At 71.6% G+C, this 115,343-nt stretch carries 102 protein-coding genes, 1 pseudogene and 1 riboswitch (1 of these 104 only partly in view); of the genes and pseudogenes, 62 read left to right on the top strand and 41 right to left on the bottom strand.

Annotation, left to right across the window (positions count from 1 at the left end; genetic code table 11):
• The 4 genes in view from EXU48_RS14090 to EXU48_RS14105 are tightly spaced (at most 16 nt apart) and all read right to left on the bottom strand, a layout consistent with a single transcriptional unit that may run on beyond the window.
• Positions 1-115 carry the 5' end (the start) of a shikimate dehydrogenase family protein gene (locus EXU48_RS14090; RefSeq protein ID WP_133108291.1) on the bottom strand. Its footprint begins 743 nt before the window's first position, so the window shows 115 of its 858 coding nt (coding positions 1-115); the start codon lies at positions 113-115; its stop codon lies beyond the left edge, outside the window.
• 13 nt (positions 116-128) lie between these two features.
• Positions 129-902, bottom strand: coding sequence for an enoyl-CoA hydratase/isomerase family protein (locus EXU48_RS14095; RefSeq protein WP_133108292.1), 774 nt, complete (start codon positions 900-902; stop codon positions 129-131).
• A complete protein-coding gene (locus EXU48_RS14100) occupies positions 899-2,473 on the bottom strand; it encodes an acyl CoA:acetate/3-ketoacid CoA transferase (RefSeq protein ID WP_133108293.1) in 1,575 nt (524 codons plus the stop codon). Before EXU48_RS14100 ends, EXU48_RS14095 begins: the two co-directional genes overlap by 4 nt.
• Before the next feature lie 16 nt (positions 2,474-2,489).
• The gene (locus tag EXU48_RS14105) at positions 2,490-3,296 is read right to left on the bottom strand and encodes an SDR family NAD(P)-dependent oxidoreductase (RefSeq protein ID WP_133108294.1); all 807 of its coding nucleotides are present in this window, start codon (positions 3,294-3,296) and stop codon (positions 2,490-2,492) included.
• Between the two features lie 45 nt (positions 3,297-3,341).
• Here EXU48_RS14105 and EXU48_RS14110 point away from each other — a divergent pair, with 45 nt between their 5' ends.
• The 3 genes from EXU48_RS14110 (at position 3,342) to EXU48_RS14120 (ending at position 6,493) form a co-directional block, all read left to right on the top strand.
• Positions 3,342-4,406, top strand: a complete 1,065-nt coding sequence (locus EXU48_RS14110) for an amidohydrolase family protein (RefSeq protein ID WP_133108295.1) — start codon at positions 3,342-3,344, stop codon at positions 4,404-4,406.
• 74 nt (positions 4,407-4,480) lie between these two features.
• Positions 4,481-5,644: a Gfo/Idh/MocA family protein gene (locus EXU48_RS14115; protein ID WP_235857029.1), complete on the top strand. Its 1,164-nt coding sequence runs from the start codon at positions 4,481-4,483 to the stop codon at positions 5,642-5,644.
• Between the two features lie 42 nt (positions 5,645-5,686).
• The gene (locus EXU48_RS14120) at positions 5,687-6,493 is read left to right on the top strand and encodes a sugar phosphate isomerase/epimerase family protein (RefSeq protein WP_133108296.1); all 807 of its coding nucleotides are present in this window, start codon (positions 5,687-5,689) and stop codon (positions 6,491-6,493) included.
• 57 nt (positions 6,494-6,550) lie between these two features.
• Here the strand turns inward: EXU48_RS14120 and EXU48_RS14125 are convergent, their stop codons facing one another.
• Positions 6,551-7,582 (bottom strand): LacI family DNA-binding transcriptional regulator, encoded by a 1,032-nt coding sequence (locus EXU48_RS14125; RefSeq protein ID WP_165962815.1) that lies wholly within the window; start codon positions 7,580-7,582, stop codon positions 6,551-6,553.
• A gap of 313 nt (positions 7,583-7,895) precedes the next feature.
• Between EXU48_RS14125 and EXU48_RS14130 the strand changes: the two genes are divergently transcribed.
• The 5 genes from EXU48_RS14130 to EXU48_RS14150 are packed head-to-tail and all read left to right on the top strand — an operon-like array spanning position 7,896 to position 12,655.
• Positions 7,896-9,128 (top strand): amino acid ABC transporter substrate-binding protein, encoded by a 1,233-nt coding sequence (locus EXU48_RS14130; protein WP_133108298.1) that lies wholly within the window; start codon positions 7,896-7,898, stop codon positions 9,126-9,128.
• Between the two features lie 7 nt (positions 9,129-9,135).
• A complete protein-coding gene (locus EXU48_RS14135) occupies positions 9,136-10,023 on the top strand; it encodes a branched-chain amino acid ABC transporter permease (protein ID WP_235857030.1) in 888 nt (295 codons plus the stop codon).
• Entirely contained in the window at positions 10,007-11,164 is a 1,158-nt protein-coding gene (locus tag EXU48_RS14140) for a branched-chain amino acid ABC transporter permease (RefSeq protein ID WP_235857031.1), read from the top strand. The genes EXU48_RS14135 and EXU48_RS14140 overlap by 17 nt, the downstream gene beginning before the upstream one ends.
• Positions 11,161-11,934 (top strand): ABC transporter ATP-binding protein, encoded by a 774-nt coding sequence (locus EXU48_RS14145; RefSeq protein ID WP_133108299.1) that lies wholly within the window; start codon positions 11,161-11,163, stop codon positions 11,932-11,934. Before EXU48_RS14140 ends, EXU48_RS14145 begins: the two co-directional genes overlap by 4 nt.
• The gene (locus tag EXU48_RS14150) at positions 11,924-12,655 is read left to right on the top strand and encodes an ABC transporter ATP-binding protein (protein ID WP_133108300.1); all 732 of its coding nucleotides are present in this window, start codon (positions 11,924-11,926) and stop codon (positions 12,653-12,655) included. The genes EXU48_RS14145 and EXU48_RS14150 overlap by 11 nt, the downstream gene beginning before the upstream one ends.
• Before the next feature lie 8 nt (positions 12,656-12,663).
• Here EXU48_RS14150 and EXU48_RS14155 read toward each other — a convergent pair whose 3' ends face one another.
• The 7 genes from EXU48_RS14155 to EXU48_RS14185 form a co-directional block, all read right to left on the bottom strand.
• Positions 12,664-14,994 carry a glycoside hydrolase family 65 protein gene (locus EXU48_RS14155; RefSeq protein WP_133108301.1) on the bottom strand — a complete coding sequence of 777 codons (2,331 nt, stop codon included), beginning with the start codon at positions 14,992-14,994 and terminating at the stop codon, positions 12,664-12,666.
• Positions 14,995-15,106: 112 nt separating this feature from the next.
• Positions 15,107-15,673 carry an AAA family ATPase gene (locus EXU48_RS14160; protein WP_133108302.1) on the bottom strand — a complete coding sequence of 189 codons (567 nt, stop codon included), beginning with the start codon at positions 15,671-15,673 and terminating at the stop codon, positions 15,107-15,109.
• Between the two features lie 73 nt (positions 15,674-15,746).
• On the bottom strand, positions 15,747-16,844 hold the full coding sequence (locus EXU48_RS14165) for an adenosine deaminase family protein (protein WP_235857032.1): 1,098 nt from the start codon (positions 16,842-16,844) through the stop codon (positions 15,747-15,749).
• Positions 16,837-17,916, bottom strand: coding sequence for an ABC transporter substrate-binding protein (locus tag EXU48_RS14170; RefSeq protein ID WP_133108303.1), 1,080 nt, complete (start codon positions 17,914-17,916; stop codon positions 16,837-16,839). Before EXU48_RS14170 ends, EXU48_RS14165 begins: the two co-directional genes overlap by 8 nt.
• A gap of 41 nt (positions 17,917-17,957) precedes the next feature.
• Positions 17,958-18,968, bottom strand: coding sequence for an ABC transporter ATP-binding protein (locus EXU48_RS14175; RefSeq protein WP_133108304.1), 1,011 nt, complete (start codon positions 18,966-18,968; stop codon positions 17,958-17,960).
• On the bottom strand, positions 18,965-19,762 hold the full coding sequence (locus EXU48_RS14180) for an ABC transporter permease (RefSeq protein WP_133108305.1): 798 nt from the start codon (positions 19,760-19,762) through the stop codon (positions 18,965-18,967). Before EXU48_RS14180 ends, EXU48_RS14175 begins: the two co-directional genes overlap by 4 nt.
• Complete coding sequence (locus EXU48_RS14185) at positions 19,759-20,577, bottom strand: ABC transporter permease (RefSeq protein ID WP_133108306.1); 819 nt, start codon at positions 20,575-20,577, stop codon at positions 19,759-19,761. Before EXU48_RS14185 ends, EXU48_RS14180 begins: the two co-directional genes overlap by 4 nt.
• A 131-nt stretch (positions 20,578-20,708) precedes the next feature.
• Between EXU48_RS14185 and EXU48_RS14190 the strand changes: the two genes are divergently transcribed.
• From EXU48_RS14190 to EXU48_RS14220, 7 genes are all read left to right on the top strand, one after another.
• Positions 20,709-21,686, top strand: coding sequence for a LacI family DNA-binding transcriptional regulator (locus EXU48_RS14190; RefSeq protein WP_133108307.1), 978 nt, complete (start codon positions 20,709-20,711; stop codon positions 21,684-21,686).
• Between the two features lie 129 nt (positions 21,687-21,815).
• The gene (locus EXU48_RS14195; RefSeq protein WP_235857033.1) at positions 21,816-23,129 is read left to right on the top strand and encodes a glycoside hydrolase family 125 protein; all 1,314 of its coding nucleotides are present in this window, start codon (positions 21,816-21,818) and stop codon (positions 23,127-23,129) included.
• Entirely contained in the window at positions 23,126-24,097 is a 972-nt protein-coding gene (locus EXU48_RS14200) for a carbohydrate ABC transporter permease (RefSeq protein WP_133108308.1), read from the top strand. Before EXU48_RS14195 ends, EXU48_RS14200 begins: the two co-directional genes overlap by 4 nt.
• The gene (locus EXU48_RS14205) at positions 24,094-25,002 is read left to right on the top strand and encodes a carbohydrate ABC transporter permease (protein ID WP_133108309.1); all 909 of its coding nucleotides are present in this window, start codon (positions 24,094-24,096) and stop codon (positions 25,000-25,002) included. The genes EXU48_RS14200 and EXU48_RS14205 overlap by 4 nt, the downstream gene beginning before the upstream one ends.
• A 35-nt stretch (positions 25,003-25,037) precedes the next feature.
• Positions 25,038-26,309, top strand: a complete 1,272-nt coding sequence (locus EXU48_RS14210; protein WP_235857034.1) for an ABC transporter substrate-binding protein — start codon at positions 25,038-25,040, stop codon at positions 26,307-26,309.
• A 3-nt stretch (positions 26,310-26,312) separates the two neighbouring features.
• Complete coding sequence (locus tag EXU48_RS14215) at positions 26,313-27,386, top strand: glycoside hydrolase family 76 protein (RefSeq protein WP_133108310.1); 1,074 nt, start codon at positions 26,313-26,315, stop codon at positions 27,384-27,386.
• Between the two features lie 13 nt (positions 27,387-27,399).
• Entirely contained in the window at positions 27,400-28,581 is a 1,182-nt protein-coding gene (locus tag EXU48_RS14220) for a glycoside hydrolase family 76 protein (RefSeq protein WP_133108311.1), read from the top strand.
• Positions 28,582-28,610: 29 nt separating this feature from the next.
• On the opposite strand, the gene EXU48_RS14225 is transcribed toward EXU48_RS14220, so the two are convergent.
• A complete protein-coding gene (locus tag EXU48_RS14225) occupies positions 28,611-29,585 on the bottom strand; it encodes a helix-turn-helix domain-containing protein (RefSeq protein WP_235857035.1) in 975 nt (324 codons plus the stop codon).
• 132 nt (positions 29,586-29,717) lie between these two features.
• Between EXU48_RS14225 and EXU48_RS14230 the strand changes: the two genes are divergently transcribed.
• Complete coding sequence (locus tag EXU48_RS14230) at positions 29,718-33,824, top strand: S8 family serine peptidase (protein ID WP_133108312.1); 4,107 nt, start codon at positions 29,718-29,720, stop codon at positions 33,822-33,824.
• A gap of 74 nt (positions 33,825-33,898) precedes the next feature.
• Here the strand turns inward: EXU48_RS14230 and EXU48_RS14235 are convergent, their stop codons facing one another.
• The 4 genes from EXU48_RS14235 to EXU48_RS14250 all read right to left on the bottom strand — a co-directional run bounded on the left by EXU48_RS14235 (position 33,899) and on the right by EXU48_RS14250 (position 39,289).
• Complete coding sequence (locus EXU48_RS14235; RefSeq protein WP_133108313.1) at positions 33,899-35,005, bottom strand: GntR family transcriptional regulator; 1,107 nt, start codon at positions 35,003-35,005, stop codon at positions 33,899-33,901.
• A 129-nt stretch (positions 35,006-35,134) separates the two neighbouring features.
• Positions 35,135-36,079: an N-acyl homoserine lactonase family protein gene (locus tag EXU48_RS14240; RefSeq protein ID WP_133108314.1), complete on the bottom strand. Its 945-nt coding sequence runs from the start codon at positions 36,077-36,079 to the stop codon at positions 35,135-35,137.
• Between the two features lie 100 nt (positions 36,080-36,179).
• Positions 36,180-36,893 (bottom strand): TetR/AcrR family transcriptional regulator, encoded by a 714-nt coding sequence (locus EXU48_RS14245; protein ID WP_133108315.1) that lies wholly within the window; start codon positions 36,891-36,893, stop codon positions 36,180-36,182.
• A gap of 98 nt (positions 36,894-36,991) precedes the next feature.
• Entirely contained in the window at positions 36,992-39,289 is a 2,298-nt protein-coding gene (locus tag EXU48_RS14250; RefSeq protein WP_133108316.1) for an ATP-binding protein, read from the bottom strand.
• Between the two features lie 201 nt (positions 39,290-39,490).
• Between EXU48_RS14250 and EXU48_RS14255 the strand changes: the two genes are divergently transcribed.
• From EXU48_RS14255 to EXU48_RS14270, 4 genes are all read left to right on the top strand, one after another.
• Positions 39,491-40,444 (top strand): alpha/beta hydrolase, encoded by a 954-nt coding sequence (locus tag EXU48_RS14255; RefSeq protein ID WP_133108317.1) that lies wholly within the window; start codon positions 39,491-39,493, stop codon positions 40,442-40,444.
• Between the two features lie 44 nt (positions 40,445-40,488).
• Positions 40,489-41,202, top strand: a complete 714-nt coding sequence (locus EXU48_RS14260) for an alpha/beta fold hydrolase (protein ID WP_133108318.1) — start codon at positions 40,489-40,491, stop codon at positions 41,200-41,202.
• A 156-nt stretch (positions 41,203-41,358) separates the two neighbouring features.
• Positions 41,359-41,754, top strand: a complete 396-nt coding sequence (locus EXU48_RS14265) for a ferritin family protein (protein ID WP_133108319.1) — start codon at positions 41,359-41,361, stop codon at positions 41,752-41,754.
• Positions 41,751-42,560, top strand: a complete 810-nt coding sequence (locus tag EXU48_RS14270; RefSeq protein WP_133108320.1) for a family 1 encapsulin nanocompartment shell protein — start codon at positions 41,751-41,753, stop codon at positions 42,558-42,560. Before EXU48_RS14265 ends, EXU48_RS14270 begins: the two co-directional genes overlap by 4 nt.
• 27 nt (positions 42,561-42,587) lie before the next feature.
• Here the strand turns inward: EXU48_RS14270 and EXU48_RS14275 are convergent, their stop codons facing one another.
• Positions 42,588-43,388: a MerR family transcriptional regulator gene (locus EXU48_RS14275; protein WP_133108321.1), complete on the bottom strand. Its 801-nt coding sequence runs from the start codon at positions 43,386-43,388 to the stop codon at positions 42,588-42,590.
• Positions 43,389-43,426: 38 nt separating this feature from the next.
• Between EXU48_RS14275 and EXU48_RS14280 the strand changes: the two genes are divergently transcribed.
• Positions 43,427-43,903, top strand: coding sequence for a DUF6194 family protein (locus EXU48_RS14280; protein WP_235857036.1), 477 nt, complete (start codon positions 43,427-43,429; stop codon positions 43,901-43,903).
• Between the two features lie 37 nt (positions 43,904-43,940).
• On the opposite strand, the gene EXU48_RS14285 is transcribed toward EXU48_RS14280, so the two are convergent.
• A complete protein-coding gene (locus EXU48_RS14285) occupies positions 43,941-44,690 on the bottom strand; it encodes a class I SAM-dependent methyltransferase (RefSeq protein ID WP_133108322.1) in 750 nt (249 codons plus the stop codon).
• A gap of 100 nt (positions 44,691-44,790) precedes the next feature.
• The gene (locus tag EXU48_RS14290) at positions 44,791-45,558 is read right to left on the bottom strand and encodes a GntR family transcriptional regulator (RefSeq protein ID WP_235857037.1); all 768 of its coding nucleotides are present in this window, start codon (positions 45,556-45,558) and stop codon (positions 44,791-44,793) included.
• A 266-nt stretch (positions 45,559-45,824) separates the two neighbouring features.
• Between EXU48_RS14290 and iolC the strand changes: the two genes are divergently transcribed.
• The 7 genes and pseudogenes from iolC (at position 45,825) to EXU48_RS14325 (ending at position 54,208) form a co-directional block, all read left to right on the top strand.
• On the top strand, positions 45,825-46,808 hold the full coding sequence (gene iolC / locus EXU48_RS14295) for a 5-dehydro-2-deoxygluconokinase (protein WP_133108323.1): 984 nt from the start codon (positions 45,825-45,827) through the stop codon (positions 46,806-46,808).
• A 29-nt stretch (positions 46,809-46,837) separates the two neighbouring features.
• The gene (locus EXU48_RS14300) at positions 46,838-47,725 is read left to right on the top strand and encodes a Cgl0159 family (beta/alpha)8-fold protein (protein WP_207947740.1); all 888 of its coding nucleotides are present in this window, start codon (positions 46,838-46,840) and stop codon (positions 47,723-47,725) included.
• The gene (gene iolB / locus EXU48_RS14305) at positions 47,722-48,711 is read left to right on the top strand and encodes a 5-deoxy-glucuronate isomerase (protein ID WP_235857038.1); all 990 of its coding nucleotides are present in this window, start codon (positions 47,722-47,724) and stop codon (positions 48,709-48,711) included. Before EXU48_RS14300 ends, iolB begins: the two co-directional genes overlap by 4 nt.
• The gene (gene iolD, locus EXU48_RS14310) at positions 48,708-50,612 is read left to right on the top strand and encodes a 3D-(3,5/4)-trihydroxycyclohexane-1,2-dione acylhydrolase (decyclizing) (protein ID WP_133108324.1); all 1,905 of its coding nucleotides are present in this window, start codon (positions 48,708-48,710) and stop codon (positions 50,610-50,612) included. The genes iolB and iolD overlap by 4 nt, the downstream gene beginning before the upstream one ends.
• Positions 50,613-50,654: 42 nt before the next feature.
• A pseudogene (locus tag EXU48_RS14315) lies at positions 50,655-52,157 on the top strand (CoA-acylating methylmalonate-semialdehyde dehydrogenase); the annotation flags it as partial.
• Between the two features lie 226 nt (positions 52,158-52,383).
• Positions 52,384-53,160, top strand: coding sequence for a TIM barrel protein (locus EXU48_RS14320; RefSeq protein ID WP_407938739.1), 777 nt, complete (start codon positions 52,384-52,386; stop codon positions 53,158-53,160).
• A gap of 37 nt (positions 53,161-53,197) precedes the next feature.
• The gene (locus tag EXU48_RS14325) at positions 53,198-54,208 is read left to right on the top strand and encodes a Gfo/Idh/MocA family oxidoreductase (protein ID WP_133108326.1); all 1,011 of its coding nucleotides are present in this window, start codon (positions 53,198-53,200) and stop codon (positions 54,206-54,208) included.
• A gap of 27 nt (positions 54,209-54,235) precedes the next feature.
• On the opposite strand, the gene EXU48_RS14330 is transcribed toward EXU48_RS14325, so the two are convergent.
• Positions 54,236-55,093 (bottom strand): helix-turn-helix domain-containing protein, encoded by an 858-nt coding sequence (locus tag EXU48_RS14330; RefSeq protein ID WP_133108327.1) that lies wholly within the window; start codon positions 55,091-55,093, stop codon positions 54,236-54,238.
• Positions 55,094-55,191: 98 nt separating this feature from the next.
• On the opposite strand from EXU48_RS14330, the gene EXU48_RS14335 reads away from it, so the two are divergent.
• A complete protein-coding gene (locus tag EXU48_RS14335; RefSeq protein WP_133108328.1) occupies positions 55,192-55,812 on the top strand; it encodes a TIGR03086 family metal-binding protein in 621 nt (206 codons plus the stop codon).
• A 39-nt stretch (positions 55,813-55,851) separates the two neighbouring features.
• On the opposite strand, the gene EXU48_RS14340 is transcribed toward EXU48_RS14335, so the two are convergent.
• Entirely contained in the window at positions 55,852-57,342 is a 1,491-nt protein-coding gene (locus EXU48_RS14340; RefSeq protein WP_133108329.1) for an HNH endonuclease signature motif containing protein, read from the bottom strand.
• Positions 57,258-58,079 (bottom strand): hypothetical protein, encoded by an 822-nt coding sequence (locus tag EXU48_RS25100; RefSeq protein WP_133108330.1) that lies wholly within the window; start codon positions 58,077-58,079, stop codon positions 57,258-57,260. The genes EXU48_RS14340 and EXU48_RS25100 overlap by 85 nt, the downstream gene beginning before the upstream one ends.
• A 99-nt stretch (positions 58,080-58,178) precedes the next feature.
• On the opposite strand from EXU48_RS25100, the gene EXU48_RS14350 reads away from it, so the two are divergent.
• On the top strand, positions 58,179-58,637 hold the full coding sequence (locus EXU48_RS14350; RefSeq protein WP_133108331.1) for an SRPBCC family protein: 459 nt from the start codon (positions 58,179-58,181) through the stop codon (positions 58,635-58,637).
• Between the two features lies 1 nt (position 58,638).
• On the opposite strand, the gene EXU48_RS14355 is transcribed toward EXU48_RS14350, so the two are convergent.
• Both EXU48_RS14355 and EXU48_RS14360 read right to left on the bottom strand, forming a co-directional pair.
• Positions 58,639-58,848, bottom strand: coding sequence for a dodecin (locus EXU48_RS14355; RefSeq protein ID WP_133108332.1), 210 nt, complete (start codon positions 58,846-58,848; stop codon positions 58,639-58,641).
• 154 nt (positions 58,849-59,002) lie between these two features.
• Positions 59,003-60,319, bottom strand: coding sequence for an alpha-amylase family protein (locus EXU48_RS14360; protein ID WP_133108333.1), 1,317 nt, complete (start codon positions 60,317-60,319; stop codon positions 59,003-59,005).
• 83 nt (positions 60,320-60,402) lie between these two features.
• On the opposite strand from EXU48_RS14360, the gene EXU48_RS14365 reads away from it, so the two are divergent.
• The 8 genes from EXU48_RS14365 to EXU48_RS14400 all read left to right on the top strand — a co-directional run bounded on the left by EXU48_RS14365 (position 60,403) and on the right by EXU48_RS14400 (position 72,040).
• Positions 60,403-61,893: a serine hydrolase domain-containing protein gene (locus EXU48_RS14365; RefSeq protein ID WP_133108334.1), complete on the top strand. Its 1,491-nt coding sequence runs from the start codon at positions 60,403-60,405 to the stop codon at positions 61,891-61,893.
• 192 nt (positions 61,894-62,085) lie between these two features.
• Positions 62,086-64,455: a hypothetical protein gene (locus EXU48_RS14370; protein ID WP_133108335.1), complete on the top strand. Its 2,370-nt coding sequence runs from the start codon at positions 62,086-62,088 to the stop codon at positions 64,453-64,455.
• Positions 64,452-65,207, top strand: coding sequence for a hypothetical protein (locus EXU48_RS14375; RefSeq protein WP_133108336.1), 756 nt, complete (start codon positions 64,452-64,454; stop codon positions 65,205-65,207). The genes EXU48_RS14370 and EXU48_RS14375 overlap by 4 nt, the downstream gene beginning before the upstream one ends.
• A 67-nt stretch (positions 65,208-65,274) precedes the next feature.
• The gene (locus EXU48_RS14380) at positions 65,275-66,789 is read left to right on the top strand and encodes a sensor histidine kinase (RefSeq protein WP_133108337.1); all 1,515 of its coding nucleotides are present in this window, start codon (positions 65,275-65,277) and stop codon (positions 66,787-66,789) included.
• Entirely contained in the window at positions 66,786-67,541 is a 756-nt protein-coding gene (locus EXU48_RS14385; protein WP_133108338.1) for a response regulator, read from the top strand. The genes EXU48_RS14380 and EXU48_RS14385 overlap by 4 nt, the downstream gene beginning before the upstream one ends.
• A 174-nt stretch (positions 67,542-67,715) precedes the next feature.
• Positions 67,716-68,609 (top strand): ABC transporter ATP-binding protein, encoded by an 894-nt coding sequence (locus EXU48_RS14390; protein ID WP_133108339.1) that lies wholly within the window; start codon positions 67,716-67,718, stop codon positions 68,607-68,609.
• Positions 68,606-69,838 (top strand): ABC transporter permease, encoded by a 1,233-nt coding sequence (locus tag EXU48_RS14395; RefSeq protein WP_133108340.1) that lies wholly within the window; start codon positions 68,606-68,608, stop codon positions 69,836-69,838. The genes EXU48_RS14390 and EXU48_RS14395 overlap by 4 nt, the downstream gene beginning before the upstream one ends.
• Positions 69,839-69,904: 66 nt before the next feature.
• The gene (locus tag EXU48_RS14400; protein WP_133108341.1) at positions 69,905-72,040 is read left to right on the top strand and encodes a heavy metal translocating P-type ATPase; all 2,136 of its coding nucleotides are present in this window, start codon (positions 69,905-69,907) and stop codon (positions 72,038-72,040) included.
• Here the strand turns inward: EXU48_RS14400 and EXU48_RS25350 are convergent.
• The 3 genes from EXU48_RS25350 to EXU48_RS14415 all read right to left on the bottom strand — a co-directional run bounded on the left by EXU48_RS25350 (position 72,027) and on the right by EXU48_RS14415 (position 77,240).
• Positions 72,027-73,295 (bottom strand): DUF2510 domain-containing protein, encoded by a 1,269-nt coding sequence (locus EXU48_RS25350; protein WP_133108342.1) that lies wholly within the window; start codon positions 73,293-73,295, stop codon positions 72,027-72,029. The genes EXU48_RS14400 and EXU48_RS25350 overlap by 14 nt on opposite strands.
• Before the next feature lie 189 nt (positions 73,296-73,484).
• Positions 73,485-74,717 carry a DVUA0089 family protein gene (locus tag EXU48_RS14410; RefSeq protein WP_165962817.1) on the bottom strand — a complete coding sequence of 411 codons (1,233 nt, stop codon included), beginning with the start codon at positions 74,715-74,717 and terminating at the stop codon, positions 73,485-73,487.
• A gap of 129 nt (positions 74,718-74,846) precedes the next feature.
• On the bottom strand, positions 74,847-77,240 hold the full coding sequence (locus EXU48_RS14415) for an alpha-amylase family glycosyl hydrolase (protein WP_133108344.1): 2,394 nt from the start codon (positions 77,238-77,240) through the stop codon (positions 74,847-74,849).
• Between the two features lie 264 nt (positions 77,241-77,504).
• Here EXU48_RS14415 and EXU48_RS14420 point away from each other — a divergent pair, with 264 nt between their 5' ends.
• The 7 genes from EXU48_RS14420 to EXU48_RS14450 all read left to right on the top strand — a co-directional run bounded on the left by EXU48_RS14420 (position 77,505) and on the right by EXU48_RS14450 (position 83,415).
• Complete coding sequence (locus EXU48_RS14420; protein WP_268958179.1) at positions 77,505-79,289, top strand: MDR family MFS transporter; 1,785 nt, start codon at positions 77,505-77,507, stop codon at positions 79,287-79,289.
• A gap of 10 nt (positions 79,290-79,299) precedes the next feature.
• Positions 79,300-79,800, top strand: a complete 501-nt coding sequence (locus EXU48_RS14425) for a MarR family winged helix-turn-helix transcriptional regulator (protein ID WP_165962818.1) — start codon at positions 79,300-79,302, stop codon at positions 79,798-79,800.
• 58 nt (positions 79,801-79,858) lie between these two features.
• Positions 79,859-81,016, top strand: coding sequence for a sensor histidine kinase (locus EXU48_RS14430; RefSeq protein WP_133108346.1), 1,158 nt, complete (start codon positions 79,859-79,861; stop codon positions 81,014-81,016).
• On the top strand, positions 81,013-81,678 hold the full coding sequence (locus EXU48_RS14435; protein WP_133108347.1) for a response regulator: 666 nt from the start codon (positions 81,013-81,015) through the stop codon (positions 81,676-81,678). Before EXU48_RS14430 ends, EXU48_RS14435 begins: the two co-directional genes overlap by 4 nt.
• A 214-nt stretch (positions 81,679-81,892) precedes the next feature.
• A complete protein-coding gene (locus EXU48_RS14440; RefSeq protein ID WP_207947741.1) occupies positions 81,893-82,168 on the top strand; it encodes an SHOCT domain-containing protein in 276 nt (91 codons plus the stop codon).
• 144 nt (positions 82,169-82,312) lie between these two features.
• On the top strand, positions 82,313-83,104 hold the full coding sequence (locus EXU48_RS14445; protein ID WP_133108348.1) for an AzlC family ABC transporter permease: 792 nt from the start codon (positions 82,313-82,315) through the stop codon (positions 83,102-83,104).
• Positions 83,101-83,415, top strand: coding sequence for an AzlD domain-containing protein (locus tag EXU48_RS14450; protein WP_133108349.1), 315 nt, complete (start codon positions 83,101-83,103; stop codon positions 83,413-83,415). Before EXU48_RS14445 ends, EXU48_RS14450 begins: the two co-directional genes overlap by 4 nt.
• 5 nt (positions 83,416-83,420) lie before the next feature.
• On the opposite strand, the gene EXU48_RS14455 is transcribed toward EXU48_RS14450, so the two are convergent.
• Entirely contained in the window at positions 83,421-83,897 is a 477-nt protein-coding gene (locus EXU48_RS14455) for a DUF6328 family protein (protein WP_133108350.1), read from the bottom strand.
• Positions 83,898-84,027: 130 nt separating this feature from the next.
• Between EXU48_RS14455 and EXU48_RS14460 the strand changes: the two genes are divergently transcribed.
• The 4 genes from EXU48_RS14460 (at position 84,028) to EXU48_RS14475 (ending at position 88,231) form a co-directional block, all read left to right on the top strand.
• Positions 84,028-85,293, top strand: a complete 1,266-nt coding sequence (locus EXU48_RS14460) for an MFS transporter (RefSeq protein WP_133108351.1) — start codon at positions 84,028-84,030, stop codon at positions 85,291-85,293.
• A 91-nt stretch (positions 85,294-85,384) separates the two neighbouring features.
• Positions 85,385-86,320, top strand: a complete 936-nt coding sequence (cofD, locus tag EXU48_RS14465) for a 2-phospho-L-lactate transferase (protein WP_133108352.1) — start codon at positions 85,385-85,387, stop codon at positions 86,318-86,320.
• Positions 86,317-87,024: a 2-phospho-L-lactate guanylyltransferase gene (gene cofC / locus EXU48_RS14470; protein ID WP_133108353.1), complete on the top strand. Its 708-nt coding sequence runs from the start codon at positions 86,317-86,319 to the stop codon at positions 87,022-87,024. Before cofD ends, cofC begins: the two co-directional genes overlap by 4 nt.
• Positions 87,025-87,133: 109 nt before the next feature.
• Positions 87,134-88,231, top strand: a complete 1,098-nt coding sequence (locus EXU48_RS14475) for a glycosyltransferase family 4 protein (protein ID WP_133108354.1) — start codon at positions 87,134-87,136, stop codon at positions 88,229-88,231.
• Between the two features lie 23 nt (positions 88,232-88,254).
• Here EXU48_RS14475 and EXU48_RS14480 read toward each other — a convergent pair whose 3' ends face one another.
• Positions 88,255-89,379 (bottom strand): DNA polymerase IV, encoded by a 1,125-nt coding sequence (locus EXU48_RS14480; RefSeq protein WP_207947742.1) that lies wholly within the window; start codon positions 89,377-89,379, stop codon positions 88,255-88,257.
• Between the two features lie 66 nt (positions 89,380-89,445).
• A complete protein-coding gene (locus EXU48_RS14485) occupies positions 89,446-90,417 on the bottom strand; it encodes an aldo/keto reductase (protein WP_133108355.1) in 972 nt (323 codons plus the stop codon).
• 101 nt (positions 90,418-90,518) lie between these two features.
• On the opposite strand from EXU48_RS14485, the gene EXU48_RS14490 reads away from it, so the two are divergent.
• Positions 90,519-91,463, top strand: a complete 945-nt coding sequence (locus EXU48_RS14490; RefSeq protein WP_207947743.1) for an SMP-30/gluconolactonase/LRE family protein — start codon at positions 90,519-90,521, stop codon at positions 91,461-91,463.
• A gap of 33 nt (positions 91,464-91,496) precedes the next feature.
• Here the strand turns inward: EXU48_RS14490 and EXU48_RS14495 are convergent, their stop codons facing one another.
• Both EXU48_RS14495 and EXU48_RS14500 read right to left on the bottom strand, forming a co-directional pair.
• Positions 91,497-92,555, bottom strand: coding sequence for a DUF4185 domain-containing protein (locus EXU48_RS14495; protein WP_133108356.1), 1,059 nt, complete (start codon positions 92,553-92,555; stop codon positions 91,497-91,499).
• 7 nt (positions 92,556-92,562) lie between these two features.
• Positions 92,563-94,068, bottom strand: a complete 1,506-nt coding sequence (locus tag EXU48_RS14500; RefSeq protein WP_133108357.1) for a dihydrolipoyl dehydrogenase family protein — start codon at positions 94,066-94,068, stop codon at positions 92,563-92,565.
• A gap of 629 nt (positions 94,069-94,697) precedes the next feature.
• On the opposite strand from EXU48_RS14500, the gene EXU48_RS14505 reads away from it, so the two are divergent.
• The 5 genes from EXU48_RS14505 to EXU48_RS14525 are packed head-to-tail and all read left to right on the top strand — an operon-like array spanning position 94,698 to position 98,430.
• Positions 94,698-95,525: an ABC transporter ATP-binding protein gene (locus EXU48_RS14505; protein WP_133108358.1), complete on the top strand. Its 828-nt coding sequence runs from the start codon at positions 94,698-94,700 to the stop codon at positions 95,523-95,525.
• On the top strand, positions 95,522-96,217 hold the full coding sequence (locus tag EXU48_RS14510; RefSeq protein WP_133108359.1) for an ABC transporter permease: 696 nt from the start codon (positions 95,522-95,524) through the stop codon (positions 96,215-96,217). The genes EXU48_RS14505 and EXU48_RS14510 overlap by 4 nt, the downstream gene beginning before the upstream one ends.
• Complete coding sequence (locus EXU48_RS14515; RefSeq protein WP_133108360.1) at positions 96,214-96,960, top strand: ABC transporter permease; 747 nt, start codon at positions 96,214-96,216, stop codon at positions 96,958-96,960. Before EXU48_RS14510 ends, EXU48_RS14515 begins: the two co-directional genes overlap by 4 nt.
• Complete coding sequence (locus EXU48_RS14520) at positions 96,957-97,901, top strand: ABC transporter substrate-binding protein (RefSeq protein ID WP_133108361.1); 945 nt, start codon at positions 96,957-96,959, stop codon at positions 97,899-97,901. The genes EXU48_RS14515 and EXU48_RS14520 overlap by 4 nt, the downstream gene beginning before the upstream one ends.
• Before the next feature lie 4 nt (positions 97,902-97,905).
• Positions 97,906-98,430: a mycothiol transferase gene (locus EXU48_RS14525; protein WP_133108362.1), complete on the top strand. Its 525-nt coding sequence runs from the start codon at positions 97,906-97,908 to the stop codon at positions 98,428-98,430.
• 68 nt (positions 98,431-98,498) lie between these two features.
• Here the strand turns inward: EXU48_RS14525 and EXU48_RS14530 are convergent, their stop codons facing one another.
• The gene (locus EXU48_RS14530) at positions 98,499-99,746 is read right to left on the bottom strand and encodes an epoxide hydrolase family protein (RefSeq protein WP_235857039.1); all 1,248 of its coding nucleotides are present in this window, start codon (positions 99,744-99,746) and stop codon (positions 98,499-98,501) included.
• Between the two features lie 62 nt (positions 99,747-99,808).
• Here EXU48_RS14530 and EXU48_RS14535 point away from each other — a divergent pair, with 62 nt between their 5' ends.
• Positions 99,809-100,768, top strand: a complete 960-nt coding sequence (locus tag EXU48_RS14535) for a helix-turn-helix transcriptional regulator (RefSeq protein WP_133108363.1) — start codon at positions 99,809-99,811, stop codon at positions 100,766-100,768.
• 18 nt (positions 100,769-100,786) lie between these two features.
• Here EXU48_RS14535 and EXU48_RS14540 read toward each other — a convergent pair whose 3' ends face one another.
• The 5 genes from EXU48_RS14540 to EXU48_RS14560 all read right to left on the bottom strand — a co-directional run bounded on the left by EXU48_RS14540 (position 100,787) and on the right by EXU48_RS14560 (position 107,096).
• Positions 100,787-102,148: an MFS transporter gene (locus EXU48_RS14540; RefSeq protein ID WP_133108364.1), complete on the bottom strand. Its 1,362-nt coding sequence runs from the start codon at positions 102,146-102,148 to the stop codon at positions 100,787-100,789.
• A gap of 295 nt (positions 102,149-102,443) precedes the next feature.
• Positions 102,444-103,373 carry an aldo/keto reductase gene (locus EXU48_RS14545; protein ID WP_133108365.1) on the bottom strand — a complete coding sequence of 310 codons (930 nt, stop codon included), beginning with the start codon at positions 103,371-103,373 and terminating at the stop codon, positions 102,444-102,446.
• Between the two features lie 16 nt (positions 103,374-103,389).
• On the bottom strand, positions 103,390-105,120 hold the full coding sequence (locus EXU48_RS14550) for an FAD-binding protein (protein WP_133108366.1): 1,731 nt from the start codon (positions 105,118-105,120) through the stop codon (positions 103,390-103,392).
• A gap of 96 nt (positions 105,121-105,216) precedes the next feature.
• Positions 105,217-106,479, bottom strand: coding sequence for a DNA polymerase IV (gene dinB / locus EXU48_RS14555; RefSeq protein WP_133108367.1), 1,263 nt, complete (start codon positions 106,477-106,479; stop codon positions 105,217-105,219).
• A gap of 98 nt (positions 106,480-106,577) precedes the next feature.
• A complete protein-coding gene (locus EXU48_RS14560; RefSeq protein WP_133108368.1) occupies positions 106,578-107,096 on the bottom strand; it encodes a hypothetical protein in 519 nt (172 codons plus the stop codon).
• 172 nt (positions 107,097-107,268) lie between these two features.
• Positions 107,269-107,359, top strand: a riboswitch (glycine riboswitch).
• Positions 107,360-107,495: 136 nt separating this feature from the next.
• On the opposite strand from EXU48_RS14560, the gene EXU48_RS14565 reads away from it, so the two are divergent.
• Positions 107,496-108,638 (top strand): DMT family transporter, encoded by a 1,143-nt coding sequence (locus tag EXU48_RS14565; RefSeq protein WP_207947744.1) that lies wholly within the window; start codon positions 107,496-107,498, stop codon positions 108,636-108,638.
• Between the two features lie 102 nt (positions 108,639-108,740).
• On the opposite strand, the gene EXU48_RS14570 is transcribed toward EXU48_RS14565, so the two are convergent.
• Both EXU48_RS14570 and EXU48_RS14575 read right to left on the bottom strand, forming a co-directional pair.
• Positions 108,741-109,592 (bottom strand): aldo/keto reductase, encoded by an 852-nt coding sequence (locus tag EXU48_RS14570; RefSeq protein WP_133108369.1) that lies wholly within the window; start codon positions 109,590-109,592, stop codon positions 108,741-108,743.
• 125 nt (positions 109,593-109,717) lie between these two features.
• Positions 109,718-110,362, bottom strand: a complete 645-nt coding sequence (locus EXU48_RS14575) for a pYEATS domain-containing protein (RefSeq protein ID WP_133108370.1) — start codon at positions 110,360-110,362, stop codon at positions 109,718-109,720.
• 111 nt (positions 110,363-110,473) lie between these two features.
• On the opposite strand from EXU48_RS14575, the gene EXU48_RS14580 reads away from it, so the two are divergent.
• The 5 genes from EXU48_RS14580 to EXU48_RS14600 all read left to right on the top strand — a co-directional run bounded on the left by EXU48_RS14580 (position 110,474) and on the right by EXU48_RS14600 (position 114,948).
• Positions 110,474-111,457 carry a diacylglycerol/lipid kinase family protein gene (locus EXU48_RS14580; RefSeq protein ID WP_235857040.1) on the top strand — a complete coding sequence of 328 codons (984 nt, stop codon included), beginning with the start codon at positions 110,474-110,476 and terminating at the stop codon, positions 111,455-111,457.
• Between the two features lie 600 nt (positions 111,458-112,057).
• Positions 112,058-112,876: a DUF4397 domain-containing protein gene (locus EXU48_RS14585; RefSeq protein ID WP_133108372.1), complete on the top strand. Its 819-nt coding sequence runs from the start codon at positions 112,058-112,060 to the stop codon at positions 112,874-112,876.
• 14 nt (positions 112,877-112,890) lie between these two features.
• A complete protein-coding gene (locus EXU48_RS14590) occupies positions 112,891-113,583 on the top strand; it encodes a class F sortase (protein WP_165962819.1) in 693 nt (230 codons plus the stop codon).
• 80 nt (positions 113,584-113,663) lie between these two features.
• A complete protein-coding gene (locus EXU48_RS14595; protein ID WP_235857041.1) occupies positions 113,664-114,218 on the top strand; it encodes an RNA polymerase sigma factor in 555 nt (184 codons plus the stop codon).
• The gene (locus EXU48_RS14600; protein WP_133108374.1) at positions 114,205-114,948 is read left to right on the top strand and encodes an anti-sigma factor domain-containing protein; all 744 of its coding nucleotides are present in this window, start codon (positions 114,205-114,207) and stop codon (positions 114,946-114,948) included. The genes EXU48_RS14595 and EXU48_RS14600 overlap by 14 nt, the downstream gene beginning before the upstream one ends.
• Positions 114,949-115,343 lie beyond the last annotated feature (395 nt).

Genomic DNA, 115,343 nt, shown 5'->3' on the forward strand with positions numbered 1-115,343 from the left:
TGACCTCCTCCAGCTGATACCGGCCGTCGATCCCGGCCGCCTCGAAGGCGGCGTTGTGCATGACGGCCGAGTGCACCCGGTTGAGCGGCAGGCCGAAGAGCGCTGCTGTGCGCATCGATGTCTCCTTGTCAGCGATCGGTGAAGATGGGGTCGCGCTTCTGCGCGAACGCACGGGCTCCCTCGAGCATGTCCTCCGTGCCGAACACCGCCTCGGACGCGTCGAGCTCCAGGGCCATGCCCTCCTCGAGGGTCCGGTCGACCGACTCGTCGAGCAGTCGCTTCGCGAGCCGGGTCGCCAGCGGTCCGCGGGTGGCGACGATGTCCGCCAATCCGCGCGCCGCGTCGAGTGCGCCACCCTTCGGCGCGACCCGGGTAAGGAGTCCGATCTCGAGGGCCCGGTGGGCGGTCACCGGTTCGCCGAGGAGCACGAACTCCTTGGCGCGGGCCAGCCCGACGAGCCGGGCGAGCCGCTGCGTGCCGCCGCTGCCGGGCAGCACGCCGAGCCGCAGCTCGGGCAGGCCGAGCTTGGACTGTTCGCTCGCCACCCGCAGGTCGCAGCACAGTGCCAGTTCCAGGCCACCGCCGAGCGCGTGCCCCTCGATGGCCGCGATGGTCGGCACGGCCACCTTGGCGAGCTGCCGGTAGACGAGCTTCTCCAGCAGCAGCTTGTCCTCGGCCACCCGGCCGCGCAGCCCTTCGAACTCGGCGATGTCCGAGCCCGCGCAGAAGGCCCGCCCGCCGGCTCCGGTCACGATCAGGACCCTGGCCCCGCGGTGGTTCGACACCCGGGCCAGGGCGTCCCGCAGCTGTGCCGTGAACTCCCGGCTGACCACGTTCATCGGTGGGTTGTCCCAGACGATCTCGCACCGTTCGCCCAGCTCCACCCGCATCAGGTCACTCACGTCGCTCCGCCCCGGTTGAAGTCGTCGGCCAGGCCCATCGGGCCGGCCCGGAAGATCCGCGGATCCATGGTTCGCAGCTCGGGTGCCACCGCAGGTCGGAACCCGAGGTGCGCCACCACGTCGCGCTCGGCGTTCAGTCCGTCCGCGATCTCGGTGAGCGTCGGGCCGTCCGCCGTGAGCTCGAACACGGCCCGTTCGGTGATGTAGCGCACCTGCTGGCCCTTCGCGAGGGCCCGTTCGGCGCTGAAGCTGATCTGGCGGACCTTCGGGACGAACTTGCGGTACTGCCCCTCCGAGGAGATCGTGAGCCGTCCGGCGTCGACCCCCACCCGCAGGCCCCCGGTCGTCAGGGTGCCGACGAAGCAGACCCGGCCGGTGCGGTTCGCGATGTTGAGGAAGCCACCCGGCCCCCGCGGCCGCTCGTCGAACTCGTGGACGTTGACGTTGCCCTCGGCATCGACCTCGGCGAAGGACAGGCTCGCGATGTCGAGGCCGCCGCCGTCGTAGAAGTCGAACATCGAGGGCTGCTCGAGCATGGCCTGGAAGTTCACCCCCGCACCGCCATCGGCGCCGGCGGCGGGCGCACCACCGAAGATGCCCTGCTCGACGGTCAGGGTCAGGGCGTCAGTGATGCCCTCGGCGGCCGCGATGGCGCCGATCTGCTGGCTGATGCCGAAGCCGAGGTTGCAGATGTCACCGGGCGCGAACTCCAGCAGGGACCGGCGCGCGATCACCTGGCGCACATCCGGTGCCGCGGGCGCCGCGTCGGGGGCGAGGGGCCGCGGTTGTCTCAGCTGCCCCGCGAAGTACGGCGAGAACGCGGTGCGGTAGGTCTGCCGCTGGTCCGGGTCGACGTAGACGTGGTCGACCAGGGCCCCGGGGATGCGGACGTCCCGGGGTCGCAGGCTCCCGCGCTGGACCAGCCGCTTCACCTGCACGATCACCCGGCCGCCGCGGTTGTGGGCGGCCATCGCGAGCGCGAGGGAGTCGCCGTGCACGGCCTCCTCCTCCATGGACAGGTTCCCGTCCTCGTCGGCGGTGCTGGCACGAATGACGGCGACGTCGATCGGCAGGGCCGGATAGAACAGCCATTCCCGGCCCGCGAGCTGCACGACCTCGACGAGTTCCTCGGTTGTCACGTCGTTCTGTCGGCCGCCGCCCTGCCGAGGGTCGACGTAGGTACCGAGGCCGACGTCGGTGACGAGCCCCGGACGCCCGGCCGCCATCTCCCGGCAGAGAGCGGACAAGACACCCTGCGGGAACGAGTACGCCTCGATCTCGTTCGCTCGGACCTGTGCGCCGAGCGCAGGCTCGTTGCCGATGTTGCTCCCGATCGTGCGTGCGTGCAGGCCCGGCAGCGCGAGCTGGGACATCCCCCGGTCGGCGAAGTCACCGATGCCGACCACGCGCACGGTGGTCAGCCCGCGGGGCACCCCACCGGTGGCGAACCGTTCGGCGAGACTGTCGATGAACAGCTGCGGCACGGCGTGGCCGGCGCCGGATCCGCCGATCCAGACCGCGTCCCCGTCGCGGACCAGACCGACGGCCTCGGTGACGTCCAGGAGCCTCATGACCGTGGCGCCGTGCTCATGGCATCAGCCCGCCGGAGTTCGGGCCGAGGGTCTGGCCGAGGAACAGTGCGGAGGCGTCCGAGAGCAGGAAGATCACGGCGTCGGCGACCTCCTCGGGCTCGGCGAACCGTCCGAGCGGGAGTTCGGCCATGCGCTTGCGCCCGACCTCCCCGTCCATCACCGTCCGGCCCATGTCCGTGTTGATCACGCCGGGCGCGACGGCGTTGGCTCGCACGCCCCGCTGCCCGAACTCCCGGGAGATCGACTTCGCCAGGGCCATCACGCCCGCCTTGGCCGCCGCGTAGTGCGCGACGCCCGGCCAGCCGACCTGCCCCAGCCGTGAGGCCACGTTCACGATCGACCCGCTGCCCTGTTCCAGCATGATCGGGAGCACCGCCTGACTGGTCAGGAACATCGACGTCAGGTCCGTCCGGATCACCGTGTCCCACTGCTCCTCGGTGATCTCGAGGAACGCGTTCTCGGGCATGATCCCGGCGTTGTTCACCAGCCCGTCGATGCGCCCGAACGCCTCGTGGGTCGCGGCCACGACCCGGGCGATCTGCTCGCGATCGCGCACGTCGCAGCGTCGGACGAGCGACCGTCGGCCCAGGGCCTGGATCTCGGTCGACGTCTTCTCCGCTCGTTCGTCACTCGTGTGGAACGTGAACGCCACGTCGGCGCCCGCTGCCGCGGCGGCCAGCGCCACGCTCCGTCCCAGCCCCTTCGCTGCTCCGGTGACCAGGACGACGCGGCCCGCCAGGGGGCCGCTGCTGGGACCGGTCCGTGCCGGCCGTGGGTCGGAGATCGCTGTCGGTGTCGCCATTGAACCCTCCAAATCGGAAGCGCTTTCAGTCTAGACTTCCACGACATGACCTCAAAAGCAACCAGCCCGACGGCGCCCGGCGGCGACCCGGTCATCGACCTGCACGCGCACATCCTGCCGCCCGCACTCCTGCACGCACGTGCGTGGTCCGGCGTGCCCGACCCGTGGCGCCCGGCAGCCGTCGGGCCGGACCGGGCGGCCGCCGCGGACGAACCCTGGTTGCAGGTCACGATCGGCGATCGACCCACCTCCCCGATCCCACCGGCCCTGGTGTCCCTACCGCAGCGCCTCGCGACGATGGACCACCTCGGGGTCGACGTCCAGGTGGTCTCGCCATGGATGGAGCTGTACCCGCGTGGGCTCGCCGCGGATGGCGTGGAGGCGCACGTCCGGGTCATCAACGACGCGGTGGTGCAGGAGGTCCACGCGGCTCCGGGCCGCCTCCTCGGCCTGGGCATGGTCCCGCTGACGAGCGGCGCCGCCGCCGCACACGAGGCCCGACGCGCCGTCGCCGAACTCGGCCTGGCCGGCGTCATCGTCGCCACCTCCGGTGTCGGTCTCCCGTTGGAGGACGCCGACCTCCGCCAATTCTGGGCCACAACCGCCGAACTGGGCGCCGTGGTCCTGATCCACCCCGTGCTGCCCCTCGCCGCGGAACGGATGCGGGTCCCCCCGCTCGGCGATCTGATCGGGCATCCACTGGAGACCACCACGGCGGTCGCCACCCTGCTGCGCACCGGGATCCTCGACCGCCATCCGGACCTGCGCCTGGTGGTGCCGCACGGTGGCGGCGCCATCCCCGCGCTGGCCGATCGCATCGGCGCACTCTGGGAACACTCCGGCGGCCCGGTGACGGCCACCGCGCCGGCCGCGACCCTCGGGCGGATCCACTACGACGTGCTCACCCACTCCGACCGTGCGCTGCGCTGGCTCGAGGAGTTCACCGAGCCCGGCCGACTCGTCCTCGGCACGGACTACCCGTTCGCCACCGGAGACGTCGATGCGCTCGCCCGGGCCCGCCGGGTGCTGACCTCTGCGTCCCTTCCCGGGGCGCTCGGGCGGAACGCCGCGGCCCTCCTGCCCCACGGCCTCCGGACACCCCGTGCTTGACAGGCTGACCGCTTCGATATAGAAAGCGCTTACAGCTTCGTCCTCGAACCTCACCCCAACGGCGGGAGCGCACAGTGGAAGACATCCGGCTCGGCATCATCATGAACGGCGTCACCGGGAGGATGGGCACCCGGCAGCATCTCGACCGTTCGATCATCGCGATCCGCGATCAGGGCGGCCTCGAGCTCGGGGACGGGCGGCGCATCGTCGTCGACCCGATCCTGGTCGGCCGCAATGCCGCGAAGGTGGAGCATCTCGCGAAGCAGTACGGCGTGGAGCGGTGGACCACGAACCTCTCCGAGGCCCTCGCAGGTGACGAGGACACGATCTACTTCGACGCACAGACCACGAACCGGCGTTTCGACGCCATCGCGGAGGCCATCGGGGCCGGGAAGCACATCTTCTGCGAGAAGCCGACCGCGACCAGCCTCGCCGACGCCCTCGAGCTCGCCCGGCTCGCCAAGGAGGCGGGCGTCGTCTCGGGGGTCGTGCAGGACAAGCTGTTCCTGCCCGGGGTCCGCAAGCTCAAGCGTCTGATCGACGGCGGGTTCTTCGGCGAGCTCATCAGCCTTCGCCTCAACTTCGGCTACTGGGTGTTCGAGGGCGACTGGCAGCACCTCAACCGGCCGTCCTGGAACTATCGCGCCGAGGACGGCGGCGGCATCATCCTCGACATGTACCCGCACTGGCGGTACGTGCTGGACCACCTGCTCGGACCGGTGCGGTCCGTCCTGTGCCACTCCCAGGTCCACATCCCCGGCCGGTGGGACGAGAACGGGCAGCCGTACACGGCCACGGCCGAGGACGCCTCCTACGGCATGTTCTCCTTCGACTCGGACGTCGTCGCCCAGTTCACCACGTCCTGGGTGACCCGTCCCTACCGGGACGAGATCGCCGAGTGGCAGCTGGACGGGACCCTGGGCAGTGCGATCGCCGGCCTGCGGAACTGCCGAGTCCAGTCGCGGGCGAACACCCCGATGCCAGTCTGGAACCCGGACATCCCGAACCCGATCGACTTCCGGGCCGGCTGGCTGGAGGTGCCGGACAACGGCGAGCACGAGAACGCCTTCAAGGTCCAGTGGGAGATGTTCCTCAAGCACCTCGTCGGATCCCACGAGCAGTTTCCCTGGGACTTGCTCGAAGGTGCCAAGGGCGTCCAGCTCGCCGAGTTGGCGCAGCAATCGGTCGACGAACGCCGCTGGGTCGACGTTCCGGAACTCCGGATCCCCGCATCATGACCGGTGTGGCCGCTCGCGTGGCGTCGGAACGGGGTCCGGACCATGGCTGATCCCAGCAGGCTCTCGCTCAACCAGATCACGGTCCTGTCCTGGGATCTCGCCCGGGCCGTCCGCGGGTGCGCCGAGCACGGGATCGGTTCCGTCGGGGTCTGGATCGACAAGGTGGAGGAGGCCGGACTCGCGCAAGCCGTCCGGTTGCTCCGCGACCACGACCTCGAGGTGTCGAGCGTGTGCCGGGCGGGCTTCTTCACCGACGACCGCCCGGCGGCCACGATCCGGGCGGAGAACGCCCGCGCCGTCGAGATCGCCCACGAGGTCGGCGCCGCCTGCCTCTACATCGTCTGCGGTGGGCTGGGCCCCGACCGGGACCTGGCCGGTGCCCGCAGCAGGTCGCTCGAGGGGCTCCGCGACCTCGCCGACCTGGCGGGCGCGGCCGGGGTGCGGCTGGCCCTCGAGCCGCTCCACCCGATGATGTGCGCCGACCGGGGTGTCGTCGTCACGCTCGACCAGGCACTCGACCTGGTCGACGAGATCGGCGACGACACCGTCGGGGTCGCCGTCGACACCTACAACGTCTGGTGGGACCCACGGCTCGGCGGGGCCATCGAGCGGGCCGGCGACCGGGTGATCGGGTACCAGGTCTGCGACTGGCTCGTGCCGCAGCCCCATCCGACGTTCGGCCGCGGGATCCCGGGCGACGGCGTGATCGACCTCCGCTCCGTGACGACCGCCGTCGAGGCCACCGGCTTCACCGGCGCCATCGAGGTCGAGATCTTCAACGAGGACGTCTGGGCCACCGATCCCGACGACGTCCTGACCGCCATCCGCTCCTCGTTCGAGCTGGTCTGAGCGGTGCGTGGCGGATCGTCACCGGCCCGCCACGCACCGCCGCCGGCCGGCGCCGGGTCAGGCGGGCGGCGGCGCCGTACTCTGCCGCATGATCACGTTGCCCTGATAGGACACCGTCCGCGGCACGGCCGACTCGGTGAGCGCGAGGTCGACGGCCTGCTGCCCCACGAGGTCGAGCGGAATGCTCACCGTGGTCAGCGCCGGAGTGATCTGCGCGGCCAAGGGCACGTCCGCGAACCCGGCGACGGACACCTCACCGGGCACGTCGACGCCGAGCCTCTGCAGCCCGGCCACCACGCCGGCCGCGACCACGTCGAAGACGCCGAACACGCAGGTGGGCCGATCGGGCGAGGACTTGATCGCCTCCGCGACCCGCATCCCGGCCTCCCGGGAGGTGTCGCCCGGATAGAGGTTGTCCTTCGCCACCTCGATGCCGTGATCGGCGAGCCCCTGGCGGAAGCCGTCGACGCGGTCCCGGACCGTCACCAACGCCGTCGGCCCGACGGCGATCGCGAAGGTGCGGTGCCCGAGCTCCACGAGCGCATGGGCGAGACTGCGTGCGCCCTCCTTGTTCCCGACCACCATCCGGTGCCCGACCCCACGTCCGCCGGCGAGGGAGACCACGACCCCGCCGGCGGCCTCGAACTTCGAGAGCTCGTCCATGATCGGGCCGTACTGGGCCTTCTGGGTGTACCCGCTCGCGGCCATGATGATCGCCCGCGGCCGCTGGGCCCTAAGCAGTTTGACGTACTTCAGTTCCGATGCCGGGTCGCGGTAGGTGCACACCATCGTGACCAGCAGGTCGTGCTTGTCCGCGGCGCGCACCACCGAGCTGGAGAGCAGCCCGAAATAGGCGTCACTGACATCGTGGACGACGAGCCCGATCGTGTTCGACGTGGCACTCGCAAGCGCCCGAGCGTGCAGATTCGGTTCGTAGCCGAGTTCCGCCGCCGCGGCCAGGACCCGCTCCCGCAGGTCCCCCCGACCCCGATAGGTCGGCGAGTTCGCGTTCAGGACCCTCGACGCCGATGCCAACGACACCCCGGCCAGTTCGGCCACGTCCTGCAGGCGCACGGTCGTACGCTTCACGGCATCCACCCTCCCGATCTGCCGGCCCGTCACAGGCGACGCGGTGCCCGAGGTGCGCTATCCCCGGCGGTCGCTTGTCTCGGGCGCAGTCTATCCCTATCCGAAAGCGCTTACGTCATTGAGATCGATCGGCGCGTCGCCGGTTCGCACCGTGAACGACGCGTCCAATCTGAACCGTTGGCGATAGATTCTCTCCAAGCGAAGGCCTCAGAGTCGCACAAGGAGGAAACCCGAAGACCTTGCGCAACAGCAGGGTCGGTTCTATCGTACTGAAAGCGCTTTCGATGCGCTGTTCATACTCCAAGGAGGCAGCATGACTACGAAGACGTGGGCGGCAACCGCCGCAACGACTGCCGCGATCGCTCTGGCCGTGGCCGGTTGCGCCGGCCAGTCCGGCGGTGGCAGCGACGGCGAGGAGAACCCTGACGATCCGATCGTCATCGGTGTCTCCCTCCCCCTGACCGGTGACTTCGCCGAGCCCGGCAAGGGTGTGCAGCGCGGGTACGAGGTCTGGGTCGACGAGATCAACGCGAACGGTGGCCTGCTCGGCCGTCAGGTCGAGCTCATCGTGCTGGACGACGGCTCCGACGCGGCGCGGATCGTGTCCGACTACGAGTCCCTGATCGCGCAGGAGGGGGTCGACCTCCTGTTCGGTCCGTTCTCCACCCGACTCGTCGTGCCATCGGCTCGGGTCGCCCAGGAGTACGGCATGCTCTTCGTCGAACCCGCCGGCGCCGCCGCCGAGGTGTTCGAGTCCGGCTTCGACAATCTGTTCTACGCGGCGCCGGCCATCGCCGACGACCACTACAACCACCTCGCGGAGTACATCCTGTCGATGCCGGAGGACATCCGGCCGCAGACCGCTGCCTACGCCGCCCAGGACGACCCGTTCGCCCAGGGCACCGCCTACGGGTTGCGGGACCAGTTGGAGGCGGCCGGGATCGAGACCGTCGTCGACGAGGTGTATCCACCGAACGCCACCGACTTCAACCAGATCGCCGCACAGATCGCGGCCGCGGATGCGGACATCGTCGTCGGCGGCACCCTCTACCAGGACGCTGTCAACCTCATCATCGCGATGCAGCAGCTCGGCTACCAGCCGCGGATGGCCGCGTTCTCCACGGCGCCGACGAACCCGGAGTTCCCGGAGGCGCTCGGCTCCGCCGTCGAGGGGATCCTGTCCCCCACCGGCTATGCGCTCGAGGCGAGCTATCCCTCGAACGTCGAGTTCGTCGAGGCCTACAACGAGATGTTCGGCACCGACCCCCAGGAGGACGAGGCGAACGCCTACACCACCGGCCAGGTGGTCGCGGCGGCCGTGGAAGCCGTCGGGTGCGCCGAACAGGGCGAGTGCCAGCAGCAGCTGATCGACTGGCTCCGCACCAACTCGGTGGAGACGGTGGTCGGTGAGCTCAGCTGGGACGAGGCCGGCCGACCCCAGGGCGCCCACATGATCCTCCAGTACGTCGGCGGCGAGATCCAGATCGTGCTCCCCGAGGGCGAGGCGCAGATGACCGAACTCGTCTACCCGAAGCCCGAGTGGTGATCGACGAGTGGTCTCCGGCGCTCTGATCTTCCAGAGTCTGATCCTGGGCCTGATGCTGGGAGGGCTGTACGCCCTCCTGGCATCAGGGCTCACGATGTACTTCGGGATCATGCGGGTGGTGATGTTGGCGCACTCGGCGGCGATCATCCTGTCCGCCTACATCGCCTGGCGGTTCGCGACCCTGACCGGCCTCGACCCGATGCTGTCCCTGCTCGGGACCGTGCCCGTGTTCTTCCTGATGGGGTTCCTCACCCAGCGGCTGCTCGTGTCCCGGCTGAGGCCGGCGACGATGTCGATGATGTCGGTGCTGCTGACCTTCGCGATCGCCCTGATCATCGAAGGACTGCTCGGGTATTTCTTCACCGGTACCCAGCGTCGGATCAACCTCCCCTACGGCACCGCGAGCGTGAACGTGCTGGGGGCCTCGCTTCCCGTGGTGCAGATCATCTCGTTCCTGCTGGCCACGGTCAGCATGGCCGCGCTGTACGTGGTCCTCAAGAAGACCCGCTTCGGCTGGGCGCTGCGAGCAACCATCCAGCACAAGGAGGCCGCCCAGCTCGTCGGCATCAACACCGAGCGGCTGTCCGGCTACGGCTTCGGGCTGGGCCTGGCCACCGCGGCGGTCGGGGGTGCGGCCCTCTCGCTCCAGGTCACCATCTACCCATCGCTGCACTGGCACTGGATCGGGCCGCTGATGGCAATCATCGTCGTCGGTGGGCTGGGGAGCATCCCTGGCGCCGCCATCGCGGCCCTCGTCCTCGGCACCATGCGGGTGATGCTCGAGATCCCGTTCGGGCCGACGTGGGCCCAGACGATCTTCTTCGTCGCCCTCTTCGTCACCCTGATGGTCCGTCCCCAAGGATTCTTCGGAGGTCGTCTTGCCCAGCGCTTCTGACCACATCGTCGGCACCGGCGTCGCCCGGACCCGCGACCGTGGCGTCGTCCGGATCATCAAGGGCGTCGTCCTGCTCGCCGGAGCTGCCCTGCTCGTGAGCTGGCCGTCGCTCGCGGCGAACCCCTACCTGGTCTCGGCCGGCGTCGTCGTCCTCAACTACGCGGTGTTCGCGAGCTCCTGGAACATCATGGGCGGCCTCACCGGGTACATCTCGCTGGGACATGCGGCCTACTTCGGACTGGGCGCCTACGGCACCGCGCTGCTGATCCAGAACTTCGACATACCGTCGTTCGGCGCCTGGTTCCTGGCCGGACTGCTCACCCTGGTCATCGCGATCCCGGTCGGCTGGGCGGCCCTGCGGGTGCGTGGCGCGTCGTTCGTCATCGTGACGATCGCCCTGGTCCTCGTGCTCGCCCTGATCTTCCAGAGTCTGCGCGGGATCACCGGCGGTTCGGACGGGCTGATCGTGCCGCGTCCGTTTCCCGACCTCCTCCGGCCCGAGCACCACGCCACGTTCTACTACATCTACGCCGGTCTGCTCGCGGTGGTCCTCGCGGTCTGGTTCGTGATCGCCCGGTCCCGGTTCGGAGCCGGCCTCAAGGCCATCCGGGAGGACGAGGACAAGGCCGAGTCGCTCGGGATCCCCACCACCCGGTACAAGGGCATCGCCCACGCGCTGTCGGCCTACTTCGTGGCGCTCGGCGGTGGCCTGTACGCCCTGTGGTTCGGCGACCTCGACCCGATCATGCAGTTCTCCGTCCTGCTCAGCGCCGAGGTCGTGCTGATGGCCCTGCTCGGCGGCGTGCGGTTCCTGCTCGGCCCGCTCGTCGGGGCCATCATCGTCGGCACCGCACTGGAGTACTTCGTCCTCAACTTCGGGGAGACCCAGCTGCACCTGGTCGCGACCGGCATCCTGCTCGCCGTCGTCGTGCTGTTCCTGCCCGACGGCGTGCTGGCCGGCCTGAGTGAACTGGTCGCCAGGTTCCGCCCGCAGGCCACCTCGATCCGGGAGATGACCGCGGAGGAGCTGCAGAACCAGCGCGTCTCCGAGGTCCGCCCCGGGTCCGGCGTCGACGCGGACCCCACGTCGTCCGAACGCAGCGAGCAGGAGCTCGCACCCGTGGAACGGAGTCCGTCATGACCGCCACCGTCGAGCCGACCTCACCCGCGCCGGCGACGCCGAGTGTGCTCAGCACCCGTGGCCTGACGAAGTCCTTCGGTGGCGTGCACGCCGTCCGGGACGTCTCGGTCGGCTTCCTCGAGGGCAAAGTCAACGGGCTGATCGGGCCGAACGGGTCCGGCAAGACCACCTTCTTCAACATGGTCACGGGCATGATCAAGCCCGACTCGGGCGAGGTCATGCAGGGCGAGCGCTCCATCACCCGCTGGGCCCCGCACCGGATCGCCCGGCTGGGCATCGGCCGCAGCTTCCAGCTGTGCCGGGTGTTCCCCCGCCTGACCGTGCTGGAGAACCTGCTGGTGGCGGTGCGCCCCACCTCGCTCGCCTCGGCCCTGCTCGGCGCGCACCATGCCCCGACCGTCGCGCGGGCCCGGGAGATCCTGGCGCGGGTCGGCATCGAGCACCTCGAACACGCCGAGGCGCGGGACATCTCCTACGGGCAGCAGAAACTCCTGGAACTCGGTGGCGTGCTGATGGCGGACCCCCGCATCATCATGCTCGACGAGCCGGCCGGAGGCGTGAACCCCGCCCTCATCGAACGGATCGCCACCCTCATCCGGGAGCTCAACGCCGAGGGCCGCACGTTCATCGTCGTCGAGCACAACATGGATCTGGTGATGAACCTCTGCGACCACATCGTGGTCTTCGACCGCGGGCGGCCGATCGCGGCCGGGGTGCCCGCCGAGATCCAGTCCGACCCAGCCGTATTGGAGGCCTACCTTGGAGTCTGACCTGCTCCTCGAGCTGAAGGATGTCGAAGCCGGCTACGGGAAAGCCGCGCTGGTGCTGCGCGGCCTGTCGATCGAGGTGGCGCGGAGCTCCATCGTCTGCCTGGTCGGGCCGAACGGCGCCGGCAAGTCGACGGTGCTGAAGGTGGCCAGCGGCCTGCTCAGGCCGCGCTCCGGGCAGGTCCTCCTGAACGGCGAGGACATCACCGGCCGCAGCCCGCAGGACCTCCTGCGCCAGGGGTTGGCGCACGTGCTCCAGGGGCACAGCGTGTTCCGCGAGATGACGGTCGCGGAGAACGTCCGCCTCGGCGGGTACACGGTGCGGGACCAGGCGACCATCAGCGAGCGGATCGGCCTGGTCCAGGACCTGTTCCCGGTGGTGGGCGAACGCTGGGATGCCATGGCCGGACTGCTCTCCGGCGGTCAGCAGAAGCAGGTCGAGTTCGCCCGGGCCCTCATCGCGAGTCCGCAGGTGATCCTGCTCGACGAACCCTCGATGGGTCTGGACCCGAAGACGACCGCCACGGTGTTCGAGCAGATCGTCCGGATGCGCGATGCCGGGGTGGCCGTCCTGCTCGTCGAGCAGAACGCCCGCCGGGCGCTGGAGACGGCGGACGTCGGGTGCGTCCTCGACCTCGGCCGGGTCCACATCTCGGGCCCGGCGACCGACCTGCTGGGTGACTCCCGACTCGGCGACCTCTATCTCGGCGGCCGCGCCCGCTGACCCGAGGCTCAGCCGCGCGGCTCCCGGCCCACCGGCTGGCTGGGCTCCGCACGCAGCGGACCGGGGGCACGCAGGGGCACGAGCACGGCCTCGGCGCCCACCTCGACCCGTGAGCCGTCCACGACGACGACGATCGGGTCCCGACCCTCCAGCACGGTCAGGGTCGTGCCCGCCGCCGTCGTCTCCACGCGCAGGAGCGCGCCACGCCAGGTGAGGTGAAATCGAGTGCGGCTGAGCGCGGCCGGGAGCACCGGGGAGAGCTCGAGCTCGTCGTGCTCCTCGCGCAACCCACCCAGCCCGGCGGCGAGCCCGAGCCAGGAGCCGGCCAGCGACGCCATGTGCAGACCCTGCGCGGTGTCCTGTTGGATGTCGCAGAGGTCCACGAGGGCCGCCTCGCGCAGGTAGCGCAGTGCGAGCTCGGGATGCTGCGCCCGCGCGGTGACGACCGCCTGTGCAGCGGCGGACAGGGATGAGTCCCGCACGGTGCGGGCCTCGTAGTACTCGAGGTCCGCGGCCAGCTCCTCGTCCGTGAAGTCGTCACGGCACCACCACAGGGCCAGGACCAGGTCGGCCTGCTTGACCACCTGGCGTCGGTAGAACTTCGCGTAGTGCTGGTGCTCCTCCACGGGATAGGACTCGCGCTTGTCCGCGAAGCGCCACTCCCGGTAGGTCGTGAAGTTCTCGTTCGCCGGGTGCACGCCCAGGTGCTGGTCCCACGGCACGTGCACCGCCCCCGCGGCCCTGCGCCACCCATCGATCTCGCGGGTCGTCACCTCCAGCGCGCGGGCGCGCTCGGGCGCCGACTCACAGGCGTCGGCGGCGCGCAGAAGGTTGTCTCTGGCCATCAGGTTGGTGAACACGTTGTCATCGACCACGCCGGTGTACTCGTCCGGACCGGTCACTCCGAACAGGTGCCAGCCGCCGTCGGCATCCTCATGCCCGAGGGAGGACCACAGCCGAGCGGTCTCGATGAGCACCTCGACGCCACCGATCTCCCCCAGGTCACGCCCGGTGGCGTTGGCGTACAGCCAGAAGGCCCGGGAGATCGCGGCGTTGACATGGACCGCAGCGGTGCTCGCCGGCCAGTACGCGGAGGTCTCCTGACCGTCGATCGTGCGCCACGCGAATGTGGCGCCGGCCCACTCCAGAACCTCGGCGCGCCGGCGGGCGGCGTCGAGCGTCGAGGCGCGCCAACGCAGCAGGCGCTCGGCCGCGTCCGGGACCACCAGCGCCAACACGGGCAGCACGAAGCCCTCGATGTCCCAGAAGGTGTGGCCGTTGTATCCGGCCCCGGTCAGGCCCTTCGCACCGATCGGCGCGTCATCGATGTGGGCCGAGGCGCAGTGGAGCTGGAAGAGGTTGTAGCGCACCGCCTGCTGGAGCTGGTCGTCGCCGTCGATCTCGACGTCCGCGCGCGCCCAGAACTCGGCGAGCCGGTCACGCTGATCGGCGACCAGGCCCGTCCAGCCCCGGTCCCGTCCCGAGCGGACCGCCGCCGCCGCCCGTTCGAGCATCGACACCACCGCGGAGCCACGGGACCAGACGTAGCCGAGCGTCTTGGTGAGGGTCAGCCGATCACCCGCGGTCAGCGCCGCCACGGCCGTGGTGACCACGTGGTCCTCGCCGGCCTCGGACTCCACCCGCGCCGCGCCCTCGATGTCGTGCTCGACGGCAGCTGCGACGATCATCCCCGTTCGCCTCGTCCTCAGCACGAGCGCGCCCCCGGCGTCGCCGGCGTGCCGGTCGACCACCGAGAACGGGCTGTCCAGTGCCTCCGACACGCGCGGGTCGTCGCTCTCCACCTCGGGCGGGCAGATGCCGATCGCGAGTTCGGAACGGACGACGACGTGTGCCGGACCGTCCAACGCCCGGAGCTCGTACCGGATCGCGCAGACCGAGGCTTCGGTGAGCGAGACGAGACGGCTGGACCGCAGTTCCAGCGTGGTGCCCGACGGGGAGCGCCACCGCATCCGGCGGTCGAGAGTGCCGGACCGCAGGTCGAGCCCGCGTTCGTGCACCTCCGGCGAGATCTCCCGGATGTCGACGGGGATGCCATCGATCACCAGGCGTACCGGAGTGCCGTCAGCCACCGCGACGATCGACTGGCCCTCCTCCGGGTGACCGTAGCCACCCTCCGGGTAGGCCAGCGGATGCGTCTCGAACACCCCCGAGAGGAACGTGCCCCGCTCGACGGAGGGGTCGACCTCGTCGAGCGACCCGCGAACACCGAGGTAGCCGTTGGACACGCTGAAGATGGCCTCCGCGGCGCCGAGGGAGTCGGTCTCGACGCGCGGTTCACGCACCACCCATGGGTCGATCTGCAGACGTGGTGCGTTCATCGGGCTCCTTGTGGTCATGGACGGTGCGGTTCAGTCTGCTCAGGGATCGGTCCCGTGGCATCCGGACGCACCGCGGCGTGGACCCCGGTGGGTTCACGCCCCCGTCACGCGGTCACGGGCTCGACCCGACAGCGCCGAGAACGTACGCGCACACCGAGCGGAAGTTGCTGTCTGGGGATCCCACGGCGTCCAGGGTGAGCCGCTCACCGGTCAGCGTGGGGAACTCCCCCCGCATCCGCTCCACGTGGGACCAGTCGATCTCGTGCCAGCCAGGGATGCCGCGGACGCGTCCCTCCACCCGTGACCGGTGCAGGTCCACGTCGCTGCAGACGCACTCGACGACTTTGAGCGCGGCGCCGTGCGCGATCGCGGTGGAGCGCCAGTGGTCGGCGACGTCGTCGGTGACCAGGCAGTCGAGAACGGCGCTCTGCCCGAGCAGCAGCTGGCGGGTCAACAGGCCGCCGAGCACGCTGTGGTACAGCCGCGAGTACGCCTCGCGACCGAGCTGCGCCAACTGGGCCGCGGCCGGCTTGAGCGACCCCATGAGCCAGTCGCCGGAGAACGCCGGCGCACCGAGGTGCATCGCGGTCCGGTCGGCCATCGTCGACTTGCCCGTTCCCGGCAGGCCGGTGAAGACGACCACGACCGGCTGCGCCGGCGGGCCGGGCTCTGGTTCCATGATCCGACCGTAGTCGGAGGAGTTCACCGAGGCCCGTCCCCGCACTCGGGCACGGCGACGTTCCCCGCAGCGGCTACCGCCGCAGTTCGGCGATCTCGGACTCGAACCTGGCCCGCACCCGCGCCTTCTCGTCCTCGGGCAGCCAGCACGCGTCGACACCCGCCAGTGCCATCGCGGTCAGCTCCTCCCGCGACACCCCCACCTGGTCGGCGAGGATCCGGTACTCGCGCCCGAGGGTGGTCGGGAACAGGCCCGGATCGTCCGAGGCGGGCACCAGGTTCAGCCCGGCGTCGAGCATGGCGCGGATCGAGGCCCGCCGCCACGGCCGCCAGGACCGGCGCGAGGTGGTCGAGGCCACCGTGAACGCGATGCCCTCGTCCCGCATCCGGGCCACCACCGCGTCGTCCTCGAGCACGAAGTACCCGTGGTCGAGCCGGTCGCACCCGAGCACGTCCAGGCAGGTGATGGCGTTCTGCGCGGCCGGCACGTGCTCGGAGGTGTGGGCGGTGCGCTTCAGCCCGGCCTGCCCGGCCAGCGCGTAGGCCTCGGCGAACCGCTCCGGCGGCCCGGCGGTCTCCAGGTTGTCCAGGCCGATGCCGGCCACGTACGGGTGCGGGTTCGCCACGACGGTGCGGATCCACTCCAGGGCCTGCTCCCCCGTGCCGGACCGGTCGATCGCCGCGAGCATCCGCCCGGTCATCCCGAAGTCCCGCTCGGCCATCCGGATGCCCTCGGCGTACGCCTCGACGGTCCCGGTGTAGCCCAGCGACGCCAGGTGCCCCGGCACCATGTCGAACGAGAACTCCAGGTGCCGGGTGTTGCTGAGCCGGTGCGCGTCCTCGAACGCCTCGTACACGATCCTGGTCAGGTCGTCGCCGTCGCGGAGCACCTCCCGGATCCAGTTCGACACCTGGAACAACGAGTAGGACACCTCCGGCTCGTCGTCGCTGCGTCCCTGCGGCATCGGGATCCGGGTGTGCCGGTACAGCTCCGGGTCCGGCGGACGGGAGTTGATGCCGGCGAACACCTCCTGCGCAGGGGCCGGCAGGTCGAGACGCTCCCGGCGGGCCAGCTCCGCGAACGTGGCGGGCCGGACGGTGCCGAGCAGGTGACAGTGCAGGTCGACCTTGGGCAGGGCGTCGAGATAGTCGTGCAGCGCGACGTCAGCCACCGACGACCTCGCGCGCGAACCGCTCGACCCACTCGTTGCGGTTCGGGACGATCTCGTTCGGGTCCAGGGTCTCGTAACCGGCCGCCGTCGGGTCCAGCGCGACGTCGCCGACCACGGCGGTGAGCTCGGCGGGGATCTCCACGGACAGGTTGACCGGCAGGTCACCGACCAGCGCCGCCGAGGCGGCCTGCGCCTCGGCGGAGAGCAGGTAGTCGATGAACTGGTGCGCACCGTCCAGGTTGGGTGCCCCGGTGGGGATCATCGCCCGGTTGGTGGCCATGTACCGACCCTGCGCCGGCGGCGTCCAACCGACCGGCTCGCCGGCCGCGATCAGGTCGGTGGCGAACCCGTTCAGGGCACCGCCGGCCACGATCTCGCCCTGGGTGAGCAGGTTCGTCATCTCGGTGGTGGAGCTGTAGAACTGCAGGACGTTCGGGGCCCAGCCGGCCATGGTGGCGAACGCCGTGTCCACGTCGAACGGTCCGTCACCGTAGGTCGACGCCACCCCGGACACCGTGAGCTGGCCGGCGGTGACCGCGATGTCCGGCAGTGCGAGCCGGCCGGCGTAGTCGTCGTTGGCGTACAGCTCCCAGTCCGCGGCCTCGGTGGCGTCGAGCTCGTCGGTGTTGTACATGGTCCCGTTCAGCTGGTAGCTGTAGGCCGGGCCGGTGTAGGCGTCCTCGACGGCGAACGGGGCGATCGCCTCCAGGTTCGGCACCGCCCCGGGGTCGACCTCCTGGAACAGGCCCTCGGAGTCGGCGATCGCGGCGTAGGTGTCCGAGATCAGCATGACGTCCACGCCGCCCTCGCCCTGCTCCAGCTGGAGCTGGGAGAGCCGGTCCGCGTTGGAGCCGGTGTCGATCTCCACCTCGATGCCGGTGGCCTCGGTGAACGGGTCCAACACCGCCTCGGTGAACTCCTCGACGCCGAACGGGAAGGTGCTCACCACGATCGTGTCGGCATCGCCGTCATCGGAGCCGCCGGAGCAGCCGGCCAGCACCAGCGCGGCCGCGGTCAGGCCGGTGGTGGCGAGCAGGGTACGGCGCCGCAGCAGCGGGTACGTCGGGGACATGGGTTGCCTCTCGTGGTGGGGGGATGGACGACGGCGGAACGTCAGTCGGCGGCCAGGGGAACCAGGTGGGTGGCCGGCACGTGCACCCAGACGTCCGCGCCCGGGGTCAGGTCCGGGGCGGACTCGGCGCGCAGGTCGGCGAGCAGTTCGACCCGTGCACCCGAGACGTCGGCCGAGGCGACGGTGACGAGCACGTCCACGCCCCGGTATGCCACGTCCAGGACGACGCCCGGGAGCACCGCGCCGGTCTCGGCGGCCGGCGTCCGCTCCGACACGCTCAGGGCGAGGTGCTCGGGCCGGATCGTCGTGGTCGCCCCGCCGGCGTCGGTGAGGAAGTTCTCGTAGCCGAGGAACTCGGCGACGAAACGGTTGGCGGGAGCCGGGAACACGGCCTGCGGGGTGCCCTGCTGCTGGATCCGGCCGTCCTTCATCAGGACCATCTCGTCGCTCATCTCGAGCGCCTCGTCCTGGTCGTGCGTCACCAGGACCACCGCGAGGCCGGTCTCGGCCTGGATCCGGCGGATCTCGGCACGCATCTGGATGCGCAGCCGGGCGTCGAGGTTGGACAGCGGCTCGTCCAGGAGCAGCAGCTTAGGCCGGATCGCGATCGCCCGGGCCAGCGCCACCCGCTGCTGCTGACCGCCGGAGAGCTTCTTCGGCTTGCTTGCGGACAGGTGCGCCAGGCCGACCAGCTCGAGTGACTCGGTGACCCGTCGGGCCCGGTCGGCGGCCGGCACCCGCCGCATCTTCAGGCCGAAGCCGACGTTGTCCGCGACGCTCATGTGCGGGAACAGCGCGTAGGACTGGAACACCATCCCGAGGTTCCGTCGCTCCGGCGGGGTCCGGGTGGAGTCGACGCCGGCGATGCTGATCGTGCCGCGGGTGGGCGCCAGGTACCCGGCCAGCATCCGCAGGCTCGTGGTCTTGCCGCAGCCGCTCGGTCCGAGCAGCGTGGTCAGTTTGCCGTCGGGGATGTCCAGATCGATGTTGTCGACGGCGGTGAAGTCGCCGAACACCTGGCTCACCCCGTGGAACCGTGCTGCATGGGTCATCGGTTGATGCCTCCAAAGACTCTGGCGAAGCCGACGGTGCGCTCGGCGATCACGGCCACCAGGACGGTTCCGGCCAGGATCAGCACCGAGATCGCGGCGACGATCGGGTCGTAGTTCTGCTGCACGTAGTCGAGCATCACCACGGGCAGGGTGCGGAAGTCGCGGCTCTGCAGGAGCAGGGACAGCGGTACGTTGTTGAACGAGGTGATGAAGCTGAGCAGCGCCGCCGAGAACAGGCCGGGGCGCAGCAGCGGCAGGGTGACCGACAGGAACGTCCGGCCGGGCGAGGCGCCCAGGCCGCGGGCGGCGTCCTCCACCGCGGGATCGATCAGTGCCAGCGAGGCCCCGGTCACCCTCACCGCGTACGGGAACATCAGCACGGTGTGCCCGAGCAACAGCGTCTGGAAGTTGTCCAGCCCGAAGCCGACCATCAGCTGTTGGTAGAGGGCCAGGCCGACCACGAGCTCGGGGACGATGAGGGGCGACAGGAACAGTCCCTCGACCACCGACCTCCCGGGCAGGGCGCCGCGGTGCACCGCGAGTGCCACCGGCACCCCGAGCGCGAGGGCGAGCACGGCGGAGATCGCGGCCAGCATCAGGCTGGAGAGCAGCGAGCTGGTGAAGGGCTCATAGGTGAGCGCCGCCTCGAACCACCGCAGCGAGAAGCCGTCGGGAGGGAACCGCAGCGTCGACCCGGCCGTGAAGGCGGTCACCACGACGAACAGGATCGGCACGAGCATCACGACGTAGCCGCCCACGGCCAGGCTCGCGGCGATCGGGTGGCGGGTCCTCATGAGGTCGCTCCTCGACGGGCGGCGAGACTGGACAGGCCGGAGACGGCGAACACCAGGACGGTCATGATCAGCGCGGTCGCGCTCGCCGCGGCCCAGTCGATCGTGGTGGACGAGTACGTGTACAGCTGGGTCGAGAGCATCCGCTGCCGGGAGCCACCGAGCAGGTACGGCGTCGTGTAGGCAGTCACGGCCCCGGCGAACACCAGGGTCGCGGCCACCACCACACCCGGCCCCGACAACGGCACCACGACCGACCAGAACGTGCGGGTCCGGTTGGCGCCGAGTCCCCGGGCCGCCTCGTCGAGCCCGGCGTCCACCTGGGCGAGCGCGGAGTAGGAGGCCACCACGGCCAGCGGCAGGAAGATCTGGGTCAGACCGAGCACGATGGCCAGCGGTGTGTAGAGCAGCTGCGGGGCGGAATCGACCAGCCCGAGGGTCAGCAGCAGCTGTGGGATCGCACCCTGGGAGCCCAGCACCACGAGCCACCCGAAGGTGCGCACCACCGAGGACAGCAGCAGCGGGAAGATCGCCAGCGCGAGCAGGACGCCGGCCCAGCGGGACGTGGACCGGGACAGCAGGTAGGCGATCGGGTATCCGAGCCCGATGCAGACGACGGTGACGATCAGGCCGAGACCGAGCGTGCGGACCACGATGGCCTGGTCGTAGGGGTCGGTCAGCATCCTGCCGAGCCGCGCGAACACCTCGCCGGGGCTGATCCCGGGCGGCGAGAACAGCATCGCTATCGACGGGATCAGGAAGGCGACCAGGAGGATGGCCAGCCCGGGCAGGACGAGGAGTGCAGTCCGGCCGCGCATGGGTGCACCTTCCCGTGGTCAGAGTCGTCACAACCGGTTCCACAACCGGTTACATTGGGAGTGTAAACGGGACGACGCCCCCTCGGGCAACCTCGTCCGCGGAGTGAACCTGAGCGAACGGGAGGCACGGCGTGGCCACGCTCTCCGACGTCGCCGCTGCGGCCCGGGTCTCCAAGGCCACGGCCTCACGGGCACTGAGCCGCCCGGAACTCGTCGCTCCGGACACGGTGGCACGGGTGCGGGCCGCGGCCGAGGAACTGGAGTTCGTGGCGAACCGGGCGGCACGGCACCTCGCGCGTGGTCGTACCGGCATCCTCGGGCTCCTGGTGCCCACGTTCTCCAACGCGTTCTTCGCGCCGATCATCGGCGGGGCGCAGGTCCGGGCCGAGGAGGAGGATCTGCAGCTGTCGGTCGCGGTGCACCCCCTGGAGGATCCGGCCGAGCTCACCCGGTTCGACCGGCTCGCGATCGGCGTGGACGGATTCCTCGTGGTGGCCCCGCGGGGGCCGGACCCGCTGCTCCTGGCGGCGGCCGCGCGCAAGCCGGTCGTGCTGGTCGACCGCGAGGTGGACGGTCTCGCCTCGGTCGTGGCCGACACCGCCGCCGCGTTCGCCGAACTCCTGCGCGGGCTCGCCGAGGCCGGGCACCGACGGATCCTGTACATCGGCGGGCCCGACCGGTCCTGGCAGAACCTCCAACGCACCGGCTCCCTGCACACGGCCGCGACCGCCGTCGGGGTCCACCTCGAGGTGCTCGGGCCGTGTCCGGCGACGTTCGACGCCGGGGCGGGCCTCGTCGACCGGGTCGCCGCCAGCGACGCGGACGCCGTGCTCCCCTACGCCAGCGACCTCGGCCTCGGCCTGATGCTCGGCCTGATCGGCCGGGGCCTGGCCCGGGTGGACGGGGGTTCGCCGGCCGATGCGACCGGTCGGCTGATCAGCGTGGTCGGGGTGCCCGGCACGCCCCGGGTGGACGTCGACGGCGAACGGCTCGGGGCGGCGGCGATCGATCAGCTGGTCGCAACGCTCGCGGGCGACGGCGAGCCGGTGCGGTCCCGGCTGCACGTGCCGATCTCATGGGCCGGGCGGACGGCTCCGACCGCCCGCTGACCCCGCCGGACCAGGACCCGCGCCCGACCCATGGGGCGCGGGTGCTCGCGCGTGCTTGCACTTTGCCAGTGGATACGTTTAATGTGACTCCCAGACAACACTGATGTTGAATATACTTAGAGGAGCATTGTGGCTCATTCCACCCTGAGCGACGTCACCGCCCGGGTCCAGGAGACGATCGGATCGGACGTGGTCACCCGGATCTTCGCCGACGCGATGTCCCGCACCCTCCGCGAGGCGTTCGTGCACGAGCCCGGCACGGACGTGTTCGTCCTCACCGGCGACATCCCGGCGATGTGGCTGCGCGACTCCGCCGCCCAGGTCCGCCCGTACCTGCCGCTCGCGGCCGAGGACCCGGGCCTCGCGGACGTGCTGGTCTCACTCGTCCGGCGTCAGGTGCGGTCGATCCTCCTCGACCCGTACGCGAACGCGTTCAACGCCCGACCGGACGGCGCCGGCCACCGCGACGACGACACCGAGATGGACCGTGGCGTGTGGGAGCGCAAGTACGAGGTCGACTCGCTCTGCTTCCCGCTGCAGCTGGCCCACCAGGTCTGGCGGTTCACGGGACGCACGGACCACCTGGACACGGAGTTCGCCCGCGCGGCCGACCTCATCATCGAGACCTGGCGGGTGGAGCAGGACCACGCCGGGCGTTCGCCGTACCGGTTCCAGCGGCACGACGGCCCGGCCTCGGACACCCTGACCCACGACGGCCACGGCTCCCCGGTGGGTCGCACGGGGATGACCTGGAGCGCGTTCCGTCCGAGCGACGACGCATGCGAGCTGCACTACAACGTGCCGGGCAACCTGTTCGCCGTCCAGGTCCTCGGTCACCTCGCCGAGTTGGCCGTCGCCGTCCTGGACGATCCCGGCCTGGCGGAGCGGGCCCGGGACCTGGCCGTCGAGCTCGACGCGGGCGTGCACTCGTGGGGCGTGGTCACCCACCCGGTGCACGGCCGGATCTACGCCTACGAGGTCGACGGCCTCGGCGCGACCGTGCTCATGGACGACGCGAACATGCCGAGCCTGCTGTCGCTCCCGCTGACCGGCGGCGACGCCGTCGACCCCGACATCTACCGCAACACCCGGGCGTTCGTGCTCTCCCCCGACAACCCGACCTACATGGCGGGCGCCCACGCCGTCGGACTCGGCAGCCCGCACACCCCGCCTCGCCACATCTGGCCGATCGCCCTCGCCGTCCAGGGCCTGACCTCTGACGACGACACCGAGAAGCGCCGGATCATCGACCTGCTCACCCGGACCCACGCGGACACGTTCCGCATGCACGAGTCGTTCCACGTCGACGACCCGGCGACCTTCACCCGCGAGTGGTTCTCCTGGGCCGACTCGATGTTCTGCGAGCTGGTGCTCGACGTGTGCGGCACCAGTGTCCGATCGGTCCGATCCACCCTCGACGAAGAGCAGGTGCGTGCCTCATGACAACCATTCAACCCACCGCCGTCAGCGCTGACGCGATCGACGTGGCCACCGACCGGGCCACCACCCCGACCCGGCGCCGTGACCGACACTCGCGCCCGTTCCGCAAGCCGGCGCCCCAGGAGATCTGGGGCTGGATCTTCGTCCTCGTGCCGATGCTCCTGTTCCTGACGTTCGTCATCATCCCGGTGGTGATGGCGGTCGTACTGAGCTTCACCGACTACGCCGTCATCGGGGACGCCGCCTGGGTCGGTCTGGAGAACTACCAGCGCATCTTCGCCGACCCGATCTTCCTGCTCGCCCTGCGCAACACCGCCATCTACACGCTGATGTTCGTCCCACTGGGCGTCGCGGTCTCCCTCGGCACGGCACTCCTGCTGAACCGCAACAGTCGCGCGGTCAACCTGTTCCGGACCTTCTTCTACATCCCGGTGGTCGCTTCCACGGTGGCGACCGCGACGATCTGGTACTGGCTGCTGAACCCCCAGTCCGGACTGTTCAACATCGTGCTCGGCTGGTTCGGGATCAACGGCCCGGCCTGGCTGTACGACTCCAAATGGGCGATGACGGCGATCGTGCTGATGTCCGTCTGGTCCGGCTTCGGCACGAACATGCTGATCTACCTCGGCGGCCTGCAGGGCATCGCCCGCGAGCTCTACGAGGCGGCCCGGATCGACGGCGCGAACGCCTGGCAGGCGTTCCGCTACATCACCATCCCGGGGCTCTCGCGCACCACGTTCCTGATCTCGACCCTGCTGATCATCGGCGCGTTCCAGGTGTTCGACCAGGCCTACCTGCTCACGAAGGGCGGACCGGGCAACTCCACCCTGACGGTCGTCTACTACATCTACAACCAGGGCTTCGGCGGTCTGAAGATGGGCTACGCCTCGGCTCTGTCCTTCGTGCTCTTCCTGATCATCGCCGTGTTCTCCCTGATCAACTTCAAGCTCACGTCCAGGAGCCAGTCATGACCGCCGCCGACCCCTACGTCCTGCGCCTCAAGCGCGCCAGCACCCCCCGCCAGAAGGTGGGCACCGGCGTCTGGTACCTCGCGGTGATCGTCATCTCGATCACGACCGTCTTCCCACTGATCTGGACGATCGTCACCTCCCTCAAGCCCGAGGGCGAGATCCTGTCCTCGTCGCTACAGATCTGGCCGGACGCACCCACGCTCGAGAACTACGTGAAGGCCTGGACCTCGGTGCCGTTCGGGCGGTACTTCTTCAACTCCACGTTCCTGGCCGTGGCCGGCGTCGTGCTGAACATCTTCTTCGGCTCCCTCGCGGGCTACGCCTTCGCCCGACTCCGGTTCCGGGGCAAGCGGGCGCTGTTCGGCACGCTGCTGTCCTCCCTGATGATCCCCGGGATCGTCACCATGGTGCCGACCTTCCTGGTGCTGCGCAGGTTCCCGTTCGCCGGTGGGAACGACCTGTTCGGCGAGGGCGGGATGGGGTTCATCAACTCCTACTGGGCGATCATCCTGCCCGGCGCGGCCGGTGCGTTCGCGGTGTTCTTCATGCGCCAGTTCTTCGCCTCGATGCCGGAGGAGCTGGCCGAGGCGGCCCGGATCGACGGCGCCTCGGAGTTCCGGATCTTCGCCCAGATCTACATGCCGCTCGCGAAGGCGGGCGCCGCCGTGCTCGGCATCCTCACGTTCCAGGCGGGCTGGAACAGCTTCATGTGGCCGCTGATCGTGCTCAGCGACCGCGACATGCTGACCGTCCAGGTGGGCCTGGCCGCCTTCAAGACCGAACACACCACGGACTACGGCCCGTTGATGGCCGGCACGGTCATCGTGAGCCTGCCGGTCCTGCTGATCTTCGTGCTCGCCCAGCGCTACATCATCGAGGGCGTCGCGCACGTCGGCTCCAAGTAACTCCCCCACCCACAACCAGAAGGAGACAGTTCGTCATGTCAACGCAGACACGAACCTCAACGTTCATGAAGATCTCGGCGGGACTCGCGGTCGGGGCACTCGCCCTGGCCGCCTGCTCCGGCGGAGGCGCCTCCGGCGGCTCCGATGGCGGCGACGGCGGTCAGGAGGTGACCTTCTGGGGCAACTGGACCGGCGAGCAGGCCACCCAGATCGAGACCCAGGTCGAGGCGTTCAACGCCAGTCAGGACGACTACGTGGTCACGTATCAGCCCCAGGAGGAGGTCGAGGCCAAGCTCCTGACCGCGATCGCGGGCGGCGGTGTCCCGGACGTGGTGCTCTGGGACCGGTTCCAGACCAGCGTGTATGCCAGCAAGGGCGCCCTGATGTCGCTCGAGGATCTGATCGCCGAGGACTCGGTGGACACGTCCGTGTTCTACGAGGCCGCGCTGAACGAACTCACCTACGACGGCACCGTGTACGGGCTCCCGCTGACCGTGGACAACCGGTCGCTGTTCTACAACGCCGACCTGCTCGCCGAGGTGGGCGTCGAGCCGCCCACGAACTGGGACGAGCTCGCCGACGCAGCCGAAGCGTTGACCGTGCGCGACGGCGGCGCCCTGGTCCGGTCCGGCTTCGCGCTCTCCGACGTCGGGCTGTTCAGCATGTGGCTCGGCCAGGCCGGCGGCCAGATGGTCTCCGACGACGGCCAGGCGGCCTTCAACACCCCCGAGGGTCTCGCGGTCCTCGAGGAGTGGGACGACCTCATGAACACCCGCGGCGTGTACGACCTCGGGTTCGCCGAAGGCACCGACGGCTTCGCGGAGGGCACCGTGGCGATGGCGTACAACGGCCCGTGGACCCTGGCGACCTATGACGCGATCGAGGACCTGAACTACGGCATCGTCGCCGCGCCGGCCGGCCCGGACGGCGACCAGGCCTCCGGCCTCGGCGGGTTCGGCATGATCATCCCGGAGGGCGCGCCCAACGCCGAGGGTGCCTGGGAGTTCATCACCTGGTGGACCACGCAGCCCGAGAACGGCGTCGCCTTCGCCGAGCTCAGCGGGAACATGCCGGCCAATCTCGAGGCCGCAGAGGACCCGTTCTTCACCGAGAACGAGGCCTACTCCGCGCTCCTGGAGACCATGGCGTTCGCGACCGCACGGCCCACGATCCCCGGCTACTCCGACGCCGAGGGGCAGGGGCTCATCCCCGAACTGCAGCGCTTCATGGCCGGTGAGATCAGCGCCCAGGAGGCCCTCGACAACGCCGAGGAGTCCTTCAACCGGATCCTGGCCGAGAACGCCTGACCGATGACGACCACGGAACGGCCCGACTGGGCCACGCGCGCCGACCTCGCCCACCGCAGCCTGGCGACGCTCTACGGCGCACCCGCGCCGCAACTGCTGAACAACGCCCATCCCGCGGACGAGAACGCCACGTTCAACTACTGGTGGCTCGCCCACGCGATCGACGTCGCGATCGACGGCTGGGACCGCACCGGCGATCCGGCCCACCTGCGCACCGCCGTCGAGATCTTCGAGAACATCGTGGACCGGAACTCCGGGAACCTGTTCAACGACTACTTCGACGACATGCTGTGGCTCGGGCTGGCCCTGGAGCGGCTGTCCCGGGCCCCGGGCCACGAGCGGTACCTCGAGCCGGCCGCCGAGATCTGGCAACACTGCCTCGACGACGGCTGGAACGAGGTGATGGGCGGCGGGATCGCCTGGCGCAAGAGCCAGACGTACTACAAGAACACCCCGGCGAACGGGCCGTTCATCATCCTCGGTGCCCGGCTCGCGTCCCGGTTCGAGGGTGACGGCCCCTACCTTCCCTGGGCACGGCGGACCATGGACTGGCTCACCGAGCACCTGGTGCGCTCCGACGGAACCGTGGAGGACGGCGTCAACCGTACCGACGACGGTCGCATCGACACGGACTGGCGCTACACCTACAACTACGGCCTGTTCATCGGAGCGTGCGTCGAGCTCTTCGCCCATGACGAGGACCCGGCCCGGTTGGGCCTCGCCGAGCGCAGCGCGCGCCGAGCGGTCGAGCTCCTCGCCACCGACGGGGTGTTCCCCGAGACCGGCGGCGGTGACGTGGGCCTGTTCAAGGGCATCTTCTACCGCTACCTGGACCAGCTGCTCGTCGTGCGGCCGTCGGCGGACCTGATCGCGTTCGTGCGGTCGGGCACCGACCGGCTCTGGGACGTGAGCTGGGCCGACCGGGTGGACTCCTCCGACGGCGTCCTCTGGGCCGGCGACGACTGGCGGGTGCCGGCCACGGCTCCGACGTCGATGTCCACCCAGCTCTCGGCCGTCATGGCGACCGAGATGCGGGCCCGCACCGAAGCACGTGAACTCACCCACGCGCCGCGCTGAGCAGCCCCGCCCGGTGCCACCGGCAGAGGCGGCGATCACCCGCCGTCGGGCCCTGGCACTGGGCGGTGCCAGCGCCCTCGGTGCCGCCCTGCTCACCGCCTGCGGACCCGCGCCGGAACCGCCACCTCGGACCATCAGCGCGATGCCACCGGCGGATCCACGACGTGCCGCACCGTGGCGTGCCGAGGTGGTGCAGGCGGGCCTGGACGCGTACTTCGGCGCTCCGTCCCCCCAGCTGTTGCACTACGCCCATCCGGTCGACCCGGCGGCGGACGCGCCCTTCCACTACTGGTGGAACGCGCACGCGATCGACACCGCCCTGGATGCGGCCGAACGCACCGGGGACCCAGCGGACCTCGACCGGGCGCAGGAGCTGCGCCGGAACCTGACCCTGCGCAACGGCGACGAGCTGTTCAACGACTTCTTCGACGACATGGGCTGGTTCGCCCTCGCCCTGCTCCGGCTCGCGAACGCCACCGGCGCGGCCGGTGACGAGAGCGCACTCGAGGACGCGATCAGGCTGCACGACCACATCTGGGACCTCGGCTGGAGCAGGCAGGGCGGCGGGATCGTCTGGGAGAAGGGTCAGTACCACTACAAGAACACGCCCGCGAACGGACCGTTCGTGATCGCCGGCCACCGGCTGCACCGCGCCACCGGCGAGTCCAGGTTCCTCGAACGGGCCCGGGCCAGCCTGCAGTGGTGGGAGGAGACCCTGGTGGAGCCGAGCGGCTTCGTCCACGACGGCATCAACCGCAACCGGGACGGCGCGATCGACACCGACTGGCGGTTCACCTACAACCAGGGCCTTTACATCGGCGCGTGCGTCGAGGAGTTCCGGACCGGTGGTGATCCGGCCCGGCTCGAGCGCGCCGCCCTGACGATCGACGTCAGTCTGGCCGAGCTCACCAACGGTCCGGTCTTCGCACCCGACGGGGACGGCGGCGACGCGGGCCTGTTCGCGGGCATCTTCTACCGGTACGCCGGTCAGTTCCTCGCCGAGGCCGAGCACCCCGCCCTCCGCGAGTTCATCACCACCAGCACCGACGCGCTCTTCGAGAACCAGTACCGCGGCGACGGCACGCTGCTGGCCGGGGACGACTGGTCGGCGCCGGCGCCGGCGAGCACCGACCTGTCCACCCAGCTCACCGCGGCGATGGCGACCGAGGTGGCGGCAGTCCTCGCGCGAGCCTGAATCGAGTCGCGGTCGCCGGGTCGCCAGGCTCAGACCCAACCGCGACGGACGGCCTCCGCGCCGAGCTGGAACCGCGTGGCCACGCGGGTCAGCTCCATGAGCACGCTGACCCTGCGCTGCACGGTGCGTGCCGAGATGCCGAGCTGGCCCGCGATCCGCGCGTCGGTCAGGCCGACCATCAGCAGCGTCAGCAAGGACCGGTCCAGGTCCTCCACCTCCTCGCCCACGACTCCCGGCTCGCCCTCGTCGGTGAGGCGTGCTGCGCGCGACCACGTCGACTCGAACACCTCCACCAGCAGGTCCAACAGGCTCGACGGGTGCACGAGGATCGCACCGTAATGCTCATCGGTCGTGCGGCGCATCGGCAGCAGGGCGATGTCGTCATCGATGATGAGCAGCCGGGTCGGCAGCGTCGGCGCCACCCGCACGTACTCGCCGTACGGCAGCGCCTCCCGGGCGGCCGCATAGAAGTGGGCGTCGTCCATGACACCGCGCTCGACGAGCACCCGGTACCGGACGCCCCGCAGCAGGGCACGTTCCTCCTCGGCGTTCTCCTCCGCAGACACGAACGGTACGTCCGAGCGGACGAAGGCCCGCACCTGGTGCGCCGCGGCCGCCTGGAGCTGGGCGAACCGCTGCCGGACGGCGTCGGCACCGAGAACGACGTCGACGACGTCCGCAGCCGTGCGGCCCGCGAGCGACTCCCGATAGACGGCCTCGAGGTCGACGAGGTCGGAGCGAACGGTATCTAGTCGACGTTCCTGCTCGGCCAGGAGCGCCCGGAGCGCGATGCCCGGTGGGGACGCCACCGCACGCTCGGAGTCCGCCCCCTGCCGCGCCGCGAGACCCATCGTCTCGAGGGCAGCGAGTAGCTCGGTCACCCGTCCGACCGCGAGAGCGACGTCCGACGCCAGCTCGGCGGCCGTGGCGGACGGTCGCGCGACCAGCGCGCGATACACCCGCGCCGAGTCCTCGTCCAACCCGATCCCATCAAGCATGTACATCGCCTCATTCTCCCGAGCGGGCGGGCGGCCGGGGTGTCGAGAATCTGCCATGGCGTAAAGACGCCACCCACAGTGCCACTCCGTGTGGCACTTTGTCTCCACCCGACCTCTTCGTCCCCCGGAAGGCCACCCGTGCGCGCTCGACCTCCCCGCTCCTCCGCCCGTCGCCGCGGCACCCGTTCGGCGCTCGCCGGACTCGCCGCCGCCCTCGTCCTGACGTCCGGGTCGTTCGCGGCCGCAGACCCCGGTGACGGCGCAGACGCCGGTTCGGGAGGATCCGGTCACGGAGCCGGTGCGGCCACTCCCGCGGACCGTCACACCATCACGCTCCTCACCGGTGACGTCGTCACCCTCACCGACCTCGCGGACGGCAGCCGGACCGTCGACATCGAGCCGGCGGACCCGGCGGCGCTCGTCCGGACCTACGTCGTCGACGACCACATCCACGTCATCCCCGAGGCGGCGCTGCCCTACCTCGCGTCCGGCGCCCTCGACGACGCGCTGTTCGACGTCTCGCAGCTCGTCGAGTTCGGGTTCGACGACGCGTCCGTGGCCGCGACCCCGGTCATCGTCGAGTACGCCGGCGGCCCGACGCCACGCACCGCACCGGTCACCGGTCTCGACCTCGAGGTCCCGCTGACCAGCATCGGTGGAGCCGCCGGTGGCGCCGACCGCTCGGTCGCGGAGCAGGCCTGGGCCGAGCTCACCTCGTCATCCCGACGGCTCGCTGCGGCGGGCACACTCGCGGGCGGGATCGAGACGATCCACCTGGACGCCCCCGTCGAGGCCTACCTCGACACCAGCGTCGGCTACATCGGAGCGCCCCAGGCCTGGGCCGCCGGATTCGACGGCACCGGCGTGCGCGTCGCCATCCTCGACAGCGGCGTCGACGCCGCTCACCCCGACCTGGCCGGGGCCGTGATCGAGTCCCAGAGCTTCGTGCCCGGTGAGAGCGTCGACGACGTCAACGGTCACGGCACGCACGTCGCCGCCACGGTCGCCGGCTCGGGTGCGGCGTCCGACGGGCTCTACAGCGGGGTGGCGCCCGGAGCGGACCTCCTCGTCGGCAAGGTGCTCGGCGACAACGGCGAGGGCCTCACCTCCTGGATCATCGAGGGCATGGAATGGGGCGCGGCGAACGCCGATGTCGTCTCCATGAGCCTCGGCAGCCGCGAGCCGTCGGACGGCACCGACATCATGTCCGAGGCGCTGAACGAGATCACCGCCGAGACCGGCACGCTGTTCGTGGTCGCCGCCGGCAACAGCGCCGCACCGGGCACGATCGGCGCGCCCGCCGCGGCCTCCTCCTCGCTCGCGATCGGCTCGGTCGACGACACCACGGAGGAACTCTCCTGGTTCTCCAGCCAGGGTCCGCTGTCCGGCTCGGGCGGACTGAAGCCGGACGTCAGCGCGCCTGGCTCCGGCATCACAGCGGCCCGCTCACAGTTCTCTCCTGGAGAGGGCTCGTACGTGAGCATGGACGGGACGTCGATGGCGACGCCGCACGTCTCCGGCGCCGCGGCGATCGCACTGCAGGCGGACCCGACGCTCACCGCGCAGCAGCTCAAGGATCTGCTGGTCAGCTCGGCGCGCGACCTCGGCTTCACGCCGTACCAGGCGGGCAGCGGCGTCATCGACGTCGTGGGCGCCGTCGAGCGCGACGTGTTCGCGACCGGCAGCGCCGACTTCGGGATGCTCCCGTGGGGCGAGTCCGTCGGCACCGTGGACCGCGACGTGACCTTCACGAACCGGTCCGACACCGACCTGACGCTCGATCTCGCGCTGTCCGTCGCCGTCACGACCCCGGGCGAGGGTGACGGCGGCGGTGGCGTCGAGCCGGGCGTCGCGCCCGGCAGCACGACACTCGCGGCGGATGACGCCGTCCTGCTGCCGCAGGCGCAGGTGACGGTGCCCGCGGGCGGCACGGCATCGGTCACGCTCTCCGGCGATCACGCAGCCCTCGCACCGGGCGAGCAGCTGTCCGGGACCCTGGTCGGGTCCGTGGCCGGTGAGCCCGTCACCCGCACCTCGATCGGCATGATCACCGAGGCCGAGCGCTACGACCTGACGCTGCGCGCCACCGGGATCGATGGTCAGCCGGCCACGATGTACGCGATGTTCTTCAACCTCGACACGCGCAGCGCCGAGAGCATCCCCGTCGACGGCGAGACGACGCTACGCCTGCCGGCCGGCCGGTACAGCGCCATGGCGTTCGCCGACGTCGAGACGGCGCCCGGCACCGACGCCATCGCACTCGTCGGCGACCCGGACATCGTGCTCGACGCCGACGCCACGGTCGAGCTGGACGTCCGCACCGCGGATCGGGTCACAGTCGACGTCGGTCGCGACGACCTGTCCGCCGAGAACCGGCGCATGGACTTCAGCGTCGAGCAGATGATGGGCTCGGCGATCATCCCGCTCCTCGTCGACGAGCTGCTCGCCCAACCGCTCGTCGCCGAGAGCGCCTCGGACTTCGGGTTCACGACGCGCTGGCGCCTGCGCGACCCGCGCATCTCCCTCACGCTCGACGGCGCCGACCTCGGCGCCCGCGAGCAGCCCGCCGCGCCCTACCTCGACGGCGAGCTGTCCGCGACCGCCACCGACCTCGGCACCGGGAGCAGCGCCGACGTGGCGGGCGTCTCGCTGGACGGCGGGATCGCCGTCGTCCGCACCTCCACCGAGGTGGGGCCGGTGGAGCGTGCCGCGAACGTCGCCGCCACCGGGGCGTCCCTGCTCGTCGTCGTCCAGGGCGAGGAGTCCCTCGAGTGGTACGGGGACGACTACGGCAACGACGCACCCCTACCGGTCGCCGCGATCAGCGGCGCGGCCGGTCAGACCCTGCTGGACGCGCTTGCCGCTGGCGAGGTGGACCTCGGCGCCGTCGGGAGGCCGGTGGCCGACGACGTCTACGACATCCAGCTCTACACCGATGGCGAGATCCCGGAGAACCCGACGAAGGTCGCCGATGACCTGGCGCTCGTCACGACGACCTACCACGGCGCCGAGACCACCCTCGTCGGCGAGTTCCGCTACGACTTCGCCCCGGGTGTCGAGGTCGGTCAAGGCTTCCGGTTCGCCACCGATCGGCCCGCGGTGCGACGCGAGTGGGTGAGCACCACCGACGTCGCGTGGTACCAGGACGCCACCGACATCGCCTCGACATGGGAGGTCCGTGACGTCCGACGCACCTACACCGCCGGCGATGAGCTGGAGGCGTCGTACTTCTCGCCGATCGTGCGGCCATACGTCGGAGCGGGGTTCTGGGCTCCGTTCCGGCAGGCCGACATCGTGCAGGTGAACCTGCCGTCGTGGGCGGATGGCGGCAGTGCGCACCATACCGGGATACTGGACGTGTTCTCGGGCCTGCCCGGCATCAGCCAGTTCACCCAGTTGTACGTCGACGACGTGCTCGTGGTGGAGTCCGGGTTCCAGGGGGTGACGACCTGGGGCCTGCCGGCCGAGGAGTCCCGCTTCCGGATCGTCAACACCACCTCGCACGACGCTGCGGTGCTGGCGACGTCGACCGCGACCCGGACCGAGTGGGCGTTCGACTCCTCGGCCACCGACGCCGAGAGCGTCCTGCCGATGATCCAGGCGTTCTACGACGTCGACGCCGCGATCGACGGCACGGTCGGCACCGGCCGGACCGATGGAGAGCCGGTTCCGCTCGCGATCGAGCTCGGGCATCTGGCGGGCGCCTCCGGGTCCGCGGCGCTCTCCTCCGTGAGCGCCGAGTTCTCGACCGATGCCGGCGTCACCTGGCAGGCGCTCGAGCTCGCCGAGACAACGGCGGTCCCGGAGTCCGGCGCCGTGACACCCCTGGCGTTCGTGGGTGAACGCGAGCACGTGCGCAGCTTCGACACCGCGGTTCCCGTGCCCGACGGCGGTGGAACCGTCTCCCTGCGAGTCCTCGCCGCCGACGCGGCCGGGAGCACGTTCAGCCAGGAGATCGCGGCAGCGTTCGTCGTGGCCCCCGCGCTGGACCCGGTCGATCCGACGGATCCGCCGACCGACCCGGGCACCCCGACCGACCCGGGCACGCCACCGGCCGGCCCGGACGGCCCCGGTGACCCCGGACCCGGCGACCCGACGGACGCCGGCGCCGGACCGATCGGCCCCAGCGGCTCCCTTCCCAGTACCGGCGCAACCATCGGCCTGCTGGTGCTGCTCGCGGCCGCGACAACCGGCGCCGGACTGCTCCTGCGGCGCCGGGCGGCCCTGGCTCACCTGCGCGGGTAGGGCGGATCGGGACGAGCGCGCACCTACACCACCCCGGCCGCGCGCTCGTCCCGTGGTGCGCCCGCAGGTGCCGCTCAGGCGCGCGGAGGCGCCGTGGTCTCGCCGACCACGAGTTCGGTGGGCAGCACCTGCTTGGCGACCCGGCCCCGCTCGGTCAGCTGGGCGAGGACCGACTCCAGGGTCGCCTCGCCGAGCGCGTGCTCGTGCTGGTCGATGTGGGTGAACCGGCGCACCTCGTCGTCGAACACGTGCTGCGGGGCATCGAACGACACGACCGAGACGTCCCGGGGCACCTCCAGCTCGAGCTCGCGCAGGGCCCGGACCAGTAGCAGCCCGACGGCGTGCTCGGAGGCCACGAATCCGGTCAGTTGGGAGTTGGCGGTCAGGAACTCCTTGAGGCTGGCGAGGTCGTCCGCCACGCTCACCTCGTGGTCGGGGACCACCGAGGAGACCTTCCGGTACTCGTGCACGGAACTGAACGCCAGCCCGTGCTCGGCGTGGGCGTACACGAAGCCGCGGTGCCGGTCGTCGAGCGTGGACACGGTTCCGGAGGAGGTGATCAGCCCGATGTTGCGGTGCCCGAGCCCGAACAGGTGCTCGGCGGCGGCCCGGCCGGAGGCCACGTTGTCCGAGCACACGGTCGAGACCGGCAGTCCGTCCAGGTTCCGGTCCAGGATCACGAGCGGGAGCTGTGCCGAGACCAGGTCGAGGATCGCCGGGGCGATCCACTCCGAGGAGCCGGGCTGCAGGATCAGGCCGTCCACCCCGAGGTCGCGGTACTGGGCGAGCAGCCCCTGCTCACGGTCGTGGAAGCCCTCGGTCCGACCGAGCACCACGTTCGCCCGGCCGAGGCTGGCATCGAGGATGCCCCACAGCACCCTGGTGCCGAAGCTGTCGTCGAAGCTGGTCAGCACGCAGCCGATCGTCGGCAGCGTCGTGGACCTGCGGTCCGGGCTGGGCCCTGCCGTCCGCGAGATCACCTCGGAGCCGAGCCGGGGGCGCCGCTTGATGTACCCGTCCCGGTCCAGCAGGTCCAGGGCGTGCTTGATCGTGATCGTGGAGACGCCGAACTCCTCGGCGAGCTGGCTCTGCGTGGGCAGCCGCTCCCCCACGGCGATCGCGCCCGACTCGATCCGGCCCTGCAGGCTGGCGAAGACCCGGGCGTACAGCGCGTCGTTCATCGTGACCTCTCTGGGAAGAATCAATATGTCCAGAGCGTAGCGCAGCGCGTCCGTCTCCACGTCGATCCGCGCCGATCCGGGCCGATGCGGGCCGATGCGGGCCGATGCGGGCCGATGCGGGCCGGAGCGTCAGTGGCCGTCCGTCGTGGCCGTGGGCGCAACCGGCCGGTCGACGAAGTCGACCTGTCCGATGACCGAGCCGGGCTCGGCCCGGAACCGCGGCCGGCTCGGCTCGAGGAGGTCGAGGCGTCCGTCGAACGTGGCCGCCATGAAGGCACGCAGGTCGGCGAGGCCCGCAGGGTCCGGCGAGCCCTGGAACGTGCGTTCCAGCAGGGTGCCGTACTCGGTGTGGTCGTGGCCGGGCGCCAGCACCAGGTCCGGCATGGACGCCATCAGGGCGCGAATGCGGGCGATCGAGTCCAGCTGCAGGCGCTGGGCCCGGCGTCCGAGCATGATCGGGCGGAGCCGGTCGACGGCCAGGTGGCGGACGGTGTACAGCGTGTCGCCGGCGCAGAGCAGGTCCCAGCCGGGGCCCCGGACCAGCACGCTCAGGTGCCCCGGTGCGTGGCCCGGGGTCGGCAGCAGCACCACCGAACCGTCGCCGAAGAGGTCCTGGGTGGCCGCGAACGATCCGAACGGCCCGGAGTCGAGCCCTACGAGTTCTGGCTGCAGCCCGAGACCCTTCAGGGACGGCGTCCGACGGTACGGGAAGATCCCCAGGTTCCGGGCCCGCCACTGCTCGCGGGACACGAACACCCGGGAGCCGACGAGGTCCCGAACCCCGCCGAGATGGTCCTCGTGCAGGTGGGTGAGGACCACCACGTCGATGTCCGACGGCGTCAGGTCCAGTCCGGCGAGTCGGTTCACCAGGTGCTCGCGTTGCTCGAGCTCGTACTCGTCCTCGTCGAACGCTGCCCGCAGCAGCGGGCCGTCGTAGTACTCGCGGTGGCGGTGTGCCTGGTCGTGGTTGATCCCGGTGTCGACGAGGATCCGGCCGTGCTCCGGATGCTCGACGAGGAAGGCGAAGATCGGGACCCGGATGAAGTGGGACTTGTCACTCAGGAAGCTCACCATCGCGCGCAGCCCCAGCCACTCCCCTCGGTCCCGCCGTAGAACTGCCCGAAGGGAACCTTCGTCGCCCCGATCCGGAGCACGTGCACCGCGGTCGGATCGCTCACTTCTCCTCCGGCACGCGCCGGCGCGCGGCCGCGCTCGCCCACGCCTCGATGTCGGGCCCGGTGACGAAGTCCAGCTCCCCGTGGTCGAGCGCGAGGACGCGCTGCAACGCCCCGACGTGTGCCGTGACGGTCCGCCGCAGGTCGTCCGGGCCGGCGCTGCCCTGCATGATGGCGAGAATGGCCCGGCCGGACCGGTCGGCGAGGTCCTGGACGAGGGTGATCACGATGTCGGCGAGCGCCGCGGGGTCGTCCTGCGTGATCGAGCCCTCGTCCCGGGCGTCCGTCAGCACCCGGGTGACGAGCGGGGTGAGCCGGGCGGCACCCTCGCGTCGCAGGCGAGCCGCGACGATCGCGTTCGACTCGGCGAGTACCGGGGCGGCCGCCTCCACGAGGAACTCCCGGTCCGCCGACTTCGCCCCGGACAGCGTGGCCAGGAACGCGCGCAGCCGGTCCAGCGCCGGTCCGGGGCGCTCGACGATCGGCGCCAGCGCGACCTCCCAGGCCCGGAGCCGACGCTCGAGCAGCGCCGTGAGCACGTCGTCCTTCGCTTGGAAGTAGTGATAGAAGGCACCCTTCGAGATCCCCGCGGCACCGAGGATGTCCGCGATGGTGACGCGGTCGTAGCCCCTCGTCACGATCAGGTGCTCGAGCACGTCGAGGATCGCCTCACGTTTGCGCCGATGAGCCTGCGGGTCGAGCGTGCGCGCCATGTGACCTCCAATAAACCGACTGTCGGTCTATTATTCACGCAGCCGACTCCACCTGGCAAGGCCACCGATCACGAGCGGCGGTTTCGGCTCGACCAGCGTCAGGGCCGGGCGAGCTCCACCAGCAGGTCGCGCACCTCGAGCCGGTCGACCTGGTTGCCGGAGTCGCCGAATCCCCGGGAGGCACTCTCGGCCGCGGCCAGCGCCGCGCCACGCTCGCCCAGTGCCTGGTGGCCCCGGGCCCGGAGCAGGTGCATCCGCGCGATGCCGTTCCGGTCCCCGACCCGCTCCAGGGCGTGGATCGCCGGGCCCGCACTGCCGACGGCGGCGCGCCAGTCCGCGTGCTCGGACCAGACCCGGGCGATCGCGGCCAGCGCCTGCGCGGCGGTGAACTCCGCGACCTGCCCCCGCGGGCGCGTAGCGGGGTCGGTCACCAGGTCCACCACCTCACGCAGGGTTCCGACCGCCTCGGTCGCGCGACCGAGCCGGGCGAGGGCGATCGCGCGGCACATGATCGCCTGCGGCAGACCCTCGCGGTCCCCGACCTGACGGAACAGCCCGGCCGCGGCCGCCGCCCCGCTCAGGGACAGCACCGGGTCGTCCTCGCGTGCCGTCCAGGCGACGTAGTACTGGGCCCAGGCCGTCAGCACCGGATCGCCGGACCGCCGAGCCGCCTCCAGCCCGGCGCCCGCCGCCGCCATCGCCGCGGCGTGGTCACCCCGGCATCGGCGCTGGGCCCACGCGAGATAGCCGAGGTGGGTGGCCCGCAGTCCCTCGTCGCCGAGCGACTGCGCGGCCTCGGCCGAGGCTCCGAAGAGCGTGTGCCAGCGCCCCCAGGTCGGCCACAGGTCGGAGAACCAGTGCAGCGACTCCGCCACCTCGATGACCCGCTCGTGCGCGTCGGCTCGCGCCGCGCGCTGGAGCGCCGGGAACCAGTTGTCCGCCTCCGCGGTGAGCCAGGCTCGAGCGTCGTCTGCGCACCGCAGCGGCACCGGGTCGTCGAGGTCCGCAGAGCCCGCACCGAGGATCTCGGGCTCGAACCAGCGTCCGGCCCGGACCACGGTGTCCAGCAGCCAGGTGTCGGCGACGGCGCGGGCCTGCTCCCGTGACGCCGGTGCCTCCTGCGCACCGAACTCCGCGTGCGCGTACAGGCGCAGCAGGTCGTGCAGCAGGTAGCGGTCACCCACCGCCGGCTGTACCAGGCCCAGTTCCACGAGTTCGTCGAGGAGGTCCTCGGCGTGCCAGACCTCCAGTCCGGAGACCGCGGCTGCCACGCCCGGCCCGAAGGTCCGCCCGTCCGCGAGGGCCAACCGCCGGAACAGCCGTTGCGCGGCCGCGCCGAGCTGCCGGTAGGAGAGTCCGACCGCCGTGCGGATCGTGAGGTCCCCGGCCGTGAGCGCGTCGAGCCGCCGATCCGGCACGGCGAGCCGCTCCGTCAACTTGGCGACCGTCCACCCGCGGCGGCTGGCGAGCCGGTTCCCGGCGATCCGCAGGGCGAGCGGGACGCCGTCGCAGAACTGGGCCAGGCGGGCGAGCTCGGGGGCCGATGCCTGCCACCGCGGCAGGATCGTCGCGAGCATCGCCTGCGCGTCCGCGTCCGCGAGGCGGTCGAGATGGATCCGGTGCACCCCGTCGAGCCCGGTGAGCGCTCGGCGGCTCGTCACCAGGACCGCAGCCGGGCCGGAACCGGGCAGCACCGCCCGGACCTGGGCCTCGCTGCCGGCGTCGTCGAGGATCAGCAGCACCCGGCGTTCCTTGAGCAGGTCGCGCAACCGCGCCGGATCCGAGCGGCCCTCGACCCGCTGGGAGCCCAGGGCGCCCATCAGTTCGGCGATCACCTCGCCGGGTGCGAGGGTCACCGGGGACATGGCCCCGAGATCGAGGAAGACCTGCTCGGGGAACGTCTCCCGCAGCAGGGCCGCCGCCTGCACGGCGAGGCTGGTCTTGCCGTACCCGGGTGGCCCGGTCACGACCACGACCGGCGCCGGAACGAGGGTCGGGCCCGTCCCGTCGCCGTCGCGCTCGAGATCGCGCAGCGCCGCCGTCAGGGCGGCGAGCTCCCTGGCGCGGCCCGCGAAGTCCGCAACCGCACGCGGCAACGGAAGGTGCGTGCCGCCGTCGGGCAGGGAATCGGGCGGGACGGGCGGCGCACCACGCGGGCCGGCGCGACGTCGCCCGGCCCGCGCCGCGGCGACCAAAGCCGACCGCTCCGGCTCCGGCAGCCGCAACCCTCCGGCGATCGCGAGCATGGTGCGGTGGTGCGGGCCGAGAGCCGCGCCGCGCTCGATGTCGCCGAGCGCCCGGTCGCTGACCCCGGATCGCTCGGCGAGCTGCTCGAGGGTCAGGTCGGCGCCGGTGCGCAGCCTGCGCAGCAGGGTCCCGAGGGGTTCGGGCGCCATGGCGGCTCTCCAGGGTGGGTCGCGGATGCTGACACCAACTCAGACCGGGCGGACCACCAGGGTGTGACACCCGACCCGGCGTCGGTGGAACGCAGGAGGGAACGCACTTCCTGCCGGAGAACTTCCTGGTCCGCCGGGCACCTCCTTGCGAACCTCGATGAGGCGACACGACCTGCCGCCCGAACCCGAGAAGGAGAGAGCATGAGCGAGATCATCCTGGAGCCCGAGGCCCAGGCGGTCGCGGACGCTTCGTCCAAGCCGCCGTACCTGTACGAGCTGGGCACCGAGGGCGCCCGCAGGGCGCTCGACGACATCCAGGCCGCACCGGTCGACAAGCCGGATGTCGACGAACGGTGGCTACGGGTGCCGGCGGAGGTCGGCGGTGTGGACGTCCGGATCGTGCGACCGGTCGGGGCCGAGGGCCCGCTGCCGGTCGTGCTGTACGTGCACGGCGGCGGCTGGGTGCTCGGCAACGCCGGCACGCACGACCGCCTCGTCCGCGAACTCGCCGTGGGCGTGCACGCCGCGATCGTGTTCGTGGAGTACACCCGCTCCCCCGAGGCGCGCTACCCGGTCGCCATCGAGCAGGCCTACGCGACCGCCCGCTGGATCAGCACCGACGGCGCCGATCATGGTCTCGATGCCACTCGGATCGCCGTGGCCGGGGACTCCGTCGGCGGCAACATGACCGCTGCGCTCACGCTCCTCGCCAAGCAGCGCGGCGACGTGACGTTCGTGCACCAGTCCCTGTACTACCCGGTCACCGACGCCGCCCAGGACACCGCCAGCTACCGCGACTTCGCCGACGGCCCGTTCCTGACCGCGAAGGGCATGGCCTGGTTCTGGGACGCCTACTCCCCCGACGCCGACGGCCGCCGCGGCGAGATCACCGCTTCACCGCTGCGCGCCACCCTCGACGAGCTCGCCGACCTGCCGCCCGCGTTCGTGATCGTGGACGAGAACGACGTCCTGCGGGACGAGGGCGAGGCCTACGCCAGGCGCCTCACCCAGGCCGGTGTCCCGACCACGAGCGTCCGCTACAACGCGATCATCCACGACTTCATGATGCTCAACCCGGTGCGCCGGAGCCAGGCGAGCACGGCCGCGATCGAGCAGGCCGTGCACGTGCTGCGCAAGGCCCTCGGCACCCTCTGACCAGCCCATCCCCCGCAGTACCCCACCGAAGAGAGAGAAGAACCATGTCCACCACCCCCACAGTGCTGCTCGTGCACGGCGCGTTCGCCGAGTCCGCGAGCTGGAACGGTGTCATCACGCGCCTGCAGGGCGAGTCCGTCCGGGCGGTCGCGGTCGCGAACCCGCTGCGTTCGGTCGCCGGCGACGGTGACCACGTGCGCGCCGTCGCCGACGCCATCGGCGGCCCGGTGCTGCTCGTCGGTCACTCCTACGGCGGCATGGTGATCAGCCATGCCGGCGCGGACAACCCGAACGTGGCCGGCCTCGTCTACGTCGCCGCGTTCGTCCCCGAGACCGGCGAGTCCGCCCTGGAGCTGTCCGCGAAGTTCCCCGGCAGCACCCTCGGCGACGCACTGCTCGGCTACCCCGTGCCCGGCGGCGACGTCGAGCTGCGGATCACCGGCGAGAAGTTCCACCAGCAGTTCGCCCACGACGTCCCGGCCGACCTCGCGGCGACCATGGCCGCCACCCAGCGGCCGGTCACCGAGGCGGCCCTGAAGGAGGCGCTGGCCGTGCCGGCGCCGTGGCGGGCGGTGCCGACCTGGTCCATCTGGGCCGAGCAGGACCGCAACATCCCGGCCGAGCTCGAGGCGTTCACGGCCGAGCGGGCCGCGACCCGGGCGGCGATCGAGATCGCGGGCGCGTCCCACGCGCTCTCGGTCTCGCAGCCCGACGCGGTGGCCAAGGTGATCCTGGAGGCGGTGCGCACTACTTCCTGAACGCCCTCCGGCCGCCGGCGAGGTTGCCCCGTCGGCGGCCGGAGGTCGTGACTCCTCCGGCGCGCCCCTGCGGTCTCAGCCGGTCCTTCCCGTTGAGGCCCGCGGTGGCCGGGCGTAGTGTCGCCGGTGACCGCGGACGTTCGCTCTGGAGGCACGATGCCCACCGACCAGTACCACGAACCACCCGGGGAGCTCTCCGAGCAGACCCGCACGTTCGCCCGGATGTGCGCGAGCCTGGCCGAGGAGGCCGAAGCCATCGGCTGGTACGAGCAGCGCATCTCCGTGGAGCCGGACGAGGTCTCCCGGGCGATCATGCTCGACTCCCTCAAGGAGGAGTACAAGCACTTCTCGATGGAACTGGAGTTCCTGTTCCGGGCCAAGCCGCTCTGGGCGGAGATCGCCCGCGGGGTGCTGTTCCAGGAGGGCGACATCGTCGCGAACGGGGGCGCCGCCGAGGAGGGGGCCGGTACCGCGGAAGCGCCCGACGGCGCAGGTACTTCCGACGCCTCGGGCACCTTGGGCATCGGGTCACTGAAGGGGCAGGGACTATGAACCACCTCCTCAGGTCGCATGCGCCGATCTCGTCGGCCGCCTGGGACCAGCTCGACGCCGAGGCCACCGAGCGGCTCACCGTGGCGCTCGGCGCGCGCAAACTCGTCGACTTCTCCGGCCCGCTCGGGTGGGAGGCCTCCGCCACGAACCTGGGCCGGGTCGGCCCGGTCGCCGACACCCCCGCGCCGGGCGTGATCGCGCGGTCGCGCCGCGTGCTGGCCATGATCGAGGTCCGGGCGGACTTCAGCGTGTCCCGCGACGAGCTTGCCGCCGCCGACCGCGGTGCCCCCGACCCGGACCTGACCGCCCTGGACGAGGCGGCCGTGCGGATCGCCGAGGTCGAGAACACCGCGATTATGCACGGCTGGACCGAGGCCGGCATCACCGGCATCACGCAGGCGAGCTCGCACCGGGCCCTGCCGCACGACCCGGACGCGACGCACTACCCGCAGCAGGTGGCCGCCGCGGTGGCGACCCTGTTGCGCGCCGGGGTGGCCGGGCCGTACGGGCTGGCCCTCGGTCCGGCCGACTACACCGAGGTGATCGAGTCCGCCGAGAACGGCGGGTACCCCCTGTTCGACCACCTCCGCAAGATCCTCCAGGGCGGCCCCATCGTGTGGGTCCCCGGCCTGCGGGGCGGCACCGTGATGAGCATGCGCGGCGGCGACTTCCTGTTCACCGCGGGCCAGGACTTCGCCATCGGTTACAGCCACCATGATTCCGAATCGGTGCACCTGTACCTGGAGGAGTCGTTCACGTTCCAGGTGGCCACCCCCGAGGCCGCGATCGAACTCTCGGACGAATAGTCGCCGTGGCGGGGCCCGCCCCGGCGATCAGTCCACCCGGGCCTCGCCGGCCTCGATCACGTCGGCCAGGTCGGCGCCGGCCCGGAGCAGCGCGAGGCTCCGGGTGCCGACGTCCGCGAGCCGGGCCTCGAGGATCCGGTTCGTCTCGCCCGGTTCACGTCCCAGCCGCACGAGGAGTCCGCGGACCGCATCGATGCCGTAGCCGGCCGCGCGCAGGGCCGCGACGATCCGAGCGGTCCGGGTCGTCGCGACGTCGTACCGGCGCACCCGCAACGAGGTCACCCGGTCGGGGTGCAGCAGGCCCTCGTGCTCCCAGTGCCGCAGCGTCGAGGTGCGCACCCCGAGTGCCCCGCCGAGCTCGGTGATGCTCATCGCGTCGGCCGGCCCGCCCACTCCGGCACCGGCGTCGGACCCGGGCGCCACGTCGGTCCGGGTGAGTCCCGTCGGCCCGTCCGCCTCGGCGGCGATGGCCCGCAGCGCGGCGCCGGCCGCGAGCAGGTCGGCTCGCTCGCGGTGAAGTCCCGCATGCAGCGCACTGACCGCCGCCGCGGCAGCGGTGGCCGGACCCTCCGTGAGTCCGCGCAGGGTCCGGCGCGCCGTCACCGGCCCGGCGGCGACCGCGAGCCCCCGATACGCGCGCAAGGCACGCACGTGCCGTCGCGAGTAGACGCGGTACCCGTTCGGCGCCCTGGGCGCCGCCGGGATCACTCCGAGCCGCTCGAGGTCGCGGACCTGCTGGACCGAGTATCCGGTGATCCGGGCGAGGTCGACCGTTCGCAATGTGGGGTCCGCTGCTCCATCGGACGTGGAGCCTGCACGATCGCTCATCCAACCCCACATAAGCACTCGAAGGTCACACTTGAACTATGACCACGAACTCGAGTATGGCTCAGATCATCGACACCGTGCACGCCCTTCCCGGTTCCCTCGTCCTCGCGCCCGGACCGGGATCGGAGTTCCCCGAGCTCGCCTGGGGTGACTCCTTCTTCTACTACGCCCCGGACGGACAGGTGCCCACGAACACCCAGCCGTACGCGACCGTCGTCACGAAGGACTATCCGGACGATACCGGTTCCGATCTCGACCCTGCGGGCCGCTGGCGACTCAACCTCCATGTGGGCCGGGACCGCTTCACCGAGCTCACCGGCGCGACCCCCGGCGACCTCGCCGTCGGGCGGGACCCGAGCGCGACCGATGTCGTCATGGCGCACCCGGTCTACTCCGCCCTCGGGTGGGTCGCGATCGTCAACCCGGCGGAGGGCACCCTGAGCCTCGCGCTCGACCTGCTCCGGGAGGCGCACGAGGCGGCCGCCGCCCGGTACCGACGACGTCACGCCGAGTGATCGGCGAGCGCCCGCGCGCGACCGGTGGGCAGCGCCCCTAGGCCGGGACCGCGCCGACGGCGAACCGGAACCTGTTGACCAGCCGGTACCCGCCGTCGGGCGTGCGAAACCTCCGCGCTGCCGCGAGCACGGTCGCCGCTCGCGCCGCCCGAGTGGCCCGGTCCTCGCCGAGGAGCACGGCGCGCACGAGCAGCGCATCGTCGGGGACCTGCCACGGGACGTCGACCACACCGGCCTCCCGCACCCGAAGGCCGGCCTCGGCGAGGGCGTCCTCGAGACCACCGGCAATCCTGAGGTCGCCGTCCGGGCCCGGTTCCTCCCCCGCGTGGGCCGCCAGCGCCGCCTCGATCGCGTCCAGATCGTTGAGGGCTGCCTCGGCCCAGTTCGCGATCGCGACCAGCCCACCTGGTCGGAGCACGCGCGCGGCCTCGGCCAGGGCGTCGGTCGTGTCCGGCGCGAACTGCAATGCGTTGACGCCGGTGACCACGTCCTGGCTGGCGGCCGGCCAGGGCAGCCGCTCGAAGCCCGCCCGGCGGACATCGGCGCCGGGCACCCGCCGCCGGGCCAGTTCGAGCATCGCCGGCGCGGGATCCGCACCCGAGACGACCGCCCCGGTCGCCTCCAACGTCGCCAGGAACTCCCCGCTTCCGCAGCCGACGTCGAGCACTCGCGTTCCCGGCACGATGCCGGTCGCCGCGATGGTCCGCTCGTGCACGGGCGCGGCCACCGCGCCCCAGTGCGCCGCCCACTCCGTGGCGAGCTCGGACCATACCTGCGCGGCGGACACCCGGGCAGCCTACCCACGGCTCAGCCCAGGCGCCGAGAACTGGTGACCCCTTGTACGGACATATTGACACTCTGACGCTTGCCACGAAGGCCGAGGAGCGTCAGCGGGCCACGACCGTGGTGTCGAAGGTGTAGCGCGAGCCGCGGTACAGGTGCGATCCGAACTCCACGACGGCGTTGACGTCGTCGAAGGCGATCCGCTCCATGGTCAGGAGCGCAGCACGGGGCCGTTCGTCGAGGACCCGCGCCTCGGCGGCGGTCGCGAGCCTGGCGCCGATCGTCTGGCGGGCGAGCCGCATCTGCACCCCGGTGGCGCGCAGCGCGGCGTACAGCCCCACCTCGGCGAGCTCGGCCTCGGTGGGTGCGATCTCCGCGCGGAGGTGGTTGGTCATCAGCGCCAACGGCTCGTCGTCGGCGAACCGCAACCTCTCGATCGTGACGACCTCCGCGCCCGGCTCGACCCCGAGTCGCTCCGCGATGATGTGATCGGCCGGGTGCGCCTCCAGGCTCAGCACCTCGGTGCGCGGGGTCCGGCCGGCGGCCGCCAGGTCGTCGTACAGGCTGGTCAGCTCCACCGGACGGCGGATCAGTTCCGAGGCCACCTGGGTGCCGATACCGCGCCTGCGGATCAACAGACCCTGCTCGACGAGGTCCTGGAAGGCCCGCCGTGCCGTGGGGCGGGAGACCCCGAGCCGAGCGGCCATCGCGAGTTCGTTCTCGACCCGGGTGCCCGCCGGCAGGTCCCCGGAGGTGATCATCGCCTTCATCGCCTCGGCGATCTGATGGTAGAGCGGCACCGGGCTCGACCGGTCCAGCGCGACCCGTGGCAGGTGCACAGTCTCCCCCGTGCTCGCGGTGTCCATCTCCATGTCGGTCCCCCTCGTCGCAACCATCAGCAGGCCCCTCGTTGACATCCATCGGCGGCGCGCCTCGCCTCGCCTCGTGCGCTCCCTCACGCAGCGGACTCATGGTCACGTTAACGCGATTCAAAGCCTAAAGTCCATATGTCCTTACAAAGACTTGACGGGGCGCGCGACGATGAGGCACGGTTGAGACCCGCCCGGTGGCGGACAGTCGAGATCGCCCCGAGACGTGGGTGAGGTCGCCCCTGAACGGGGCAGAGGGGTTGCAGACGATGACGGCGCCAACGACGCCCGCGGAGGTCCTCACCATGGGGCGCTCCGGGGTGGACATCTATCCGCTGCAGACCGGAGTGGGCCTCGAGGACGTGACCAGCTTCGGCAAGTTCCTCGGCGGCAGCCCGATGAACGTGGCGGTCGCCTCCGCCCGGCACGGGCACACCGCCGCGGTGCTGACCGGTGTCGGCGACGACCCGTTCGGGGTGTACGTGCGCCGGGAGATGCGTCGGCTGGGCGTCAGCGACGAGTTCGTGATCACCAGCACCACGCTCAACACGCCGGTCACGTTCTGCGAGATGTTCCCGCCGGACCACTTCCCGATCTACTTCTACCGTCAGCCGAGCGCCCCCGACCTGCAGCTGACGCCGGCGGACCTCCCGGCCGAGGCGGTCCGGGACGCCCGGATCATGTGGTTCTCGGTCACCGGGCTCTCGGAGGAGCCGAGCCGGTCGGCCCATCACGCCGCCCTCGCCCACCGCGAACGGCGCGAGCACACCATCCTCGACCTCGACTACCGGCCGATGTTCTGGGCGGACCCGACCGAGGCGAGCGCCCAGGTCCGCGCGTTCCTCACCGGGGTCACGATCGCCGTCGGGAACCGGGAGGAGTGCGAGGTCGCCGTCGGCGAGCGGGACCCCGACCGGGCCGCGGACGCGCTCCTCGAGGCCGGCGTGGAGCTGGCGATCGTCAAGCGCGGCCCCGAGGGGACGCTCGCCAAGACCCGCGAGGAGCGGGTGGAGGTGCCACCGGTCCCGGTGGACGTCGTCAACGGGCTCGGCGCCGGGGACGCCTTCGGCGGTGCGCTGTGCCACGGACTCCTGTCCGGGTGGTCCCTGCGCCGGACCATCACGGCGGCGAGCGCGGCGGGCGCCATCGTCGCGGGCCGGCTGGAGTGCTCGACGGCGATGCCCACGGAGGCCGAGGTGCTCGCCGTGATCGACGAGGGCCGCTCCCCGAACGACCTCGAGCGGGCCGCGTGAGCGCTCCGACCACACGGCCACTGCCGGCGTTGGGCCGAAGCGGCATCGCCGCGACCCTCGAGGGCATCCGGGACCTGCGCACGCATGCGCCCGGGCGCATCGCCGAGGTCCTCGCGGCCAGGCCGCGGGGAGAGTTCCCGACCGACCCGAGCGCCCGCCTCATGATCATCGCCGCGGATCACCCGGCCCGTGGCGCGCTGACCGCCGGTCCCCGGCCGTTGGCGATGGGCGACCGCCGCGACCTGCTCGAGCGGTGCGCGACCGCCCTCGCCCGGCCCGGCGTGCACGGTTTCCTCGGCACCGCCGAGATCGTCGAGGAACTTGCCCTGCTCGGAGCGCTCGACGGCAAGTTGGTGTACGGCTCGATGAACCGCGGCGGGTTGGCCGGGGCGGCCTTCGAGCTGGACGACCGGTTCACCGGCTACGACGCCGACGGCATCGTCGCGTCCGGCCTGGACGGCGGAAAGATGCTGCTGCGCATCGACTACGACGAGCCGGCGTCCGTGGCGACCATGGAGTCGGCGGCGCGGGCCGTCGACGCCCTCGCCGCCGCCGGGGTGATGGCGATGGTCGAGCCGTTCATCTCCACGCGGGCCGAGGGTCGGGTGCGCAACGACCTCTCGGTGGAGGCGGTGGTCCGGTCCGTGACGATCGCGGCAGGGCTCGGCCGGACCTCCGCCCACACCTGGCTGAAACTGCCGTACGTGCCGGAGATGGAGCGGGTGATGGCGGCGACGTCGCTGCCGGCCCTGATCCTGGGCGGCGAGGTCGACCCGGACCCGGGCGCCGCGGCCGAGGGCTGGGCCCGGGCCGTGCAGGTGCCCGGCGTGAAGGGCCTGATCATCGGCCGCTCGCTGCTGTACCCGCCGGACGACGACGTCGAGGCAGCCGTGGACCGGGCGGTGTCGGTGTTGTGAGCACCGGAGACCTGAGGAGCTCGCAGCCGCTGAGGCGCGCCGGTGCCGATGCCACCGGTCCGTTCACCGTGAGCCTGTCCCCGGAGGACGCCGGCTGGGCGTTCTCCGGCCTGCGGGTCCTGGACCTACCCGCCGGGGGCCGTCAGGACCTCGAGACCGGCGCCGACGAACTGCTGGTGCTGCCGCTGACGGGAGCCTGCACGGTCACCGTGACCACGGACACCGGGATCACGGGCGGCGGCGGCGCGGGCGGCGGCGGCAGCGCGGACCCCGAGAACATGCCGAGCGCTCACACCCGGACCTTCGCGCTCCAGGGCCGAGCGGACGTGTTCTCCGCCGTCACCGACCACCTCTACGTCCCGATGGGCGCGACGCTGACGATCACGTCGGCGGGCGGCGGCCGGTTCGCGCTGCCGAGCGCACGCGCGAGCCGTCGGCTGCCGGTCAGCCACCGGAGAGCCGACGAGGTCCGCGTCGAACTGCGCGGGGCCGGAACGTGCTCGCGGCAGGTCAACAACTACGCACTCGGGAATGATCTGGACACCGACCACCTGCTGGTCTGCGAGGTACTCACGCCGGGCGGCAACTGGTCCTCCTATCCCCCGCACAAGCACGATGTCCACTCCGAGGTCGAGCGCGAGCTCGAGGAGATCTATTACTTCGAGGTCGCGCCCGGCCCCGACGGCCCCGGCTTCGCGTTCCATCGCACCTACGGCACGGCGGACCGGCCGCTCGAGCTGACCGAGGAGGTACGCACTGGGGACGTCGTCCTCATCCCGCACGGCTACCACGGCCCGTCGATGGCCGCCCCGGGCTATGACCTGTACTACCTGAACGTGATGGCCGGGCCCGCGTCGGACCAGCAGTGGCTGATGACCGACGACCCCCGCCACCACTGGATCCGCGACACCTGGGCCGACCAGGAGATCGATCCCCGGCTGCCGATGACGAGCACGCCGGCCGAGGGCCGGGAGGGCCACACATGAGTGCTGCACCCGGAACTCCGACCGAGCGGCTCACGGTGGGCCAGGCGCTGGTCCGGTTCCTCGCCGCCCAGCACACCGAGCGCGACGGCCTCACCCAGCCGCTGTTCGCGGGCGTGTTCGGGATCTTCGGGCACGGGAACGTGGCCGGCCTCGGCCAGGCGCTCGTCCAGAACGAGCTGGATCCGGCGCCCGGCGAGGAGCGCCTGAAGTACTACCACGCCCGCAACGAACAGGCGGTGGTGCACGCCGCCGTCGGGTTCGCCCGCACCCGCAACCGGCTCCAGACGATGGCGTGCACGGCCTCCATCGGACCGGGGTCCACGAACATGGTGACCGGGGCGGCCCTGGCCACGATCGACCGGATCCCGGTGCTACTGCTGCCCTCGGACATCTTCGCGACCCGGTTCCCCGACCCGGTGCTGCAGCAGCTGGAGGACCCACGCAGCCTCGACGTCTCGGTGAACGACGCGTTCAAGCCGGTGTCGCGGTTCTGGGACCGGATCAACCGGCCCGAGCAACTGATTCCGAGCGCGCTGGCCGCGGTGCGCGTGCTCACCGATCCTGCCGAGACCGGCGCGGTGACCCTGTGCCTGCCGCAGGACGTCCAGGCGCAGGCGTACGAGTGGCCGGTCGAGTTCTTCCGCAGGCGGGTCTGGCACGTGGCCCGACCCTTCCCCGAACCGGCTGCCCTGGACCGGGCCGTGGCCGCGATCCGCGCCGCGAAGCGCCCGCTCCTGGTGGCCGGCGGCGGCGTCGTCTACTCGGAGGCGAGCGCGGCTCTGGCCGCGTTCGCCGACGCGACCGGGATCCCGGTCGCGGACACGCAGGCCGGCAAGGGTGCGATCGCGTTCGACCACCCGAGTGCCGTCGGCGGGGTCGGGGCCACCGGCACCGCGGCTGCGAACGCCCTCGCCGCCGAGGCGGACCTGGTGATCGGGGTGGGCACCCGGTACACGGACTTCACCACCGCCAGTCATACCGTGTTCGCGAACCGCGACGTCGCCTACGTCAACGTCAACGTGCTCGCGTTCGACGCGGCGAAGCACGCCGCGGACATGGTCGTGGCCGATGCCCGTGAGGGCTTGCGCGCGCTCACCGAGGCACTCGCCGGGCACCGCGTGGATCCTGCCTACGAGGCCCGGGCCACCCGGCTCGCTGCCGAGTGGGCCGCCGTCACGGACGAGTGCTACCACCGCGGCCACGGACCGCTGCCCGCCCAGACCGAGGTGTTCGGCGCCCTGAACGAGCTCATGAGCGACGAGGACATCCTCATCAACGCGGCCGGTTCGATGCCCGGGGACCTGCAGGCGCTCTGGCGGGCCCGCAGCCCGCACCAGTACCACCTGGAGTACGGCTACTCCTGCATGGGTTACGAGATCCCCGCTGCGATGGGCGCCAAGCTGGCGGCCCCGGAGCGCGAGGTCGTCGCGATCGTGGGCGACGGCACCTACCAGATGATGCCCGCCGAGCTCGCGACCATCGTCGCGGAGAACCTGAAGGTGATCGTGGTGCTCCTGCAGAACCACGGTTACGCCTCGATCGGGGCACTGTCGGAGTCCGTCGGCTCGCAACGGTTCGGCACCAGGTACCGGATGCGCACCGACGACAGCGACCGCCTCGACGGCCCCCCGGTGCCCCTCGACCTCGTCGCGAACGCCCGCAGCTTCGGCCTGGACGTGCTGGAGGCCCGGACCATCGAGGAGTTCCGAGCCGCCTACATCGCGGCCGCCGCCGCACCCCGGGCCACCGTGATCCACATCGAGACCGACCTGCAGGGCCCGAACCCGCCGTCGTCGGCGTGGTGGGACGTGCCCGTCGCCGAGGAGTCCCGGCTGGCGAGCACCCGCGCCGCCCACGAGGCCTACCTGGAGGCGAAGAAGAACCAGCGCCACTACCTGTGACCGCGCTCAGCCACACCCCGCACCACCCGTCCCGCACCACCCATGGAGGGCCCACCCCTGATGAGGACCATCAAGCACTGGATCGACGGCACCGAGGTGGACGGCGGGGGCGCGCTCACGCCCGTCCACGACCCGGCCACCGGGGCGGTCATCGCCGAGCTGGCCACGGCCGACCGGTCCGTGGTCGACGCGGCCGTGGCTGCGGCGAGCGCCGCCCAGCGGGCCTGGGCGGCGACCTCGCTCGCCCGGCGTACCGAGATCCTGTTCCGGATGCGTGAGCTCGTGGTCGCGCACACCGACGAACTCGCCCGGATCATCTCCGCCGAGCACGGCAAGACCGTCGATGACGCGATCGGCGAGATCGGCCGGGGCCGCGAGACGCTGGACTTCGCGTGCGGGATCAACCAGGCGAGCAAGGGCGAGTTCAGCGCCGACGCGTCCACCGGGGTCGACGTGCACAGCCTGCGCCAGCCGGTCGGTGTGGTCGCCGGCATCACGCCGTTCAACTTCCCCGTCATGGTGCCGATGTGGATGCACCCGGTCGCGATCGCCACCGGAAACGCGTTCATCCTCAAGCCCTCCGAGCGGGACCCCTCCGCCGCGAACTTCGTCGCGCGCCTGTACGCCGAGGCGGGCCTGCCCGACGGCGTGTTCCAGGTGGTGCACGGCGGCAAGGAAGCGGTGGACGCCCTGCTCGAGCACCCCGGTGTCGGTGCGGTGTCGTTCGTCGGCTCGACCCCGATCGCCCGGTACGTCCAGCAGGTCGGGATCGCGCACGGCAAGCGGGTGCAGGCGCTCGGCGGGGCGAACAACCACGCCGTGGTGATGCCGGACGCGGACTTCGAGTTCGCCGCGGCACAGATCTCCTCGGGTGCCTTCGGCTCGGCCGGGCAGCGCTGCATGGCGGTGCCGGTGGCGGTCGCCGTCGGGGACGCCGCGGAGCCGCTGCTCGCCGCGCTGAAGGCCGAGGCCGAGAAGATCACCGTCGGTCCCGGCTCCGACCCGGGAACGGACATGGGGCCGGTCATCACGGCGCAGGCACGCGAACGAGTGATCCGCGCCGCGACCGAGGCCGTCGCGGCCGGTGCCGGCGTGGTCGTGGACGGCCGGGACGTCACCGTGCCCGGGCACGGAGGTGGCTACTTCGTCGGGCCGACCCTGCTGGACAACGTCACCCCCGAGATGTCCGCCTACCGTGACGAGATCTTCGGGCCACTGCTGACGGTGCTCCGGGTCGCCGACCTCGACGAGGCGCTCGACCTGGTGAACTCCTCCCCCTTCGGCAACGGCTCGGCGATCTTCACGAGCTCCGGTGAAGCCGCACGTCGCTACAGCCATGGCGTGGAGGCCGGCATGGTCGGGGTGAACGTGCCGATCCCGACCCCGGTCGCCTACTACTCCTTCGGCGGCTGGAAGGACTCCCTGTTCGGTGACCACCACGCCCACGGCCCCGAAGCCGTGCGGTTCTACACCCGCAACAAGGTGATCACCACGCGCTGGCCGCACCGGGACAGCCGGGTCGAGGCCAGCATGAGCTTTCCCAGCACGACCAGCCGCAACCCACGCACCCGACCCGACCTCCGCCGTCGTCCACCAGAGAGGGCCCCGACCCATGACCCAGCCGAGCAAGGCCAACAACCCCGACCCCCGGTACAGCAAGCTCACGGTCGGCGTGTGCCCCGACCAGTGGGGCGTGTGGTTCCCGCAGGACGAGCAGCAGATCCCGTGGCAGACCGCGCTGGACGAGATGGCGCAGGCGCAGTTCTCGGTGATGGAGACCGGCCCGTTCGGGTACTTCCCCACCGACCCCGAGCGGCTGCAGCAGGAGATGGACGCCCGCGGTTTCCGGGTGGTCGCGGGCACCGGCTGGGGCATCCTGCACAAGGAGGAGGCGTGGGCGGAGACGGAACGGACGTTCCGGGCGATCGCGGCCACGCACGCGGAGGTCGGAGCGGAGTACCTCGTGCACCTGCCCCCGCTGTTCCGGGACGACAAGACCTGGGAGTTCATCGACGATCGTGAGCTCACACCGGCGGCGTGGGACCTGTACGTGCGGAACGCGAACCGGCTCGGCAAGCTCCTCAAGGACGACTACGGGCTGAAGATGGTGCTGCACCCGCACGGCGACTCCCACATCGAGACGCCCGAGGACATCGACCGGGTGTTCGCGGCGACGGACCCGGAGTACGTCGGTTTCTGCCTGGACACCGGACACATCGTCTACGGTCAGGGCGACCCGATCGAGATGATCAGGACCTACCCCGACCGGATCTCCTACGTGCACATCAAGGCCTTCGACCCGGAACTCGTGCGGCAGGCCCACGAGCTGGACTGGCCGTTCGGTGAGGCCGTGGCGCGGGGTGCGTCGGTGCGACCGCCGGCGGGCGAGCCGGACATGCCGCAGCTGATCGAGGCGCTGGCGGACCTCGACAAGGAGCTCTACGTCATCCTCGAGCAGGACCTGTACCCGGCGGACCCGGCGCTGCCGCTGCCGAACGCCATCAAGACCCGCGAGTACCTGGCCGAGTGCGGCCTCGGCCTGCTCTGACCCGCGCCCGACGAACCCGACCCACGAGGACCAGCACATGAGCGTTCGCATCGGCATCATCGGCCCCGGCGGCATCGGCCGCGCCCACATCGCCAGGATCAGCGACCGGCTGGCCCGCGGCCGCGTGGTCGCGGTCACCGACATCGACCCCGCCCACGCCCAGCGGGTCGCGGAACCGATCGGCGCGGCGGTGTACCCCGACGATGCAGCGCTGATCGACGCCGACGACGTCGACGCGGTCATGGTCACCAGCTTCGGGCCGGCGCACGAGGGCTCGGTGGTCCGCGCGATCGAGGCCGGCAAGCCGGTCTTCTGCGAGAAGCCGCTGGCCCCGACGGCGGCCGAGTGCCTGCGCATCATGGATGCCGAGCAGCGTGGTGGTCGGCGCCTCGTCCAGGTCGGCTTCATGCGCCGCTACGACGCGGGGTACCGGGAGATCAAGGCGACGCTCGAGCGTGGTGAGCTCGGTGCCGCGCTCATCGTGCACAACCGCCACCACAACCCGCACTCCCCGCAGACCTACCTGGAGGGCATGTCCATCACGGACACCGCGATCCACGAGATCGACGTGATGCGGTTCCTCCTCGGCGAGGAGATCGTCTCCGCCCGGGTGGACAAGCCGAAGCGGACCACGAGTGCGTTCGCGCACCTCTCCGACCCGCTCATGCTGGTGCTGCGGACCGCCTCGGACGTGCTCATCGACGTCGAGATCTTCGTCAACAACACCTACGGCTACGACATCAAGTGTGAGGTCGTCGGCGAGCGTGGCCTCATCGCGCTGAGCGACCAGAACGCCACCGTGCGTACCTCTCCGACGGGGCGCGGCAACCGGATCGCAGCCGACTACAACGAGCGGTTCGAGGCGGCGTTCGAGACCGAGCTGCAGGAGTGGATCGACTCCGTGCAGGCCGGCGAGATCGTGGGGCCGACGAGCTGGGACGGGTACGCGGCCGCCGTGGTGTGCGACGCCGGCGTGCGGTCACTGCGCGCGCACGGATCCCAGGAGTTTACGGTCGACCTCATCGAGAAGCCGGCGTTCTACGCCTAAGGTGACCGGCCGCCGTCGGCCTCCCGCTCAGGAGGCGGGGCCGGCCACGCCCGCCCACGCCTTCGCGAACTCCCTCGGAGTGAGCGCGGTGACCCTGGTGAAGTCGCGGCTGAAGTGGGCCTGGTCGGCGTAACCGAGCACGGCGGCGACGTCGGCGAGGCTGCGCGGCTGCTCCCGCAACCGCTGCGCCGCCTCCTGCAGCCGGCGCCGCTGGATCAGCCACTTCGGGCTCAGCCCGACCCGGCGCCGCACCAGCCGCTGCAGCGACCGTTCGGTCAGGTCGAACTCGGCGCAGACCTGGGCCACCCGGAGCACGTCCGGGTTCTGCTCGACGAACGCGACCACGGCGTTGATGAGCTGGCCCTCCTCGTCCACCGGCAGGGAGCCGCGCAGGACGTCGGTGTAGGCAGCCATCGCCTCGCCGTGGGCGGTGGCTGCGGTCGGGTCGGACCGCATGACGGTCCGGACCCGTTCGGTGAGCTGCTCCCCCGCCGCGCCGAGCACGTCGGCGACGGGGACGTGGGTGTCGGTGTACTCCGAGACCGACCGGCCCGTGATCAGGTAGCCGGCCGACGGTGCGCACATCACGCCGACGGCCCATCCGTCGCCGGTGAGCGTGGTGGTGGACAGCCCCGAGACCACACCATAGAACCGTGCGTAGGTGTTCGTGATGACGAACAGGCAGTGCGGATACTGGAGCACCCGCTGGGGCGCCTCCTGTCCCGGCGGCACCGACCAGACCGGGATCCAGAACCGTTCCACTAGGCCGTGCAGTGCCGGGTCCGGCTCGTACCGGAACATCGTGTGGGAGGCGTCCCCGGGTTCCTTCAGGTGCGCACGCTCGATGGTGTCGATCGGCCGCAACGGGCCACTGTCGGATTTCATCAAGACCAAGCCTCCCGCACCTGGCTAGCGTCGAAGGCATCAGAGTTCACCAGCGCCGCTGCCGCCGCGCACGTCGCTAACCCGTTCGGAGCCTCCCGATGAACACGACCGACAACACCAGTTCGACCGATACGACGAGTTCGACAACTGGCACGAAGACGGCGGCAAGCTCGCGCGGCCCGGCGACGGCCCACCGTCGGGTCGATGAACCGTTGTCCGCGCTCCTCGGCTCGGTCCCGAGCGACGGCTGGTCCTCCAGTTCGCCGTGCGAAGGCTGGTCGGCCCGGGACGTGGTCCGCCACCTGATCGAGACGCAGCGCGAGTTCCTCACCGGACAGGACCTGGACCTCGGTCCGGCGCCGGACGTCGATGGGGATCCCGCCGCCGGCTGGAGTGTGCACTCGGCGCGAGTCTCGGCACTGCTCGCCGATCCCGAGGTCTCCGCACGGGGCTTTGACGGATTCTTCGGACCGACCACCATCGGTGCGACGTTCGAGCGGTTCTACGTCTGGGACATGGTGGTGCACCGCTGGGACATCGCGCGCGCCACCGGCACCGACGAGGCGCTCACCGGGTACGAACTCGACATGATCGAGGCGGGCGCGGAGAGCTTCGGCCCGACCCTGTACATGGACGGCATCTGTGGGCCGGCCGTCGTCCCGCCCGACGGCGCCGATCGCCAGACCCGTCTGCTCGCCCGCCTCGGTCGCGCCGTCTGAGGAATGGGACCCCAAGCCGTCTCGAAGTGAATCCATGGCTCAGAAGGGTGCTGGTTCGTCGGGGTCGGGTGCGGTGCGGTAGCTGGGGCCTCCGGAGCTCGCGGGTCGGGTTCTGGGGAGTTCGGTGATGGTGCCGTCGGGGGTGCGCATGTAGACGTGACCGGTCGGGGTGCGCCAGAACCGGTTGCCATGCGCGTCGACCTCGTCCTCGAAGTCGCCGTGGGTCTTGAGCAGGTGGCAGCGGCGGCACTTGGGGTCGAGGTTGTCGTCGCTGGTGGGGCCGAGCGGGAACGGGATCCGGTGGTCGAGCTCGGTCATCCGGGCGGTGGCCGAGCACCCGGGCGCGGTGCAGTGTGGTTCGTTCTCCTTGATCCGGTCGGCCATGTTTTGCGGCGGGATGTACCTGGTGGTGCCGTAGTCGATGACCCGGTCGGTGATCGGGTCGGTGACCAGGCGTCTCCACTGCCCGCCCGCGGCGAACGCGCGGGCGACGTCGGCCGGGATCGGCCCCAGCCCCTCGACGTCGGCGGGCAGGTCACCGCCCATCAGCGTCGACAGGGGCACCCGGATCAGGATCTGGGCGCGCCGGCCGCCGAGCACCCCGACCGGCCAGATCCGCGGCAGTCCTCGATCCGGAGCCGGGTTGAAGACCCTTGGGTCGGCCCCGGTGTCCGCTCCATGCCACGAGCCATGGAACCCACCCGTCTCGCCGAACGAACTGGAGGGCACATCCGTCCCCTCGGTCCCACCGGCCGGGTCGGCCGCAGGCACACCCGACCCCTCGGACCCACCGGTGCGAAGCACATCCGCGCTCTCGGGTTGGTCTTCGCGGCTGCGGGCGGGATCGCGATCAGCTTCGCCCACGGTGGCGGGCGCGGAAGTCTCAGTCTCCGACCCGGGGCCAGACCCGGAGTCAGCGGTCGCAGTTCCGGCCGTGATCTGGCCGTGGTCACCTGCGGACGCCTCGTCCTGCTCGCCGGCGCGATCTGCGACATCGTCGCCATGCTGATGCTCATGGGCGCACGGGCCGGTCCGGAGTTGGAGGCTGAATCCGCTCAGATCGCCGACCTGGCCCACGCCGAGGCCGTGGGCGGCGAGATCGGCGAGCACGTCCGCACGCAACTGTTCCAGGGTCCGGAGATCACCAGCGGCCTTGGCCGAGGACGCCGCACTGTCCAGAAGGAGGTCCAGCGCGAGCGCATCGGCGGCCGGCCAGTACACCGAGTGAGCGGCCATCCCGTCCACGTCAACCCGGGCGCGACCCACGTACCGGCGGGTGCTGGCGCGAGCGGCCCGCTGGGTGAACAGGCTCGGGTCTGCCGCCGCGACCAGCGTCGCGACCTCCCGGGCGACCCGATGCCTCGTCCAGAGCACCGCCTTCGGCAACAGTTCGTCCTGAACCTTGAACGCGTCCTCGGCGTCCAACACCGAGACCGCGACCGCGATCACGTCAGCCTTACCGGCATCGATGTCACCGCGTGCCAGCGCGTCCCCGGTGGGGGCGGCGATCCCGCGGAGGAACTGACCCACCCGGACCAGCCGGTTGGCCTCCTGCTTCGAACACCCCACCTTCGGCGCGATCTCGTCGGCGGCAAGGGACTCACGGAACGCCGGTCCTTACCCACCGCACGAGGACGGGCCATGATCATCGTGTCCCGGGATGCCAACTCTGCGGCGACCTCCCGCACCCCCGCCGCGGCGGCGGATTCCAGACGGCGGTAGCAGGCCAGGGCGTCGACGAGTTCGCGGTCCGCCATCGCGGCCAGGTCCGCACGATCGAGCTCATCGACCAGGAACCCGTCCACAGGCCGCCTCGACAACGCCTGCGCGTCGACACGCGGCAGATCGTCCCCGCCCAGGTCCTCGGGCACCTCCGCGCGCACCACGCGACGCCTCGAGCCATCCGGCCCAGCAGTGCCGGACTCGCCTGTGCTCCCGGGCTCGCCGGCCACGCGGGCCACGCGGGCCGTGGGCCGGATGGCGTCGACACCGCTATCGGGAGCGAGGTCGACGCGCGCATCGTCCGGAGGCAGCCCGTCGAACTGATCGACGAACTCCGCGTACCAGTCCTGGTACTCCATCTCCCGCTCGAACGCGGCCACCTCGGCCAGGTCCTCAGGGGACAACTGGGCCAACGCGGTCTCATCCAGCGCGGCGTAGTCGATCACCCGGACGGCCGCACTCGGCGAAACGACCGAGCTCGCACAGCACTCGCCCGACGGCGTCTTCGCCTGCGGGTGGCTCTCGCCCTCGGGTCGATCGAACATACGTACTACACTACGCCCCGCGACGGACATTGGGAAGGCCCGCAACCCTCCTGTGGACGAGCCGATCGGCTGGGGCCCAGGGCGCATAGGCTCGCTCCCGTGCCCACGATCCGACTCCAGACCCTGGTTCCCGCACCGGTCGAGGCCTGCTTCGATCTGAGCCTCTCGGTCGATGCGCACACCGCGTCGATGGCGCGCTCGGGCGAGCGTGCGGTCGGGCCGGTCACCGCCGGCGTGCTGGGACCGGGCGAGTCGGTGACCTGGCGGGCCCGCCACTTCGGGATCCCGTTCACCATGACCTCGCGGGTCGTCGAGTACGAGGCGCCGCACCGGTTCGTCGACGAGCAGGTCTCCGGCCCGTTCTCCCGGTGGTGGCACGAGCACCGGTTCGAGGCGGTCGACGCCGGGACGCTCATGAGCGACCTGGTCGAGTTCGCCTCCCCGCTCGGTCCGGTCGGCCGGGTGGCGGACCGGTTGCTGCTGACGGGCTACCTGACCCGTCTGCTCACCACCCGGAACGACTGGATCGTCGCGACGCTCGGCGCAGCCGCGAGGTGAGTCACTCCTCGATCCGGAACCCCAGCTTCATCGTCACCTGCCAGTCGGCGACGGCGTTGTCCTCGATGTGCCCACGCACCTCGCTCACCGCGAACCAGTCGAGGTTGCGGACGCTCCGGGCGGCCTTGGCGACGCCGTTCGAGATCGCCGCGTCGATGCCGTCCGGGGACGTGCCGACGATCTCCGAGACGCCGTAGGTGTGGTTGGCCATGGTGGTTCCTCCTCGAACCTCCCGGGCGCGGGCGTGCGCGCCGGTGACAGCACGCTAGACCCGCGGGCCGACGGCGGCGAGGCGACGGCCCCTCCGTCGCGTGCCCGACACCGACGGCGCCGATGTGTCGGCACGCCCCGACCGTCGGAGCGCCCTACTCGAGCACCGCCCACCCGTGCCCCGGCACGCGGACCCAGCACCCGCCGTCGCCGACCTCGGCCTGCCCGGCCACCACCGAGGTGACGCCGACCCCGTCAACCCGCGCGGCGCCGTCGGCGACGTTCAGCAACACGACGAGCCGCCCGCCGTCGCCGACCACCTCGAACGCGTACGTCTCGTTCGCCAGGCTCAGCGCAGCCGTACGCGCCGTGCGCAGCCACGGGTGCCGGCGCCGCACCGAGATCAGCTCCTGGTGCTGGTGGTAGACGTCCCAGCCGCCCTCCGGCAGGTCCGCCGGCGCGCCGGGAAAGGCGGGCCGGATCGCGTCGTCCCCGCCGAACCGCTCCTCCTTGACCGCCTCGAACCCCTGCTCGTCGCCGTAGTAGACCGACGGCGTCCCACCCACGGTCATGAGTGTCACCACGGCGTGGGCACGCATCCGCGGGTCGGGGATCTGGGTCGCGATCCGGGTCACGTCGTGGTTGCCGACGAAGGTCAGCGGCACGAACGTGTCGAGCATCTCGTTGTGGCGCCCGAGCGCGTGGTCGAGCTCGTAGAAGTTCCGCTCCCGGATCGAGTTCCAGATCGCCTTCCACAGCTCGTACTGGGTGACCGCGTCCATGCCGGACTCGGCGACGATCTGCGCGTAGTCGCCGTGGATCACCTCCCCGACCACGTACGCCTCGCCGAACTCGGCGCGCACCGCCGGCAGCACCCGCTGCCAGAAGGCGGCGGGCACCGCGTACGCCGCATCCAGCCGCCACGCGTCCGCGCCCGCACGCAACCAGTGCAGCATCACCTCCGTGACCAGTTCGGCGACCGCGTCGTCCTCGTGGTTGAGCGCCACCAGCGCGTCATGCCCCTCGAAGGTGCCGGCCACCGGCGATCCGGACTCGTCCCAGGTGAGGTCGAACAGCCGCGCCCGAGCTCCCCCGGGCCCCTCCTCGAGCGCGGCCCGGAACGCCGGGTGCTCCCGCCCGACGTGGTTGAAGACGCCGTCGAGCATCACCTTGAGGCCACGTTCGTGGGCGGCGGCGACCAGGGCGTCGAAGTCGGCTCGATCGCCCAGTCGCGGATCGATCGCGAGATGGTCGAGGGTGTCGTAGCCGTGGGTGCTCGCCGTGAAGATCGGGCCGAGCGCGATCCCGGACACGCCGAGCCCGACGGCGTAGTCGAGCCAGTCGATCAGGTCACGTAGACCATGGGTCGCCTGGGTCGGCTCGGGCGCCGGCTCCCCCAGTTCCCTCGGTGCTCCGACGAAGCCGAGGGGGTACACCTGCCACCAGATCGCGTGCTCCTGCCAGGACGTCATGGCCCTCATCCTCGCAGCCTGGACCGGATGGGACCGGAGCCCCGGTCTCCCGCGGTCGGGATCGGTCCCTCTAGGCTCGGACCATGTCGACGACGTCACCCGCGCAGACCACCCGCCTCCTCCCCCGCGCCGCCCCCGCCGACGCCGGCATCTCGGCCGCCGGGATCGGCGACTTCCTGGACGCGGTCGAGGACCGCGGGATCGAGTTGCACAGCCTGATGGTGGTGCACGGCGGCGCCGTGGCCGCCGAGGGCTGGTGGGCGCCCTACGCCCCGGAGCGACCGCACCTGCTGTACTCGCTCAGCAAGTCGTTCACCTCCACGGCGGCCGGGTTCGCGATCGCCGAGGGGCTGTTCTCCCTCGACGACCGGGTCGTCGACCTGTTGCCGGCGCACGTACCGGACGACGTCGATCCCGCGGTGGCGTCGCTCACCGTGCACCACGTGCTGTCGATGTCCACCGGGCACACGGCCGACACCCTCGGGACCGCCTACGACCTCGAACCCGGCGACCTCGTCCGCGGGTTCCTGCGTCAGCCGCCCCAGGACCAGGTCGGCTCGCGACACGTCTACAACAACTCCTGCACCTACGTGGTCGCCACCCTGGTCCAGGAGCTCGGCGGCACCCACCTGACCGACTACCTGCGCCCCCGCCTGTTCGAGCCCCTCGGCATCACCCCCGGGCACTGGGACGACGACGGCCACGGCCGGGCGATCGGCTTCTCCGGCCTGCACCTGACCACCGAGGCGATCGCCGCGTTCGGGCAACTGCTGCTCGCCGACGGCCGCTGGAACGGCGAGCAGGTGCTCCCGGAGGGCTGGGTGGCGCGGGCGACCCGGTCGCACGTGCGCACCGACTCCGACCCGGCGACCAACGTCGACTGGGCCCAGGGCTACGGCTACCAGTTCTGGATGGGGCGGCACGGCTTCCGTGGCGACGGCGCCTACGGGCAGTTCTGTGTGGTCGTGCCCGAGTCGGATCTGGTGCTGGCCACGACCTCGGTCACCGACGACATGCAGGGCATCCTCGACGCCGCGTGGGACCACCTGCTCCCAGCGGTCGGCACCGCGGACGCCGACCCGGCGGCCGGGGACCGGCTCGCCGAGCGGCTCGCGTCGCTCGCCCTGCCGGTGGTCGGGGCCGACCCGGGCGCCGCACCCACAGCGCCCATGGGGCCCGTATCGCCGGTCACGTTCGTGGTGCCCGACGGCGAAGGGCCGGGTCCGCTGCCGGCCGGCACCCGGGTGCAGGTCGCCCCGGCCGACGACGGCTGGCAGGCGAGCTTCACGTTCGACGGCGGCACCGTGCGCATCGACGGCGCGCCCTCGGTGTGGGTCGAGACCGAGGTGACGGCCGCCGTCGGGCACGACCGGAACCCGACCCGGGGCCGCTCCCGGGAGGCCACCACGGTCCTCGCACGCGGCGGCTGGCGCGCCGACGGCACGTTCGAGGCGGACGTGCTGCTCGCGGAGATGCCGCACCGGTTCCGGCTGCGCGGCGCCGGCGGCGTGGCCACCGCCGCCTGGAACGCGGTGCCGCTGGCCGGGGAGCGGTTCGAGGCACACCTGCCCTGACCCGGGCCCGGTCCGGGGCGGAGGGGATCCGCAGCCCATTGCCGCCGCGTCCACGACCGAGGCGTCCGCTCACCCGGTCGGCGTCCGAATTCACCCGCGGACCACCCGATCAGCACCCTCCTCGCCGGCCTCCTCGCCGGTGACCATGGAGGACGTCCGGCAATGACGCCGGGCCCGCACCGGGAGTGACACATGAGCGACGACGACCAGGGGTCGGGCTGCTGCGGCGACGACGGCCCGCTGTACTACGACGAGCAGGGCGACCTGCTGGACCTGCCGGTGATCGGCCCGCTCCTGAGCGGACTGCCGTTCTGGCCCAGGCCGGCCCCGGTGGACCCACGGATCCCGGTGGAGCCACGGATCCCGATCGACCCACGGATCCCGGTCGAACCACACATCCCGATCCAGGTCCGGCGCCCGTGTTCGCTGCCGGTGCTGAACGGGTCGTGGCTGATCGAGTTCACCGCGTCCCGGCCCATACCCGTGATCGCCGCGCAACAGATCCGTGGGCCGATGCGGATCGAGGTCCGGGACACCTCGCTGCGGGTCAGCGGCGACGTGTACGTCCGGCGCACCCCGATCCTCGGCACCCTGGAGTCGATGCGGACGGCCTTCCAGGACGAGGCCGAATCGTATTCGCCGGGACCGCCGGACGCCGGCGGGCAGGACCAGGACCTGAACCCCGACCTGGTCCTGCGCGGCGTCAACGGGGCGCCGCTGTTCCCCTCCTACCCCCAGCTGCCGACGAACCAGTACTCCTGGTACTTCCGCTCCACCGGCGTCACCTACTCCGGTGGCACGCTCACCTTCGGCCTGCGCCGGCACGTCTGGAACCGGACCAGCCAGGACTTCGTCTCGACGGACTCCGGGACGATGACCCTGACCTGCACGCGCAGCATCCTCGCACGCGCCGAGGTCGCCACCATGTCCGGCACCGCGACGATCGGAGGGGTCGCGTACCACGTGAACGCGAGGAAGACGTCGAACTCCTACCGGGGCTGCGCCGTCGAGGTGGACGTCATGACCGGCCGGGACTGGCCCGCCTCGGCGCTCAACCACGGCGTCTCGCGGACGTTCCAGAACGTGTACGCGTCGGCCGGCTGGGACGTCCGGGTGCGGGTGGACCAGCTCGACATCCCCAGCGATGCGTCGCTGAGCATGGCCGAGCTGCAGACCCTGCTGACCAGCCACCGTGGCCCCGGCGCCGCCGACCCGTGGCGGCTCTGGCTGCTCATCGGCTCCGCGCAGGGTGGGCTCCTCGGCGTCATGTTCGACGACGACTCGGTCCCCCGGGAGGGCGCCGTCGGGTTCGCCGACGCGACGCTGAGCAACTCGAGCGTGATCGAGGCGGGCGCCCGCGGTCAGGCGATCAACGACGTACCGGCGGCGCTGCTGCGCACGATGGTCCACGAGGCGGGGCATGCGCTCAACCTGTTCCACCCCAAGCACGACGTCCACGACCCGCCGATCGGCACCGAGATCATGAACCAGACCGGCGACGTCATCTCCTTCGCGTCCGTCTCGAACCCCTACCCGGGCAATGCCACGTTCGCGTTCGCCGTGCATGACCGCGACTCCCTCATCCACGCCCCCGACCCCCAGGTGCGCCCGGGCTGGCAGAACTTCGGGTGGGGGCACGGCAGCCTCTCCTCCGGTCTTCCGGTCCCGACCGACGCCTCCGGTCTGGGCGGCGGGGACGACGCCGAGGGCCTCCGTCTGGAACTGACCCTGCCGGGTGAGATCTACGTCGGCGAGTACGTGACCGCCGAGCTCACGCTCACCAACACCGGCGACGAGCCCCGTGAGGTGACGGCCAGGCTGAACCTCGCCGAGGGGTACCTGCGACTGCAGCACGTGCTGCCGGACGGCAGCCTCGACCAGGTGCGGGACGTCGTCGTCGCCTGCGGAACCCGCCCGACGGCGGTGCTCGCCCCGGGCGAGTCGCTGTCCGCCCGTATGCAACTCTTCTTCACCAGCGAGGGGATCACCTTCTCCCAGCCCGGCACCCATGTGGTCCGCGCCGAGTTCGACGTGGACCTGTTCAGCACGGCCCGCAGCCCGCGGGCCACCGTGTACGTGCGCACGGCCGCCACGGAGACCGAGGTGACCATCGCCGCCCAGACCCTCGACTCCGCCGTCGGGCGCGCGTTCGCCCTGGGTGACTTCGGCACGGACACCGCCGTTCGCGACCGGCTGGTCGCCGTGGCCGAGGCCCACCACGACGCCGACACCGGCGCCGCCGCGGCCCTGGTCCTGGCGAACTCCTTCGCCCGCGCGCACGTGGACCATCGGTCCGACGCCCGCGCGGCGGACGACGGCGGGCGGGCCGCTGCCCGGAAGGCGGCGCCCGAGGAGGCCAAGCACTTCCTCGACCTGGCCATGCAGGGCCGGTCGGCGGAGGAGATGGTGCGGCTCGCGGCGACCGTGGCGAGCCCCGTGGAGTCCGATGCCCCGGTGGTCACGGACGCCCTCGGCCGGGCGAAGCGGGCCCGCAAGGGCAAGGCTGACCTGGCTGCGGCGGAGGCCATCGTGGCGGACTTCGTGGCAGCATCACCCGCATGAGCTCGACGCTGACGCTGACCCTGACCGTGCCCGCGCGGTCGGGGTCGGACCAGGCCCTGCTCGGCGTGGTCGCCCTGACGAACACCGGCGCCGAGCCGGTCACCGTGAACGCCCGGCTGAACCTCGCCGACGGCGACCTGGTCATCGACGCGGCCGGGCCGGCGGGCACGCTCCGGGCCGGCTGGCCATGGCCGGCGGACAGCCTCCCCCGCGAGACGGAGCTCGGGCCGGGTCGAACGCTCGAGTCGGGCGTCCTGCTCCTGTGCACCGCGACGTCCGAGCCGCTGCTGCCCGACCCCGGCCCGTACACGCTCACCGTGTCCTACCGGGCGCACAGTGCCGGCAGTGCCGGTCGTGCCGGTGGTCCCGGGAGTGCCGGTGGCGGCGATCGATCCGGCGAGGTCACGGCCGAACCGGTCGCCCACACACGCACCCCCGCGACCGGGCCGGCGGTGGCCGCGCTCCGGGACCGGGACGTGATCCAGTCACTGGTGTCCGCCTCGGTCCTCGGGCAGGCGGCCGACGGCCTCGCCGCCGTGGCCGAGCGGGGCGGCACGAACGCGGTGCTCGTGGCGCTGACCTCGGCGAGCACCGGGGTGGCCGACCTGACCGCCACCGCCGGCGACCCGGTGGCCGTGGCCGTCGCCGTGACCGCTGTGGTCCCGAGCACCGACCCACGCCGGGCCGACCTCGCCGACGAGTTCGCCGGCGACCCCCGCGCCACCGCGATCCTCGCGGACCTGCCCCACTGAACCCGGCATCGTTCTCCGTCGCGCGACGGACGCGGCCGTGGTGGGCGGCCGGATAACCTCGGTAGTCATGTTCACCCCGTCGAGTTCGCCGACCGCGGGCCCCGGGCCGGCCGACGCCGCCGGGGCCGACGGGCAGGTCCGGGCCGCCTGGTCCACCCGCCTGTTCGCCTGGCTGAACGACCCCGGGGAGCCGCTCTGGGAGCGACCCGGCCCCTCCCGGGACCAGCAGCGCCGCGACATCGTCGGCGCCCTCGCGTTCGTCCTGGTGGGCCTCGGCATGACGGTCGCGACGAAGTCGTTCGGCATGGTGAACGAGGCGGAGGCCACCTGGCGCGCGTTCGTCGCCGTTGCCGCGATGATCGCCCCGTTGGCCATCCGTAGGCGTTTTCCGCTGATCGCGCTGCTGATCTCGTCGGTGCTGTTCCTGACGCTCAGCTACCTCAGCCCCGAGGCCAGCGTCCAGGCCCCCTTCCAGGTGGCGTACTTCGCCACCCTCTATGCGGCCGTGGCGTGGGCGCGGGACCGGCGACTCCTCTGGATCTCCGTGGCGCTGGTGCTGCTCGAGATGGCGGCCTGGATCGTCATCTCGTTCACCATCTCCCGGGGCATGTTCGCGGAGTCCTTCGGGGACGGCGTCGGCCCGCTCGAACCGGTCGTCGCCTACGGGCTGTACACGGCCGTGCTGAACCTTGCGTACTTCGGCGGCGCCATCCTCGTGGGCCGCAACTCCTGGCGGACCGCCCTGCACCGGTCCCGGCTCGCCGAGCAGGCGGAACGGATCCGGGCGCAGTCCGACGAGCTCGCCCGCCGCGCCGTCGTGGACGAGCGGCTGCGGATCGCCCGCGAACTGCACGACGTGGTGGCCCACCACATCTCGGTCATCGGGATCCAGGCCGGCGCCGCTCGGCGGGTGCTGACCCGATCACCGCAGTCGGCCGAAGGGGCGATGCGCACCATCGAGGGCGCCAGCCGCGAAGCCGTGGGTGAGATGCGGTCCCTGCTCGGGGTGCTGCGCAGCGAGACGGAGACCGGCCGCCCGGGTGACTCGGGTGACTCGCGCGCGCCCGAGCCCGGGCTCGCGGACCTGGACGGGTTGGCCGAGCGGCACCGCCGTCGCGGTCTGCAGGTGACCCTGACCCGGGTGGAGGCCGCGCCGGGCGACCTGGACCGGGTGCCGCCGGCGCTCGGGCTGTCCGTGTACCGCTGCGTCCAGGAGTCCCTGACGAACGTGGCCCGGCACTCCACCGCGGGCTCCGCGTCTGTCACGCTCAGGACCGGGACCGCGGCGGCCGGGTCCGAAGTCGGCGATGGCGATGCCTCCGACGCGCCGGCCGGCCCGTTCGTGGAGGTCGAGGTGCTCGACGACGGACAGCCGCGTGGCGGTACGTCCGGGACCGGGTACGGTCTTCGCGGGGTGAGCGAACGGGTCTCGCTGCACGGCGGCCAGGCCGAGATCGGCCCACGCCGGACCGGCTCGGGCTGGCGGGTCCGGGCCCGCTTCCACCTCCGCGACGCCGGCCCGCACCCGAGGCCGGAACCAGGCACCGACACGAACACCGAGAGCGAGCTCAAGGCCCGATGACCATCCGCGTCGCCATCGTCGACGACCAGGCCCTGGTCCGGTCCGGCTTCGCCATGGTGCTCTCGGTCGAGGACGACATCGAGGTGGTCGGCCAGGCGTCCGATGGCGCCCGGGCCGTCGAGCTGCTCGCCGCCACGCCTGCCGACGTGGTGCTGATGGACGTGCAGATGCCGGTACTGGACGGGATCGCCGCCACCGAGCGGATCGTCGCCGCCGGTGGTCCGAAGGTGATCATCCTCACCACGTTCGACCGGGAGGACTACCTGTTCGCGGCGCTGCGCGCGGGCGCGAGCGGGTTCCTGCTCAAGAACGCCGACCCGGACGACCTGGTCGCCGCGATCCGGGCCGTCGCCGACGGCCATGCCCTGCTGTCCCCGGAGGTCACCGTCAAGGTGATCGCGCGACTGGCCGCCGAACCGGCGCCGTCCGGCACCCCCGCCCGGACGACCGGGCCGACCGGCCCGACCGGCCCGAGCGAGGGCGGCTCGAGCGAGAACGGCGCACGCTGCCGGCAGGCGACCAGCACGACCGTGTCGGCCCACGCCGTCGAGAGTCTGACCGCGCGCGAGCGGGACGTGCTCGCCCTCCTCGCGGAGGGGCACTCGAACGCGGAGATCGCGAGCGAGCTCTTCGTCGGGGAGTCCACCGTGAAGACCCACGTCTCCCACGTGCTCGCCAAGATCGGGGCCCGGGACCGGGTCCAGGCCGTCGTGTTCGCGCACCGGGCCGGCCTCGTCGGCCACCACGACTGACGACCCGGCGCAGCCGGTCTCCTCCCGACGACCCGGTCTCCCCCTCGCGGCGGATCTTGACGGCTCCCCCGTGCGGCCGACGCGCCGTGGCATCCCCGTTTCCTAGGCTCGGACCAGGCCGGACGGCAGCGACCAGCGCCACGGCGAGGACCAGCTCGACAACGGGAGGACCAGATGAGGCAGACAGACGCCACGCTGGAGGTGCGGGGACTGACCCGGCGCTTCGGCGAGAAGGTGGCGGTCGACGACGTGTCATTCACCGTGGAACCGGGCCGGATGACCGGCTTCGTCGGCGCGAACGGTGCCGGCAAGACCTCGACCATGCGGATGATCATGGGCGTCCTGCAGATCCACGGCGGCGACGTCATCTGGGACGGCCGGCCGATCACGCCCGCGGACCGCTCCCGGTTCGGGTACATGCCCGAGGAGCGGGGCCTGTACCCGAAGCAGGGCATCCTCGACCAGCTCTGCTACCTGGGCCAGCTGCGCGGGATGAGCCGTGGCGATGCCGCGAAGGAGGCCACGCGGCTGCTGGAGCGGTTCGGGCTGGCCGACCGGGTCAAGGACAAGCTCGAGTCGCTGTCCCTCGGGAACCAGCAGCGCGTCCAGATCACCGCGTCGCTCCTGCACGGACCGACCGCGCTGATCCTGGACGAGCCGTTCTCCGGCCTGGACCCGGTGGCCGTGGACTCGATGGTCGACCTGCTCCGTGACCGCCTCCGCCAGGGTGTGCCGGTGTTGTTCTCCAGCCACCAGCTCGACCTCGTCGACCGGCTCTGCGACTCGCTCGTGGTCCTCTCCGACGGCAAGGTCATGGCCGCGGGCGACGCGAACGACCTCCGCAACGCCGGGCCGACGCGCTACCGCATCGTCACCGCACCGGACGCCGGCTGGCTCCGGGACGTCCCGGGCGTCACCGTCCTCGATGTCGACGGCCCGCGCGCCGTCCTCGAACTGGCCGAGGGCACCCGCGAGCCCCTGCTCAAGCGCGCCGCGGACCGCGGCCTCACGGAGTTCGCGCCGATCGTCCCGTCCCTGTCCGAGATCTACCGCGAGGTGACCCGATGACCGCCACCGACCGCTACCCGCAGACCCTGGCGCCGGCCCCGGACGGCCCGCCGGTGCCGCCGTCCCCCGTGCGTCACCCCTGGCTCGTGGTCACCACCCGCGAGATCATGGTGAAACTGACGGACAAGAGCTTCGTCATCTCCACCGTGGTGACGCTCGCGATGATCGCAGCCAGCGTCATCATCGGCTCCGTGGTCGGCAACCGCTCCTCCGACTTCACGGTCGGCACCAGCCAGGCCGAGGCGGCCGTGGTCGCCGAGGCCTCGACGGAGGTCGTCACCGAGGGCGGGGACACCCTCGAGCTCACCGAGTTCGACTCCGAGGACGCCCTGCGCACCGCGGTGCTGGACGGCGACGTGGACGCCGGCCTGGTCGCCGGCGACGACGGCTGGGTGCTGCTCGGCGGCACCGAGGTGGACACCGATCTCGCGGCCGCGCTGACGACGGCCGTCAGCGAATCCGTCCTCGCGGCCAACGCCGAGGCCGCCGGCACCACCCTCGATGAGCTCACCGCAGGCTCGACGGTCACGACCGAGTACCTCGACCCCGATGCCGACCGGGGCGCCCTCGCGTTCGTCGTCGGCTTCGTCTTCGCGTTCCTGTTCTACATGGCCGCGATCGTCTTCGGGATGACCATCGCCAACTCCGTTCTTGAGGAGAAGCAGAACCGCGTCGTGGAGATCCTCGCGACCGCCATCCCGATCCGGCAGCTGCTCTACGGCAAGGTGCTCGGCAACTCGCTGCTGGCGTTCGCGCAGATCCTGCTCTACTGCGTGGTCGGCCTCACCGCGGTCAACCTCACCGGCCTGGCGGGCGACATCGGCTGGATCCTCAGCGCGTCCGGCTGGTTCATCGCCTTCTTCGTGGTCGGCTTCACGGCGCTGGCCGCGGTCTGGGCCGTGCTCGGCTCGCTGGCCAGCCGCAGCGAGGACCTGCAGTCGAACACCGGACCGATCATCACCGTGATCATGGTGGCCCTGTTCGTGGGGCTGTTCGCCGAGGGCATCTGGCTCGACGTCGCGAGCTTCGTCCCGGTGGTCTCCTCGGTCGCGATGCCGATCCGGATGCTCGCCGGGGACGTCGCGCCCTGGCAGGGCATCGTCTCCCTGGCCCTGACCGCGGTCGCGGCGTACGGGCTGCTACGGCTCGGCGAACGCATCTACCAGCGTGCGGTGATGCAGGGCGGCACGGCCCTCACCTGGCGCCAGGCGCTCAAGCTCCAGGCCTGAGCACTCGGCCCGACCGGCCCGCAACATACCCCTCGAAGAAATACCCTCGGGGGGTATGTTGTTGCCATGGGCATGGAGTCACAGACCGGTCACCACGAGCAGCACGGCCATGCGGGTCACGACCCGCACGAGGGCGACGACCCGCACGAGGGCCACGCTGGCCACGCGGGTCACGTCGCCCAGTTCCGCCGCCTGTTCTGGATCATGCTCGTCCTGGCGATCCCGACGGTCCTGTTCAGCGGCATGTTCGCGGACCTTCTCGGCTACACCCTGCCGGCGGGGACGGCCTGGGTCTCCCCCGTGCTCGGCACGGTCATCTTCGTCTGGGGCGGGCGTCCGTTCCTGGCCGGCGCCGTCGCCGAGCTCCGGTCCCGCCGGCCGGGCATGATGCTGCTCATCGGGATGGCGATCACGGTCGCGTTCGTCGCCTCGGTCGGGTCGGGCCTCGGGCTGTTCCCGGCCGGTCTGGACTTCTGGTGGGAGCTCGCCCTGCTCGTGGTGATCATGCTGCTCGGGCACTGGATCGAGATGCGCTCGCTCGCGCAGACCACCTCCGCACTCGACTCCCTCGCCGCACTGCTGCCGGACCGGGCCGAACTGGTGGACGGCGACCGGATCACGGAGGTGGCGCCGGCGGACCTGGCGGTCGGTGACGTCGTGCTGGTCCGCCCCGGCGGCCGGGTCCCGGCCGACGGTGAGGTCGTCGACGGCTCCGCGCACGTCGACGAGTCGATGATCACCGGGGAGTCCGCGCCGGTGCGTCGTGACGCGGGTACCCGGGTGGTCGCCGGCACCGTGGCCACGGATTCCGCGATCCGGGTCCGGGTGGCCGCCGTGGGCGAGGACACCGCCCTCGCCGGGATCGGACGCCTCGTGGAGGAGGCGCGCTCGAGCACCTCCCGTGCCCAGCTGCTGGCCGACCGGGCCGCGGCGGCCCTGTTCTGGTTCGCGCTCGGCGCCGGCGTGCTCACCCTGGTCGCCTGGCTCGTCCTGGGGACCCCGGAGGACGCACTGATCCGTGTGATCACGGTGCTCGTGATCGCCTGCCCGCACGCACTCGGGCTGGCCATCCCGCTGGTCGTCTCGATCGCCACCGAGCGCGCGGCCCGGGCCGGGATCCTGGTCAAGGACCGGATGGCGCTGGAGCGCATGCGAACGGTGGACACGGTGCTCTTCGACAAGACCGGCACCCTGACCAAGGGAACCCCCGCCCTGCTTTCGGTGACGGCCGCCGTCGGGCCGGACGCCGACGAGGCGCTGCGGTACGCAGCCGCCGCCGAGGCGGCGAGCGAGCACCCGCTGGCCCGCGCGATCGTCAGCGCGGCGGCGGAGCGGGGCCTGACGGTGCCCGTCGCCACCGACTTCCGGGCGGTGCCGGGTCAGGGCGTGCGGGCCACGGTGCCCGACGGCGCAGGTTCACCCCACGAGGTCGCGGTCGGTGGTCCCGGGCTGCTCGAGACGACAGGGCGGGCGCCGCTGGACGAGGCCGCCTGGCTGGCCGAGCAGGCCGGGGCCGGCCGGACCGTCCTGCACGTGCTGGTCGACGCCGAACCGGTCGCCGCGCTGGCCCTGGCCGACGAGATCCGGCCGGAGTCCCGTGAGGCGGTTGCGGCTCTGGGCGCACGTGGCATCGACGTCGTGATGATCACCGGTGACGCCGAGCCGGTGGCCCGCGCGGTGGCCGCCGAGCTCGGCATCACCGAGGTCTTCGCCGGCGTCCACCCAGAGCACAAGAGCGCGAAGGTCCGTGCCCTGCAGGACCGCGGCGCCGTGGTGGCGATGGTCGGCGACGGAGTGAACGACGCACCGGCGCTGGCCCAGGCCGACGTCGGCATCGCGATCGGCGCCGGGACCGATGTCGCGATCGCGTCGGCGGGAGTGATCCTGGCCTCGGACGACCCGCGGGCCGTGCTCTCGATCATCGAGCTGTCCCGGGCCGCGTACCGGAAGATGAAGCAGAACCTGTGGTGGGCCGCGGGCTACAACCTGGTCGCGGTGCCGCTCGCGGCCGGGGTACTCGCTCCGGTCGGGTTCGTCATGCCGATGGCGGCGGGTGCGCTGATGATGTCCGCCTCGACAGTCGTGGTGGCCCTGAACGCCCAGCTGCTGCGGCGGCTGGACCTGCGTCCGGACCGGCTGGGCAGGGTGGGCACTATGACTGCTCCGGCCCCGCCGGTCCGGGCGCCGGTCACGTCACGTTGACGGAGATGACGGCCGCGCCGGCGCCATCGGCGTACTCCGACATCATCAGGATGTACACACCCGGGTCCACGGCCTCCTCGAGGTAGGGGTCGTAGGAGTCGCCCCCGACCTGCGCGGCGATGTCGGCACCGCGGTCGTCGTTCGAGATCCAGCCGCCCAGCGGGCTGATCACCGTCATCAGCAGGTCCGCGCCGTTCGTGGTCCGGGCGTCGATGGTCAGCGAACCGGCGGCATCGACGACGACGTAGTTCATCCAGACGTTCCCGGCCTCCATCGAGATGTCGACGTCCACGTCCTGCGGCAGCTCCGGGATCGCGGTGAGGTCCTCGGCCAGCACCTGGAACGAGGCGGCGGCGCCCGCGTACTCGGTGATCACGACCGCGTACTGACCCGCGTCGAGGTAGATCGGCAGCAGCGGGTTCAGGGAGTTGGGCTGGAGGCCGTCGCCACCCTGCGGAACGTCGTCGATGAACGAGATCGCGTTCAGTTCCTCGTCGAAGACGGTCAGCTGGAGGTCCTCGCCGCCGTCCGCGACGCCGTGCAGCAGGTAGACGCCCGGGGTACTGACCGGGAGCAGGGCACCCCAGCTCCCGTCGGCCGGGAACGAACCCGTGGCCGCCGTGCCGATGGTCAGGGTCTGGACCATCTCCGGCATGTCGCCGGTCGGGGCATCGGTGGGACCGACGACCGGGTCGGTCGTGGGGGGATCGGCGACCTCGGTGGGCCCGTCGGTCGGTCCCGGCGTGGGCCCCGCGGTCGGTGCCGGGTCGTCCGGGTTGAGGGCGCGGTACCCGAAGAAGCCTGCAACCCCGAGCACGAGGACCACGACGGCGACGATCGCCACGATCAGCCCGGTGTTGTTCTTCCGCGGGCCGCCGGGGGTCCCGTAGCCACCGCCGTATCCGGCGCCGGGCTGTCCGTAGCCCCCGGAAGCGGCCGGCTGGCCGTAGGGTCCCGGGACGGCCGGCTGCCCGTAGGGCCCAGCGGCGCCGGGCTGGGCTGCCGGCGGCACACCCGGGGCGCTCCCTTGGCCGTACCCGCCGGACGGGACGGCAGGGGCCGGGGTCGACGGGGCGGCAGGTGCCGCGGGGGCGCCGGTCGCGACGCCGTAGGCACCGACGGCCGGGGTGGCGGCGGTCGCCGCATCGGCCGCGCCCGGCTTGGGCGCGTAGTTCTCGGTCCAGGCGGAACCGTCCCAGTACCGGAGCCGGTCCTGCCCCTCCGGATCGGGGAACCAGCCAGCAGTTGCACTCACAGCGAACCTCCAAAGCGATGGGCCCGGAACGGGCACCGATGAGATTGGGCTACGACGGGAGGCCGGGCCGCAGCCCAAGACATCTGGAGTGTAAGGTTCGCGAATCGCCGCCGTCCGGCGATCGAGGAGCGAGATTTCGGGGAGCTCTGGATCGTCGACGGGATGCGCGCCGACCGTGCCGGCGGGTCGTCAGTCCACCGTGATCGAGATGCTCGCCGAGGACGCCGCTCCGGACCAGTCGGAGACCATCACGAGGTACACCCCGGGTTCGACCGCGAACGTGAGGTAGGGGTCGTACTGGCCGCCACCGAACTCGGCCGCCGTGTCCACGCCCCGGTCGTCGGCGCCCTCCTCGGCCCCGTCCGGGTGGACCACCGTGAGGACCGGGTCGGCGTCGGTCGTGCTGCGGACGTCGATGGTGACCATGCCCTGCGCCGCCACCGGGACGTAGCCCAACCAGAGGTTGTCCGCGGGAACGTCGATCGTGTACGTGCCGTCGGTCGGGACCTCGGTGACGACGTCCAGGAAGTCGGCGGTCAGGTCGAAGCCGGTCTCGGCACCGTAGTACTCCGCGACACGAACCGTGTAGTCACCGGGCTCCAGGTACCGGCCCAGCAGGGCATCGCGATTGTTGGACACCAGGAGGTCCGCGTCGCCGGGCGCGTCGTCGTTGAACGCGATCTCCCGGCCGCTCGCGTCGAGCAGGGTGAGCGTGAGGTCGAAGCCGTCCGGGGCATGTCCGATGAAGGCATAGACCCCGGGATCCGTCACGGAGACGACGCCGTCCCACGTGCCGTCGGCCGGGAGCACCCCGCTGGACGTGGCGCCCAGGCCCACCGAGTCGGGCGCACCCTGCGTGGGCGGCGAGGTCGGTGACGGGGTGGTCGTCGGGGTCGGCGCGGCGGTCGGCCCGCTCGTCACCGGCGGCGCGGCCGTCGGGCCCGCCGTGGGACCGGGGTCGCCGCCGCCGGTGAGCGCCCGGACCCCGAAGAAGGCGGCGACGGCGATCACGAGCACCGCGACCGCGGCGACCGCGATGATGACCGGGGTCTGGTTGCCGCTGCGCGGTGGCGCGCCGGCGGGCCCGTAGTAGCCGGGGCCACCGGGCTGCGCACCCGAGGCGGCCCCGCCGAAGGCGCTGGCGCTGCCGTACGCACTCGTGGTGTCGCTGGCGTAGGCGGCCGGCGCCGCCGCGTAGCCGGACAGCGCCCCACCGGCCCCCTGCCCGGACGGGCCACCCGCGTTGTGCCCGTACGGCTCGGTCACACCGCTCTGCCCGTACCCGGGGGCCGAACTCGGCTGCCCGTACCCGCTCGGCTGCGGTCCGTTCGGGGCAACCTGATCCGACCAGGTCGCGCCGTTCCAGTACCGAAGCTGGTCGGCGCCGCTCGGGTCGGGGAACCAACCGGCTGGAGTCGTCACGGGGGGCCTCTCAGGTCGTCGGGGCCGGCGCCTGGGCGCCGCCGGCCGGATCGGAATCTCCGCGATCATATGGTCCGGACCCGGGACACCGACGAGGCGTCCACGGGCAGAACTGCCCGCGGTCGAGCCTCACCCCTCCCGCAGGACTGCCACGCTCCATGGCATCACGGTGTAGTCGCCGGTCACGACCTCGGCCTCGGGCGTGGGGGCACCGGAGTCGTCGAGCCACACGTTGAACTCCGGTTCCGCCCACCCGGCCGTGTCGATGATGCGGCGCCAGCCGTCGCCATGCGGGCTGTCCGGGACCGCGAAGGTGACCTCCTCGGCGGCCATGTTGACCAGGAGCAGGTAGTCGTGGCCGCCCACCCCGGAGCCGTCGATGTGCACGCGCACCGCCCGGTCGCCCGCGCCGGGCCCAGCGGTCCCGTCCGGACGCGTGAAGAAGTAGGACACGTCGTCATCGTTGTGGTCCAGGTCCCCGTAGCGGGCCTGGCGCAGCGCCGGCTCGGCGCCGCGCAGTCGCGCGAGCGCGACCGCGAACCGGAAGTACGGGTTGACGTCCGACGGCGCCGCTGCCGTTCCGAAGTTGTCGTGGTAGCCGATCTCGGGTCGCGCCGGGTCGACCGCAACCCGGTGCGGGGCGTTCGTGGACACCATCGCGTAGTTGTTCCAGATCCCGATCGAGTTCAGGCTCCACGGGTTGTTGTTCCCGTTCTGGGTGCGGCCGAACTCGTCACCGGAGACCACCATCGGCACCCCGCGGGACAGGAACAGGATCGTCCAGAGGTTGCGCAGCCGGACCCGGCGCAGATCCCGGTCGCCGCCGGAGTCCCACGACCTGTTGTCGTCGCTGCCGCCGTCCGAGGGTCCGAACGGCGGCGGGCCGTCATTGACCTTGGCCGGGTAGCTGACCAGGTCCATCAGGGTGAACCCGTCGTGCGCCGTGACGAAGTTGACCGAGCGCTGCGGACCCCCCTGGTCGGCGAAGTGGCGGTGGTCGCCATTGAGCTTGCGCATGAACTCCTCGACGTTGCCGTCACCCTTGAGGTAGTCCCGCATGGTGTCGCGGTAGCGTCCGTTCCACTCGCCCCAGCCGGGCGGGAAGTTGCCGACCTCGTAGCCCCACAGGTCCCACGCCTCGGCGATCACCTCGACGTGCCGGCGCCGGGCGAACTCGGCAATCTCGACCAGCAGCGGATGCTCGGGGAAGAACCTGCGCTGCGCGGACCAGTCCTCCCGTTCGAAGGCGCTCGGGGTCCGACCGAGCACCGGCGCCAGATCGAACCGGAAGCCGTCGACGTCCATCTCGTCGGCCCAGTAGCGCAGCGAGTCCAGGACCAGGGCCCGGCTGGCCGCGGAAGAGTGGTTCATCTGGTTCGACGTCCCGGTGGCGCCGTCGATGAGGCGGTGCTCGTCGGTCATCGAGTAGTACTCGGAGGCCGCGAATCCGCCGAGGCTGGTGAAGCCGGTCGTGTGCAGGTCACCGCCCCAGTGCCCACCCTCGCCGGTGTGGTTGTAGACCACGTCGAGATAGACCTCGAGGCCGTGGTCGTGGAACGCCCGGACCATCTCCTTGAACTCGTGGGTCGGGCCGCCCGGATCCCGGTCGTAGGCGTAGTCGCGGTTCGGGGCGAAGAAAGCCAGGGTCTGGTAGCCCCAGTAGTTCGTGGTGCCGCCGTCGCCCGGTGCCGCGGTGGTGTCGCTGGCATGGACCGGGAGGAGTTCGACGGCGGTGAACCCGGCCGCCCGCAGGTAGGGCGCGAGCAGGCCCATCCCTCGGTAGGTGCCACGGAACTGCTCCGGGATGTCGACGACGTCGGCGAACCCGGGCACGCCGGCGAGGCCGGCGCGCAGGGTGCCGACCGAGGGGTGCGCCGTCGAGGTACGCACGTGCGCCTCGCAGATGACCGCGTCCTCGGCGCGGCGGCGGGGCCGCACCCCGGTGGCCGTCTGATCGTGCACGAGCACGGACTTCGGTGCCCACCGTCCGGAGTCGAGTTCACGGCGGGGACGTCCCCGGACGAGATCGCCGCCGGTGCCGAGCACCTCGGCACCACCCCGGTCGGCGGCCCGGGCATCCTGGCCGGCGTGGGTGCCGGTGAGAGCCGGGTGCGACAGGTTGTGACTGATCTCGCGCGCGTACGGGTCGAACAGCACCTTGTTCGGGTTGAACCGGTTCCCGGACTCGTCGACGTCGGCGGTGAAGCCGGCGGCGCTGTCGCCACGCGCCCAGGTGGGCGCCACGTCCCACCCCGGACCCCAGACCCGGAAGGCGTAGTACACCCCCGGCTCGATGCCGCCGATCCGGGCGCGCCACACGCCGTCCGCACCTCGGGCGAGGTCCGACTCGGCCGCGGCGTCGGCGCCGACCGCCTCGGCGTAGAACTCCAGGAGCACCCGGGTGGCCCGCGGCGCGTGGACCGCGAACGACGCCGTCCCCGTGGCCTCGTCCCACTCGGCTCCGAGCGGCCAGGTGCCCTCGGACCAGCCCGCAGCGTCCTCGTTCGTGATGGTCAGCGTCATCGGTCGTCCCTCCAGCTGCGGTGGCCCCCTCGGCCCAGCGTTGGCGGCGACGCTATCCGGGCCCGATGAAGTCCGCACGGACATCACGTGAACCTCTCCCCTACCGGACGTGACCTGCGTCTCCCCGGTATTAGTTGATGTGCCTCAACTATCGGCGTATAGTTGCTGTCGATCAACTAATTCTTCGTCGCTTAGGAGCACGCTCGCGTGAGCACCATCGCCAGCAGTGCCGGCCGGCCCGACAGGGCCACCGCAGCCGACACCGTGACACCCGTACCGCCCTCGAACGACCAGCCGGCCGCCAAGATGACGCACTCCGAGGTCCTCCAGGCCCTCGTCGGCCTGCTGCTCGGCATGTTCGTCTCGATGCTCGCCAGCACCGTGGTGGGCACCTCCCTTCCCGTCATCGTCTCCGACCTGGGTGGCTCGCAGACCTCGTACACCTGGGTCATCACCGCCACCCTGCTTGCCACGACCGTCTCCACCCCGATCTGGGGCAAGTTGGCCGACCTGTTCAACCGCAAGTTCCTGCTGCAGCTGGCGCTCGTCATCTTCGTGGTGGCGTCGGCGGCCGCCGGTTTCTCCCAGGACACCTCGATGCTCATCGGACTGCGCGTCGTCCAGGGCCTCGGTGCCGGTGGGCTGGCCGCCCTGACCCAGATCGTCATGGCGGACATCGTCAGCCCGCGCGAGCGCGGCCGCTACATGGGCCTGTTCAGTGGTGTGATGGCCCTCGGCACCGTCGGCGGACCGCTGCTGGGCGGGTTCCTCACCGACTCGATCAACTGGCGCTGGAACTTCTTCGTGGGCGTCCCGGTCGCGATCGTCGCCATCATCATGCTGCAGAAGACGCTGCACCTGCCGGCGATGAAGCGTCGCAAGGTCAAGATCGACTACCTCGGCGTGGTGCTGCTCGCCGCCGGTGTCTCGCTCCTGCTGATCTGGGTCAGCCTGGCCGGCACGCAGTTCGCCTGGGCCTCGGCCACCACGGCCTGGATGGTCGGCGGCGCCGTCGTAGCGCTCGTCGCCCTGGTGTTCGTGGAGATGCGCGCCGTCGAGCCGATCATCCCGATGTCCATGTTCAAGAACCGCACCTACACGTTCGCGGTGCTCGGCTCGGTCGCAGTCGGTGTGGCGATGTTCGGAACGTCCGTCTTCCTCGCCCAGTACATGCAGCTCGCTCGCGGGGCCAGCGCCACCCAGTCCGGCCTGATGACCATCCCGATGGCCGCGGGCATGCTGATCCTCTCCGCCGTCGTTGGTGCCGTGATCAGCCGGACCGGCATCTGGAAGCGCTACATGGTGCTCGGCTCGATCCTGTTCACCGCGGGCATGCTCCTGCTCAGCACGATCTCCTACGACACCAACTTCACGCTCGTCTCGCTCTACATGTTCATGCTCGGCGCCGGCGTCGGCATGGTCATGCAGAACCTCGTGCTGGTGGTGCAGAACGCCGTGCCGCCCGAGGAGATCGGGGTCGCCAGTTCCGGTGTCGCGTTCTTCCGCAGCCTCGGTGGCACGATCGGTATCGCGGTCCTGGGCACCGTGCTGGCGGACAAGGTCACCGAGCTCCTGACCGCTCGCCAGACCGAGCTGTTCGGTGCGATCGCGGCCCTCGGGGACGAGGGCACTGCGATCTCCGACGGCCTGGCCGCCGGCACGATCCCGGCCGTGCACTCCCTGCCCGAATCGGTGAAGGTGATCATCGAGTCCGTCTATGGCGAGGCCGTCGCCCACGTCTTCCTGGTCGCGGCGCCCCTCGCGCTGTTGAGCATCGTGGCCGTGGCGCTGCTGCCGAACCTGCCGTTGAGCAACCAGACCCGTCACGAGCGGGAGGTCGACGAGGCAGCGGCGGCCGAGGCGGAACTCGTCGCCGTGGCCGCGGCCAGTGGTGGCGTGAGCCCCGTCGCCGAGGGAAGCCCCATCGACGGGAACCTCGCCGGCGGGAACCTCACCGGCGATGTCGGCGATGACGGCGATGACGGCGATGACGGCGCCGACGGACCCGCGACCGGCGAGCAGCCCCGCGTGGTCGTGCCCGCTCAGTAGGATGCCCACCATGACCCGGTCCGGATCCGATGTGGCGGCTGCCGCGTCGGGTCCGGACGACCCGGAACTGCAGGCAGCCATCCGTGAGGTGGAGATCCAGTTCTCCAACCTGTTCGTGCACGCCAAGCAGTTGTTCCGGCGCCGCGCGCTGGCTATCCACCCGGAGCTGTCCATCCTCGGGTACCGGATCCTCGGCACCGTCGTCCGCGAGGGCGCCCTGCAGCAGGGGCACATCGCGGAACGGCTCGAGCTGGACAAGGCCGTGGCCAGCCGGACGATCAAACATCTCGAGGACCTCGGCCTGGTGGAGCGAGCCCCGGATCCCCGTGACGGCCGCGCGTTCCTCGTCACCGCCTCCGAGTCGGGCCGGACCCGCTACGACGCGACCAGCGAGCGTGAGCGTGCGGTGCTCCAGGCGCGGCTCACCGAGTGGGGGGTCGAGGATCTCCATCGGTTCGGGGACCTCCTCGGCCGGCTCATCGATGGAATGGACCTACGCCCCGGGGAGTAGGTCCGTCTGCACCCGGCAGCGGACGACGCCGGACGCCGTGACGGCCTAGCGTGGTCTGGTGACCTGGGCCTGGGACGAGCACACGCGCGAGCGACGGCGTCGCCGCGCGGCCGTGTTCGGGCCGGTCGCCTTGGCCATCGTCCAACTGTTCGGGACCTTCGGGGCCTGGCACAACCAGCCGGACAGCAGACCGCCCGGCCCGCTGGGGATCCTCCTGCTGCTGGCCGGCCCGTTGGCGCTCCTCGGCGCGCGGTGGCGCCCTCGCACCGTGCTGGTCGCGGTGCTCGCGATCACGCTCACCTACCTCGCCCTCGGCTTCCCGTACGGACCGGTGGTGCTCTCGCCCGCCGTCGCGGCCATCATCACGGTGGTCCGCGGTCACCGTACCTTCGCGTGGCTGGCCGCCGGCGCCACCCTGCTCGGCATCCAGGTCATCCGGGTGACCCTGCGCGAGGAGACGTTCACCTGGTTCGGCACCACGGCGACGGTGGCGTGGGCGCTGATCGTCCTCGGTATCGGTGAGCTCATCCGGCTCAACCGGGCGCGGCAAGCGGAGTTCCGGCGAGCCCGCGCCGAGGCGGAGCGGCGGCGGGTCAGCGAGGATCAGCTCCGGGTGGCTCGGGAGCTGCACGACGTGGTGGCCCACCACATGTCCCTCATCAACGTCCAGGCCGGGGTCGCGCTGCACCTGGTCGACCGGCGCCCCGAGCAGGTCGAGCTCGCCCTCACCACGATCAAGGACGCCTCCAAGGAGGCGCTCACCGAGCTCCGCGCCTTGATCGGCGTGCTGCGCGCCGAGGGCGAGGGCGCCCCACGCGCGCCGGCAGCTGACCTCGGCGGCCTCGCCCCGCTGATCAGCCGCGCCTCCCAGGCGGGCGTCAGCACCACCCTGGAGGTGGTGGGCGACCTCGACGACGTGCCCGCCGCCGTCGGAACCGCCGGATTCCGGATCGTCCAGGAGGCGATCACGAACGTGGTCCGGCACAGCGGCGCGACCCGGGCCCGGGCCCGGGTCCGGATCACGGTCACGGACTCGGCGTTGGAGGTGGCCGTCACCGACAACGGCCGCGGCCCCGGTCCGGCCCCGGTGCCGGGCAACGGCCTGCGTGGGATGGCCGAGCGCGCCACCGCCGTCGGCGGGTCGGTCCGGCTCACCGACGGGCCCGACGGCGGGGCTGCGCTGGTCGCTCAGCTGCCCTGGAGGACGAACTCATGATCCGCGTCGCGCTCGTGGACGATCAGGCGCTGCTGCGCGCGGGCTTCCGCGCGCTCATCGACGCCGAGGACGGCCTGGAGGTCGTCGGCGAGGCCGGTGACGGTCGCGACGCCGTCGACCTGGTCCGGCGCGCCCGGCCGGACGTGGTCCTCATGGACATCCGGATGCCCCGTCTCGACGGGCTGGAGGCGACCGCCCGGATCACCGCGGACCCGGACCTCACGGACACCCGGATCATCATCCTGACCACCTTCGAGCTCGACGAGTACGTGTTCGAGGCGATCCGGCAGGGCGCGAGCGGCTTCCTGGTCAAGGACACCGAGCCGGTGGACCTGCTCGCCGCCATCCGCGCAGTGGCGTCCGGCGACGCGCTGCTGTCGCCGTCCGTCACCCGGCGCCTCATCGGCGAGTTCGCCCAGCGCAGCCGCGCGGCCGCCCCGACCGGGCACCTCGACCGGCTCACCGACCGCGAGCGCGAGGTGGTGGCCCTGGTCGGCGAGGGCCTGAGCAACGACGAGATCGCCCAGCGCCTGGTGGTCAGTCCCGCGACCGCGAAGACGCACGTGTCCCGGGCGATGATCAAGGTCGGGGCCCGCGACCGTGCCCAACTCGTCGTGCTCGCCTACGAAACCGGCCTGGTCCGGCCCGGGTGGGCGCCCTGACCGACCGGTCGGGTGTGGCCTGACAGGTCGGGTGGGGCGACCGGACCGGTCCCCATGCGGCCGGGTACTCCGTCGGGCGTAGCCCGACCCCCGCCTCTGCTCCCGGCGCGGCAGGGGAACTGCCTTCCCCCGCCCGACGACGCGGCCACCGGAACTCGCGAGGATCTGTCACGTCCCGAAAATCGGGACGGCACATTCCCCGAAGGAGCAGACCATGAACACCCTCACGGACATCGCGGCCCAGCACGGGCCGATGTGGGCCGGTGGCGGCGGGCCGGGCTGGTGGATCGTCTTCCCGATCCTGTGGTTCCTGATCATCGCCACCGTGGTCATCCTCGTCGGTCGCTTCGGCCGGCGTCGCTGGGCCGAGGCCCGCAGCGGCGTCGTCGCCGGGCGGTCCCGGCTGGCCGAGCGGTTCGCCAGCGGTGAGATCGACGAGCAGGAGTACCGTCGACGCCTCGCCGTCCTGGACGAGGTGCGTCGCACGTAGCCGGACCCGGACCGCCGATGAGCGGTCCCCCGGAGCCCATCACCCGAGGGTGTGGCTGCGGCCACAGCGGCCGGAGCCACACCCTCGACACCCTCGACACCCTCGACACGGTTGCCCCGACCTCACCCCACCTAAACTGGCCGGGTGAGGCGGTTGTGGGAGTCACCGGCGGTGCGGATCGGCGCCGCGATCTCCGTGGCAACCGGGCTGTACGGCATCTCGTTCGGTGCCCTCGCAATCGCCGCCGGGCTGAGCGTCGCCCAGACGATGGCGCTCAGCCTCCTGATGTTCACCGGCGGCTCCCAGTTCGCGTTCATCGGCGTGATCTCCGGTGGTGGGACCGGCTCGGCGGCGTTCGGGGCCGCCGCCCTGCTGGGACTGCGCAACGCGGTCTACGGCACCCAGATCAACCGGATGCTCCGGACGCCGTGGCCGCTCAAGCTCGCCGCCGCGCACGTCACCATCGACGAGTCCACGGCGACCGCCGTCGGACAGGAGGACCCGGCGGAGCAGCGTCGTGGCTTCTGGGTGGCCGGGATCGGCGTCTTCGCCCTCTGGAACCTCTTCACCCTGGTCGGCGCGTTCCTCGGCGGCGCGATCGGCGACCCCGCCCGGTGGGGGCTCGACGGCGCCGCGGTGGCCGCGTTCCTGGGCCTGCTCTGGCCGCGGCTCAAGGGTCGCGAACCCGTCGCCATCGCCGTGGTCTGCGCGCTCGTGACCGTGCTCGCGGTGCCGTTCCTGCCGCCGGGCATCCCGATCCTGGTCGCCGGCCTGGTCGCCGCCGTCTGGGGCTGGATCAGCCACGGCCGGGCCGACGAGGGCCTCGAACCGGACCTGGACCCGTACCGGGCCGATGGTCCCGGACCCGCCGCGGCCACCGAGATCCCCGACGACCGCCGGGGTCCCAGGGGCCCGCGAAGCGGTGACCGGACATGAGCGGGCTGTGGTTCTGGATCCTGCTCGGATGCGTGGTCGCCCTCGCCACCAAACTGGTCGGCCACCTGGTGCCGGCGCGGCTGCTCGAGGACGAGCGGGCGACCCGCGTGGCGGGGGTCCTGACCATCGGCCTGCTCGCCTCCCTGGTCGCGATGAACACCGTCTCCAGCGGTCAGGAGGTGGTCCTGGACGCCCGGCTCGGGGCACTCGTCGCCGCGGCGCTCGCGCTGATGCTCCGGGCCCCGTTCCTGGTGGTGGTGATCGTCGGCGCGGCGGCGGCCGCGCTGCTGCGCCTGACCGGGCTCGGCTGACCGGTTCAGCCGCGCCGGAGCCGCCGGGGCAACAGCACCCACAGGCCGAGCAGGACCACGAGCGCCGACCCGGCCGCGATCAGCGCGGCCGAGCGGCCCAGCACCACGTCGAACACGAACAGTGCGGTCCCGGTGATCACGAGCGCCAACGCGACCAGGCCGACCTGGGCGAGCCGGTTCCCGGCCGAGACGAGTTCCGGCTTGCGCCGACGCCGGAACAGCAGCCGGTGCAGGCTGACCGGCGCGACCACGAGGGCGGTCGCGACCAGCGCCAGTGCGACCAGGACCAGATAGATCGCCACCTGATCGGGCCGCAGATCGGCGAAGCGCTGCTGGAACGGCAGGGTGAGCAGGAAGCCCGTGAGGATCTGGGTCCCGGTCTGGGTCACCCGCAGCTCCTGCATGAGCTCGTCCCAGTTCCGGTCGGCGCGCTCGGAGTCCGTCTCATCGCGGCCGTCGCGGTTCCCCTCCTGACTGTCCATCCGCCCAGTGTGCCGTTTCCGGGGGTTCGGTGCCCGCGCTGACGCCACGTGCTGGACGTCACCCGCGCCGCACCACGGACCGGAGTAGGTTGCCGGAGGAGCGGGCGGCCACTGGCCGCGGAGAGTGAGCATGGTGGCAGTGGGTAGTACGCCGGAACGCCGGCTGTGGACGAGGGACTTCGTCTTCTCGATCGTCACGAACTTCTTCATCGCGATGATCTTCTATCTGCTGATGACGACCATGGCGGTCTACGCCGTGGACCGGTTCCAGGCGAGCGAGACCGGCGCCGGGCTCGCGGCCAGCGGGTTCATCCTGGGCGCCGTAGTGGGCCGGGTGTTCGCCGGGAAGCTCCTCGACGTGCTGGGGCGCCGACGGATCCTGATGGTCAGCCTGGCGGTCTTCGTGGCCATGTCGCTGCTCTACATCCCGGCCCAGAGTCTCGGCCTGTTCATCACCGTCCGGGTCCTCCACGGGATCGCGTTCGGCGCCGGCACCACCGCCCTGGCCGCTTCCGTGATGAGTCTGATCCCGCCGCTGCGGCGAGGGGAGGGCACCGCGTTCTTCGGCACCAGCAACACGCTCGCCACCGCGATCGGGCCGTTCCTGTCCCTCCAGTTGGTGGACGGCCCCGGCTACCCCACGCTGTTCGCCCTGTGCGCCGTGGTCTCGGCCCTGGCGATGGCGTTCGGCCTGCTCATCCGGTTCCCGGTCCCGACCCTCTCGCAGGAGCAGCGCGCCGCGGTCCGGCGCCTGCACCCGAAGGAGTTCGTCGAGGTGAGCGCCCTCCCGATCGCTTCGATGATGCTGCTGGTCGGGCTCGCCTACTCGGGCGTCCTGACCTTCATCAACTCCTACGCCCAGGAGCTCGACCTGGTCGACGCCGCCAGCGCGTTCTTCATCGTGTTCGCGGTCGTGACCCTCATCTGCCGCCCGTTCGCCGGCCGCCTCCAGGACGTCCGCGGTGACAACATCGTGGTGATCCCGGCGCTGTGTGCCTTCGCGGCCGGACTCGCGACGCTCGCCTACGCGCAGACGCCGGCGATGATGTGGACGGCGGGCGGCCTGGTCGGCCTCGGCTTCGGCACCCTGATGTCGAGCTCACAGGCGATCGCGGTCACGGCAGCGCCGGTACACCGGGTCGGCCTGGCCACCTCGACGTTCTACCTCGCGACCGACCTGGGCGTGGGCGTCGGCCCGATCCTGCTGGGGCTCCTGCTCGGCGGCACCGACTACGGCACGATGTACGCGCTGCTCGCCGCGCTGGTGCTGGGCGCCGTCGGGCTGTACTACGCGGTCCACGGCCGTGCCCACGCCCGTCGGCGCGGCGCGCTCCAGCAGGCCTCCGAGGACGACTCCCCGGAGGGGCCGGAGCCGCAACCTCCGGGGCATCCCTGATCGTCGTCATCCCATCGGCCGATCCCGACGCCGTCACAGGTCCCTCCGTGGCGGGACGAACGGCGCCACGGCACGCCGTTACGCTCGTGGGGTGCCCGAATCCACCCCAGTGACCGTCCTCGCCGGAGGCGTCGGCGGCGCGAAACTCGCCGAGGGTTTCGCCCGCGTCGGCGACGACCTGACCGTCGTCGTGAACACCGCCGACGACGCGCAGGTGTACGGGCTGTCCATCAGCCCGGACCTCGACACCGTCATGTACACGCTCGCCGGGATCGCGAACCCCGACACCGGGTGGGGCATCGCGGGCGACACCGTTGCCGTCCTGGACCAGTTGCGCCGGCTCGGCCAGGACACCTGGTTCACCCTCGGTGATGCCGACCTCGCGACCCACGTTTTCCGTTCCGACCGGCTGCGCCGCGGGGTCCCGCTCTCGATGGTGACGGCGGACCTCGCCGCAGCCCTCGGCGTGCGGGCCCGGCTGGTCCCGATGACCGATGACCCGGTCGCCACCCTCGTGGACACCCCGGCCGGCCGGTTCGGCTTCCAGGAGTACTTCGTCGCCCGCCGGCACGCGGACACCGTCACCGCGCTGACGTTCGACGGCGTCGCCGACTCCCGTCCCGCGCCCGGCGTTCTCGAGGCTGTGCGTGACGCGGACGTGGTCGCCATCGCGCCGTCCAACCCGTTCGTCAGCGTCGGGCCGATCCTGGCCGTCCCGGGTGTCCGGGACGCCCTGGCCACCTCGGGGGCCTGGCGGGTCGCGGTCAGCCCGGTGATCGCGGGCGCGGCGCTGAAGGGCCCGGCCGCGCAGATGCTCGCCGACCTCGGGCACGAGGTCTCCGCATTGGCCGTTGCCCGGCTCTACGCGGGGCTGATCGACGCCATGTGCATCGACGAGCGTGACCGTGACCTCGCCCCTGCGATCGCCGACCTCGGCCTCCAGGTGATCGTCACGAACACCGTGATGGGCGATGGGCCCGACCGCGAGCGGTTCGCCCGCGAACTCCTCACCGGGCGCGATCGATGACGTCCTCGGCAGCGCCCGACCCGGTGCGACGGCCGCCGGAGCCCACGACCGCCGTCGTCCCCCTCCGCGACGGCCACACCGGAAAGACCCGCCTGGCCGAACACCTACCGGCAGCGCAGCGGGGCCGGCTCGTGGTGTCCCTGGCCCGGCACGTGGTGGCCACGCTGCTCGGGACCGACGGCATCCGTCGGGTCCTCGTGGTGACCGCGGATCCCGGCTTCGTCGCCGAGGCCCTCGATCCCGACCCGCGCCTGGAGGTCCTCCGCCAACCGGCCGAGCGACCCGGCCTGAACGCCGGCGTGGAGTTCGGCCGCGAGCACGTGCGGCGCCACTGGCCGACGGACCGGCTGCTCGTCGTGCACGCCGACCTGGCGGCGCTGAGCGGCGCGGACACCGCAGCGCTGCTCGACAGGTCCACCCCGGTCACCCTCGCCCCGGACCGGTACGACCTCGGCACGAACGCGGTGCTGCTCGGTCCGGGCACGGAGGGCTTTCGGTTCCGGTTCGGCGAGGACAGCCTCGCCCGGCACCGCCGCGAAGCGAGGGCGTCGGGCGCCGAGGCCGTCCTGGTCCGCCGGGACGGCACGGCGATCGACCTCGACACCGAGGCCGACTGGAGTGCCCTGCCGCCCGACGTGCGGGCCCGCCTCCGCTCCGGTATCGAGGAGCCCGAGGACGCGCGACGACAGGAGGCACTCCCGTGAGGTTCCTCGTTGACCGGCGCCGGACCCGTTATCTTCGAAGGGTTCATGCTGGGGCCACCTGCCCGGACTTCAGTGAGTCACACCGACGAGTTCGACTGGAAGTTGCTCTATGACGCTCGCCTTCATCCCGCCCGACCGGTCCGCGGTCGCCACGTCGGACCAGGTCCGCACGGATCTGCCGCGGATCAACCAGATGTCCGAGTCCGTGTTCGGTCCCAAGGGTCACGGCGTCCACACCGCGTTCCTGGAGACCACCCAGGGGCTGCGGGACCTCGGCTACCAGGTGGGTACGAACGAACGCTGGCGGGACGGCATCCTGCACGTCCACACGCTCGGACCGTGGCCGTTGCTCCGGCTGCGGACCCATCGCGGACCGAAGGTCGTCTCGGCGCATGTCACGGCGGACAGTCTGCGCGGGAGCCTGCGCGGCTCGACCGTGTTCCGCAGGGCGATCGAGGCCTACCTGCGGCACTTCTACGGCTCGGCCGACCAGGTCATCGCGGTGTCCGAGGCGGCGAAGGCGGAACTCGTCGCCGGGGGTGTGCGGACCCCGATCAGCGTCATTCCGAACGGGATCGACCGGCGGGCGTTCGCCCGGTCCCCCGACAGCCGGGCCCTGGCCCGCCAGGACCTCGACGTCGGCGACCGGGAGTTCGTGGTGCTCACGGTGGGGCAGGTCCAGCCCCGTAAGGGCGTGGACACGTTCCTGGAGATGGCTCGGGCGCTGCCGCACGTGACATTCGTGTGGGTGGGCTCGGTGCTGTTCGGAGCGCTGGCGTCCTCGCGTGGGCAGCTGGAGGCCCAGATGCGCTCGGCGCCGGCGAACGTGCGGTTCGTGGGGCAGCTCGACCGGGACCGGGTGGCCCAGTGGTACCTCGCCGCCGACGTGTTCACCTCGACCGCCCGTCAGGAGACGTTCGGGCTCGTGGCCCTCGAGGCCGCGGCCGCGAGCCTGCCCATCGTGTTGCGGGACATCACCGTGTTCCGGGAGTTGTTCGGCGCCGATGGCGCCCTGTTCCCCTCCGACGCCGCCGGGTTCGCCGAGGCGATCGAGGCCCTCCGTCTTGACCCGGGGGTGCGCGCCACCGCCGCCGCGAACGCGGAGCAACTGGCCCACCGGTACGGCGCCGAGGTGGTCGCGCAGTCGGCGGCCGACCTGTACCGCTCCGTCCTCGGAGCACCGGCCATGGCCCGCGTGCGCGGCTGAGGAGGACGCGCGGGCCGGACGGTTCAGAGCCGGCCGCGGACCGGTGTCCGCTCGGCCGGGTCACCTCCGTCGGGCATCACCATCTCGGCGCGCACCCCGAGCAGCCGCACCTCCCGCTCGGCGTCGAGCTCGGCGGCGAGGGCCAGGGCGGCGGCGACCACGTCCGCGCGCTCGCGCGTGGGCGCCTGCAGCTTGCGGGCCCGGGTGAACGTGAAGAACGGGGCGTACCTGACCTTCAAGGTGACCCGGGTCACGGCCCGATCCTCCGCGTCCGTGTCGGCGAACGCCTGCTCGGCCAGTTCGGTCACCGCCGCGGCCACCTGCTCCGGCGTGGTGAGGTTGCGCTGGTAGGTGGTCTCCCGGCTGTGACCGCGGGCGATCCACGGGCTGTCGTCGACCTCGGCGGGGCCCTCGCCGCGGCCGAGGTCGTGATACCACCGGCCCATCCGGGGGCCGAACTCACCGACGAGGAGGTCCTCGTCGGCGTCCGCGAGCTCGCGCACGGTGCGGATCCCGTGGCCGAGCAGTCGCTTGGACACCTTCGAGCCGACGCCCCAGAGCGCGATGGTGTCCCGGTCCCCCATCACCTCGAACCAGTTCGCAGCAGTCAGCACGAACATCCCGCGGGGCTTGCCGAAGTCCGTGGCGATCTTCGCGCGCACCTTGTTGTCCCCGACGCCCACCGAACAGTGCAGCTCGGTCGCGTCCAGGACGGCGGCGCGGACCCGGGCAGCGAACGTCTCAGGGTCGGCGAACATGCCCGGATCCGCGGCGGGGGCACCGAGGAACGCCTCGTCCCAGCCGAGGACCTCCACGACCACACCGAGGCCGCGCAACGTCGCCATCACCCGCTCGGATGCCTCGTTGTAGGCGTCATGGTCCACCGGCAGGATGACCGCGTCCGGCACCTTCCGGGCGGCGATCCGCAACGGCATCCCGGACCGGGCGCCGAACTCGCGGGCCTCGTAGGAGGCGGTGGACACGACGGCGCGCTCGGTCGGGTCGCCCCGGCCGCCGACGATCACCGGCTTGCCGGCGAGCTCCGGCCGGCGGAGCACCTCGACGGCGGCGATGAACTGGTCCAGGTCGACGTGCAGCACCCGGTGCTCGGTGGTGCCGGGCGTGCTGTGGCCCGGCTCGGCGCTCATACGTTCAGTCTTGCGCCGATGCCGGGCCTCTGTCACGCCCGCAGACGATGTTCGCCGCGTCGCCTGCTACCAGGCGTAGTCCTCCGGCGCCGTGCGGTGGCCGGGGAAGATCTCATCCAGTCGCGCGAGCGCGTCGGCGTCGAGGGTGACGTCCACGGCCCGGACGGCGGAGTCGAGCTGGTCCTGCACCCGCGGGCCGACGATGGGAGCCGTGACCGCTGCCTGGTGCAGCAGCCAGGCGAGCGCCACGTCCCCGGCCGGGTGGCCGAGCTCGTCGGCGAAGTCCTCGTACGCCTGCACCGCTTCGCGCCGGTCCTCGAGCACCTGGGCGGCCCGGCCGGTGGTACGGCGCACCCCGTCGCGCTCCTTGCGCAGCACGCCACCGAGCAGCCCGCCCTGGAGTGGGGACCACGGCAGGATGCCGAGGCCGTAGTGCTGCGCGGCGGGGATCACCTCGAGCTCGATGGACCGGGTGGCCAGGTTGTACAGCGACTGCTCCGAGACGAGGCCGAAGGTGTTCCGGGCCGCAGCGGCGGCCTGGGCCTGGGCGATGTGCCAGCCGGCGAAGTTCGAGGAACCGGCGTACAGGATCTTGCCCTGGGCGATCGCGACGTCGACCGCCTGCCAGATCTCCTCCCAGGGCGTGTTCCGGTCCACGTGGTGGAACTGGTACAGGTCCACGTAGTCGGTCTGCAGCCGCTTCAGGCTCGCGTCCAGGGCCCGGCGGATGTTCAGGGCGGACAGCTTGCCCTCATTCGGCCAGTCGCCCATCTCCCCGTACACCTTGGTCGCGAGGACGGTGCGTTCCCGCCGTCCGCCACCCTGGGCGAACCAGTTGCCGAGGATCTGCTCGGTGATCCCCTCACCCTTCTTGCCGCCGTACCCGTTCGCGGTGTCGAAGAAGTTGATGCCGCTGGCGTGCGCGGAGTCCATGATGGCGTGCGCGTCCGGCTCGGTGGTGTGCGGGCCGAAGTTCATCGTGCCCAGGCAGATGCGGCTGACGGACAGGCCGGTGCGGCCGAGGTGGGTGTAATCCATGTCACCCAGCCTTGCGCGCCCATGGCGGCGGCGCAACGTCGTCCACGGGCCGGACGTGCCCGCCACCCCGCCCGAGCCGACGATCGTGCATGATGGCGGCCATGCATCGACGCACGGCAGGCGGCCCCGACGTGGCCACGATCAGGACCGAGTGGGAGATCAGGGACGAGCGGTTCCGTGGCATCGGTGGGGACCGCTTCGTCCGGGTCCTCTTCGACGGCGGCCGCTGGCTCGAGGGACCGGCGTACTCTCCCGCCTGGCGCTCGCTTCTGTTCTCCGACATTCCGAACGACCGGGTGCTGCGCTACGACGAGACGACCGGCGCCGTCGGGGTCTGGCGGGAGCCGGCCCACTACGCGAACGGACGCACGCTCGACCGGGCCGGGCGCATCGTCTCCTGCGAGCACGGGAGCCGCTCGGTCACCAGGGTCGAGCCGGACGGCACTCGCACGGTGCTGGCCGACGCCTGGGACGGCCACCGGCTGAACAGCCCGAACGACGTGGTAGCCCGGGCCGACGGCAGCATCTGGTTCACCGACCCCAGCTACGGCATCGACACCGTCTACGAGGGACACCGGGCCGAGACCGAGACCGGAGGGTGCCATGTGTACCGGGTTGGGAGCGACGGCACCGTGGCCCGGGTGGCCGAGGACTTCGACCGGCCGAACGGCCTCGCTTTCAGCGCCGACGAGCAAACCCTGTACGTCACCGACACCGGGCGGCGGCACCTGCGTCGGTTCAGTGCGGGCACAGCGGGCGATGACGCCCCAGTTCTCAGCGGCGGCGACGTGATCGCGGAGTGCGACGCGGGCGGCTACGACGGGATCCGCGTCGACGCCGCGGGCCGGATCTGGGGCGCCGCCGCCGACGGCCTGCACTGCCTGGCCCCCGACGGCACGCTGCTCGGCAAGCTGAGGCTCCCGGAGATCTGCTCGAACCTGACGTTCGGCGGACCGCGCGGGAACACCCTGTTCGTCACGGCCACGAACACCCTCTACGCAGTGATGGTGAACGTCACCGGCGCGCGCTACCCGGCGGGCCGATGAGCCGCTGAACCTCGGCGGCGCGGGACCGGCCGTTCAGGCGAACGTGATCTCGATCAGGTGCGGGACGTAGACGGACGAGTCGATGAAGGTCATGTAGGTGATCCTCCCGCCGTCGCGGGCGAACTCGGGGTGCTCCTTGCCGGCGTTGAACAGCGAGTCCGGCCGGGCCGACTCCGGGCGGAACACCACCTGCGGCTCACTCCATGGCCCCGTGATCGCCGGGGCGGTGCGGATGACCAGCTGGTTCTCCCGCCGGTAGGTCGTCAGCGAGATGAACGCTCCGAGGTGCTCGTTCCAGGACGAGGACATCTCGTTCGGGACGTCCGAGAACAGGCATGCGGTCGGGGTGAAGGTCCGTCCCCACCGCGGCCGCACGTCCGGTCGCGCCAGGGTCGGCGCCTCGACCAGGTAGGAGTAGGCGGAGATGTCCTCGATGTCCTCGGGCCGGACCCGGGCCAGGTACATGTCCCCGGACGACTTCTCCTCGGGCTGGATGGAGCCCCACAGGTAGAGGTACTCGTCGTGCCGTTGCACCCACACCCCGAAGCCGGGCTCATCGCCCTTCCACCACTCGTAGCTGCCGTCCGGTGCGGGCAACCGCTCGAAGTCGTGGTCCGGACCCGCCTTGGCCACACCCATGCCGTCCAGGACGAAGGTCTCGAACACGTCGACCTCCTGATCCATGGTGATGCGGTGGTAGTAGAGGTACAACTCGTCGCCGACCCGGGCGCCGTGGATCGCCCACAGCCGCTGCCGTGCCCTGTGCTCGGGCGGGATGAACGGGATCAACTGGCGGGCCCGGGCACCGCCCGGCTCGGTGAGGTACCGGAACTCGGTGACCCCGCTCGAGATGTCCTGCAACGGCACGATCGCCCCGGTGTTGGACAGCACCTCGGTGAGTTCGAACCCCCGGATGGAGTCGAACGGCCCCTCGATGGTGTCCCCGAAGATCCAGAACGTGGTGCCGTCGGCCAGTTCCACCGAGCTCACGGCGTCCTGGCCGGTGATGTCGACGTCGTTCCTCAGGAACTGGACACCGAGATCCCGCACCGTCGCCACCAGCGGACTGTCCGGCAGGTTCGGACCGGTCATCGCCGCCTCACTCCCCCACGAAGCCGGGTCGCCCGTAGGCCTCGAGCAGACGCAGCCAGACCTCGCTCATCGTCGGGTAGGACGGGACCGCGTGCCAGAGACGGTGCAACGGCACCTCCCCGACCACGGCGACCGTCGCCGAGTGCAGCAGCTCGGAGACGTCCTGGCCCACGAACGTGGCGCCGACGAGCACCCCCCGATCGGTGTCGACGACGATCCGCGCCGTGCCCGTGTAGTCGTCGGCCTGCAGGGACCCCCCGGCGGTCTGGCCGATCTCGTAGTCGAGCACCCGGGTGTTCAGACCGGCCCGCTGCGCGGCGGCCGCGGTGAGCCCGATCGAGGCCACCTCGGGGTCGGCGAACATCACCTGCGGCACGCTGCGGTGATCGGCCGTGGCCACGTGGGCACCCCAGGCCGCGTCCTCGACCGCCCGGCCCCGGGCGCGTGCCGCGATCACGTCGCCGGCGGCACGGGCCTGGTACTTGCCCTGATGGGTGAGCAGAGCCCGGTGGTTCGCGTCACCGACCGCGTACAGCCAGTCGATCGGGGCGTCGCCGGGCCCGAGGACCCGCAACGTGTCGTCGGTGGGCAGCCAGTCGCCGTCACGGAGCCCGACGGCGTCGAGGCCGAAGTCGTCCGTGCGCGGTTCGCGGCCGGTCGCCACGAGCACCTCGTCCACGGTGAGCGTGCCGCCGTCCGTCAGCGCGAGGGTCACCTCGCCGCCCGCCTCCGGGCGGGTCACCTCGTCGACACTGACGCCGAGGCGCACGTCGACCCCGGCCTCGCGCAGCCCGGCGCCGACGAGTTCGGCGGCGAAAGGTTCCTCCTTGGCGAGCAGGCCGCTGCGCACCAGGAGCGTGACCCTCGCGCCCAGGTCCGCGTACGCGGTGGCCATCTCGACGGCCACCACCCCGCCGCCGATGATGGCCAGCCGGCCGGGGATCTCCGTCGCGGACGTGGCCTCGCGCGAGGTCCACGGGCACGCGGCCCGCAGGCCCGGCGTGTCGGGTACCGCGGCGCGCGACCCCGTGCAGACCGCGACGGCGTGCCGAGCCCGCACCGTGCGGACGGTGACCTCGCTCGCGTCGTCGCCGGCCGCCGTCGGGGTCCTCACCTCGACGAGCCGCTCGCCGACCAGGCGCCCACGCCCACGAAGCAACTCGATGCCCGCGGAGGCCAGCCACTCGACCTGGCCGGAGTCGTCCCAGTCGCTCGTGAACGACGTGCGCCGCGCGAGCACGGCGGCGACGTCCAGTGGGCCGGTGACGGCCTCCTTCGCGCCCGCGACCCGCTGCGCGGCCCGACGGACCGCTCCGCTGCGCAGCAGTGCCTTCGACGGCATGCACGCCCAGTACGAGCAGTCGCCGCCGACGAGTTCGTGCTCCACGAGCAGGACGCTGAGTCCGCCCTGGACCGCTCGGTCGGCGACGTTCTCCCCGACCGCGCCGCCGCCGATCACGATCAGGTCGTACTCCGGCTCGTCCCGGTCCTGCGTGGCACCCTGCTCGGACATGTGCTTCTCCTCGGCGGATCGACCTCCGGGCCGCCGGCTCCGCCTCAGTCATCGACCGGCCCGTTCGCACCCTAGCCCGCGCCCCGCCGGCCCGATAGGTCAACCCGGTCCACCGAGCGTGGGTGTGCGTCATGGATGTGGTGTCAGCGCGTTGGTGCGGGTCAGCGAGTGTCTCCGGCGTGCTGTACACGATCAGATCCGGTCGGCGCGCAGGTCGGGAGGTTCTGGGGGGAGCGGGCTGTTGAGGCACGGGGTGGCTGGAGCGAGCACGTGCCTGTCGTGGGCGCTGGGTGCGTTCGGCCCGATAAGGGGGTGTGGTGCGCGCTCGCAGCGCCACACCCCGCTTCACCCTCGGCCGGTGCCCGCCCGTTCGGGTCCCTTGTGGTGTGATCGCGACGTGTCGGGCGCGTCGTTGTCGCACCGTTACGGTGTCGCGGCCCTGGGGCGAGCGAGGAGGAGGGTGGGCCTGGGGTGCGGCATGCCCAGGGTCGAGGTGGGTGCGCGTCATCTGATGGCACCACCACACACCTGACGCACACCCACCGAGCAGGCCCCGATGAGCCGGTGTCGGCACGTCCCGTTACGCTCGGGCCCATGCCAGCGACACTTCGCCGACCCTCGCCGATGCCGTGATCGAGTTCCGCGGTGTCGGGAAGCGCTTCGCAGACGGGACGGACGCCGTCATCGACTTCAGCCTGGTGATGCCCTCGCACCGGGTGACCGTGCTCGTGGGGTCTTCGGGCTCCGGCAAGACGACGATCCTGCGGATGATCAACCGGATGGTCGACGCCACCGTGGGCACGGTCGAGATCGACGGGGAGGACGTCGCCACCCTCGAACCGGTCCAGCTGCGACGCCGGATCGGCTACGTCATGCAGAGCGGCGGCCTGCTGCCGCACCGCCGGGTCCTGGACAACATCACGACCGTGCCGCGGCTCAACGGGATGGGCCGCGCCGAGGCCGACGAACGCGGACTGTCCCTGATGGACACCGTCGGTCTCGACCGCACCCTGGCCCGGCGCTACCCGCATCAGCTCTCCGGCGGGCAGCAGCAGCGGGTCGGGGTGGCCCGCGGGCTCGCCGTCGACCCGAACATCCTGCTCATGGACGAGCCGTTCGGTGCGGTCGACCCGATCGTGCGCGCGGACCTGCAGGCCGAGTTGCTGCGGCTGCAGCGGGACATCGGCAAGACGGTCGTGTTCGTCACCCATGACATCGACGAGGCGTTCCTGCTCGGGGACCAGGTCGTGATCCTGTCCACCGGTGGTGTGATCGCCCAGCAGGGCACGCCGGCCGAGATCCTCGCGAACCCGGCCAGCGACTTCGTGGCCGACTTCGTCGGCGCCGACCGCGGCCGACGGGCTCTGCGGGTCGTCGAGCAGGACGGAAGGCGGGTGGTGGTGGACGGGGACGGGCGGGCCGCCGGCGTGCTCACCGACGATCCGGCGGCCCGGTGAACTGGGTCGGCGCCAACCTCGACCTCGTCGTCGAGCTGACGTTGACGCACGCGCGGCTCAGCATCGTCCCGATCCTGGTCGGGTTCGTCGTGGCCGTACCGCTCGGGGTGTTCGCGTGGCGGTTCCGCTGGGCCAGGGGGGTGACACTGACCGTGGTCGGCCTGCTGTACACGATCCCCTCGCTCGCCCTGTTCGTGCTCCTGCCGCCGATCATCGGGATCAGTTTCCTCAGTGAGCTCAACGTGACGATCGCCCTGAGCATCTACGCCGTCGCCCTGATGACCCGGTCCGCGACCGAGGCACTGGAGTCGGTCGACCCGGCCGTCCGGGGCGCCGCGAACGCGATGGGCTATTCGGGGTGGGGCCGGTTCTGGGCGGTGGACCTGCCATTGGCCGGCCCGGTGCTGCTCGCGGGCCTGCGGGTGGTCTCGGTGAGCACGGTCAGCCTCGTCACCGTCGGGGTCCTCGTGGGTAGCCGCAACCTCGGCTACCTGTTCATGAACGGTCTGCAGCGTGGCATCGTCGCCGAGATCGCGACCGGGATCGTGATGACCGTGCTGATCGCGGTGGCGTTCGACCTGCTCCTCGCCCTCGTCGGGCGGCTCGCGATGCCCTGGACCCAGGGCGCCGGCGGTGGTCGCCGCTCCCGGCGGGTGGCCCGGCGGATCGCCCTCACGGAGGGCCCGACGTGAACCTGTTCCTGGACGCCCTCGCGTGGCTGACCGACCCCGAACGGGTCACCGGGCCCAACCCGTTGGCCGAGCGGATCGGCGAACACCTCTGGTACACGGTGCTCGCCCTCGTGGTCTCGGCCCTGATCGCCGTCCCGCTCGGTTACCTGATCGGGCACACCGGCAAAGGTCGCCAGCTGGCCGTTCTGGGCTCCGGTGCGGCCAGGGCACTGCCCTCGCTCGGGCTGCTCACGATCTTCACGCTGATCGTCGGCGTCGGGAACGCCCAGGTCGCGGCGATCGCGGTGTTCGTGATCCTCGGCGTGCCCTCGATCCTCGCCGGCGCCTACGCCGGCGTGGAGGCGGTGGACCGCAGCGTCGTGGACGCGGCCCGCGCGATGGGAATGACCGAGACCCAGATCCTGTTCCGGGTTGAGGCGCCACTGGGCCTGCCGCTGCTGCTCGGCGGTCTGCGCAGTGCCGCGCTGCAGATCATCGCCACGGCGGTCCTCGCGGCCTACGTGGGCCTCGGTGGCCTGGGCATCTACATCCAACGAGGAATCTCACTACGAACCTACGACGAGATGCTGGGCGGGGCGATCCTGATCGTGCTCCTCGCCCTCATCGTGGACGCACTGTTCGCGATCGCGGAGCGGGTGGCCCGCCGGGCCATCGGCTCCGCACCGTCCCGTGGCCGTCCGCGCAGCGAACGTCCCGAACCACTCAGCACCGACCGGCAGTCAACACTGGAGGAGATCCGATGAGTATCCGTACCGTCCGGAAGGGGCGCCTGGCCACCGGCGCATTCGCCGTCGGCGCCGTCCTCGCCCTGGCCGCGTGTGGCTCGGGCGACCCACTCGCCCCCGAGGACACCGGATCCGAGTCCGGTGACGGCGGGGCCGCCACTGGCCCGATCGTGATCGGGTCACAGGCCTACTACTCGAACGAGATCATCGCCGAGATCTACGCGCAGGCGCTCGAGGCGGACGGGTTCGAGGTGGAACGCCAGTTCCAGATCGGCCAGCGCGACGTCTACATGGCCGCCATGGAGGACGGGTCGGTGCAGCTGATCCCCGAGTACTCCGGGAACCTGCTGCAGTTCTACGACGCGGAGACCGAGGCCCGCAGCACCGAGGACGTCGCAGCCGCGCTGCCGGACGCGGTGCCGGACGGCCTCGCCGTGCTGGACCCGGCGGACGCCCAGGACGCGGACTCCTACAACGTGACGGCCGCGTTCTCGGAGGAGAACGGCATCACGTCCCTGGCCGATCTGGCCGACTTCGACGGCACCCTCACGGTCGGCGGCAACGCCGAGCTCGAGTCCCGCCCGTACGGCCCGCCGGGACTGAGCGAGTTCTACGGAGTGGACGTGGAGTTCGTCGCCATCGGGGACAGCGGCGGCCCACTCACCAAGGACGCCATCCGGGACGGGACCATCACGATGGGCGATATCTACACCGCCGACCCTGACCTCGCGACCGGTGACTTCGTCACCCTGGAGGACCCGGAGAGCATGATCCTGGCGCAGAACGTGACCCCGGTGGTCGCGGCGGACCTGGCCGAGGCGGTGACCCCGACCCTGGACGCCGTGAACGCCCTGCTCACCACGGAGGAGCTGATCGCGCTCAACGCGAGCAGCGTGAACGACCAGCAGGACTCGGCGACCATCGCGACCGCGTGGCTCACCGACAACGGGCTGCTCTGAGCCGATGAGCGTCAGCACCGACATCCTGGCCGACGGCTTCGCCCGCGTGCAGGGCCTGGTCCACCGTGTCCTCGATGACGCCGACGACCCGGTCCTCACCTCTCGTCTGGACCCGGCGGCGAACACGGTCGCGTGGCTGATCTGGCACCTGACCCGGGTCCAGGACGACCACGTCGCGGACGCCGCCGGATCGGAACAGGTGTGGTCCGCGGCAGGCTGGGTGGACCGGTTCGAGCTGCCGCTCCCGGCCGAGGACACCGGGTACGGTCACACCGCCGAGCAGGTCGGCCTGGTCCAGGCCGGCGCGCAGAACCTGCGCGGTTACCACGACGCGGTCCATGACCGCACCCTCGGCTACCTGGCCGGGTTGACCGAGGATGACCTCACCGCCGTCATCGACACGAGCTGGGACCCGCCGGTCACGCTCGCGGTGCGGTTGGTCAGTGTGATCGGGGACGACCTGCAGCACGCGGGCCAGGCTGCCCTAATCAAGGGAATCCTCGCCCGCACCGGGACCGCAACCCGCTGAGCCGCACGCAACGGCGGGCGGCCCGGGTCCGGTGACCCGGGCCGCCCGCCGTCCGCTGCCGCAGGAACTCAGCGCAGGCCCTCGAAGAACGCCCGGATCTCCGCCACCAGCTCGTCCGGGGCCTCCATCGCCGGGAAGTGGCCACCGACCTCGAACTCCGTCCACCGGGTGACGTTCCCCGTGTCGACGAGCGAGCGCACCGAGGGGTCGCCCGCGAACACGGCCACCCCCGTGGGCACGGTGGGCCCAGTGGGCACAGCCGTCGCCCCCTCCTGCCCGTCGGGTCCGGCTTGCGCGTCGGCTCCGGCGTATTCGGGTCGCTGGTCGTCCTCCCCGCCCGGCGGGGTCCAGTCGAGCTCGCCGTTCATGGACTCGTACACGAAGTTCGCCGAGCCGGCGCCGCCCTGGAAGAACCAGGTCAGGGTGACGTTGGTCAGCAGCTGGTCGCGGTCCACCGCGTCCTCGGGCAGGTCCTTGGCCGGGTCGGTCCAGGCCCGGAACTTCTCGACGATCCAGGACAGCTGCGCGACCGGTGAGTCGGTGAGCGCGACCGCGATCGTGGACGGCTGGTTGCTCTGCAGCAGGAAGTACCCGGACCCATGCTCGCCGAAGTCCTGCTCCGAACTCAGACGCTGCTGCTCGCGCTCCGTGAACTTCTGGCCCGGTGTCGGCTTGGCGAAGTTCGACGGGCCGTTCATGTGGATCCCGACCACGGCCTCCGGGGCCGCGCCGGCGAGCATCCCGGCCACGCCGGCACCGATGTCCCCGCCCTGGGTGCCGTACCGCCCGTACCCCAGCCGCCGCATCAGTTCGGCATAGGCGTCGACCGTGCGCGGCAGCCCCCATCCGGTGGTCGCCACCTCAGGCGAGAGACCGAACCCCGGCAGGCTCGGGATCACCAGGTGGAACGCCTGGTCCGGGTCCGAGCCATGATTGCGCGGGTCGGTGAGCGGACCGATGATCTTCTGGAACTCGACGACCGTGCTCGGCCAGCCGTGGCTGATCAGCAGCGGCATCGCACCCGGTTCGGGCGAGCGCACGTGCAGGAAGTGGACGTCCTGACCGTCGATCTCGGTGACGTACTGTGGGATGGCGTTCAGCCGCTCCTCCTGGGCGCGCCAGTCGAAGCCGGTGCGCCAGTACTCGGCCAGCCCGCGCAGGTAGCCGACCGGGGTGCCCCGCTCCCAGCCGACGCCCGGCAGCGCCACCGGCCACCGGGTCCTGGCCAGGCGCTCGTGCAGGTCGTCCAGGGCGGCCTGCGGGATGTCGATCGTGTAGGGCCGGATCTCTGTGTCCTTCTGCATGTTCTTGTCCATGTCCACGACGCTACGCATGGATGTGGCGGGTTCGCTTCCGCATCTTCTGCCACCATCGACGCATGATCTCGACGTCGGCCCGGCTCCTGCGCCTGCTGTCCCTGCTCCACACGCATCGGGCGTGGTCCGGTGGCGAGTTGTCCGAACGGCTGGGGGTGAGTACCCGCACCGTCCGGGCCGACGTCGAGGCGCTGCGCGAGCTCGGATACCCGGTCGACGCCGTCCGGGGCCCGGGTGGTGGGTACCGGCTCGTGGCCGGCACGAAACTGCCACCGTTGCTGCTCGACGACGAGGAGGCGGTCGCCGTCGCCGTCGGGCTCCGCTCGGCAGCCACCGGCGCCGTCGGCGGGATCGAGGAGACCTCGTTGCAGGCACTCACGAAACTCGAGCAGGTGCTGCCCAGCCGGCTGCGGCACCGGGTCGCGACGTTCACCGAGGCGGTGGTGCCGATCCCGACGGCGGAGCCCACCGTGGCCGTCGACGTCCTGACCGCGGTCGCCTCGGCGGCCCGCGAGCATCAGCGGTTGCGGTTCGACTACACCGATCACCGGGGCGCGGTGACCAGGCGTGAGGTCGAGCCGCTCCGGCTCGTGAACACGGCGAGCCGCTGGTACCTGGTGGCGTGGGACACCGACCGCCGGGACTGGCGCACGTTCCGGGCCGACCGGGTCGAGCCGAAGGTCCCCGTGGGGCCGCGGTTCACACCGAGAGAGCCGCCCGCCACGGACCTGGCGGCCTATGTGAGTGAGCGGACCGGGACGGCGGTCTGGGGCGTCCAGGCCCGGATCCGGCTGCATGCTTCGGCGGCGTCCGTGGCCGCGCGGATCACGCCCACGATGGGATCGGTGACGCCGATCGACGACGAGCACTGCGAACTGCGCACGGGCGGGTCCAGCCTGGAGGTCCTGGCCGCCTACCTGGGCCTGCTCGGCGTGGATTTCGACGTGCTCGCCCCGGCCGACCTCGTCGAGCATGTGCGCACCCTCGGCGAGCGCTACCGGCGGGCGGCCGACCCGCGGTGAGGACCGCCCGGGCGAGCGTCAACGCTCGGCGGGCTCCGCCGTCGGGGTCCGGATCCCGATGAACGAGAAGGCCGCGCCGACGCCCATCAACAGCGCACTGACCACCAGACCGCGGTAGAACCCGGCCAGATCGAGCATGCCGCCGACGATCGTGCCGACCATGGCCACCGCGACCAGCCCGGCCACGCGCGAGATGGCGTTGTTCACGGCGGAGGCGATGCCGGCCCGCTCCGGGGCCACGGCACCGAGCACCGCCGACGTCAGCGGGGCGACGGTGACGGTCAGGCCGAGCCCGAACAGGATCACGCCGGGCAGCATCTGGGTCCAGTAGTTCATCGGGTCGGTGACGCTCAGCATGAGCAGGAACCCGGCGCCGGCGAGCAGCGGCCCGGCCGTCATGAACAGCCGCGGCCCGTACCGCCCGGACAGCCGGCCGAACGTCGAGGACAGACCGATCATCAGGATCGTGGTCGGGATCATGGCGAGCCCGGCCACGGTGGCTCCGAAGCCCGCACCCTGCTGCAGGTAGACGACGATCACGAACCCGGACAGGCTCAGCGCCGCATAGATGAAGGTGGTCGCGAGGTTGCCCCAGGCGAAGTTGCGTACCCGGAACAGCCCGAGCGGCAGGATCGGTTGGGCCGTGGTCGCCTGCCGGCGCAGGAACGCGGCCAGAGCCAGCACGCCGACGAGCATCGGCCCCCAGATCGCGGGACTCGCCCAGCCCAGGTTGCCCTGCTCGATGAGGGCGAACACCGTGCCGCCCAGACCCACGACGGCCAGCACCGCGCCGGGATAGTCGATGGTGGCGCCCGGCCGGCGGACGTCCCGCTGCTCGAGTCGCGCGAGCAGGACCAGGCAGATCGCGATCGGGACCACGTTGACCAGGAAGGCGGCACGCCAGGACAGCAGGTCGATGAACCCGCCTCCGACGACCGGGCCGACGAGCTGGGCGACCGAGGTCCACCCGGTCCAGGACCCGATGGCGCGCGCCTGTGCGGCGTCGCGGAAGTTCGACATGATCAGGGCGAGCGAGCTCGGCACCAGGAGGGCGCCGGCGACGCCCTGGAGGGCACGCATCACCACGATGAACTCCACCGTGGGCGCGGCCGCGATGAGGGCCGAGGTGATCCCGAACCCGATCAGGCCGACCCGCAGCACCACGATCCGCCCGTACACGTCCGAGAGTGACCCCGCGATCAGGATCAAGGCACCGAGCGTGATCAGGTAGGCGTCGACGATCCACTGCTGCGAGCTCAGTCCGCCGCCGAGCTCGTCGCGGATCGCGGGCAGCGCGACGGTCGCGAGGGTGCCGTCGAGGAACGAGACGAATGATCCCAGCACGGCGATCGCGAGCACCAGGCGCTGTTCGCGCGTCACGACCCGCAGCCTAGTCCAGTCCAGCCCCCTGCCCGCGGGGTCCCGCCGCCGCTCGGTGGGCTCGGCGCTGAGCTCGGCGCCGCCGCGCACGCTTCGGCACTCAGAGCTTCGAGTTCGTCCGCGGGCGGGACCTGCACCGACGCAAACGCAACCTGGCCACGTACTTCGTGCTCCCGGTCGGCTACTCGGTCGTGGCCAGCGGTGCCATGATCGGCCGGCTCGTGGAACCACTGGGCAGGGTGCGGTGGACGAAGGAGGGACCTCCTGACCCCGACGCCGCCCGGGACCCGCGGGGTCAGGGCAGCGTGTGTCCGGCGGCGCTGAACAGCCGGTACCACTCCTCGCGCGTCAGCGGGACCTGCGAACCCGCCGCGGCATCCGCCACCCGCTCGGGACTGGTGGTGCCCAGGACCACCTGCATCTCGGCCGGGTGACGGGTGATCCAGGCGACCGCGATCGCGGCGGGGGGCACCCGGTAGGCATCCGCGAGGTCGTCGATCTCGTCGTTGAGCGGGCCGTAGTGCTCCCGGTCGCCGAGGAAGACCCCGGAGGCGAACCCGCTCTGGAACGGTGACCAGGCCTGCAGGGTGATCCGGTTCATCCGGGCGTGGTCGAGGATCCCGCTACCGCGGTCGATCGAGGCGTCCAGGTGCGCCATGTTCGTCGCGAGCCCGCTCGCGATCAGCGGAGCGTGCACGAGGCTCAGCTGCACCTGGTTCACCACCAGGGGCTGGCGCACCGACCGGCGCAGCAGCTCGATCTGCCCGGGGGTGTGGTTGGAGACTCCGAAGTTGCGCACCTTCCCGGTGCCCTGGAGTTCGTCGAACGCCTCGGCGACCTCGTCCGGTTCCATCAGCGTGTCCGGCCGGTGCAGCAGGAGCAGATCCAGGTACTCGGTGCGCAACGCGACCAGGGACTCCTCGACCGTCCGCACGATGTGAGCCTTGCTGAAGTCGTAGAGGCCCGGCCGGATCCCGACCTTCGACTGGATCAGGACGGACTCCCGTTCCGCCGGTCCGAAGCTGATCGCGTCCCCGAACCGCTGCTCACAGGCGTGCCGCTGTCCCCCGTAGATGTCGGCGTGGTCGAAGCTGTTCACGCCGTTGTCGCGGGCCACGGCCACCAGGGTGCGGATCTCCTCGTCACGCAGTTGGGCGATGCGCATCATGCCGAGCACCACGTTGGAGGCGTTCAGGTCGGTCCCGTGGATCGGAAGGATCTTCATGACCCCATCTTGGCGGCTACTCCACGAGTTTGCCCTCCTGCGACACCTCGCCGATCAGGTCGGCGATCTCCGGTGGCACCGGTGGGACCGGCTCTCGCACCACCCCGGCTCCCGGGGACCAGACCAGGTTGACGGCGAGTTCGGGGTCGAGGTCCGGGTGGTCGCTGCGGTTGTGGCAGCCGCGGGTCTCCCGGCGTTCGAGGGCGGCGGCCAGGGTCGCGCGGGCCGCGAGCGCCGAGGCCTCGAGGTCGAACGCGTGGGCCAGGTCGGCGTAGCCGGCGATGTCGGGGTGGATGCCGACGGCGCCGATCCGCTCCTCGATCGCGTCGAGTTCGTCGAGGCCGGCGCGCAGGCCGGCCTCGTCACGCACCACCCCCGCGTGCTCGGTCATGGTGTTCCGGATCGCTCGCTGCAGGGCGCGCACATTCTCCGAGCCCTCAGCAGCGAGCAGGTCGTCCACCTCCGTCCGGGCCTCGTCGACGGCGGCGGCGGAGCGTCGCTGCGCCTGGAGTCCGGCCGAGTACTCGGCCGCTGCCCGCCCCACGATCCGGCCGAACACGAGGAGCTCGATCAGGGAGTTCCCGCCGAGCCGGTTCGCACCGTGCAGCCCGCTGGATGCCTCTCCGATCGCGTACAGACCGTCGACGTCGGTGCCGTGATCCTCCGGCCGGACCCAGACCCCGCCCATCGAGTAGTGCGCGGTGGGCGCGATCTCGATCGGGCTCGTGGTGATGTCGAGCATCTGGAGTTCCAAGAGCGTCTGGTAGACGCGCGGCAGCCGGGTCATGATCGTCTCCCGCGGGAGGTGGGACACGTCCAGCCAGACCCCGCCGTTGTCGGTTCCGCGACCCTCGCTGATCTCGGTGTAGGCGGCCAGCGCGACCCGGTCGCGGGTGGACAGCTCCATGCGCTCGGGGTCGTAGCGGGTCATGAACCGCTCGCCGAGACCGTTCCGCAGGATCCCGCCCTCGCCGCGGGCCGCCTCGGACACGAGCGTGCCGGCCGCGTTCTGTGGTTCGAGGAGCCCGGAGGGATGGAACTGCACGAGTTCCGGATCCCGCAGGCGTGCGCCGGCCTCCACGGCCAGCCGGAACGAGTCGCCTGTGTTCTCGTCCCGCCGGGAGGAGGTGCGGCGCCAGATCCGGGTGTGCCCGCCGGCGGCCAGGATGACGGCGTCGGCGTGGATCAGGTAGCGGGTGCCGTCGGTGAGGTCGAAACCGTAGGCGCCGAAGACCACGTTGTCCCGGACCAGGATCCGGGTGATGTACACGCCGTCCAGGATCGGCACCTCCACCTGTTCGGCCCGGCGGACCAGCGTGCGCTGGATCTCCAGGCCGGTGTAGTCGCCGGCGAACGCGGTCCGCCGGTAGGTGTGCGCGCCGAAGTACCGCTGGGAGATCCGGCCGTCCTCCTCCCGGGCGAAGGCCATGCCGTAGCGCTCCAGGTCCGCGATGCCCCGGCCCGCCCCACGCGTGACGATCTCGACGGTGTGGGGGTTCGCCAGGTGGTAGCTCTCCTTGATCGTGTCCGCGGCGTGCTGGCGCCAGCTGTCCTGCGGATCCATGGTTCCGAGTGCGGCGTTGATCCCGCCGGCGGCGAGCGCGGTGTGGGCGTCGAGCCGGGGCCGCTTGCCGACCGCGAGCACGGCCACCCCGGCCTCGGCGAGCTCGATGGCGGCTCGCAGCCCGGAGCCGCCCGTGCCGATGACGAGGACGGAGGTGGAGAGTCGGTGTTCTGCGGCGGACATGTGGGGGTCCTTCGGATCGGGGCTCGGTGCCTTGCACACCTATGACCACGCTAGGCACCGAGTCGTGACAGCCCCGGGCCGAAGGTCCCTGGACGATCAGCCCAGATCCTTCTCGGCGAGCTCCCGGAAGTCGTCCGGGACCCCGGCCCCACGGCCGAGCGTGGCCGGCAGGTACCCCACGGCGTCCTTGCCGAACCGGGCCCGGGCGGCGTCCATCGAGGCGTCGAGCGCCCACCGGGCCGACCCGGGCGCCGAGCCCGGCCGCCAGGGATCCTCGGTGCCGAGCGGGAGTTCGAGCTGCACCCCGCGCTGGGGACCCAGGTTGGAGACCGAGATCGCGAGCAGACTCACCTCCGGCACCGGTTCGCCCTGATCGCCGATCGCCTGCCAGGCGAGCCGCTCGGCGACCTCCGTGATCGTGAGCGTGGACGACACCGGCGCGCCGAGGGTGACCGACCGGGTGACCGACCGCATCCCGGCGAACCGCACCCGCACGGTGATGGTGCGCCCGGCCCGCTCCTTCGCACGCATCCGCCCGCCGACCCGCTCCGCGAGGTGACCCAGCACGGCTCGGACGAGTTCCGCCGTCGGCTCCCGCCGGCCGAGCGCGGACTGCGCGCCCACCGATCTGGCCCGCTGCCCCGCGGACACCCGCCGTGGGTCGGTGTTGTGGGCGAGGGCGTGCAGGCGCTCGCCGGCCGCGGGGCCGAGCAGAGAGCGCAGCATCCCCGGGGTGGCCCGCCCGAGCTCCCCGATCGTGTGGATGCCGCGGTCGGCCAGGTGCTGGCGGGTCACCGGGCCGACGCCCCACATCAGGGCGACCGGCAGCGGGTCGAGGAACTCCCGCTCCCGCTCGGGCTCGACGACCACCAGCCCGTCGGGCTTGGCCACCTGGGAGGCCACCTTCGCCAGGTGCTTGGTGCGGGCGGCGCCCACCGAGATCGCCAGCCCCACCTCCGCCCGGACCCGTTCGCGCAGGTGGGCGCCGATCACGCCGGGCGGCCCGAACAGGTGCACCGAACCGGACACGTCCAGGAACGCCTCGTCGATCGAGATCCGCTGCACGGCCGGGGTCACGTCACCGAGGATGTCCATGACCTGATCCGCGAGCGGCTGGTAGCGCGTGAAGTTGCCGCGGACGAACACCAGTTCCGGGCACAGCCGGGCGGCCCGCCAGCCCGGCATGCCGCCCTGCACCCCGAACGCCTTGGCCTCGTAGGACGCGGCCAGCACGACTCCCCCGTGCGCGCTGCCCCCGACGGCGATCGGCCGGCCCCGCAGCGCAGGGTTCAGCAGCTGCTCGACCGAGGCGTAGAACGCGTCCAGGTCGGCGTGCAGGATCGTGGGCCCGACGAACACGACCCGATCCTAGTCGAACATCCGTACGACGTCGAGAGATCGGGCGACCCCCGCGCGGGGAGGGCCGGACGCGGCGGTCCGGTCGGGGTCGGTCGGGGTCAGTCCGTGGCCACGTCCCAGGTCCCGATGTCCGCGAGGGTCACGCTCGACAGTTCCGCCCCGGCCGCCGTGAGCAGCGCGACGCAGTCCACGAGCGGCTCGGTGTCGGAGAAGCCCGCCGTCGCCGAGCCGTCCGCCGTGCAGTCGAAGTCGCCGATCACCCGCAGCGGTTCTGCGTCGCCACCACCCGAGACCCGACCGGACCACCCGTCGGGGGCGAGGGAGGGCACGAGGGCGCGATCGACGTCATCGAGCGTGCCCTCGGTCAGCCCCATGGTCACGGTCACGAACCAGGGTGTGCGACCGGCCAGTGAGGAGGCGTCGACCCCCATCTCGCCGAGTTCGACGGTGGTCCCGGACCGCACGTCCGTGACCGTGACGGCGAGGGTGGCGGAGTCGCCGGCACCGACGTCGATCGACTCCCCGACGGCGACCGCGTCGGTGCCCTCGGCGGAGCAGGCGGCCAGGAGCAGGAGGCCGACGGCGGCGGCCAGGGCGGCTGGGCGGGTGCGTTTCATCCTCCAACCGTAGGGGGCTCCACCCACCGTCGGGTCCCACCGCGGGCGGCTCAGGAGGTCGGTGGCGTCCAGCCCGTCACCGCGTCCGCGACCCCCTGGCCAACGTCGGGTGCCCGATCTCCTCGAGGCTCGGCTGCGGCATAATGGGGCCCGAACGACAACTGAATGCCACCGAACCGCGGCGGGAGAGTCCCGCAGTCGCGGGGCGCCGAAGGAGCAACCTCCCCGGGAATCTCTCAGGCCCCCAGACCGCCAGCGGCGAGGCTCCTCTGGAAAGCAGCCCTTCGGGGTTCACCGACGGTGCAAGCGGGTCACGCCCGCGAAAGCTCTCAGGTCCGATGACAGAGCGGGGAACACCCCCGCTGTCGGCGTACCCAGCGCCCTGTCCCAAGGAGTCCCGTGGCTCTCATCCTCGGCACGACCCCGACCACCCCCGAGCGCTCGCTCACGAGCGAGCCCGGCCGTGTCCGCGAACCGCTCTCGGGCCGTGGATCCCCGAACCGGCGGCTCGGCATCCTCGCCATCATCGTGTCCGCGTCCGCCATGGGCGCGGCCGGACTGTTCAGCCGGATGGCGACGCCGTCCGGCGCCGTGATCGGTGAGTCCCTGACGCTCGGGCGGATGCTCGTCGGGGCGATCGGGACCCTGGCGGTGCTCGCGCTGGCCGGCCGGATCCGGCAGCTGCGCCGGGTGCGCCTGTCCGCATCGGTGGTCCTGGGTGGGGTGTTCCTCGGCCTCTCGCTCGCCACCTACATCTCCGCGACCGTGCTGACCGACCTCTCCCGGGCGGTCGTGCTGCACTACATCGGTCCCGTGCTCGCGACCGTCCTGGCCCGGGTCCTGCTGAAGGAGCGGCCAGGACGCCTCGATGTGCTCTCCCTCGGGATCGGGTCGATCGGCATGGTGCTGGCGGCCGGTCTGCTGGTCTCGGGCGACGCCGCGGCCCATCCCCCGGAACAGCAGCGTCTCGGCACCATCCTCGGGATCGCCTCCGGCCTCAGCTACGCGGTCGCGTTGCTGTGCTACCGCTACCGCTCCGACATGCCGGCCGACGTGCGGAGCTTCTGGAACTTCCTCTTCGGCGCGCTCGGAACCGGCGCGATGGTCGCCGTGACCCGGCCGGACCTGTCCGGCCTGACGGCGTCGAACTGGGCATGGGCCGGCACGTTCTTCCTGGTCTGCGGTCTGCTCGCGCTCGGCCTGCTCGTCGTGGCGGGCGCACATCTGCGGGCCGCCGAGCTCTCGAGCCTGTCCTACTGGGAGATCGTCGTGGCCATCGGGATCGGCGCCGTCGCGTTCGGTGAGGGCATCTCCCCGCTCGCCGCCGTTGGCGTGGTGCTCATCGTGGTCGCGATGGTCCCGATGCTGGCCCGCCGGCAACCCGGCCGGCGTCCGGCGAGATGCCGGCCGCCCGGAGCCGCTGACGCGATCGGGGCGGTCGACGACGGCGCTGCGACCGGATCGTCCGGGTCCACGGACTCCGCGCGACCACCTGGTCGCCCTCGACCCGGACCCCGATCTCCACGACCACATCGCCGGTGAGGTCCGGCGCGAGCGTCGCGGGCCGCGAACGTCCTCCGCCGACGCGACCCGGCACCACGGGTGCCGGGTCGCGTCCGCTCCGTTGCCCGGGTGCGACCCGGGTCAGGCCTTCTTGGCGAAGTCCTCCGGGAACCCGTTGAACTCATCCGGGTGGAACCCGGTCCGGTCGCCGCGCTCGAGGCCGTTGACGGCCTCGATGTCGGCGTCGGTCAGCTCGAAGTCGAAGACGGCGATGTTCTCCGCGACCCGCTCCGGGGTGACCGACTTCGGGATCACGATGTTGCCGAGCTGCAGGTGCCAGCGCAGCACCACCTGGGCCGCACTGCGGCCGAGCCGCTCGGCGATCGCAGTGATGACCGGGTCGGCCAGGACCCGCCCCTGACCGAGCGGGCTGTAGGCCTCGGTGGCGATCCCCTGCGCCGCGTTGAACTCGCGGACGTCACGCTGCTGCAGGTAGGGGTGCACCTCGATCTGGTTCACGGACGGCAGCGGCAGGCCGGCCTCCACGAGCTGCTCGACGTGGTGGGGCAGGAAGTTGGAGACGCCGATCGAGCGGATCCGGCCGGCGTCCTTCAGCTCGCTGATCGCGCGCCAGGAGTTCACGGCCTCACCGCGCTTCGGTGCCGGCCAGTGGATCAGGTAGAGGTCGACGACGTCCCGGCCCAGCGCCTTCGCGCTCGCGTCGAACGCGGCGAGGGTGCTGTCGTAACCCTGGTCGTCGTTGGCGAGCTTGGTGGTCACGAACACCTCGTCGGCGCCGAGCGACGAGGCTGCGAGGGCCGCGCCCACGCCGGTCTCGTTGCGGTAGCGGGCGGCGGTGTCGATCGCGCGGTAGCCCGCCTCGAGGGCGTGCGTCACGGCGATCTGGGTCTCCTCCGGCGGCACCTGGAACACGCCGAAGCCGAGCTGCGGGATCGTCACGCCGTCGTTCAGTGTCACCTGGGGATGGGTCATGGTGCTCCTTCTCTCGTCGCTGTCTGCTTAGGTATGACCATAGCGAGGTTGCGCGTCGAGAGAGTGTTCGTCTCGCTGGACGGCTTGCAGAACCGCGCCACGAGGCACCCGCTGCCAGCCGTGCCTCAGGCCGCGTCCGTCTGTGACCGCGGGTACAGGTCGGCCATCGCGAAGTCCAGATACCTGTGCAGAATGACCGTCCCACCGTCCTGGAAGTGAACACGACAAAGGCACAGGAACGGCATGTAACTGTGCGCACGGACTCCGATCGGGCGCCCGGGCTCGCCCTTGACGGTGAAGATCCGGTTCCGCCAGCCGCGTCCGAGGAAGAACTCAGCTCTCGTCACGTCGGAAAGGTCTGACGGGTAGCCCTTCTCCGCTCGGCGGTGGCCGACGAGGGAGACGAACACCTCGAACTTCTGGCCCGGGAGGTTCGACGGCGCGATCACGTGTGAGAGGAAGACGAACCTGTTGTCGTCGTACAGGCGCGACCGTTCGCGCAGCCACCCGTCCAGGTCCCCCCTCGATGCGCTAGCACCGGCCCCCAGCGCATGTCCGCGCTCGGCATCAACGGATCTGAGGTCCTCGTAACGGTCGATGAGTTTCGCGCTGAACCCCGCCGGACCACCGAGCTGAAGCTCCGCGCCGGATTTGACACGGGTGGTGATCGATCCCACGAATCGCGTCAGTGGCCTGCGGAAGACAAGCAGGAGCACCAACATCGTGATCGGCCACACCAGCGTCTGCAATAGAGGGATCCAAGCCTCCATCCAGGCAGGATGGCACCGCACCGGGCGCAGCCGCAGGCGATTCGCACCAGACGGATACGTCGATCGCCAGCCGATGGGCGCGGGCCGCCGACTGCGACGATACTGACCTGCGTGACCAACGACCCCGCCCACGACCTGCCCGAGTCCGAGGAGGTCGCCCGACTCGTCGGCAATGCGCCCCGCCCGTCCGCCGTGATCGTCAACCCGCACCGGCTCGACGACATCGAGCGTCTGCGCCGCACTATCAGCACCACGCTCACCGACGCGGACTGGCCGGAGCCCCTCTGGCTGGAGACCACCGAGGACGATCCGGGCACCGGGCAGGCCCGCGAGGCTGTGGCAGACGGTGCGGAGGTCGTGTTCGTCAGCGGCGGTGACGGCACCGTGCGGGCATGCGTCGAGGGACTCGCCGGAAGCGACGCGGCCCTGGCCATCCTGCCGGGCGGTACCGGGAACCTGCTCGCCGGGAACTTCGCGATCCCCACCGACCCCGCCGACGGCGTGCGGCTGGCCATCGCGGGTGGGCGCCGGCGCATCGACGTCGGCGAGGTCGGCGCGCAGGTGTTCGCCGTGATGGCGGGCATGGGCTTCGACGCCAAGATGCTCGACAGCGCCTCGACGGAGCTGAAGGCCAGGATCGGCGCACCGGCCTACGTGGTGTCCGCGATGAAGCACCTGTTCGACCATCCGATGCGGGTGCAGGTGGTCGTCGACGACGCCGAGCCCCTCGACCGCAGGGCCCGCTCGGTGATCGTCGGGAACGTCGGTCAGATCCAGGCGGGCGTCGCACTCTTCCCGGACGCCGAGCCGGACGACGGCTACCTGGACGTGGCGATCCTCGCGCCGCGCCATCTCGGGCACTGGGTCTCGACCGTGGCGGGCGTGCTGACGCGCCGGAAGCGCGTGCCGAACCTGGAGATCCTGCGGGGCAAGCGCGTCCGAGTCCGGAGCACGCAGGCGCATGACCGTGAACTCGATGGCGACGTGATCGAGCCGGGTCACGAACTCCTGGCCACCATCCGGCCCGCCTGCCTCTGGATCTGTGTTCCCACCGAAAGGCCCACGGGAGGCTCGGGTGCTCGATCGGCCCGCTGACGGCGAGCGTCCCGCCGCCGGAGGCCTCTCGAAGCCCCCGGTGCGATCGTAGGTGACGACTCCATGGCGGTGCCGGTGAGACGGCGAACAGGGGACGAGCAAGCCGCCATCGCGCGGTGGGTGGCCGGGCAGTGTGGGCAGTGTGGGCAGTGTGGGCAGCACACGCATCGGATGGGGCCGGTGCGCCCGGACGGGTGAGGGTCCGCCGTCATAGAACCAGCCGGTGCTCGTCACCGCCTCCAGGCCGGAGGACTCGATCGTGACGACCACCCGGCCGGCCCGGTTCGGTGGGCACGCGGGCGGCGTCGGCCCCGGGTGGCGGCAACCGGCGCCCATCGTCCGCAGAGTCGAGTCGCCGAGGGCGGCGGGCTCACCGTCACAGGACGACCGCAGATCCCCGCGACGTGCACCCAGGTGGTCCTGAATCACGGGTGTCGCAGCGGTCCGGCTGCGAGCGCTCGTGGCACCGCGGTGCTGGACCGGCTCGCCCGGACTCCCTCGGATTTTTCATCCGGGTGCATCCGCCGGGGCAGCTTCGGCGGAATACCTCCATGTCAGCACGTCACCGGCCGCGCCGGGACCCACCCAGGAGGAACCATCATGCGAAAGTCAGCAGCCGCCCTCGGCGGGACGCTCGGTATCGCCGCGCTCGTTCTCGCCGCCACCCCGGCCACCGCGGACTCCCACACGGCGTCCCTTTCCGTGCTGCACGGCGTTCCGGACCTCACCGTGGACGTCTACGTCAACGGAGAGATCACCCTCGACGACTTCGCGCCGGGCGAACTGGCCGGCCCGCTCGAGCTCGAGCCCGGCACCTACACCGTCGCGATCACCGCCGCGGACGCAGCCGATGACGGCGCCCCCGTGATCGGCCCGGTTGACCTGCCGCTGGAGGAGGGCAGGAACTACACCGCAGTCGCCCACCTCGACGCCCAGGGCAGCGCTCCGACGGCCACACTGTTCACCAACGACACGTCACCGACCGCGCCCGGCGAGGGCCGGCTCACGGTGCGGCACGTCGCCGCCGCTCCCGCGGTGGACGTACTGGCCGGGGGTGAGGCCGTGATCAGTGGGCTGGCGAACCCGGACGAGGCTTCGCTCGACCTGCCCGCCGGGACCGTCTCGGCCGCCGTGGCGGCCGCCGGCACCACCGAGCCGGTCATCGGGCCGGCGGATGTCACCGTTGCCGAGGGCGTCAGCACCGTCGTCTACGCCTGGGGCAGCCTCGAGGCCGGCACCCTTGCCCTTGCCACGCAGACGATCGAGGGTCTGCACTCCTCCCCGGACGGGGTGCCGACCGGTCAGGTGCAGGTCGTCGAGGAATCGTCCTCGGCCGTCCTCTGGGCGGGTGCCGCCGCGGTGCTGGCTCTGTTCGTCGGCTTCGGCGTCCGACGGGCCGCCGTGACCCGCGACCGTTGATGAACTCGCGGGGCATGCGCCGCACCGGCGTCGCCGCGGCGGTAGCCGGCCTCGCGCTCATGGTGGGCTGCTCCCTCTCCCCTGGGGGGCAGCCCACCACCTCGACGGCGACGCCGGTCGGTGATGCCGACCCGGCCGGCGGCGCCACCACCGAGCCGGCACCTGGGCCCAGCGCCCCGGTGCCGGCCTCGCCCGTCCCGGGCGAGGGCCCGATTCCCGTGGTCGACTCGACCGGCACCCGCACCGCAGAGCCGGTGGTCGCCCCGGCGCGGCTCGAGCTGGCGGCGCTGGGCATCGACATGCCCGTCACGGCGGTCGACATCGCCCCGGACGGACAGATGGAGATCCCCGAGAACGCCCTGGTCGCCGGCTGGTACCGGTTCGGTCCGACCGCAGGCGCCGTGTCTGGTGCGGTGGTGATCGCCGCTCACGCCGGGTCCTACGTCACCCCGGTGGGACCGTTCCACGACCTGGATGAGGCGGCGGCGGGCGATCCGATCACGGTCACCCTGGTGGACGGCACCGCGGTGGCGTACGACGTGGAATCGGTGGAACGTCTGGCGAAGGACGTGATCGACCTCGGGCCGTACTTCGATCGGACGGGTGAGCACCGGCTCGTGCTCATCACCTGCGGAGGCCGTTGGGACCCCGAGCGCCGCAGTTACGACGACAACATCGTGCTGACCGCTAGGATTCGCACAGGATGAACGGGCAGGTGGGGCGTCCCGGCGCAACGACGCGGGACCGGCCGAGCGGGTCCCCGGTGACGTCGAGGAGGTCGGAGCCAGTGGGCGAGGTGGAGGCGACGGCCATGCTGCTTGAGCGCGCCTTCCTCGACGGCAGGCCCGAGTCGATGCGGGCCCTCTATGACCGATACGCACCGCTCGTTTTCACGATCGCGATGCGTTCCCTGGCTTCGGTCCCCGACGCCGAGGACGTGACCCAGCAGGTGTTCGTCGCGGCATGGCGGGGCCGGGTTGGGTTCGATCCTTCCCGCGCACCGCTGCAGGCGTGGCTGATCGGGATCACCAGGAACGCCGTCGCCGACGCGCACGCCCGCAGAGCCCGAGAGGGACGGGCCACCGACGCTGCCCGGACCGGGGCCACCGACCACATCGAGGACGGCTCGGCACAGGTGGTGGACCAGGTGCTGGTCGCCGAAGCGATCGACGAGCTGGGTGAACCGCAACGAGCGATTATCAGAATGGCGTTCTTCGACGAGTTGACCCATGTCGAGATCGCCGACCGGGTCGGCCTTCCGCTCGGCACCGTGAAATCACACATCAGACGGAGCCTCGGCAGGCTGCGCACGAGACTGGAGGTGGCAGATGTCGCATCTTGACGACCAGACGATCGCCCTCCGTGCCCTCGGCGAGGACCCGGGGCCTGAGGCGAGCGCGCACCTGGCCGGCTGTGCCACGTGCCGCGACGAGGTCGGGGCCCTGCAGCGGGTGACGACCGCCGCGCGTGCGGGCGCGCCCCGCCTGGACGTTCCCGATGAGCGGGTCTGGCAGCATGTGGCCGAGGAACTCGGCCTGGACCGGATCGGTGCCGATGGAGTCGTCACCGACGAGGTCGACGCGGACCCGGACGACGCCGACGAGCCGCACGCGCCGATCCGGCTCAGTCACGACGTGCCCGCGCCCACGTCGTGGTGGCGGCGCCCCGTCTGGGTCGCGGCCGCCGGGTTCGTGCTCGGGGCCGCGGTCACCGCCGGCGCCCTGACGCTGGGTGGAGAAGGCGAACCACCGGTCGTCGCGACGGCCGAACTCGACCCACTGCCCGGCCACGAGGTGACCGGTACCGCCGCAGTTCATGACGTGGACGGGCGTCAGGTCCTGCGCGTGGAACTTCCGGACCCCGGTGGCGCCGGGTTCCTGGAGGTCTGGCTCCTCGACGCCGACGCACAACGACTGGTCAGCCTCGGCATCCTCACCGGCACCGAGGGAACCTTCGACCTGCCCGTCGGCCTGGACCTCAGCGAGTTCCCGGTCGTGGACGTCTCGGAGGAACCTTTCGACGGGGACCCAGCGCACAGCGGGGACAGCATCGTGCGCGGCACGCTCGCCTGAGCGGACGGCATCGAGCGCGCACGCTCCCCCGAGCCGGCGGGCCTGCCACTCGGAGGTCGACGCGCCCGGGGTGCCCCTCGTATCGATGGTGAACAGGTCCCTGACCTCACGCCGTCTCGCCGCGCCCTGGACCACCCGTCGGTATCACGCGCGAGACCCAGGCGCTGAAGTTTCCCGTTCGCCACGTCGACCTCTAGGTCCGACGGCGGGTCGGCGACGACCGAGTGGTCAGACTCCCCCACCGCGATGCTCGTGATGACTTCGGCGACCTTCGCGGTCTCGTCAGCATCGTCGTGTCGGCCCTTCCTCGTGGGATGTGCAGTCCGAACGAGTCCTCAGCGGGTCGCGCACCCGGGCCATCCCCGGCGACCGCCGGCAGACCTACGCCGCCCACC

Origin of the sequence: Occultella glacieicola (assembly GCF_004353825.1) — a bacterium.
Taxonomy (GTDB): Bacteria; Actinomycetota; Actinomycetes; order Actinomycetales; family Beutenbergiaceae; genus Occultella; species Occultella glacieicola.

Coding starts and splice junctions, on each gene's coding strand:
- EXU48_RS14100 (WP_133108293.1), bottom strand. CDS start 2,473: ATGAGGCTCCTGGACGTCACCGAGGCCGTCGGTCTGGTCCGCGACGGG.
- EXU48_RS14105 (WP_133108294.1), bottom strand. CDS start 3,296: ATGGCGACACCGACAGCGATCTCCGACCCACGGCCGGCACGGACCGGT.
- EXU48_RS14110 (WP_133108295.1), top strand. CDS start 3,342: ATGACCTCAAAAGCAACCAGCCCGACGGCGCCCGGCGGCGACCCGGTC.
- EXU48_RS14120 (WP_133108296.1), top strand. CDS start 5,687: ATGGCTGATCCCAGCAGGCTCTCGCTCAACCAGATCACGGTCCTGTCC.
- EXU48_RS14130 (WP_133108298.1), top strand. CDS start 7,896: ATGACTACGAAGACGTGGGCGGCAACCGCCGCAACGACTGCCGCGATC.
- EXU48_RS14145 (WP_133108299.1), top strand. CDS start 11,161: ATGACCGCCACCGTCGAGCCGACCTCACCCGCGCCGGCGACGCCGAGT.
- EXU48_RS14155 (WP_133108301.1), bottom strand. CDS start 14,994: ATGAACGCACCACGTCTGCAGATCGACCCATGGGTGGTGCGTGAACCG.
- EXU48_RS14160 (WP_133108302.1), bottom strand. CDS start 15,673: ATGGAACCAGAGCCCGGCCCGCCGGCGCAGCCGGTCGTGGTCGTCTTC.
- EXU48_RS14170 (WP_133108303.1), bottom strand. CDS start 17,916: ATGTCCCCGACGTACCCGCTGCTGCGGCGCCGTACCCTGCTCGCCACC.
- EXU48_RS14175 (WP_133108304.1), bottom strand. CDS start 18,968: ATGACCCATGCAGCACGGTTCCACGGGGTGAGCCAGGTGTTCGGCGAC.
- EXU48_RS14180 (WP_133108305.1), bottom strand. CDS start 19,762: ATGAGGACCCGCCACCCGATCGCCGCGAGCCTGGCCGTGGGCGGCTAC.
- EXU48_RS14185 (WP_133108306.1), bottom strand. CDS start 20,577: ATGCGCGGCCGGACTGCACTCCTCGTCCTGCCCGGGCTGGCCATCCTC.
- EXU48_RS14200 (WP_133108308.1), top strand. CDS start 23,126: ATGACAACCATTCAACCCACCGCCGTCAGCGCTGACGCGATCGACGTG.
- EXU48_RS14205 (WP_133108309.1), top strand. CDS start 24,094: ATGACCGCCGCCGACCCCTACGTCCTGCGCCTCAAGCGCGCCAGCACC.
- EXU48_RS14210 (WP_235857034.1), top strand. CDS start 25,038: ATGTCAACGCAGACACGAACCTCAACGTTCATGAAGATCTCGGCGGGA.
- EXU48_RS14215 (WP_133108310.1), top strand. CDS start 26,313: ATGACGACCACGGAACGGCCCGACTGGGCCACGCGCGCCGACCTCGCC.
- EXU48_RS14225 (WP_235857035.1), bottom strand. CDS start 29,585: ATGTACATGCTTGATGGGATCGGGTTGGACGAGGACTCGGCGCGGGTG.
- EXU48_RS14235 (WP_133108313.1), bottom strand. CDS start 35,005: ATGAACGACGCGCTGTACGCCCGGGTCTTCGCCAGCCTGCAGGGCCGG.
- EXU48_RS14240 (WP_133108314.1), bottom strand. CDS start 36,079: ATGGTGAGCTTCCTGAGTGACAAGTCCCACTTCATCCGGGTCCCGATC.
- EXU48_RS14245 (WP_133108315.1), bottom strand. CDS start 36,893: ATGGCGCGCACGCTCGACCCGCAGGCTCATCGGCGCAAACGTGAGGCG.
- EXU48_RS14250 (WP_133108316.1), bottom strand. CDS start 39,289: ATGGCGCCCGAACCCCTCGGGACCCTGCTGCGCAGGCTGCGCACCGGC.
- EXU48_RS14255 (WP_133108317.1), top strand. CDS start 39,491: ATGAGCGAGATCATCCTGGAGCCCGAGGCCCAGGCGGTCGCGGACGCT.
- EXU48_RS14260 (WP_133108318.1), top strand. CDS start 40,489: ATGTCCACCACCCCCACAGTGCTGCTCGTGCACGGCGCGTTCGCCGAG.
- EXU48_RS14265 (WP_133108319.1), top strand. CDS start 41,359: ATGCCCACCGACCAGTACCACGAACCACCCGGGGAGCTCTCCGAGCAG.
- EXU48_RS14270 (WP_133108320.1), top strand. CDS start 41,751: ATGAACCACCTCCTCAGGTCGCATGCGCCGATCTCGTCGGCCGCCTGG.
- EXU48_RS14275 (WP_133108321.1), bottom strand. CDS start 43,388: ATGAGCGATCGTGCAGGCTCCACGTCCGATGGAGCAGCGGACCCCACA.
- EXU48_RS14280 (WP_235857036.1), top strand. CDS start 43,427: ATGACCACGAACTCGAGTATGGCTCAGATCATCGACACCGTGCACGCC.
- EXU48_RS14290 (WP_235857037.1), bottom strand. CDS start 45,558: ATGGAGATGGACACCGCGAGCACGGGGGAGACTGTGCACCTGCCACGG.
- iolC (WP_133108323.1), top strand. CDS start 45,825: ATGACGGCGCCAACGACGCCCGCGGAGGTCCTCACCATGGGGCGCTCC.
- iolD (WP_133108324.1), top strand. CDS start 48,708: ATGAGTGCTGCACCCGGAACTCCGACCGAGCGGCTCACGGTGGGCCAG.
- EXU48_RS14320 (WP_407938739.1), top strand. CDS start 52,384: ATGGAGACCGGCCCGTTCGGGTACTTCCCCACCGACCCCGAGCGGCTG.
- EXU48_RS14325 (WP_133108326.1), top strand. CDS start 53,198: ATGAGCGTTCGCATCGGCATCATCGGCCCCGGCGGCATCGGCCGCGCC.
- EXU48_RS14330 (WP_133108327.1), bottom strand. CDS start 55,093: ATGAAATCCGACAGTGGCCCGTTGCGGCCGATCGACACCATCGAGCGT.
- EXU48_RS14335 (WP_133108328.1), top strand. CDS start 55,192: ATGAACACGACCGACAACACCAGTTCGACCGATACGACGAGTTCGACA.
- EXU48_RS25100 (WP_133108330.1), bottom strand. CDS start 58,079: ATGTTCGATCGACCCGAGGGCGAGAGCCACCCGCAGGCGAAGACGCCG.
- EXU48_RS14355 (WP_133108332.1), bottom strand. CDS start 58,848: ATGGCCAACCACACCTACGGCGTCTCGGAGATCGTCGGCACGTCCCCG.
- EXU48_RS14360 (WP_133108333.1), bottom strand. CDS start 60,319: ATGACGTCCTGGCAGGAGCACGCGATCTGGTGGCAGGTGTACCCCCTC.
- EXU48_RS14365 (WP_133108334.1), top strand. CDS start 60,403: ATGTCGACGACGTCACCCGCGCAGACCACCCGCCTCCTCCCCCGCGCC.
- EXU48_RS14370 (WP_133108335.1), top strand. CDS start 62,086: ATGAGCGACGACGACCAGGGGTCGGGCTGCTGCGGCGACGACGGCCCG.
- EXU48_RS14375 (WP_133108336.1), top strand. CDS start 64,452: ATGAGCTCGACGCTGACGCTGACCCTGACCGTGCCCGCGCGGTCGGGG.
- EXU48_RS14380 (WP_133108337.1), top strand. CDS start 65,275: ATGTTCACCCCGTCGAGTTCGCCGACCGCGGGCCCCGGGCCGGCCGAC.
- EXU48_RS14385 (WP_133108338.1), top strand. CDS start 66,786: ATGACCATCCGCGTCGCCATCGTCGACGACCAGGCCCTGGTCCGGTCC.
- EXU48_RS14390 (WP_133108339.1), top strand. CDS start 67,716: ATGAGGCAGACAGACGCCACGCTGGAGGTGCGGGGACTGACCCGGCGC.
- EXU48_RS14395 (WP_133108340.1), top strand. CDS start 68,606: ATGACCGCCACCGACCGCTACCCGCAGACCCTGGCGCCGGCCCCGGAC.
- EXU48_RS14400 (WP_133108341.1), top strand. CDS start 69,905: ATGGGCATGGAGTCACAGACCGGTCACCACGAGCAGCACGGCCATGCG.
- EXU48_RS14415 (WP_133108344.1), bottom strand. CDS start 77,240: ATGACGCTGACCATCACGAACGAGGACGCTGCGGGCTGGTCCGAGGGC.
- EXU48_RS14425 (WP_165962818.1), top strand. CDS start 79,300: ATGACCCGGTCCGGATCCGATGTGGCGGCTGCCGCGTCGGGTCCGGAC.
- EXU48_RS14435 (WP_133108347.1), top strand. CDS start 81,013: ATGATCCGCGTCGCGCTCGTGGACGATCAGGCGCTGCTGCGCGCGGGC.
- EXU48_RS14440 (WP_207947741.1), top strand. CDS start 81,893: ATGAACACCCTCACGGACATCGCGGCCCAGCACGGGCCGATGTGGGCC.
- EXU48_RS14450 (WP_133108349.1), top strand. CDS start 83,101: ATGAGCGGGCTGTGGTTCTGGATCCTGCTCGGATGCGTGGTCGCCCTC.
- EXU48_RS14455 (WP_133108350.1), bottom strand. CDS start 83,897: ATGGACAGTCAGGAGGGGAACCGCGACGGCCGCGATGAGACGGACTCC.
- EXU48_RS14460 (WP_133108351.1), top strand. CDS start 84,028: ATGGTGGCAGTGGGTAGTACGCCGGAACGCCGGCTGTGGACGAGGGAC.
- cofC (WP_133108353.1), top strand. CDS start 86,317: ATGACGTCCTCGGCAGCGCCCGACCCGGTGCGACGGCCGCCGGAGCCC.
- EXU48_RS14475 (WP_133108354.1), top strand. CDS start 87,134: ATGACGCTCGCCTTCATCCCGCCCGACCGGTCCGCGGTCGCCACGTCG.
- EXU48_RS14480 (WP_207947742.1), bottom strand. CDS start 89,379: ATGAGCGCCGAGCCGGGCCACAGCACGCCCGGCACCACCGAGCACCGG.
- EXU48_RS14485 (WP_133108355.1), bottom strand. CDS start 90,417: ATGGATTACACCCACCTCGGCCGCACCGGCCTGTCCGTCAGCCGCATC.
- EXU48_RS14490 (WP_207947743.1), top strand. CDS start 90,519: ATGCATCGACGCACGGCAGGCGGCCCCGACGTGGCCACGATCAGGACC.
- EXU48_RS14495 (WP_133108356.1), bottom strand. CDS start 92,555: ATGACCGGTCCGAACCTGCCGGACAGTCCGCTGGTGGCGACGGTGCGG.
- EXU48_RS14500 (WP_133108357.1), bottom strand. CDS start 94,068: ATGTCCGAGCAGGGTGCCACGCAGGACCGGGACGAGCCGGAGTACGAC.
- EXU48_RS14520 (WP_133108361.1), top strand. CDS start 96,957: ATGAGTATCCGTACCGTCCGGAAGGGGCGCCTGGCCACCGGCGCATTC.
- EXU48_RS14525 (WP_133108362.1), top strand. CDS start 97,906: ATGAGCGTCAGCACCGACATCCTGGCCGACGGCTTCGCCCGCGTGCAG.
- EXU48_RS14530 (WP_235857039.1), bottom strand. CDS start 99,746: ATGGACAAGAACATGCAGAAGGACACAGAGATCCGGCCCTACACGATC.
- EXU48_RS14535 (WP_133108363.1), top strand. CDS start 99,809: ATGATCTCGACGTCGGCCCGGCTCCTGCGCCTGCTGTCCCTGCTCCAC.
- EXU48_RS14545 (WP_133108365.1), bottom strand. CDS start 103,373: ATGAAGATCCTTCCGATCCACGGGACCGACCTGAACGCCTCCAACGTG.
- EXU48_RS14550 (WP_133108366.1), bottom strand. CDS start 105,120: ATGTCCGCCGCAGAACACCGACTCTCCACCTCCGTCCTCGTCATCGGC.
- EXU48_RS14560 (WP_133108368.1), bottom strand. CDS start 107,096: ATGAAACGCACCCGCCCAGCCGCCCTGGCCGCCGCCGTCGGCCTCCTG.
- EXU48_RS14570 (WP_133108369.1), bottom strand. CDS start 109,592: ATGACCCATCCCCAGGTGACACTGAACGACGGCGTGACGATCCCGCAG.
- EXU48_RS14575 (WP_133108370.1), bottom strand. CDS start 110,362: ATGGAGGCTTGGATCCCTCTATTGCAGACGCTGGTGTGGCCGATCACG.
- EXU48_RS14585 (WP_133108372.1), top strand. CDS start 112,058: ATGCGAAAGTCAGCAGCCGCCCTCGGCGGGACGCTCGGTATCGCCGCG.
- EXU48_RS14590 (WP_165962819.1), top strand. CDS start 112,891: ATGCGCCGCACCGGCGTCGCCGCGGCGGTAGCCGGCCTCGCGCTCATG.
- EXU48_RS14600 (WP_133108374.1), top strand. CDS start 114,205: ATGTCGCATCTTGACGACCAGACGATCGCCCTCCGTGCCCTCGGCGAG.